At 45.4% G+C, this 113,927-nt stretch carries 82 protein-coding genes, 2 tRNA genes, 1 other RNA gene and 4 pseudogenes; 58 read left to right on the top strand and 31 right to left on the bottom strand.

All coding sequences use genetic code 11. The features are described from left to right. The 9 genes and pseudogenes from H6A28_RS15105 to folE all read left to right on the top strand — a co-directional run. Positions 1 to 106: pseudogene (locus H6A28_RS15105) on the top strand (IS982 family transposase); the annotation flags it as partial. 37 nt (positions 107 to 143) lie between these two features. Next, positions 144 to 2,927, top strand: coding sequence for a hybrid sensor histidine kinase/response regulator transcription factor (locus tag H6A28_RS06305; protein WP_204479401.1), 2,784 nt, complete (start codon positions 144 to 146; stop codon positions 2,925 to 2,927). A gap of 71 nt (positions 2,928 to 2,998) precedes the next feature. Further along, the gene (locus H6A28_RS06300; RefSeq protein WP_204479399.1) at positions 2,999 to 3,664 is read left to right on the top strand and encodes a DUF3256 family protein; all 666 of its coding nucleotides are present in this window, start codon (positions 2,999 to 3,001) and stop codon (positions 3,662 to 3,664) included. A 281-nt stretch (positions 3,665 to 3,945) separates the two neighbouring features. After that, on the top strand, positions 3,946 to 4,851 hold the full coding sequence (locus H6A28_RS06295) for a peptidoglycan DD-metalloendopeptidase family protein (RefSeq protein ID WP_204475700.1): 906 nt from the start codon (positions 3,946 to 3,948) through the stop codon (positions 4,849 to 4,851). A 137-nt stretch (positions 4,852 to 4,988) separates the two neighbouring features. Continuing rightward, positions 4,989 to 5,531, top strand: coding sequence for a DUF1599 domain-containing protein (locus H6A28_RS06290; protein ID WP_204479397.1), 543 nt, complete (start codon positions 4,989 to 4,991; stop codon positions 5,529 to 5,531). Next, the gene (locus tag H6A28_RS15100) at positions 5,521 to 6,828 is read left to right on the top strand and encodes a BT_3928 family protein (protein ID WP_204475702.1); all 1,308 of its coding nucleotides are present in this window, start codon (positions 5,521 to 5,523) and stop codon (positions 6,826 to 6,828) included. Before H6A28_RS06290 ends, H6A28_RS15100 begins: the two co-directional genes overlap by 11 nt. 24 nt (positions 6,829 to 6,852) lie before the next feature. Continuing rightward, the gene (gene tpiA / locus H6A28_RS15095) at positions 6,853 to 7,608 is read left to right on the top strand and encodes a triose-phosphate isomerase (RefSeq protein ID WP_148329991.1); all 756 of its coding nucleotides are present in this window, start codon (positions 6,853 to 6,855) and stop codon (positions 7,606 to 7,608) included. 121 nt (positions 7,609 to 7,729) lie between these two features. Next, positions 7,730 to 8,191, top strand: coding sequence for an SPOR domain-containing protein (locus H6A28_RS06280; protein ID WP_022354711.1), 462 nt, complete (start codon positions 7,730 to 7,732; stop codon positions 8,189 to 8,191). Between the two features lie 2 nt (positions 8,192 to 8,193). Beyond that, the gene (folE, locus tag H6A28_RS06275) at positions 8,194 to 8,787 is read left to right on the top strand and encodes a GTP cyclohydrolase I FolE (protein WP_022354712.1); all 594 of its coding nucleotides are present in this window, start codon (positions 8,194 to 8,196) and stop codon (positions 8,785 to 8,787) included. 49 nt (positions 8,788 to 8,836) lie between these two features. Here the strand turns inward: folE and dnaG are convergent, their stop codons facing one another. Further along, positions 8,837 to 10,969: a DNA primase gene (gene dnaG, locus H6A28_RS06270; RefSeq protein WP_204479395.1), complete on the bottom strand. Its 2,133-nt coding sequence runs from the start codon at positions 10,967 to 10,969 to the stop codon at positions 8,837 to 8,839. Between the two features lie 295 nt (positions 10,970 to 11,264). Here dnaG and H6A28_RS06265 point away from each other — a divergent pair, with 295 nt between their 5' ends. The 6 genes from H6A28_RS06265 to H6A28_RS06240 all read left to right on the top strand — a co-directional run bounded on the left by H6A28_RS06265 (position 11,265) and on the right by H6A28_RS06240 (position 23,661). After that, positions 11,265 to 13,193: a glycoside hydrolase family 97 protein gene (locus H6A28_RS06265; protein ID WP_204479394.1), complete on the top strand. Its 1,929-nt coding sequence runs from the start codon at positions 11,265 to 11,267 to the stop codon at positions 13,191 to 13,193. Between the two features lie 30 nt (positions 13,194 to 13,223). Continuing rightward, on the top strand, positions 13,224 to 16,346 hold the full coding sequence (locus H6A28_RS06260) for a SusC/RagA family TonB-linked outer membrane protein (protein WP_204479392.1): 3,123 nt from the start codon (positions 13,224 to 13,226) through the stop codon (positions 16,344 to 16,346). 21 nt (positions 16,347 to 16,367) lie between these two features. After that, a complete protein-coding gene (locus H6A28_RS06255; protein ID WP_007564591.1) occupies positions 16,368 to 18,038 on the top strand; it encodes a RagB/SusD family nutrient uptake outer membrane protein in 1,671 nt (556 codons plus the stop codon). Positions 18,039 to 18,138: 100 nt separating this feature from the next. Then, positions 18,139 to 20,151 (top strand): hypothetical protein, encoded by a 2,013-nt coding sequence (locus tag H6A28_RS06250; RefSeq protein ID WP_204479386.1) that lies wholly within the window; start codon positions 18,139 to 18,141, stop codon positions 20,149 to 20,151. A gap of 4 nt (positions 20,152 to 20,155) precedes the next feature. After that, positions 20,156 to 21,616: a hypothetical protein gene (locus H6A28_RS06245; protein WP_204475709.1), complete on the top strand. Its 1,461-nt coding sequence runs from the start codon at positions 20,156 to 20,158 to the stop codon at positions 21,614 to 21,616. Between the two features lie 53 nt (positions 21,617 to 21,669). Further along, complete coding sequence (locus H6A28_RS06240; protein WP_204475710.1) at positions 21,670 to 23,661, top strand: glycoside hydrolase family 97 protein; 1,992 nt, start codon at positions 21,670 to 21,672, stop codon at positions 23,659 to 23,661. Between the two features lie 209 nt (positions 23,662 to 23,870). On the opposite strand, the pseudogene H6A28_RS15090 reads toward H6A28_RS06240, so the two are convergent. Further along, positions 23,871 to 23,987 (bottom strand): annotated as a pseudogene (locus tag H6A28_RS15090) (IS982 family transposase); the annotation flags it as partial. 102 nt (positions 23,988 to 24,089) lie between these two features. Here H6A28_RS15090 and H6A28_RS06230 point away from each other — a divergent pair. After that, positions 24,090 to 25,256, top strand: a pseudogene (locus tag H6A28_RS06230) (IS256 family transposase). Positions 25,257 to 25,398: 142 nt separating this feature from the next. Further along, on the top strand, positions 25,399 to 29,346 hold the full coding sequence (locus H6A28_RS06225) for a hybrid sensor histidine kinase/response regulator transcription factor (RefSeq protein ID WP_204479379.1): 3,948 nt from the start codon (positions 25,399 to 25,401) through the stop codon (positions 29,344 to 29,346). 13 nt (positions 29,347 to 29,359) lie between these two features. On the opposite strand, the gene H6A28_RS06220 is transcribed toward H6A28_RS06225, so the two are convergent. Both H6A28_RS06220 and H6A28_RS06215 read right to left on the bottom strand, forming a co-directional pair. Then, on the bottom strand, positions 29,360 to 30,754 hold the full coding sequence (locus tag H6A28_RS06220; RefSeq protein WP_204479368.1) for a phosphatase PAP2 family protein: 1,395 nt from the start codon (positions 30,752 to 30,754) through the stop codon (positions 29,360 to 29,362). A gap of 394 nt (positions 30,755 to 31,148) precedes the next feature. Further along, complete coding sequence (locus tag H6A28_RS06215; protein WP_148329808.1) at positions 31,149 to 32,150, bottom strand: malate dehydrogenase; 1,002 nt, start codon at positions 32,148 to 32,150, stop codon at positions 31,149 to 31,151. A 518-nt stretch (positions 32,151 to 32,668) separates the two neighbouring features. Between H6A28_RS06215 and cls the strand changes: the two genes are divergently transcribed. From cls to H6A28_RS06195, 4 genes are all read left to right on the top strand, one after another. Next, positions 32,669 to 33,955, top strand: a complete 1,287-nt coding sequence (cls, locus tag H6A28_RS06210) for a cardiolipin synthase (protein ID WP_204479364.1) — start codon at positions 32,669 to 32,671, stop codon at positions 33,953 to 33,955. Positions 33,956 to 34,062: 107 nt separating this feature from the next. Then, the gene (holB, locus tag H6A28_RS06205) at positions 34,063 to 35,193 is read left to right on the top strand and encodes a DNA polymerase III subunit delta' (RefSeq protein ID WP_204476927.1); all 1,131 of its coding nucleotides are present in this window, start codon (positions 34,063 to 34,065) and stop codon (positions 35,191 to 35,193) included. A 6-nt stretch (positions 35,194 to 35,199) separates the two neighbouring features. Next, on the top strand, positions 35,200 to 36,594 hold the full coding sequence (gene ricT, locus H6A28_RS06200) for a regulatory iron-sulfur-containing complex subunit RicT (protein WP_204479362.1): 1,395 nt from the start codon (positions 35,200 to 35,202) through the stop codon (positions 36,592 to 36,594). Beyond that, positions 36,581 to 37,147, top strand: a complete 567-nt coding sequence (locus H6A28_RS06195) for a gliding motility lipoprotein GldH (protein ID WP_204476924.1) — start codon at positions 36,581 to 36,583, stop codon at positions 37,145 to 37,147. Before ricT ends, H6A28_RS06195 begins: the two co-directional genes overlap by 14 nt. On the opposite strand, the gene rodA is transcribed toward H6A28_RS06195, so the two are convergent. From rodA to H6A28_RS06165, 6 genes and pseudogenes are all read right to left on the bottom strand, one after another. After that, positions 37,106 to 38,560, bottom strand: a complete 1,455-nt coding sequence (gene rodA / locus H6A28_RS06190; RefSeq protein WP_204476922.1) for a rod shape-determining protein RodA — start codon at positions 38,558 to 38,560, stop codon at positions 37,106 to 37,108. The two genes, H6A28_RS06195 and rodA, sit on opposite strands and share 42 nt — an antisense overlap. Further along, the gene (gene mrdA / locus H6A28_RS06185; RefSeq protein WP_204476920.1) at positions 38,541 to 40,391 is read right to left on the bottom strand and encodes a penicillin-binding protein 2; all 1,851 of its coding nucleotides are present in this window, start codon (positions 40,389 to 40,391) and stop codon (positions 38,541 to 38,543) included. The genes rodA and mrdA overlap by 20 nt, the downstream gene beginning before the upstream one ends. Then, on the bottom strand, positions 40,391 to 40,891 hold the full coding sequence (gene mreD / locus H6A28_RS06180) for a rod shape-determining protein MreD (protein WP_204479403.1): 501 nt from the start codon (positions 40,889 to 40,891) through the stop codon (positions 40,391 to 40,393). The genes mrdA and mreD overlap by 1 nt, the downstream gene beginning before the upstream one ends. A gap of 26 nt (positions 40,892 to 40,917) precedes the next feature. Further along, on the bottom strand, positions 40,918 to 41,769 hold the full coding sequence (gene mreC, locus H6A28_RS06175; RefSeq protein WP_204476918.1) for a rod shape-determining protein MreC: 852 nt from the start codon (positions 41,767 to 41,769) through the stop codon (positions 40,918 to 40,920). A gap of 87 nt (positions 41,770 to 41,856) precedes the next feature. Further along, positions 41,857 to 42,879: a rod shape-determining protein gene (locus tag H6A28_RS06170; protein ID WP_204476917.1), complete on the bottom strand. Its 1,023-nt coding sequence runs from the start codon at positions 42,877 to 42,879 to the stop codon at positions 41,857 to 41,859. Positions 42,880 to 42,958: 79 nt separating this feature from the next. Beyond that, positions 42,959 to 43,543 (bottom strand): annotated as a pseudogene (locus H6A28_RS06165) (IMP cyclohydrolase); the annotation flags it as partial. Between the two features lie 243 nt (positions 43,544 to 43,786). Here H6A28_RS06165 and H6A28_RS06160 point away from each other — a divergent pair. Then, positions 43,787 to 46,084, top strand: a complete 2,298-nt coding sequence (locus H6A28_RS06160; protein ID WP_204479358.1) for an inorganic phosphate transporter — start codon at positions 43,787 to 43,789, stop codon at positions 46,082 to 46,084. Between the two features lie 63 nt (positions 46,085 to 46,147). Here the strand turns inward: H6A28_RS06160 and H6A28_RS06155 are convergent, their stop codons facing one another. Continuing rightward, complete coding sequence (locus H6A28_RS06155) at positions 46,148 to 46,705, bottom strand: beta-class carbonic anhydrase (protein WP_204479356.1); 558 nt, start codon at positions 46,703 to 46,705, stop codon at positions 46,148 to 46,150. 159 nt (positions 46,706 to 46,864) lie between these two features. Here H6A28_RS06155 and H6A28_RS06150 point away from each other — a divergent pair, with 159 nt between their 5' ends. Both H6A28_RS06150 and ssrA read left to right on the top strand, forming a co-directional pair. Then, complete coding sequence (locus H6A28_RS06150) at positions 46,865 to 48,043, top strand: phosphoribosylaminoimidazolecarboxamide formyltransferase (RefSeq protein WP_204479354.1); 1,179 nt, start codon at positions 46,865 to 46,867, stop codon at positions 48,041 to 48,043. Between the two features lie 105 nt (positions 48,044 to 48,148). Then, positions 48,149 to 48,545: a transfer-messenger RNA gene (ssrA, locus tag H6A28_RS06145) on the top strand. Positions 48,546 to 48,725: 180 nt separating this feature from the next. On the opposite strand, the gene H6A28_RS06140 is transcribed toward ssrA, so the two are convergent. The 5 genes from H6A28_RS06140 to H6A28_RS06120 all read right to left on the bottom strand — a co-directional run bounded on the left by H6A28_RS06140 (position 48,726) and on the right by H6A28_RS06120 (position 54,822). Continuing rightward, positions 48,726 to 51,008, bottom strand: coding sequence for a RelA/SpoT family protein (locus H6A28_RS06140; RefSeq protein ID WP_204476337.1), 2,283 nt, complete (start codon positions 51,006 to 51,008; stop codon positions 48,726 to 48,728). A 75-nt stretch (positions 51,009 to 51,083) separates the two neighbouring features. Next, the gene (locus H6A28_RS06135) at positions 51,084 to 52,349 is read right to left on the bottom strand and encodes a lytic transglycosylase domain-containing protein (protein ID WP_204479352.1); all 1,266 of its coding nucleotides are present in this window, start codon (positions 52,347 to 52,349) and stop codon (positions 51,084 to 51,086) included. A gap of 3 nt (positions 52,350 to 52,352) precedes the next feature. Further along, on the bottom strand, positions 52,353 to 53,138 hold the full coding sequence (locus H6A28_RS06130; protein WP_239466722.1) for a DUF5683 domain-containing protein: 786 nt from the start codon (positions 53,136 to 53,138) through the stop codon (positions 52,353 to 52,355). A gap of 13 nt (positions 53,139 to 53,151) precedes the next feature. Beyond that, on the bottom strand, positions 53,152 to 54,048 hold the full coding sequence (locus H6A28_RS06125) for a ParB/RepB/Spo0J family partition protein (protein WP_204476335.1): 897 nt from the start codon (positions 54,046 to 54,048) through the stop codon (positions 53,152 to 53,154). Between the two features lie 6 nt (positions 54,049 to 54,054). Further along, complete coding sequence (locus tag H6A28_RS06120; protein WP_204476334.1) at positions 54,055 to 54,822, bottom strand: ParA family protein; 768 nt, start codon at positions 54,820 to 54,822, stop codon at positions 54,055 to 54,057. A gap of 212 nt (positions 54,823 to 55,034) precedes the next feature. Here H6A28_RS06120 and surE point away from each other — a divergent pair, with 212 nt between their 5' ends. Together surE and lpxB are read left to right on the top strand one after the other, a co-directional pair. Then, on the top strand, positions 55,035 to 55,808 hold the full coding sequence (surE, locus tag H6A28_RS06115) for a 5'/3'-nucleotidase SurE (RefSeq protein WP_204479350.1): 774 nt from the start codon (positions 55,035 to 55,037) through the stop codon (positions 55,806 to 55,808). Then, positions 55,805 to 56,962, top strand: coding sequence for a lipid-A-disaccharide synthase (gene lpxB, locus H6A28_RS06110; protein WP_204479348.1), 1,158 nt, complete (start codon positions 55,805 to 55,807; stop codon positions 56,960 to 56,962). Before surE ends, lpxB begins: the two co-directional genes overlap by 4 nt. A 41-nt stretch (positions 56,963 to 57,003) precedes the next feature. Here the strand turns inward: lpxB and H6A28_RS06105 are convergent, their stop codons facing one another. From H6A28_RS06105 to rsfS, 3 genes are read right to left on the bottom strand one after another with little or no spacing between them, the layout of a single operon-like run. Next, complete coding sequence (locus H6A28_RS06105) at positions 57,004 to 57,849, bottom strand: phosphatidate cytidylyltransferase (protein ID WP_204476331.1); 846 nt, start codon at positions 57,847 to 57,849, stop codon at positions 57,004 to 57,006. Positions 57,850 to 57,878: 29 nt separating this feature from the next. Beyond that, positions 57,879 to 59,927: an ATP-dependent zinc metalloprotease FtsH gene (ftsH, locus tag H6A28_RS06100; protein WP_204476330.1), complete on the bottom strand. Its 2,049-nt coding sequence runs from the start codon at positions 59,925 to 59,927 to the stop codon at positions 57,879 to 57,881. Positions 59,928 to 59,942: 15 nt separating this feature from the next. Continuing rightward, on the bottom strand, positions 59,943 to 60,302 hold the full coding sequence (gene rsfS, locus H6A28_RS06095) for a ribosome silencing factor (RefSeq protein ID WP_204479347.1): 360 nt from the start codon (positions 60,300 to 60,302) through the stop codon (positions 59,943 to 59,945). Positions 60,303 to 60,525: 223 nt separating this feature from the next. On the opposite strand from rsfS, the gene H6A28_RS06090 reads away from it, so the two are divergent. The 5 genes from H6A28_RS06090 (at position 60,526) to H6A28_RS06070 (ending at position 64,376) form a co-directional block, all read left to right on the top strand. Further along, a tRNA-Gln gene (locus H6A28_RS06090) sits at positions 60,526 to 60,596 on the top strand. Positions 60,597 to 60,638: 42 nt separating this feature from the next. Then, positions 60,639 to 60,709, top strand: a tRNA-Gln gene (locus tag H6A28_RS06085). Between the two features lie 199 nt (positions 60,710 to 60,908). Then, a complete protein-coding gene (locus H6A28_RS06080) occupies positions 60,909 to 62,051 on the top strand; it encodes an OmpA family protein (RefSeq protein ID WP_204479340.1) in 1,143 nt (380 codons plus the stop codon). A 166-nt stretch (positions 62,052 to 62,217) separates the two neighbouring features. Further along, a complete protein-coding gene (locus tag H6A28_RS06075) occupies positions 62,218 to 63,153 on the top strand; it encodes a TIGR01212 family radical SAM protein (RefSeq protein ID WP_204479338.1) in 936 nt (311 codons plus the stop codon). A gap of 32 nt (positions 63,154 to 63,185) precedes the next feature. After that, complete coding sequence (locus tag H6A28_RS06070) at positions 63,186 to 64,376, top strand: FprA family A-type flavoprotein (protein WP_204476328.1); 1,191 nt, start codon at positions 63,186 to 63,188, stop codon at positions 64,374 to 64,376. A gap of 100 nt (positions 64,377 to 64,476) precedes the next feature. On the opposite strand, the gene H6A28_RS06065 is transcribed toward H6A28_RS06070, so the two are convergent. Genes H6A28_RS06065 through H6A28_RS06055 form a run of 3 tightly spaced genes read right to left on the bottom strand, consistent with a single transcriptional unit; the run spans position 64,477 to position 68,037 of the window. Beyond that, positions 64,477 to 65,343: a mechanosensitive ion channel family protein gene (locus H6A28_RS06065; protein ID WP_204476327.1), complete on the bottom strand. Its 867-nt coding sequence runs from the start codon at positions 65,341 to 65,343 to the stop codon at positions 64,477 to 64,479. A 31-nt stretch (positions 65,344 to 65,374) separates the two neighbouring features. Further along, on the bottom strand, positions 65,375 to 65,986 hold the full coding sequence (locus H6A28_RS06060; protein WP_177867040.1) for an L-threonylcarbamoyladenylate synthase: 612 nt from the start codon (positions 65,984 to 65,986) through the stop codon (positions 65,375 to 65,377). A 50-nt stretch (positions 65,987 to 66,036) separates the two neighbouring features. Continuing rightward, positions 66,037 to 68,037: a tetratricopeptide repeat protein gene (locus tag H6A28_RS06055; RefSeq protein WP_204476326.1), complete on the bottom strand. Its 2,001-nt coding sequence runs from the start codon at positions 68,035 to 68,037 to the stop codon at positions 66,037 to 66,039. Positions 68,038 to 68,603: 566 nt separating this feature from the next. Here H6A28_RS06055 and H6A28_RS06050 point away from each other — a divergent pair. From H6A28_RS06050 to H6A28_RS06040, 3 genes are all read left to right on the top strand, one after another. Beyond that, on the top strand, positions 68,604 to 69,983 hold the full coding sequence (locus H6A28_RS06050) for an MATE family efflux transporter (RefSeq protein ID WP_204479336.1): 1,380 nt from the start codon (positions 68,604 to 68,606) through the stop codon (positions 69,981 to 69,983). A 331-nt stretch (positions 69,984 to 70,314) separates the two neighbouring features. Beyond that, on the top strand, positions 70,315 to 70,881 hold the full coding sequence (locus H6A28_RS06045) for a Crp/Fnr family transcriptional regulator (protein ID WP_204479334.1): 567 nt from the start codon (positions 70,315 to 70,317) through the stop codon (positions 70,879 to 70,881). 71 nt (positions 70,882 to 70,952) lie between these two features. Beyond that, the gene (locus H6A28_RS06040; protein ID WP_204476323.1) at positions 70,953 to 72,110 is read left to right on the top strand and encodes an acyltransferase family protein; all 1,158 of its coding nucleotides are present in this window, start codon (positions 70,953 to 70,955) and stop codon (positions 72,108 to 72,110) included. Here the strand turns inward: H6A28_RS06040 and H6A28_RS06035 are convergent. Continuing rightward, on the bottom strand, positions 72,100 to 74,259 hold the full coding sequence (locus H6A28_RS06035; protein ID WP_204476322.1) for a DNA topoisomerase 3: 2,160 nt from the start codon (positions 74,257 to 74,259) through the stop codon (positions 72,100 to 72,102). The genes H6A28_RS06040 and H6A28_RS06035 overlap by 11 nt on opposite strands. A gap of 146 nt (positions 74,260 to 74,405) precedes the next feature. On the opposite strand from H6A28_RS06035, the gene H6A28_RS06030 reads away from it, so the two are divergent. The 6 genes from H6A28_RS06030 to H6A28_RS06005 all read left to right on the top strand — a co-directional run bounded on the left by H6A28_RS06030 (position 74,406) and on the right by H6A28_RS06005 (position 81,000). Then, a complete protein-coding gene (locus tag H6A28_RS06030; RefSeq protein WP_239465279.1) occupies positions 74,406 to 75,083 on the top strand; it encodes a zinc metallopeptidase in 678 nt (225 codons plus the stop codon). A gap of 82 nt (positions 75,084 to 75,165) precedes the next feature. Further along, positions 75,166 to 76,530: a histidine--tRNA ligase gene (gene hisS / locus H6A28_RS06025; protein ID WP_204476321.1), complete on the top strand. Its 1,365-nt coding sequence runs from the start codon at positions 75,166 to 75,168 to the stop codon at positions 76,528 to 76,530. Positions 76,531 to 76,658: 128 nt separating this feature from the next. Beyond that, positions 76,659 to 78,068 carry a DNA recombination protein RmuC gene (gene rmuC, locus H6A28_RS06020; protein WP_204479332.1) on the top strand — a complete coding sequence of 470 codons (1,410 nt, stop codon included), beginning with the start codon at positions 76,659 to 76,661 and terminating at the stop codon, positions 78,066 to 78,068. A gap of 230 nt (positions 78,069 to 78,298) precedes the next feature. After that, complete coding sequence (locus H6A28_RS06015) at positions 78,299 to 78,571, top strand: co-chaperone GroES (RefSeq protein ID WP_007562047.1); 273 nt, start codon at positions 78,299 to 78,301, stop codon at positions 78,569 to 78,571. 52 nt (positions 78,572 to 78,623) lie between these two features. Continuing rightward, positions 78,624 to 80,261 carry a chaperonin GroEL gene (groL, locus tag H6A28_RS06010; RefSeq protein WP_148330175.1) on the top strand — a complete coding sequence of 546 codons (1,638 nt, stop codon included), beginning with the start codon at positions 78,624 to 78,626 and terminating at the stop codon, positions 80,259 to 80,261. 271 nt (positions 80,262 to 80,532) lie between these two features. Next, complete coding sequence (locus H6A28_RS06005; protein WP_204479331.1) at positions 80,533 to 81,000, top strand: nucleoside deaminase; 468 nt, start codon at positions 80,533 to 80,535, stop codon at positions 80,998 to 81,000. A 190-nt stretch (positions 81,001 to 81,190) separates the two neighbouring features. Here the strand turns inward: H6A28_RS06005 and H6A28_RS06000 are convergent, their stop codons facing one another. Both H6A28_RS06000 and H6A28_RS05995 read right to left on the bottom strand, forming a co-directional pair. Next, positions 81,191 to 81,694, bottom strand: a complete 504-nt coding sequence (locus tag H6A28_RS06000) for an NUDIX hydrolase (RefSeq protein ID WP_204476318.1) — start codon at positions 81,692 to 81,694, stop codon at positions 81,191 to 81,193. An 18-nt stretch (positions 81,695 to 81,712) separates the two neighbouring features. After that, entirely contained in the window at positions 81,713 to 82,930 is a 1,218-nt protein-coding gene (locus H6A28_RS05995) for an S-adenosylmethionine:tRNA ribosyltransferase-isomerase (protein WP_204479329.1), read from the bottom strand. A gap of 151 nt (positions 82,931 to 83,081) precedes the next feature. On the opposite strand from H6A28_RS05995, the gene H6A28_RS05990 reads away from it, so the two are divergent. Further along, positions 83,082 to 84,137 (top strand): DUF2027 domain-containing protein, encoded by a 1,056-nt coding sequence (locus H6A28_RS05990; protein WP_204476316.1) that lies wholly within the window; start codon positions 83,082 to 83,084, stop codon positions 84,135 to 84,137. A 5-nt stretch (positions 84,138 to 84,142) separates the two neighbouring features. After that, a complete protein-coding gene (locus H6A28_RS05985; RefSeq protein WP_204479327.1) occupies positions 84,143 to 84,553 on the top strand; it encodes a PaaI family thioesterase in 411 nt (136 codons plus the stop codon). 148 nt (positions 84,554 to 84,701) lie between these two features. On the opposite strand, the gene H6A28_RS05980 is transcribed toward H6A28_RS05985, so the two are convergent. Continuing rightward, a complete protein-coding gene (locus H6A28_RS05980) occupies positions 84,702 to 85,988 on the bottom strand; it encodes an O-acetylhomoserine aminocarboxypropyltransferase/cysteine synthase family protein (protein WP_204476314.1) in 1,287 nt (428 codons plus the stop codon). A 167-nt stretch (positions 85,989 to 86,155) separates the two neighbouring features. Between H6A28_RS05980 and H6A28_RS05975 the strand changes: the two genes are divergently transcribed. Both H6A28_RS05975 and metF read left to right on the top strand, forming a co-directional pair. After that, positions 86,156 to 86,620: an Lrp/AsnC family transcriptional regulator gene (locus H6A28_RS05975; protein WP_239465278.1), complete on the top strand. Its 465-nt coding sequence runs from the start codon at positions 86,156 to 86,158 to the stop codon at positions 86,618 to 86,620. Positions 86,621 to 86,795: 175 nt separating this feature from the next. Further along, entirely contained in the window at positions 86,796 to 87,749 is a 954-nt protein-coding gene (gene metF / locus H6A28_RS05970; RefSeq protein ID WP_204476313.1) for a methylenetetrahydrofolate reductase [NAD(P)H], read from the top strand. On the opposite strand, the gene H6A28_RS05965 is transcribed toward metF, so the two are convergent. After that, complete coding sequence (locus H6A28_RS05965; RefSeq protein ID WP_204476312.1) at positions 87,743 to 89,851, bottom strand: alpha-L-fucosidase; 2,109 nt, start codon at positions 89,849 to 89,851, stop codon at positions 87,743 to 87,745. The two genes, metF and H6A28_RS05965, sit on opposite strands and share 7 nt — an antisense overlap. A 111-nt stretch (positions 89,852 to 89,962) precedes the next feature. Here H6A28_RS05965 and H6A28_RS05960 point away from each other — a divergent pair, with 111 nt between their 5' ends. From H6A28_RS05960 to H6A28_RS05945, 4 genes are all read left to right on the top strand, one after another. Continuing rightward, a complete protein-coding gene (locus H6A28_RS05960) occupies positions 89,963 to 90,664 on the top strand; it encodes a DUF5020 family protein (protein WP_204476311.1) in 702 nt (233 codons plus the stop codon). 35 nt (positions 90,665 to 90,699) lie between these two features. Continuing rightward, positions 90,700 to 91,986, top strand: coding sequence for an NCS2 family permease (locus H6A28_RS05955; RefSeq protein WP_204476964.1), 1,287 nt, complete (start codon positions 90,700 to 90,702; stop codon positions 91,984 to 91,986). A 163-nt stretch (positions 91,987 to 92,149) separates the two neighbouring features. Beyond that, positions 92,150 to 93,067, top strand: a complete 918-nt coding sequence (locus H6A28_RS05950; RefSeq protein WP_204479325.1) for an ABC transporter ATP-binding protein — start codon at positions 92,150 to 92,152, stop codon at positions 93,065 to 93,067. A 16-nt stretch (positions 93,068 to 93,083) separates the two neighbouring features. Beyond that, positions 93,084 to 94,337, top strand: a complete 1,254-nt coding sequence (locus H6A28_RS05945; RefSeq protein ID WP_204476941.1) for an ABC transporter permease — start codon at positions 93,084 to 93,086, stop codon at positions 94,335 to 94,337. Positions 94,338 to 94,406: 69 nt separating this feature from the next. Here H6A28_RS05945 and scpA read toward each other — a convergent pair whose 3' ends face one another. Next, positions 94,407 to 96,560 (bottom strand): methylmalonyl-CoA mutase, encoded by a 2,154-nt coding sequence (gene scpA, locus H6A28_RS05940; RefSeq protein ID WP_204476943.1) that lies wholly within the window; start codon positions 96,558 to 96,560, stop codon positions 94,407 to 94,409. Positions 96,561 to 96,570: 10 nt separating this feature from the next. Then, positions 96,571 to 98,475, bottom strand: a complete 1,905-nt coding sequence (gene mutA, locus H6A28_RS05935) for a methylmalonyl-CoA mutase small subunit (protein WP_204476944.1) — start codon at positions 98,473 to 98,475, stop codon at positions 96,571 to 96,573. 291 nt (positions 98,476 to 98,766) lie between these two features. Here mutA and H6A28_RS05930 point away from each other — a divergent pair, with 291 nt between their 5' ends. Next, a complete protein-coding gene (locus H6A28_RS05930) occupies positions 98,767 to 100,446 on the top strand; it encodes a putative transporter (RefSeq protein WP_204476946.1) in 1,680 nt (559 codons plus the stop codon). A 253-nt stretch (positions 100,447 to 100,699) separates the two neighbouring features. Here H6A28_RS05930 and H6A28_RS05925 read toward each other — a convergent pair whose 3' ends face one another. Then, positions 100,700 to 102,331 (bottom strand): M64 family metallopeptidase, encoded by a 1,632-nt coding sequence (locus H6A28_RS05925; protein WP_204479318.1) that lies wholly within the window; start codon positions 102,329 to 102,331, stop codon positions 100,700 to 100,702. Between the two features lie 178 nt (positions 102,332 to 102,509). Between H6A28_RS05925 and H6A28_RS05920 the strand changes: the two genes are divergently transcribed. From H6A28_RS05920 to H6A28_RS05900, 5 genes are all read left to right on the top strand, one after another. Further along, positions 102,510 to 103,175, top strand: a complete 666-nt coding sequence (locus tag H6A28_RS05920) for a DUF2490 domain-containing protein (RefSeq protein WP_204479316.1) — start codon at positions 102,510 to 102,512, stop codon at positions 103,173 to 103,175. 12 nt (positions 103,176 to 103,187) lie between these two features. After that, positions 103,188 to 103,691 carry a nitroreductase family protein gene (locus tag H6A28_RS05915; RefSeq protein WP_204476952.1) on the top strand — a complete coding sequence of 168 codons (504 nt, stop codon included), beginning with the start codon at positions 103,188 to 103,190 and terminating at the stop codon, positions 103,689 to 103,691. Between the two features lie 147 nt (positions 103,692 to 103,838). Beyond that, positions 103,839 to 104,096 (top strand): OadG family protein, encoded by a 258-nt coding sequence (locus H6A28_RS05910; RefSeq protein ID WP_148330195.1) that lies wholly within the window; start codon positions 103,839 to 103,841, stop codon positions 104,094 to 104,096. Positions 104,097 to 104,124: 28 nt separating this feature from the next. After that, positions 104,125 to 105,981 carry a biotin/lipoyl-containing protein gene (locus H6A28_RS05905; RefSeq protein ID WP_204476954.1) on the top strand — a complete coding sequence of 619 codons (1,857 nt, stop codon included), beginning with the start codon at positions 104,125 to 104,127 and terminating at the stop codon, positions 105,979 to 105,981. Beyond that, entirely contained in the window at positions 105,981 to 107,216 is a 1,236-nt protein-coding gene (locus H6A28_RS05900; protein ID WP_204476956.1) for a sodium ion-translocating decarboxylase subunit beta, read from the top strand. Before H6A28_RS05905 ends, H6A28_RS05900 begins: the two co-directional genes overlap by 1 nt. A 93-nt stretch (positions 107,217 to 107,309) precedes the next feature. On the opposite strand, the gene recQ is transcribed toward H6A28_RS05900, so the two are convergent. After that, positions 107,310 to 109,139, bottom strand: coding sequence for a DNA helicase RecQ (gene recQ / locus H6A28_RS05895; RefSeq protein ID WP_204476966.1), 1,830 nt, complete (start codon positions 109,137 to 109,139; stop codon positions 107,310 to 107,312). A 181-nt stretch (positions 109,140 to 109,320) separates the two neighbouring features. On the opposite strand from recQ, the gene H6A28_RS05890 reads away from it, so the two are divergent. Genes H6A28_RS05890 through H6A28_RS05875 form a run of 4 tightly spaced genes read left to right on the top strand, consistent with a single transcriptional unit; the run spans position 109,321 to position 113,777 of the window. Beyond that, complete coding sequence (locus tag H6A28_RS05890; RefSeq protein WP_204479314.1) at positions 109,321 to 111,288, top strand: dipeptidyl-peptidase 3 family protein; 1,968 nt, start codon at positions 109,321 to 109,323, stop codon at positions 111,286 to 111,288. Beyond that, positions 111,288 to 111,965 (top strand): DNA alkylation repair protein, encoded by a 678-nt coding sequence (locus H6A28_RS05885; protein WP_430622446.1) that lies wholly within the window; start codon positions 111,288 to 111,290, stop codon positions 111,963 to 111,965. Before H6A28_RS05890 ends, H6A28_RS05885 begins: the two co-directional genes overlap by 1 nt. Before the next feature lie 53 nt (positions 111,966 to 112,018). Next, the gene (locus H6A28_RS05880) at positions 112,019 to 112,477 is read left to right on the top strand and encodes a Fur family transcriptional regulator (protein WP_204476961.1); all 459 of its coding nucleotides are present in this window, start codon (positions 112,019 to 112,021) and stop codon (positions 112,475 to 112,477) included. A 31-nt stretch (positions 112,478 to 112,508) separates the two neighbouring features. Next, a complete protein-coding gene (locus H6A28_RS05875; protein ID WP_204476962.1) occupies positions 112,509 to 113,777 on the top strand; it encodes an adenylosuccinate synthase in 1,269 nt (422 codons plus the stop codon). The last annotated feature ends 150 nt before the right edge of the window (positions 113,778 to 113,927 follow it).

The following is a 113,927-nucleotide window of genomic DNA, read 5'->3' as shown; positions in this document are numbered from 1 at the left end:
CTTTATAGCCAACTCTTTGTCGGCTATAGCAGCATATTGCTTTTTTGAAAAGAAGCCCGCCATTGATGTAAACTTTGTCAATGACGGACAACTGTCTATTTTCTAATTTTATATCGAACTCACGTTAACTTAATATGAATTCCATGAGACATCGATGGCATAAATACCTTTTGCTCTTTTTTCTTGTATGTTTGTTAATGGCTTGCAATAGAGGAAGGTCTAAATATATTATTGGAGTTTCACAGTGCAGCAATGATGAGTGGCGTGTGCAGATGAATAAGGAGATTCTGCGTGAGGCTTTGTTTTATCCTGGAGTAAAGGTAAAGATTCGTCAGGCGCAGGATGATAATGCACGGCAGATCAATGATATCAAAGAATTTATTCGTCAAAGAGTAAATCTGATTATTGTGGCACCCAATGAGGCGGGAGCAATCGCTCCTGTGCTTGAAGAAGCGTATGAAGCAGGTATTCCGGTAGTATTGGTAGACCGGAGAATTCACTCCGATAAATACACTGCATACGTAGGAGCCGATAATTATGAAGTGGGAAAGAAGGTGGGCGAATATATTGTCAATGCCTTGCATGGAAAAGGAAAAGTGGTGGAAATCACGGGACTGAAAGCTTCTACTCCCGCTATTGAACGTCATCGTGGCATGATGGATGCTCTGAAAAAAACGTCTGATATAAAGATTGTGGCTTCTGCAGATGCTGGTTGGTTTCAGGATAAGGCAAGGATGGTAGTCGATACGATTCTAAGAAATCATGATCAGATTGACCTGATTGTAGCGCAAAATGACCGAATGGCAATGGGGGCTTATCAGGAGGCGCGACGCCAGAAGCGTGAAAAAGAAATTCTGTTTATTGGAATCGATGCAGTGGCAGGGAAAGGGTATGGAGTGGAAAGTGTAGCTAAAGGGGAATTGACTGCAACCTTTATTTATCCTACAGGTGGAGATAAGGTGATGCAAGTGGCGATGGCTATCTTGAAAGGACAGAAGTATGAACGGGAAAATTATTTGTCAACGGCCGCTGTGGATAAGGGTAATGCCCGGATTATGCAATTGCAGACGGAACATATTTTTGCTTTAGACCATAAGATAGAATTGCTTCATAACCGGTTGGATGATTATTTCCTTCGTTATTCCGCACAAAAAATGTTTCTGTATGCTTGTGTGGTAATCTTGGTGTTGGTGGGATTTCTGATGTTTTTCTTGGTACGTGCTTTTTGGGTGAAGAATCGGATGAACACAGAATTGTCCACGCAGAAGAAACAGCTGGAACAGCAGCGTGACCAGCTACAGGAACAGCGTGACCAGTTGATTGAATTGTCTCGGCAACTGGAAGATGCCACCCATGCCAAATTGGCTTTTTTTACCAGTGTGTCGCATGATTTCCGTACGCCGTTGACCTTGATTGCCGATCCGGTAAATCAGCTGTTAGAGGAAAAACAATTGGGAGACCGAGAACGGAAAATGCTGGAGATTGTGCAGCGAAACGTATCGATTCTGTTGAGACTGATTACGCAGATTCTGGATTTCCAGAAGTATGAACATGGAAAGTTGCATTTGCGTCTTTCAGAATTTAATATACTTGCAGGAGTTAGAGAGTGGACTGAGGCTTTCCATGTATTGGCATCCAGAAAGCATATCCATTTTACGGTGTCCGCAGAAGGAGATGCCGCAGATTATGTGATGATAGCCGATGTGGAGAAGATGGAACGTATCATTTATAATTTGTTGTCGAATGCGTTTAAATTCACTCCTGAAAAGGGAGAAATAAAGGTAGAACTGTCTCAAATAGAAAAGAAGCAGTTGCGCTTTTTGCGTTTGAAAGTAAGTGATACGGGTATTGGTATGTCGGAAGATCATGCCCGTCATGTGTTTGAACGTTTCTATCAGATTGACATGCAGCATACGGGGTCAGGTTTGGGACTGGCTCTGGTAGAGGCTTTTGTGCATTTGCATCATGGAAATGTGATAGTGGACAGTACGGAGGGAAAAGGTACCTGCTTTTTTGTGGAACTTCCAATGAAACAGGAAGGAGAAGTGGAAGAGATTATTGAAAAAAACGAATCGTTGAAGAATCTGCAGGAAGGGGCCGTTTTGGATGCTGGACTGGAAACTTTGCACCAATTGCCGAAAACGATTGAGACGGATGGAACAGCAGAGAAAGAAATCGTCCTGGTAATTGATGACAACCAGGATGTGCGAGAGTATACAGAGATGCTGTTACGGGATCGTTATACGGTCATAGAGGCCGTCAATGGACAAGACGGTATCCGTCAAGCGATGAAATATGTACCCGATGTCATAATTTGTGATATTATGATGCCTGTAATGGATGGTATTGAATGCTGTCGCCGATTGAAAAATGAGATTCAGACTTCCCATATACCAATATTGATGCTGACGGCTTATACCATGGATGAGCAACGTATTCAAGGGTATGATTCTGGAGCTGATGCTTACCTTACCAAGCCGTTTAATGCCAAGGTCTTGTTGACCCGTATCCGGAATCTGATAGATAACCGTAAACGGTTGAAATCCTTGGGAGATTCGATTGCTACAATCCAGAAGCAGTCTTTAAGCGATATGGATAAAGGATTTGTGGAAAAATTGAAAGGGTTGATTGATGAAAAAATGGGAGATTCCAATCTCAGCGTAGAATTCTTAGGCACAGAGTTGGGGTTAGGACGCGTACAGTTATATCGTAAGGCCAAAGCTTTGACCGGTTATTCACCTAATGAGTTATTGCGTATAGCTCGGTTGAAGAAGGCTGTATCGTTGCTGGCTTCTACAGAAAAGACTGTGGCTGAAATTACGTACGAGGTGGGGTTCAGTTCTCCTTCCTATTTCACTCGGTGCTACAAGGAGTATTTTGGGGAAAGTCCGACTGATTTCTTGAAACGACGGAATGGAAAGGGATAAGAGAAAACGGATTCCTTGTATGCACTAAAGAAAATAATTGTATATTTGGGCACTTTTTGAAGAAGTAGGTTATGAAACGTCTTTTAATTATATGGTTTATATTGGGAATATGCGGAGGCATATGTGCCCAGGATTTGAAAACATTGTTTGTGGCAATGCCTGATTCTTTGTCTCCGTTCCTGACAGAAGTAAACAGGGCCGATTTTGGCGATTTTCTGGAAAGTGGTATGAAGGCAGAGGTGAAAAATCGTTTTGGAAACACTTCGGAAATGACAAAACTGACGTCGGATTATTTGTTTTTGAAAAGTAGTTCGGCCAGTACGCTGGAACTGAAACTGCTGCCGTTGAATGATTCTGTCAAGGTGATTTGTGCTGTATCTACTTATTTCGCTCCTGCTGGAGACAGTCGGATTGCATTTTATGATACCAACTGGAAAGAGTTGCCGCTGAGTGATTTTATTCAGCTTCCAGAAGAAGACGAGTTTTATGTCAAGCCGCAGTCTGATGTGCAGACTGATTCGTTGAGAAACCTCCGGACTTATGCCGACATGTATTTGTGGACTGCTTCCTTGTCGGCTGACCAGCCCGTTCTCTCAATTACTTATTCTACTCCCGATTATTTGGACAAGAAGACAGCAGACGAGTTGAAACGTTATATTGTATCTACTCCTTTACGTTATGAGTGGGAGGACGGTAAATTCGTTATGCAAAACAAGCTGAATGCTTTGTCTAAGTAATCTTGTTTAATCTTTTGTGTGGTTGGCTCTTATGTTTTACAACATCAATTCGTGTCGGGGCGTATGAAAATACATAAAAAATAGTTAACCAGGCAACCGGGTATGACGAAAAAATTTTATCTTTGGAACGTTGTTTTTAAAACGAAAGGCATATTTCGGAAATATGCATTCTGATTTTGAATTGTTTTTAACCAGTAGTGGTATTCTATTTGGAGGTCGGACTGGAATATTTTATATCACGAAAACCAACCGACGGATACTAGCTGAAAAATATAGATGGAATGATATTAAAATGCATTAGAACAGTAGCGATGGCCGCTTTGGCAATGGTGAGTATCAGTGTCTCGGGACAAGATCTTCTCGCTCGTCAGGCGCCTATCGACAGAAAATTGAAAGCAGTTGATTCACTGGCCTTGATTCGTCAGATTAAAGCTGAACAGGCAGTATATCCTGCTTATAGTCTTTATCCCAACTGGAACAATGATCGCGTTCATGCGTACGGTGGTACTCAGGTTCCAGATAGTTTCCGAATTGATCTTACCGGTTTCTGTATGCCGACAACTCATACAATCATTACTTCTAAATGCGGTCCTCGCTGGCGGCGTATGCACAACGGATTGGACATTAAAGTCTATATCGGCGATACAATCCGTGCTGCATTCGACGGACGTGTTCGTATGGTAAAATATGAACGTAGAGGATACGGAAAGTATGTAGTGATTCGTCATGACAACGGTTTGGAAACCATTTATGGTCACTTGTCGAAACAAATTGTGGCAGAAGACCAGTATGTAAAGGCAGGAGATCCTATCGGCTTGGGTGGAAATACCGGTCGTTCTACGGGTTCACACCTTCATTTTGAGACTCGTTTCTTGGGTGAAGTCATCAATCCGGAATTTATGTTTGATTTCCCCAATCAGGATATTGTGGCAGACAGCTATTTGTTTGTACGTGGTGCCAACCGTTATGCCTATCAGCGTACGCGGGCATTGGCTGCTGTGAAATCAGGAAAGTCTGGAGCTGCAGAAGCAGAAAAATCAGCTATCCGTTATCACAAGATTCGTAAAGGAGATACGTTGGGACGCATTTCCCGTTTGTATCATGTGTCTATCGACCGTTTGTGCCAGATTAACGGTATCAAGCGTACCACTACCTTGCGTATCGGACAAGTCTTGAGATGCTCTTGATAAGTAGAATACATTTGTAATAGAAATAGCCATTTCATACAGCTGGAAGGTCTGTATGAAATGGCATTTTTTATGTCTCTTATTATTGTGTGCTCTGTGAAAAAACAGTAACTTTGCCACACATTCTCACATAAAAGATGGAAGAAACCAAAAAACAATTTGAACATGTAATCGCTGTCTGCCGCGACTTGTTTGCCAAGAAGTTGCATGATTACGGGGCTGCGTGGCGCATCATGCGTCCATCCTCTGTGACAGACCAGATTTTTATCAAGGCCAATCGTATTCGCAGTATAGAGGTAAAAGGCGTTTCTTTGGTGAACGAAGGTATCCGTCCGGAGTTTATCGCTATTGTCAATTATGGCATCATTGGGCTGATTCAATTGGAACTGGGATATGCCGAGAAGGAAGACATTACGGAAGAACGTGCTTTGGAGTTGTATGACATCTATGCCAAGAAGGCATTGGAACTGATGCTCGCGAAGAATCATGATTATGATGAGGCCTGGCGCAGCATGCGTATCACTTCGTATACTGATTTGATTCTGATGAAGATTTACCGGACCAAGCAGATTGAATCTTTAAAAGGAGAGACATTGGTATCGGAAGGTGTGGATGCCAATTACATGGATATGATTAATTATGCCGTATTTGGGTTGATAAAGTTAGAATTTGGAGAATAAGTATTTACATAGAGTCATTGTAGTCTGGAGTAACTTCTGCCGCTTTCTGCTGGCCGTCGTCTTTTTGTTTTCCGGATTTGTAAAAGCAAATGATCCTTTAGGCACTGTTTACAAGGTGCAGGATTATCTGGAAGCATGGGGCTTTTTAGGCTTGAGCAAAGGGAATGTGCCGTATGCGGTGGCAATGTTGTTTGCTCTACTGGAATTTATCATAGGTATTTACTTGTTTTTTGGTATCCGGCGTCGGGTGGCTCCTTTGTTGGTGTTGCTGGTTATGTCTTTCATGACTCCGCTGACGTTGTGGCTTGCCATAGCCAATCCGATATCCGACTGCGGATGTTTTGGAGATGTAGTGGTTCTGACGAACTGGGAAACCTTCTTCAAGAACATTGTTTTGCTGGTAGCAGCCATTTCGGTGTTTCGATGGAAACGGTATATATTCAAACTGGTGACAACAAAAGTAGACTGGTTGATTTCGCTGTACAGCATTGTGTTTATTATCTTCTTTACCTTGTTCAATCTTCGTTATTTGCCAGTCTTCGATTTTCGGCCTTATCACGTAGGTGCTGATATCCAGAAAGGTATGAGCATTCCCGAAGGGGAAAAGCCCACGGTATATGAAACCATTTTCATTTATTCCAAGAACGGAAAAGAGCAGGAATTCACCATTGATAATTTCCCTACTGATTCTACATGGACTTTCGTGGATTCAAAAACCCGAGTAAAGGAGAAAGGTTATGAACCTCCGATTCATGATTTCTCTATTACGTCGTTGGAAACTGGAGAAGATCTGACGGAAGATATTTTGCAGAGTGACCAATATACATTTCTGCTTGTCGCTCCTTGGTTGAAGCAGGCTGACGACAGCGGGATGGATTTGATTAATCAAGTCTACGACTACAGCGTGGAGCACGGTTACCGTTTTCTTTGCCTGACAGCCTCTTCGGAACAGGATATTATGGAATGGCAGGAAAATACAGGAGCTGAATATCCTTTTGCCTTGATGGATGAAATCACGCTGAAGACCATGATTCGTTCGAATCCGGGATTGATGTTGTTGAAAAAAGGGGTAGTGTTGCGTAAATGGAGTGTCTCTAATTTACCCGACGAATACCAGTTAAATGCCCCGTTGGAGCGTCTCCCTTTCAGTACGTGGAGTCCTGAGACAAATGTACATAAGATTGTAGAGGTGGCACTTTGGTTCTTGGGACCGTTGTTGTTGTTTACCATCATCGATTTGATCTGGTTGCGTATCAAGGCCCGCCGAGAGAAAGAAAAGGAAAAAGAAACATTATAACTAACCCTTTAAAATTAAAACAAAATGAGAAAAAACATTGTAGCAGGTAACTGGAAAATGAATAAGAACCTGCAGGAAGGTATTGCTTTGGCAAAAGAATTGAACGAAGTGTTGACTGCAGACAAACCTAACTGCGACGTAATCATCTGTACTCCGTTTATTCACTTGGCTTCTGTTACTCCTTTGGTAGACAGCTCTATCATTGGTGTAGGTGCTGAAAACTGCGCAGACAAAGCTTCTGGTGCTTACACTGGTGAAGTTTCTGCTGAAATGGTTGCATCTACAGGTGCTCAGTATGTAATCTTGGGTCACTCAGAACGTCGTGCTTACTACCATGAAACAGTAGAAATCCTGGCTGAAAAAGTTAAATTGGCTTTGGCTAACAACCTGAAGCCGATTTTCTGTATCGGTGAAGTATTGGAAGAACGTGAAGCTAACAAGCAGAATGAAGTAGTAGAAGCTCAGCTGGCTTCTGTATTCTCTTTGTCTGCTGAAGACTTCAGCAAGATCATCTTGGCTTACGAACCGGTTTGGGCTATCGGTACTGGTAAGACTGCTACTCCGCAGCAGGCTCAGGAAATCCACGCTCACATCCGTTCTTTGGTAGCTGCTAAATATGGTAAAGAAGTAGCTGAAAACACTTCTATCCTGTACGGTGGTAGCTGCAAGCCGACAAATGCAAAAGAATTGTTTGCAAATCCGGATGTAGATGGTGGTTTGATTGGTGGTGCTGCTTTGAAGGCTGCTGACTTCAAAGGTATCATCGATGCTTTTAAATAATTTCCAATCTCTGAATTAATCAGGAATTGCTTGAGCACAGAGAGATGAGGACGTGCAGTGTCATTCCTTCCCTCTGTGCTCAATTGACTTTTGTTTTCTATGTCTATTTAAAAATCCGGTTATGCTGAAATATTTTTTATTCATTGTTTCTTTATTATGTGTCAGTGGGAGTTATGCCCAACGAAACATTATTGAAAGTTTGCAAACCCGTCGGGCGGGTGAAGGAGTGGTCACTGTACACCAGGATGCACAGATTACTTCTCTGATAGGGAAACGCTATGTACGGTCTACAAGCTCAGAACCGGTGAAGACATTGAAGGCCCGCGGTTTTCGTGTACAGGTGTATGCCGGAAATAATTCCCGTCAGGCACGCAGTGAGGCGAACAATGTAGCGGCAAAAGTAAAAGAGGAATTTCCGGACTTGCCGGTTTATACTTATTTCCAGCCTCCACGTTGGTTGTGCAGGGTGGGAGACTTCAAGAGTATTGAAGAAGCACATGTTACCATGCGTAAATTGAAGGCGACAGGAGTTTTCAAGGAAGTATCTATTGTGCGCGAACAGATTAATATACCTATAGAATAATGATGACAGATACCAATTCGATAAACTGGCCACAGGAAAAGGTGGAAAAGCTGATGGGCCATTACAAAGAGATTCTTTCTTTGCTGGGAGAAGACCCGGAGCGCGAAGGGTTGTTGAAAACTCCAGAACGTGTGGCCAAGGCCATGCTGACACTGACTCGCGGATATGAAATGGATCCGAGAGAGGTGCTGAATGCGGCGAAGTTCAAGGAGCCTTACAGCCAGATGGTGATTGTGAAGGACATTGATTTCTTTTCCATGTGCGAGCATCACATGTTGCCGTTTTATGGAAAGGCACATGTGGCTTACATTCCGAACGGATATATCACGGGGTTGAGTAAGATTGCCCGTGTGGTCGATATTTTTTCCCATCGCTTGCAAGTGCAGGAACGCATGACACTTCAGATTAAGGAGTGCATTCAAGAAACATTAAATCCATTAGGTGTAATGGTGGTGGTAGAAGCCAAACACATGTGCATGCAGATGAGAGGGGTGGAAAAACAGAATTCAGTGACCACTACTTCCGATTTTACCGGTGCGTTCAATCAGGCAAAGACGCGTGAAGAGTTTATGAACCTGATTCGGGCCAAATATTAATTGATGTGCTATTTCCCCTTCTGCGTATGAAAAAGGGGAAATAGTTTTTTTATAGGCTGGGAGGTAATACGACACGGTCTCCCGCTTTCTGAAGCATCGGAATCTGTATCTTCTGCAAGTCTTGGTAATGCTTCATGATTTCCTGGCACTTTTGCGGGTCGTTGTAGATGTCTGGATTGTTCAAGGCCTGCAGTGTGTGCTTCATTTCTTCTTCCACAATTGAAATCTTGAAATCAATCAGCAGACGGGGAACCAGTTCATACAACCGTTCTTCATCGGTAATGATTTTCTGTCCTTTGGAATGGTATTTGCTCAGTTGATAGCGGTCGCTGACCATTTCGGCTGCCAGTTTGCTGATATCCGCGTCGGGATGACTCAGAAAGTAGCGTTCAGCCACAAATCCCGGTTCTTGCAAGTGTGTTTCCGCTTCTTTGAGGATACGGCGGTCCAATGCACTATGAAACTGTAATTCGTCTTCCTTTAAGCTCGAAGAAATACACTCTATCACCGTGAGCGGCTGTTCTTCTCCGTTTTCATTTTCCAAATAACACATGACTTTCTCGCCATAGCGGATCAGCATGCGTATCAGTGCCTGTTCCCGCTGGTAGAACACTTTCTGTTCGTTTCCTTCCAGTGGAATGTAAGAGAGGTATTCATCCGCTGAGGCAGTGGCTGTCGTTGCAGGAGCCTCCGGTTGCGCATCTGTCGAAGTTGTCGGTGAAGTCATCGGATTTTCCTGCGGAACAGGTGATTCCTGTTTTTCAGTGGGACTGGCCGGAATGGCAGGCGATTCTGTTTTCTCTTGAGACACCTGCTGTTCCCTGAGGGCTTGCTGTTGTTTGCGCTGGTTTTCCTTGAACTTGTTTTCCTGCGCCTGTTCCATGAGTTTGGCTACAGCTTCTATCAGCACCTTCTCTTCCATTTGCAGGAGCTGGCTGCACTCACGTGTGTAAACAGAACGGACAATGGCATCCGGAATCACCGAGATGCTTTTGACGATGCTGGAAATCAGGCTGGCCCGTTTGATGGGGTCTTTGCCCGCTTCTTCCATCAGCAGGTTGGTCTTGAACCGGATGAAATCGACTTCGTGCTCGTTGATATAAGCCTGGTAGTCGGTGGCATTGTGCTTGCGGGCAAAACTGTCCGGGTCATCTCCGTCTGGCAACAGGCAGACCTTGACGTTCATTCCTTCTTCCAACAGCATGTCGATACCTCGTATGCTGGCCTTGATGCCGGCTCCGTCACCGTCATACAACACGGTGATGTTGTTGGTGAAACGGTGTATCAGCCGTATCTGGTCGGGAGTCAGAGCTGTACCTGAGGAAGCTACTACATTTTCGATGCCACTTTGGTGCATGGAAATGACGTCGGTATAACCTTCTACCAGGAAACAGCGGTCCTGGCGGACAATTTCCTGCTTGGCAAAGTAGATGCCGTAGAGTTCCCGGCTTTTATGATAGATTTCCGATTCCGGAGAATTAACATACTTCATCTGCACGTTCTTGGTGGCCGCGCTCAACACACGTCCGCCGAAGGCTACCACTTTGCCCGATAAGGTATGTACGGGGAAAATGACACGTCCCCAAAAACGGTCGTGCAAGGAACCGTCGTCTTTGCGGTAACAGAGCCCGGTCTTGACAAGAAACTCTTCCTTGTAGCCTTTTTGCAAGGCTGTGCGGGCCAGTGCGTCCCGGTTGTCCAAGCTATATCCCAACTGGAATTTCTTGATGATGTCGTCGCGGAAACCACGGCTGCGCAGGTACGTCATACCGATGCGCTGCCCGTCGATGTGATTGTAGAGGATGTCTTGGAAATATTCGGCAGCAAACTGATTGACCACGAACAAGCTTTCACGCAGACTGTGTGCCTGCTTTTCTTCTTCGGTGAGCTCGCGTTCCTTAATTTCGATGTTGTATTTTCTGGCCAGCCATTTCAGCGCCTCGTAGTAGGAGAGCTGTTCGTGTTCCATAATGAAATGCACCACGTTGCCTCCTTTTCCGCAGCTGAAGCATTTGCACAATCCCTTGCTGGGCGAGACACTGAACGAAGGGGTCTTTTCGTTGTGAAACGGGCATAGGCCGATGTAGTTCACCCCTCTTCGGCGAAGTGTGACAAATTCGGATACCACATCTACTATTTGTGCCGCATCCAGTATTCGGTCTATGGTAGCTTGGTCAATCATTTCGAAGGGCGAAAATAATAAAAATAAGTAGAATGTGCAATTGACCGTAGTAAATCGTGGAACGACAACGATGGTACGGTCAATTACATGGCATTTTTTTTGATGAATAATTGAGTATTTGTAAAATGTTTATATTCAGTTATTTGTATGATTATTTTGGATAATAGAGTTCAAATTATGGACAATAGAATTTCTCTTGTGGACATTTGCAGCTGTAGTTTGGATATTTCGTTTCATGTTCATGGGAGGCTTATTGTACTTTTGCTATCAGAGTTAACAAATAAAAAGAACTAATATGAGAAAGACTTTATTCTTTTTGTTGCTGGCATCCAGTGCTGCAATGTTTGCGGAGAACTATACAGTGAAATCTCCGGATGAACGCATCCTTGTGAATGTAGAAACAGGAGCTACTACTACGTATTCTGTAACTTTCAATGGTAAAACTATTTTGAATCCTTCTCCTTTATCTATGACTTTTGATAATGGGGTGGTGATTGGCCGCAATATGAAGGTAAAAGATGTTCAGCATCGCACGGAAGACCAGATGTTGACACCTGTTGTCCGTCAAAAAAGTGATAAAATTAGAGATCACTACAATGAAATGGTATTAAATGCTGATCAGTATAAACTGTATTTTCGTGTATATAATGACGGATTAGCTTATCGCTTCCATACAGATTTTGCTGACTCGCTGAAGGTAATCAGTGAAGAGGTGGACTATTGTTTCCCGGAAGATTATAATACACTTTTCCCAGAAGAAAGAACTATATTGTCTGCACAGCAGCCTTTGTTTAAACCGATGAAATTGTCAGAAATTGGAACTGACCGTTTTTGCAGTACTCCTGTACTGATTAAGGTAGATGATCAGGCACGTATCTTTATCAGTGAATCTGATTTGGAAAGTTATCCGGGGATGTTCTTGAAGAAACAGGGAAAATATGAACTGGCTGGAAAATTTGCTGCTTATTCTTTGGAAGAAGAAAAAACAGACGATCGTCAGATTTTCCCTACTAAGCGGGCTGATTATATAGCAAGAGTAAATGGAACCCGTAATTATCCTTGGCGGGCCATGATTGTTGCAGAAAATGATGCTAATCTTGTAACAAATCAGTTGATATATAAATTGGCTCCAGAGTCACAGGGAGATTTTTCTTGGGTTAAACCGGGAAAGATTGCATGGGACTGGTATAATGCATTGATCTTGACAGGTGTTGACTTCAAATGTGGAGTAAATAATGACACTTATAAATATTATATAGATTTTGCTTCTAAATACGGTATTGAATATGTGGTGCTTGATGACGGTTGGTCAGAAGCATGGGATGTGACGAAAACAGTTCCGGAGATTGATATGGAAGAATTGGTTGCATACGGGAAAAAGAAGAATGTAGGTTTGATTTTATGGGTTTCATGGGCTCCATTTCGTGAGAAACTGGACGAGGCCTTCGCCTTGTTTAGTAAATGGGGAATCAAAGGTATTAAAATGGACTTCATGAATCGTGATGATCAAGCGATGGTTGATTTTTATTATACGGTAGCGCGAAAGGCTGCAGCCCACAGAATGTTGGTTGATTTTCATGGAGCTTATAAGCCAACTGGTTGGTTGAGAACATTCCCGAATGTATTGAGTTCGGAAGGTGTGGCAGGTTTGGAAAATCATAAATGGGGAAGCTTTGTTACTCCGGAACACAATGTGACATTACCTTTTACTCGTATGGTAGCAGGTCCGATGGATTATACACCGGGAGCCATGATTAATTTCCATGAGAAAGACCATAAGGTTTGGTTTAATTTACCAGCTTCTATTGGGACACGTTGTCATCAATTGGGTATGTATGTCGTTTATGAGAGTCCACTTCAGATGTTGGCCGATTCTCCGTCAAATTATTACCGTGAAGAAAAATGTATGGAATTCTTGAGTCAGGTTCCGGTAGTTTGGGATGAGACACGCGTTTTGAAAGCATCTGTAGGCGAGTATATTGTGGTGGCACGTCGCTCTGGTAATACTTGGTTTATTGGAGGTATGGTTGGAAAGAAAGGGCAGAAGTTTGATATCACTCTTGATTTTATTAAAGGAAACAAGACACTGACTTGTTGGGAAGATGGTGTGAATGTAGACCTGCAAGCACAGGACTTTGCTTGTCGTACAAAGAAAGTGAAACAAGGAGATACCATCACAATCAGCATGTATGATGGAGGTGGCTATGTAGCTATTATTAAATAATATATTAACCTGTTTTAATTACCTAATCTAATGAAAACATTTCAATCAACTTCAAAATGCAGGCATATTCTGATGGCAGGTATGCTGGCATGGGGAGTTCTGCCGGGCTTGGCAGTTCCCGAAACGAATGATGCGGCTGTATCTTTAGCGGTTACTCAGCAAAATGTGACACTGAAAGGTACGGTAGTAGACAAAAAGACAGGAGAGCCGATTATTGGAGCGAATGTCATTGTGAAGGGTACGACTAATGGAGTCATCACTGATTTGGATGGAAATTATACCTTGCAGGCACCTGCTGGGTCTTTACTGGAAATTTCGTATATCGGCTATCAGTCTGTTGAAATAAAAGCCACGGCTCAACCTCAGAAAATCCAGTTGGGAGAAGATACAGAAGTGTTGGAGGAAGTGGTGGTTGTAGGTTATGGTGTGCAGAAAAAAGCCACAGTGACCGGTTCTGTCGCAACTGTCAAAGGGAGCGATTTGAAGACAACAGGTAATGCCAATATTACGAATACATTCGCAGGTAAAATACCGGGTGTTGTCGCAACCAACCGTTCGGGTGAGCCGGGTAACGATGCCTCCAAGATTTATATTCGTGGTATGGGTACTTTGGGTGATACGAATCCATTGGTTGTAATTGATGGAGTAGCTGATCCTAATAATGGCCTTAGCAATTTGGAGCGTATAAACCCGAATGACATAGAATCGATTAATGTATTGAAAGATGCTTCAGCTGCTATTTATGGTTCTCAAGCGGCAAATGGTGTGATTTTGGTTACTACAAAGCGTGGATCATCAGGCAATGATAAACCAATGGTAAATTATAGTGGTTCTGTGTCGTTGACACAAAATACCCGTGTCCCTGATTTAATGAATGCCTATGAATATATGACTTATTCAGATGAGGTTCGTAAATATAAAGGAGAAGCTCCACTTTATGAGAATATAAAAGAAGGCTATCTGGATGGAACTATTGATAGACTTCAGTATGGAGATACTGATTGGATGAAAGCTGTATTTCGTAATGTTGCTCCTCAGACCCGTCATTCTCTTTCTATCAATGGAGGAACGGATAAGATAAAATATTATGTTTCAGGAGACTATTCTTATCAGGAGCCGATGTATAGAAATACAGTATTTAATTATAATACTTATCAGGTACGTTCAAATATAGACGCACAAGTAAGTAAAAATTTGAAGATTGGGGTGGATTTAGACGGACGTAAAGAACGTCGTAATATGGGTATTTTTGATTCCGATGAAATTTTTTGGGAAACTACCAATGCTTATCCTTACTTGTACGATTATTATCCGAACGGTTTACCGGGTCCAGGTATTAATCAGGGTAATAACCCTGCTTTATTGGTTTCAGGAAAAGATACGGGTTATGATAAGGTAGATGATTATTTTGTGAATTCTAAGTTTACTTTTGATTTGAAACTGCCTTGGATTACTGAAGGCTTGTCTTTGTCTGGATATGGTGCCTTTAATTTCCATTTCCGTAATGAGAAATATTTAATAGACGTATGGGATACTTATCATTATGATCCTACTACTCAGGATTATATCAAGCAGACAACCAATCCGAAAGGAGGTACTATCAAGTTGACACAATCACATGAAAATAGCCTTTCGCGTACGCTGCACTTGAAACTGAATTATGATCGCACTTTTGGTGACCATCATATCAGTGCCTTTGTAGCTTATGAACAGAATAAATATGACGGAGAGGTATTTGAAGCATTTCGAAATTACTTCCTGAACAGTAAACTGGATTACTTAAGTTTTGGCGGTGATAAGGAAAAGACAAACTCTGGCAGCGGTTATGTTTCTGTCAGACAGAATTTCTTCGGGCGTTTGAATTACACCCTGAAAGACCGTTATATGTTTGAATTCTCTATTCGTCGTGATGGTTCTATGAATTTTGCACCCGGCCATCGTTGGGGTACTTTCCCAGGATTGTCTGTTGGGTGGCGTTTGAGTGAAGAACGTTTTATAAAAGAAAAGGCACCGTTTATCAATGACTTGAAGTTACGTGCTTCATGGGGTAAATTAGGTAATGACCGGATTGATCCATTCCAATATATTAATCCGTATGTGATGGAGGATGGAGCTATTCTTGGAAAAACTCCTTCCATAGGCAAGGCAATTTATCCGGGCGTACTTGCTAATCCTAATGTAACCTGGGAAAAAGTTGATTCTAAGAATGTGGCTGTTGATGGTAATTTCTGGAATGGTATGTTAGGATTTACTGTGGAATATTTCTTCCAGAACCGTAAAGATATTCTGACTGCAAGACAGGCTTCTATACCTTCATACACAGGATTGGGAAATACATTGCCTGATGAAAATCTGGGAGAAGTAAATAATCAGGGTATTGAAATTATGCTGAATCATCGTAATAAAATCGGAGAAGTAAATTATTACATTGGAGGTAACTTTACTTTTGCCCGTAACAAGATTAAGTTCTTTGATGAAGCGGCTAATATTCCTGAATGGCAAAGACAAACCGGGGGACCGCTTAATACATGGTTGATGTATAAGACTGATGGAATTTATCAGAATTGGGATGAAGTAAACAGCAGTGTGCACATGCCGGGAGCACAGCCGGGTGATATCAAATATGTAGATGTGGACAATAATGGAGTAATCAGTGAAAATGACAAGGTTCGCAGCGAAACGGGAAATGTACCTGAAATTGTGTATGGTATCAATTATGGTATTGAATGGAAAGGTCTGGAAGTAAGCATGATGTGGACCGGACAAGGCAGAGCTTCACAGATGATTGTTCCTTATTCTTACAACCAGGATAAAGACTTGTATTATAATCGCTGGATTTCGGAAGAGGAAACTCCTAATTCTAAATATCCTCGTGCTTTTGATAAAGACGATGTGATTAATACACCTTGGAGTGATTTTTGGTTGTATGATGCTTCATTCATTCGCTTGAAGAATGTAGAAATTGCCTATACCTTACCGCAGAAGTGGGTAGAAAAAATGAAATTGCAGAATGTACGTTTCTCATTGTCAGGAACAAACTTGTTGACTTTCGATAAGATTAAACTGCAAGATCCGGAATCGGATGCAACAGGTCTTGGTCAGGCTTATCCGTTGGCAAGAACTTACTCATTTGGCATCAATGTGACTTTCTAACCTTTTAAGAAAACTAAGAATATGAAGACAACATTTATAAAAACAATATGCTTCGGAACATTGCTGGCTTCTATGGCGGCATGCGATATTCTGGATGTGGATCCATTGGATACTTACACTGAAGAAGATGTGTTCTCAGATGTAAGTCTGCTGAAATCATACGTACACCGGAATTATAACCTTCCGCAAACTGGATGGGATCATACAGCTTTACGGTATTCGTGTGATGAGTCAATCAATAACTTCAACTGGAACAATTCTTATCAAGTACTGGAAGGATCGGTCACTCCTGACCAGTTGGGTAACCTTGATATTTGGGAAGCCTATTATGAGAATATCAAGAACTGTAATATCTTCTTTGAGCACATGGAGTATGTGAACAAGGTAGACCAGCCGGAGCAGAACTACTTGATTGGAGAAACAACCTTCTTCCGTGCGCTTTACTATATGGAACTGGTAAACCGTTATGGAGGAGTACCGATGATAACAAAATCTTATCAATTGGATGACACGGCTGAGGCTTTGAATGTCAAGCGTGCGAGCTATGAAGAATGTGTGGATTCTATTGTTACTTGGTTTGACCGCGCTGCTAATTATCTTCCAGAAGAATATGCGAGCGATGCAGATTTTGGTCGTGTGACAAAAGTGGCTGCTTTGGCCATGAAGAGTCGTATGCTACTTTATGCTGCCAGTCCATGGTGGGGAGTAAGAACTTATGAAGAAGCTGCCGATGCTGCAGAAGAAGTTATCGAACTTTGTGGAGGCTTGGGAGTTAATAATCTGGATCCGGATTATCAAGGGTTATTCTTAAATCCTGAAAGTCCTGAGATTATTTTCCAGCGTCTTTATAATCAAGAATATGGACATTACTTTGATGCTGAAAATAGTCCGAATGGCTGGCATGGGTATTCTGCTACTTGTGTAACTCAGGAAATGGTTGACAGTTATGAAAAGAGAGGTGGAGTAATGCCTGATACACAGTGGTATGATGATAAGACTACTACAACTGCTAATCCTTGGGAAGATCGTGATCCGCGTTTCTATGCTTCTATCGTATGCGATGGACAGTCATTCCGTGATGGAGAAGCTGAGTTCTATGTCAATGAAGATGGTACAACAGGTGGAAAGGATAGTGAGTACGGAACAGATAACTGGAATTATTCTGAAACTCATTACACCATCCGTAAATTTATGGATGAGGCTCTTATTAACTTGTGGTCCGAAAAAGCATATCATCCCTGGATTTATTGTCGTTTGGCTGAAATTTATTTGAACTATGCGGAAGCGAAATATTTCTGCGGGGATGAGGTAACAGCTCGTCAGTATGTAAACTTTGTACGTGAAAGAGCCCGTAACATGGCTGAAGATCCTACAAACATGTTGCCGGATGTAACAGAAAGTGGAGATGCTTTGTTGAAGAAAATTCAGCAGGAACGCAAGGTGGAACTGGCCTTTGAGGAACATCGTTATTTTGATGTACGCCGTTGGAAAATTGCGGAAGATACGCAAGTGGGACAATTCCATGGCATTAAGATTACTAAAAAAGCCGATGGAACTAAAACATATACTATATCGAATGTAGGTAATCCTCGTAAGTTTATTTCTCCTAATCACTATTTGGCTCCTATTCCGAATTATGAGCGTCGTAAGAATAGTGCATTAGAGCAAAATCCGGGATATTCTGATTTGTAAAAGAATAGTAGAGGAAATCTGTTCCTGAATGAAAAATAAAACTTAATTTAGGAACAGATTTCTGATGTTTGTACATACTTAATTTTTAAATCTGTAATTGATGAATTTACTTAGAACAATTTTGATTGGTGGAATTGGATTTACTGCATTAGGAGTAAATGCAGTCGAGACAACTCGTTGGCACATAGCTCCAGATAATCAGATTATCTGGTCGGTGAACGAAAATATTCCGCATGAGGATCATATAGAGATGAGTGGAAAAACTGTTTCTGTAGTTCTCCGTTATGGAGTTGACAGTGAAGGAACTTTTCGCTTGAACAAGAGCATGGTATGGCCGCGTCTGCGAACCATTCCTAATAATACACATGCCAGCCTGATGCGTCGGTATGACTGGAATCCGCTTGCTGGAGTTACAGTGAACGGACGGAGTCTGCAACGTGGAGAAAAAGTAAAAGAACTTGGCATAAAAGGGAAGTTGCAGGTAAAGAGTGTGGTAAACCAGGGGTATTATGGGGAATGGGAGATTGTACGTGAATATTTTCCGTCTACAGAGCTTCCAGCCTTGGTAGAGCTGTATCAGGTGATAAATAAAGGTAAAAATTCATTGGCAGTGGAAATACCTAAGGATGGTTTTGTGGCTCGGACCGATCCGTCTAAAGGAGTAAAGGGAACTTATTTTATTGAAGGAAAACTGCTTCAGAATGGATATTTTACTTTACAGCCTGGGGACACTTTGCGTTTCTCAGCATCCATTTCTGCGCATGATTCAGAAGCCAGCAGCCTTGTGCTCGATGCCTGTGCAGAGAAGGTAAAAAGAGAATCGTTAGTAGCTTCCTGGATGGATAATCTGGTACTGGAAACCCCAGACCCTGTGATAAACCAGATGTTTGCATTTTCAAAGATACGCGCTTGCGAAAGTATCTATGAAACTCAGGGAGGACCTATGCATGGTCCGGGAGGAGAGTCGTATTATGCAGCCATTTGGGCTAACGACCAGGCTGAATATATCAATCCTTATTTCCCTTATACAGGCTATGAATACGGAAATGTTTCAGCTTTAAATAGTTTCAAGCATTTTGCTCGTTTTATAAATGATGATTGGAAACCAATTCCGAGTTCAATTGTAGCTGAGGGGCTGGATATCTGGGCTGGAGTAGGCGACCGTGGAGATGCTGCCATGATTGCTTATGGAGCTTCTCGTTACGCTTTGACTCGTGCAAGCCGTGAAGAAGCCGAAGAGCTGTGGCCGCTGATTTCCTGGTGTCTGGAATATTGTCACCGGAAATTGAATGAAGGAGGAGTGGTAGCTTCGGATACGGATGAGCTGGAAAATCGTTTCCCTTCAGGAGATGCCAATCTTTGTACATCTTCCCTTTATTATGATGCCTTGATTTCGGCTGCATATTTGGCTAAGGAATTAGGAAAGGGAAATAATGTGGCAAATACTTATAGAAAGCAAGCTTCTACATTACGCAAGAATATTGAAACATATTTTGGAAGTACAGTAGAAGGTTATTCTACTTATGCCTATTATAAAGGAAATGATGTGCTTCGTTCCTGGATTTGTATTCCTCTGACAGTGGGTATCGATGAACGAAAGGATGGTACTATTCAAGCATTGTTTTCACCTCGATTGTGGACTGAGAACGGATTGCTTACACAAGCAGGAAGCGAGACTTTTTGGGATCGTTCCACACTTTATGCTTTGCGGGGAGTATACGCGGCTGGCGAAACAGAAAAAGCCACTGAATATTTACAGCGCTACTCTAAAACCCGATTGCTGGGTGAACATGTTCCTTATGCCATTGAGGCATGGCCTGAAGGAGAACAACGGCATCTTTCAGCAGAAAGCGGTTTGTATGGTCGTATCATCACCGAGGGCTTGTTTGGTATCCGTCCCATTGGATTTAAGTCGTTTACTTTGACTCCTCGCCTTCCGCAAAAATGGAATCAGATGGCACTGCATCACGTACGTGCTTTTGGGGCAGACTTTGATATAGAAGTGAAACGTTTATCTTCAGGAAAATTGCAGGTTATGGTTTCGGAGGGTGCGACAAAGAAAAAAGTATATAGTGTGAATAAAGATGGGTTTGTAACAGTTAATTTGAAATAGTGGTATGAAGAATATGTTTTTGATTGGAACCTCGGCTTTGCTGCTTTCTGCTTGTGTTGGTTCTTCAACAAAAAAATCTATTGAAAAATTGCCGTTAGAGCAGACTTCTGTTTTTGCTTCAACGGATAAAAATTTAGAGAATGCATATAATTGGGCAAAAAAGATGGCACTATCCTATGTACATGACGGGAGTGACCCTGTTGGTTATTGGTATGAAGCAGCTTTGCCTCAGCGTGAAGCTTTTTGTATGCGTGATGTATCTCATCAGTCAGTCGGTGCACAAATCTTGGGGCTGGCAGAACATAATAAGAATATGTTTGGAAAGTTTGCGAAAAATATCAGTGAGAGTAAGGACTGGTGTACGTATTGGGAAATTAACCGTTATGACAAGCCGGCTCCTGCTGATTATGCCAATGATAAGGAATTTTGGTATAATTTGAATGCTAATTTTGATGTGATTCAGGCTTGTTGGAAAATGTATGAATGGACTGGTGACAAGGATTATCTGACGGATTCCTGTTTTGTCAATTTCTATGATAAATCTTTGAATGAGTATGTAAAGCACTGGAGGCTGGAACCTGAAAATATCATGGACAGGCCTCGGTATATGCACCAACCTGATAATTTTGATTTGAACAATAATTTCCATACTTGCAGGGGACTGGCTTCCTATGTTGAAAATTTCCGTGGATTGACATTGGGGGTTGACTTGCTGGCTTCAATGTATGCAGGTTATAAGGCTCATGCGCAAATGGCAGCAATATGCGGTGATAGTGTGACGGCGCGGAATGATTTGAAAAAGGCTGATGCTTACCAGAATATTATAGAAGATAAATGGTGGGATGAGGAACATCAGTATTACCAGACATTCTGGACCGAGGATAAAACTTTTCATCGTGGAGAGGGAGTTCCTGTCTTATTGTGGTTTAATGCAATAAAAGATGATTTTCGCTTAAAGGCTTCAATAAATGATATATTGTCAAAAGAGTGGAATGTGGAAAACTTGTCCCATTTTCCGGAAATGCTTTACCGTTTTGGGTATGATGAAGAAGCATATAAATATTTAGTAACTTTACCGTTGGTGAATCGTTGTGAATATCCTGAAGTTTCGTATGGAGTGATTGAAGGGTGTATAGGTGGTTTGATGGGTATCAATCCTTCTTCTTCTAACAACACGATTACCACATGTTCTCATCTGACGGACAATGGAGTGGAAGTCGAAGTGAAAAATGTTCCGGTTTTTAATGGGTATATTACTGTTAAACATATAGGAAATAAAATTACAGTATTTGAGAATAATACAGGAAGAGACATTGTCTGGAATGCTTCATTCATTGGAAACTGCCAAAGCATCAATGCAGGTGGTAAAGTATATAAAACTACGGTTAAAAAGTTGAATGATAACCATGTGTCCTCGGCTTGTATAAATTTGAAGAATGGTGAATCTCTTACAGCAGGGGTGTAGCAGCAATGTTTTCCTGACGCAGGCTTATGAATATTTAATGTGAACTGACAGGTATGAAAAAGATATTACTATTTGTATGCATTTTATGGGCATTGACAGTACAAGCTCATAAGGAGTTTGAACTGTTCTCTCCTGATGGAAAGTTGCAAACTGAGATTAAGGTCGGAGAGTATATTTCCTATAGTATCTCTCGTGAGGGATATAGAATCTTGAACGATTCTCCTTTATCGATGACTCTGACAAATGGAATTGTCTGGGGGGAAAATCCCCGTCTGGTAAGTACAAAGCGGAATTCGGTGAATGCTATGGTTGCTTCTCCTTTTTATAGAAGAAGTGAAATACGTGATAACTATAATTCTTTGATTCTGAACTTTAAGAATGGATGGGGTTTGGAGTTTCGTGCTTATGATACAGGAATCGTTTATCGTTTTGTCCATAGGGAGAACAAGGTACTTGATATAGTTTCGGAGAATGTAAGTTATTGCTTTTCTTCAGACTTTGAAGCAAATGTACCTTATGTAGTACCTCGTGTGCAGAGACATAATCTTGATTGTCAGTTTTATAACTCTTTTGAGAATACTTATACAACGGACAGGCTTTCTCATTTGGATAAAGAAAGGCTGATGTTCCTTCCTCTGGTTGTGGAAGCAGAAAATGGCATTAAGGTGTGTTTGACGGAATCTGATTTGGAAGATTTTCCGGGACTTTATCTTTCGGCTGTAGAAGGTGAAGAATATACATTGAAGGGAGTCCATGCTCCATATCCTAAAAACAGTATTCAGGGAGGGCATAAAATGTTGCAGATGTTGGTACAAGAGCGTGAGTCATATATTGCACGGGTAAAAGGGAAAAGAACTTTTCCGTGGCGTATGGCAATCGTAACGGCACGGGACGAGCAGCTGGCTGATAATGACTTGACATATCTTCTGGCATCTCCTTCGCGGTTGGATGATATTTCGTGGATTAAGCCTGGTAAAGTAGCATGGGAATGGTGGAGTGACAGGAACATTGATGGAGTGAACTATGTGACAGGGGTAAACAATGAAACCTATAAGGAGTATATTGATTTTGCAGCTAAATACGGTATGGAGTATGTCATTTTAGACGAAGGATGGGCTGTGAATTTGAAAGCCGACTTGATGCAAGTAGTAGATAGCATTGATTTGAAGGAGTTGGTAGATTATGCTTCTGATAAAAATGTGGGTATTATTTTATGGGCTGGCTATTATGCTTTCGAGCGTGATATGGAGAACATTTGTCGGTTTTACTCGGATTTGGGAGTGAAAGGATTTAAGGTTGACTTTATGGATCGGGATGATCAGGAAATGGTAGAATTCAATTATCGGGCTGCTGCCATGTGTGCAAAATATCATTTAGTACTTGATTTACATGGAATGTATAAGCCTTCAGGAATGAATCGAACCTATCCGAATATCTTGAATTTTGAAGGAGTGCATGGTTTGGAGAATATGAAATGGAGTCCTGACAGTGTGGATCAGGTGAAGTATGATGTCATGGTTCCTTTTATTCGTCAAGTGGCTGGTCCTCTGGATTATACGCAAGGAGCAATGCGTAACGCTGCAAAAGGTTGTTATTTCCCTTGCTATTCAGAACCTATGAGTCAAGGTACTCGTTGCCGGCAACTTGCGTTGTATGTAGTATTTGAGTCTCCTTTAAATATGCTTTGCGATACGCCTAGTAATTATGTCCGTGAAAAAGAGTCGGTAGATTTTATTTCAGGTATCCCTACTGTTTGGGATGAAACACGTGTTCTGGATGCCAAGATGGGAGAATATATTGTAACCGCGCGTCGTAAAGGAGATACTTGGTATATTGGAGGAATTACAGACTGGCAAGAAAGGGATATTGAATTGGATTTTTCTTTTTTAAAAGGAAAGATATGTCAAGGTCTTTTATATGAAGATGGCATAAATGCTCATCGTATAGGACGTGACTTTCATCTAAAACTAATTCATGTTGATAAAAATACACGTTTGACGGTGCATTTGGCTCCAGGAGGAGGGTTTGCCATCCGGATGAGGTGAGAATCTTCTATTTTGCGATTAATTTTGTAATCTATGCTTAGTAGCTGGAACGTACTTGTGTTTTCTTGTAAATGCAAGTACGTTTTAGTTTGAATACCGAAGTGTTTTGAGGAAGTTTTTCCAGTTTCCAGTAAGATTTGTATTGGAATTTTGTATTTTTACTCGTATGAACGTTCCTTAAATATAAATTAACGTGAGTTCGATATAATTCAAAACATAGTAAGTTGCCCGTCTTTGACAAAACACAGGTCAATGGCGGGCTTCTTTTCAAAGAAACAGTATGCTGCTATGGCAGATAGAGAATTGGCAATGAAGTTATTGAAGGATACTGTTCCAAAAAGTGTGTCTGAAATAGGATAATAAAAAAGTCTACAGATTTTTTAGATTTGTAGCAGCAAACCAATAAACCTAAAAAAAGAGTAGACTTTATGGATTTCACAAAGGAACAACTTTCCGAGCTGATATGCAAGCATTCGGAAAAAGAAAATGGCTTACATGATTTGATGGAAATAATGCTTGAAAGCCTGATGATATCAGAGCGCAGGGAATATCTTCATGAAGAGAGTGTTGCAGGCAACAAGTGCAATGGCTACCGTCCTGGTCGTACATATGGGCATGGACGTACATTGACTTTCCGTATTCCACGTGACAGGTACGGTAACTTTCATCCCCGTATATTGGCCATACTCCGTGATTAGGAAGAAGAGTGTGAACGACTTGCCGGGACCCTGTACACCAAAGGTCTGACTCAGGAACAGGTTGGTGAAGTCTTCAACGACATCTATGGCGAGCACTACAGCAAAGCCAGTATATCGCGGATGCTTGACTACCTGCGCAAGGATGTCACAGACTGGCTGGAACGTTCTCTGGAAAGCTATTATCCTGTGGTGTTCATTGACTGCGTACACATAAAGGTACACCGCAAGCGTAGCGTTGATGCGGAAGCCTTCTATGTCGTTCTGGCCGTGAAGGAGGACAAGACCAGGGAGGTACTCGGTATCTTCAACAAACCGACAGAAAGTGCTTTGGGCTGGGGTGAGATGCTGCATGACCTGTACGAGAGAGGTGTCGGTAAAATCGGTCTTATATGCGCGGACGGTCTTAAAGGACTTGAAGATGTCATCAGTGAAGTGTTCCCTGAAACTAAACTTCAGAGATGCACTACCCACCTAAAGCGCAATATCTTGAGCGATGTCCGTAACGGGGATAAAGGAGATGTGGCAGAAGATTTGAGGCATATTTTCCGGACAGGGGACAGAAACTATACAGTAGAACAGGCCTGGAGTGAATGGCAGCAATTCTGTGCCCAATGGGGCCGGTATTACAGGAGTATCAGGAAACGTGGTGAGGATGCTTCCTACAAGGCGTATTTCACTTACCTGAACTATGACCACCGCATCCAATCTATGATATATACTACGAACTGGATAGAACGCCTGCAGAAGGACTTCCGGCGAGTTACGAGGATGCGTGGCGCAATGCCCAACGAGGAGTCTGTCATCCTGCTTATGGGAAAGACTGCCATGGACAAGAAGTCTTACCTGAGACAGGTTCCAAGAATTGATCTTGACAAGAATCTGTTTCCGGACGAATAAAAATAATTATCGGCAGGCATGCCTGCTGATAATGTATCAAATAAAGTGATATATTTGCAAAACTAAAAGATCTGAAGACTCATTTCAGACACACTGAATGAAACACTACCAATGAACATGCTTTAATCTAAACTAATAGGGTATGAAATTCGCGAAACTGCTTTTTTCGATTATATTTTTAGGCTATTTCCTTTTGTGTGGAGGAGCATCCCGTAATGTGACTCATTACACCATCAGTGACGGACTTTCGAATAATGCGGTATATAGCATTACGCAGGATACGAAAGGGCGTATGTGGTTTGGAACGATTGACGGTTTGCACAGTTTTGACGGGAATCATATTCGTGTGTGGAGAGATAGTCGGGTAGAATCCTTGGGCGCTTGCATTTATACCATATTGGAAGATAGCATGCAACTTTATGTAGGAAGTGAGCGAGGACTGGCAATCTTCAATTTATTGACCGAGAGCTTTTCTGACTTTCAGGCCCGTTCCGAGTTTGGTGAGAGCATACATTCTTCCGTATCTCATGTGATGCGTGACAGTCGGCATAATATCTGGATAACTACTGCAGGACAAGGAGTGTTTCGTTACAATCTTCCCAATAAGACACTTCATCAGTATATGGCTATTGGAAAGGTAAACTGTGATTTTGTGTATTATATAATGGAGGATTCTTCCGGTACGATATGGCTTGCTACCCGTGAAGGAGGAATCAGTCGTTATGTAGCTTCGCAGGATATGTTTCAACCGGTAGCTTTACAGGATGTGAAAGATGCCCGTGTGCTGTTTGAGGATTCTTCTCATCGCCTTTGGGTAGGAACGGGGAGAGATGGACTTTATTTATTAGATAAGGAGCATGGGCGACTGATTCAGAAAATTCCTCCTCTACAGTTTAATCATCCTTTTCAAGTAAGAAAAATTGTTGAATGGCAGCCCGGTCATCTGTTGTTGGCTTCGGATGAAGGGTTGACGAAGTATGATGTGACTACGGAAAAAGTCGATGTGATAAAAGCAGATAGCAGACATCCGGAAGGACTGAACGATAATTACCTGCATGAATTGTTTCTTGACCGGGAGAATGCGCTTTGGATAGGTACTTACTTTGGTGGGGTAAACTATGTTTCTTCCGTGCAAGATAATTTCCGACATTATCATAAGGACAATTCTCAATTGGATGCACGTATTATCAGTGTGTTTGCCCATGCCGATAAGGATAATTTATGGATTGGAACAGATGATGCCGGCTTCTTTTATTGGGACAGACAAAAACAGACATTTCAGGGGTATCGCCCTCAAAAAGGAAAGCCGGGACCTGCCTATCATAACATACATGCCTTGTTACAAGATGGAGACAAATTGTTTGTGGGTATGTTTATGGGTGGCCTGGATATTCTGGATTTGCGGACAGGTAAGTTTAAAAATTATAAGGCAGATACTTCTCCACGTTCATTGTATTCTTCTGAAATATATGCACTTTATAAAGATTCCAGACAGAAAGTATGGATTGGTACTACTGCCGGATTAAATTGTTACAATTCGCAAACAGATGACTTTAAACGAATATATGAGCTGCATGGAGCCAATATTTCATATATTTTTGAAGAAAAAGGTAAGAAGTTGTGGGTATGTTCGCTTAACAGTGGAGTATATTGTCTGGATTATCAGACCGGGAAATGGATGCATTATTTTCATCAGTTGAAAGATGAAGAAGGCACTCTGCCGACGAATCAAATCATTACCGGCTGTTTGGATATGCAGGGAAGGCTTTGGCTCGGTACGGATGGCGATGGCTTGCTTCGGTATGATCGGAAAAAGGAGGTGTTCGTACGTGAAGGGCTGCCGGAGCACATACGTGTGATTTATAAGATATTACCAGATAAAGATAAATTGTGGTTTACCACCAATAATGGCATGTATTGTTATCAGCCTCTTACTTCTTCTTTGAAGTTTTATAATAAGAAAGATGGTTTACAAGAAAATTTGTTTCTTCCCAATTCCGGAATCCAGTTGTCTGACGGAACAATAATGGTGGGCGGAGTAAATGGATTCAATGAATTTCGTCCTGATAAGATACAAGTTGATACACAGATTCCTACCGTCATTCTGACTGATTTTCAACTATTCAATAAACCGGTGATTATTGGAAATGAAGATTCTCCATTAAAAGTTTCCATCACTTATGCAGACCGTCTGGTGTTGGACTATTCTCATTCTATGTTTAGTTTTTCGGTAGCTGCCTTGAGTTATATTAATACCTCAAAGAACAAGTATCGCTATCGTTTGGAGGGGTTTGAAAAAGATTGGACGGAAACGAATGATGCTCCTCATGTGACGTACACAAATTTACCTGCCGGGGATTATGTATTTCAGGTGAGTGCGTCTAATTCTGATGGGATGTGGAATGAAAATGCCATAGCCTTTCCTATTAAAGTGCTGCCTCCTTGGTGGGCTTCTTCATATATGATTGCTGGATATATATTGTTAGGGATAGCAGGTCTGGTTTATGCTTATTATCGGATGAATAAAATACATCGTCGGCGCATGACCTTATTGACAATTAAAAAAGACCGTGAGATTTATCAGAGTAAGATTGAGTTCTTCACGGGCATCATGCATGAAATACGTACTCCGTTGACATTGATTTTGGCACCACTGGAAAATGTGATGAAGAGTTCTGGAACAGTGAAGGATGTACTTCCTCAATTACAGGTAATAGAACGAAACGGGAAACGTTTGCTTACGTTGGTGAATCAGTTGATGGATTTTCGGAAGGCTGAATCGGGAGGAATGAATGTGATATTGGCTGAAACTAATATCAAAACTTTATTGATGAATGTATATGAGCGTTTTCAACTTTCAGCAGATATAAAGCATATAAAAATTAGTCTGACTATGCCGGAAGAATCTTGTTATGCCCGTGTCGATCAGGAGGCCTTTACGAAGGTGGTCAGCAATTTATTATCAAATGCATTGAAGTTTACAGACACTTGCATTTGGATTGATTTGTTGATAGTTGGTGATAAAAAACTGGAGGTACGGGTGAGAGATAACGGGCGGGGCATCGATGTAAAGGAGCAGGAAAAGATTTTTTCACCTTTCTATCAGGTCCCGGATAAGGCATCTTCCGGACGTATTGGAACTGGAGTCGGACTTTCGTTGGTCAAGAAACTGGTTGATTTGATGCATGGCGGTTTGAACTTGGAAAGTGAACTGGGGGTTGGTTCTACATTCATTGTCAGCTTTGATAGAGTTGAACATAAAGAAGGGCAGGTGGTTGAACAGGCACCCTCTCAAGATATACAGGCTGAGGATAAGGCCGACATCCCTGAAGGACAATATCGTATTCTGATAGTAGATGATAACCAAGATTTGAGAGAGTATTTACACCAACTGCTGTCAGTCCGCTATCAAGTGTCGTGTGCAGAAAACGGTAAAGAAGCCTGGGATAGAATCTTACAGAATATGCCAGACCTGGTAGTCAGTGATGTGATGATGCCTGTGATGGATGGTATACAGCTTTGTCGGAATATTAAACAGAATCTTTCTACCAGCCATATTCCAGTAATCTTGCTTACGGCAAAGGCTGCTTCCGAAGACTACGTGGAGGGACTTGAAAGTGGTGCTGATGTATACTTGGAAAAACCATTTTCGGGTGATGTGATAAATGCACAGATTGCAAGTATTTTCAGAAATAGAGAAGGCATGAAGAAAGATTTCAAGACTAAACCGATGGTCTCTTCTGTTTCTATTTCTAAGTTGGATACACTTTTGATGGATAAAATTTCAAAAATTATAGAAAAACGAATGACAGACTCTGATTTTACAGTGGATGTGTTGGCTCAAGAAGTCGGGATTTCAAGGTCGGGACTATTCGCGAAAATCAAGGCTATATCGGGAATGACTCCTAATGATTATATCCGTCTGATTCGTTTAAAAAAGGCTGCATATTTGTTGGCGGAGGAAGAAGTGTCCAGTAGTGAAGCTTGTTTCAGGGTCGGCTTCTCTTCTCCTTCTTATTTTGCGAAATGTTTCCAGGCACAGTTCGGCATTGCTCCGGCAGAATTCAGACGGAAAGGTGGTAAAGATTGAGGGTACTTAGCCGTTAGAACATGAACGCGATGGAAGTTCCGAAAGTAAAATTATGCATAGGCGTTCTTTTACTATACGAACGGACTTCGCGGTTACCCTCTTCGTCTGCCCAGGAGTTCTTCAGGTCGTATGTCAGTCGGGGGGAGGCAAAGTCATAGTCGCAATAGAGACGCAGGGCCGCATTTTCCTTGTAGCGGTAGGCGAGAGAAAGGCCGGTTCCTAATTTGAATGTAGAACTTTTACGAATGTGAAGAAATTCCTCATCAATGAAAGTACTCTGTAGCATTTCCTGAACGCTGAGACCTTCCTGCTGGATATAGTAATCTACGTCGGCTTTATAGAATTGGTCGTAAGCTTCCTGGCTCACTTTCTGGCGGTCGAAAATGGCTGGATTAATCCGTGAAATAGAGTTTAAGGTAAAGTTTGCATTAGTGCGTCGTCCAGCTAACAGCTTGCTTCCTATCAGGAAGCGGCTGCTGAGCGGATAAGAAAAGTAAAGTCCTAAATCGATGTCACACATGCCTAAATGGTCAGATTCCAGTCCGTCCAGCAGGTACATGTTGACAGGGGCTCCTTCCTTTAGGTCATTGTCCAGGTCAAAATGCTTTTTGTTCTCTTCGGGAATGTCGGCAATAACAGGAACGGTAGCTACTCTCAGTCGCCCTCCCAAGCCGATATACGCATTGAAAAAGTAAGCTCCTTCTGCGCTGACAACGGTCGATGTACCCGTATGCAGGCGCATGCCCAAAGGAGTTCCTTCTTCTGTGTCATAGAGGTCGGCGGTGCGTAAAGTGGAAGGTCCTGTGGCAAATCCCATGTTGAGGCTCAGAAATGAAGGTGCATCGTAGCGGTTGAAATGGTGTGTTGACCGCGTTCCGGTAGCATTCTTGTGAAAAATCAGGTCAGAAAAGAAATAGCCTAAGTCCGTTGAAATCATGCCGATTCCAGCTCCTACCAGCACATCGCCAATCCAGTGACGGTTGTTCAGCTGGCGTGTTATACCGGTTATTCCCGCTAAGGTATATCCTCCGATGCTGTACCACGGGCTGAGCATGCCGTATTCTTTATGCAGGATTGTGGCACACATAAAAGCCGTGGCCGTATGTCCGGAAGGAAATGAGTTGTTTGATGAATTGTCCGGACGCATTTCTTTGGTTGTATATTTCAGGGTGTTGACAAAGCCGGCCATCAAGGCTGCTGAGAAAATATTGCTGACTGTGAGTTCCTTCCATGAACTGCGGCTTTCTACTCCAGCTAATTTCATGCCCCATGTGGCAACTAACGGGACATATTGTGTATAATTGTCATATTCGTGGTGAAAAGTCGGTTGGAAGCGATTGCGCAGTGTACGGAAATCCTGGTTTTGTTTTTTGACGATTAATCCGGAAACGATAAAAGGAATTCCCATGTACGAAAAGTTTTGCTGGAAAAGTTCCTTTGTTTTCTTTGGCTTCGCAGGAAGAGCCGATGAGGTGAGAGAAGACGTAGAGTCTTGTGTCAGGAAGTAATGTCCCATCGGATTATGTGCACATAGCGGGTGACAGGTCAGTGCTGAAATAAAGAAAAATAATAAAGTGCATATTCTCATTGCTGCCCGTAGTTTTAGAAATACATGGTAAAGAGAGCGGCAAAGATAGTGCTTTTAATAAAGAGACTGAAAGTTTTCAGATGTACATTGGGAAAATGTAAATGTATGAAGATGAGATTTTTATGATTTTATATGATGTACAAGTACGTTGGAATTGGGCATAAAAAAAGGAGACCGATGATTCAGTCTCCTTTTATATTAATGGAAAATCCGATTATTTAATGTTCGGGTTCAGTTTGTTCCATTCAGAGATAGCAGGAAGAACGCCCATAGCGATTACTTCGTCACGCAGGTCGCACAAGTGAGCGTAGCTCTTGTCCAAAGCAGCCTGTTCTTCCGGAGTACCCTTCAGTTCAGCGCAGTGGCAACCGTCAGCTGTGATTGAAGTTTCCCAAGCCATCATGATGTGATCGTACTTATCATTTGAGATATAAGTACCAGCCGGCCAACGGAAAGCTTTACCGCCCATAGCAGCACCGATCATTTCGATAGAAACGTATGCCGGGCTCTGGAATGAAGAACGGCCACGCAAGTTGATGATGTTGGCACCACCTTTTGTTACTTTCTGCTGGATTTCAGCCCACTGTTCTTTAGTCAAAGCGTCAGTACCGATCATGTCGATCAACGGTTTGCCGTTTACTTTTGCAGTTGAAGCAAATACAGCCATCTGTTCGCCGTGGCCACCGTAAGTACGGCAGTTTTCAACAGCGTCCATAGATACGCCAAAGTGTTTTGCCAATTCGCTGCGCAGACGAGTAGAGTCAAGAGCAGCCAAAGTAGTAACCTGGCTCGGTTTCAAACCAGAGTACAGCAAAGTGATCAAACCAGTGATATCAGCCGGGTTGAAGATGATAACGATGTGTTTTACATCCGGGCAGTACTGTTTAACGTTCTTACCGAATTCTTCAGCGATGGCAGCGTTACCTTTCAACAGGTCTTCACGAGTCATACCAGCTTTACGAGCTGCACCACCTGAGTTAACGATATATTTAGCACCAGTCAGCGCTTCTTTGATATCTGAAGTGAAAGTGACATTCACACCTTCGAAACCACAGTGGAACAATTCTTCAGCAACACCTTCCAAACCTGGAGCGTACGGGTCGTACAAACAGATGTTAGGAGTTAAGCCCATCATGATGGCAGTCTGAGCCATGTTAGAACCGATCATACCGGCAGCACCAACAATGGTAAGTTTTTCGTTTGTTACAAATTCCATAATTCTTATGTATTTAAGTTATGTATAAAAGTGTATAAGTCTTTGTTCTTTTTGTTCGATGCAAAGATAGGAAAGTTATCATTGAAAAACGAATCTTTGTTCCGGGAAAAATAGGGGTAAAAGAGAGGATTTCCAGCAATTACGGAAAAATTTCACTATTTTTAGATGTCAACCCCTGATTTTGTAAAGAGTAGGTTACATTTTTCTCTGTCGATGTCAGCATGGTTTCTTTTCTATGTGTTTCCCGGAAGATTTTTTTCTGTTTCTTCTATGTTTTGTATGAAACTTTCTGGTGAATTCTCTGTCCCACACTGTGGGATACAAAAACCACAGTGTGGGATACATATTTCACACTGTGGGATATAAAAACCACACTGTGGAACAGAGAATATGAAAGTATGAAAAAAGGAATGGATAAGGCGATTTGGCAGAATAGCTGGTCATTCTTTCAATTCTATATGGGAAGTTATTGTGATTTCTGAAATATTCCATATTTTTGTCCGATAACCAATTTGAGGATGAAAGTAAGATTCTATATATTGTTCGTGTGGATGCTGGCTGTATGCGGCCTTTCTTCAGCACAGGGGAAGGATGCGGAATGCGTTGTCCCTCAGGAGGAAACGGATACGGCGGAAGTATATCTTCCTTCCGACTCCTTGTTTGCCCGTTTTTTGGAGAGCAAGCATATTCCAATTACTTCTTGTAACCGGATGACGCTGCTGAAAAGTGGACGTAGCAAGTTTGAACATCTGTTTGAGGATATCAAGAAGGCCGAAAAGTACATCCACCTGGAATATTTCAATTTCCGGAGTGACTCCATTGCCAAGGAATTGTTTACCCTGCTGGCGGAAAAAGCGAAGGAAGGAGTGGTCATCAAGGCCCTTTTTGATGATTTCGGTAACCTGTCGAACAGCCGTCCGTTGCGGAAGGAACATTTGAAAATGCTGGCCGACCGAGGCATTGAAATGGCGCGTTTCAGCCCCATCCGTTTCCCGTACGTCAATCATGTGCTTTGCCGGGACCATCAGAAAATTGTGGTCATTGACGGGAAAGTGGGTTATACGGGTGGAATGAACATTGCCGACTACTATATTAATGGCTTGCCGGAAATCGGGGCGTGGCGTGACATGCACATCCGCATAGAAGGTCCGGCAGTGAAATACCTGGAAGAAGCGTTTTTAGGGGTGTGGAACAAGGAAACCCATGAAGGTCTGGAAGAAAGTGCGGTAGTGCCCGACAGTTTCTGCGTGGGCTCCGGACGAAGAGTGGCCATTGTGCAGCGCATCCCGAAAGTATGTCCGGCCATCATGCGGGAGGCTTACATTGCCGCTTTGGATGCGGCGGAACATAAGGTGCAGATTATCAATCCGTATTTCACTCCTACCCGGAAGGTGCGGAATGCCATCAAGCGGGCGGCCCAACGGGGAGTGAGAGTGGAAATCATGATACCCGGAAAGTCGGATATTTCATTTACGCCCGATGCGGGGTTTTATATAGCCAACAAATTGCGTAAGGCCGGCGCGCATATCTATGTGTTCAACGGGGGATTTCATCATTCCAAGATTATGATGGTGGATGAGCGCTTCTGTACGGTGGGCAGTACGAACTTGAACAGCCGCAGCCTGCGTTATGATTATGAGATCAATGCATTTGTACTGGATTTGCCGACAACGGCCGAGTTAGGCGAAGTGTTCCGTCAGGATAAGCTTAACAGTACAATCATGACGCACGACGAGTATAAAAAGCGGAGCGTATGGCGGCGTTTTGTCGGCTGGTTCGCACATTTGTTTACCCCGGTTATATAATAATAAGGGAGAATATACCCCGAAACTACGATTTTTTTCTTATTTTTGTCCGATTATATGGAAGTAATTCCAGAAGAAAGAACCTGATTTTTTTGAACCGGAACCGCATGGCGTTTTTTAAGGATGTAATCGGACAAGATGATGTGAAGCAGCTGCTTATCCACAACGTACGGAGTGGAAAGATGCCTCATGCTTTGTTGCTTACAGGACCTTCCGGCAGTGGGAAGCTGCCTATGGCACTGGCACTTTCACGCTATTTGCTTTGCCATCATCCGGGAGAGGAAGATGCCTGCGGGCAGTGCAACTCCTGCAAGATGATGGACCATCTGGCGCATCCCGACATGCATTTTGTATTTCCGGTGGTGAAAAAAAAGGCGGGGCGTGACGTGGTGTGCGATGAATTCCTTCCTCAATGGCGCGAAATGCTGGAGCGTAATCCGTATGCCGACCTTCAGGAATGGATGCGGATGATAGATGCCGGCAATCAGCAGCCGCAGATTTATGTGCGCGAGAGTGACGAGATTCAGCGTAAATTGTCGTTGAAAGCCAGTCAGGGAGGATATAAGGTGATGCTGGTTTGGCTGCCGGAAAAGATGAATGTGGAGTGTGCCAACAAGCTTTTGAAGCTGTTGGAAGAGCCTCCTTTGAAAACCGTATTCCTGCTGGTCAGTGAAGAGCCCGACTTGTTGCTGCCTACGATTGTGAGCCGTACGCAGCGGGTGCATCTGAAGCCTTTGCTGGAGGCAGATATTGAGCGTTACCTGGAAAACCGGTATATGCTGCCGCAGGAAGATGCCCGTGACATTGCGCATCGTTCGGCGGGAAGCCTGTTGAGGGCGGTAGAAAACGTACACTTGGGTGAAGAACACAAACTTTGTTTCGAACTTTTTGTGAATCTGATGCGTACAGCCTATAAACGTGACATCCGTAGTCTGAAAGCCTGGAGTGAACAGGTGGCAGGCATGGGGCGCGAACGGCAGAAGAATCTGCTGGAATATTGCCAGCGGATGGTGCGCGAAAACTTTATCTGCAATTTCCGCCAGCCGGATATGATTTACTTGAGTCCGGAGGAGATGCAGTTTGCCACCCGTTTTGCACCTTATATTAACGAGCGGAATATCTTTTCGGTGACCGGACTGCTGGAAGAGGCGCAGGTGCACATTGAACAGAACGTCAATCCGAAAATGGTTTTTTTTGACATGGCACTGAGAATGATTGTAGAAATGAAACAACAGTAACAATATATGGATGATTTTAAGCTAAAAAACGGAAGCGGCCGACTCTGCTGTGGAGGCTGTGGACGACAGAATAATAAACTGAATACCTACGACTGGCTGGCCGATATCCCGGGTAATGCAGAAGAACAGGATATGGTGGAAGTACAGTTCAAGAATACCCGGAAAGGCTATTACAAGAACAGTAACGGTCTGCACCTGGTAAAGGGCGACATCGTGGCGGTAGAAGCCAGTCCGGGACATGACATCGGTACGGTGACACTGACCGGGCGGCTGGTACCCTTGCAGATGCGGAAAGCCAACCTGAAACCGGATGCGGAAATACGTCGCATTTACCGGAAGGCGAAACCGGTGGACCTGGAAAAATACGATGAGGCCAAGTCGCGTGAACATGACACGATGATCCGTTCGCGCAAGATTGCGGAGAATCTGGGACTTCAGATGAAAATCGGTGACGTGGAATATCAGGGTGATGGTAACAAAGCCATCTTCTATTACATCGCCGACGAACGGGTGGACTTCCGTCAGTTGATTAAGGTGCTGGCCGAAACATTCCGGGTGCGTATCGAGATGAAGCAGATTGGTGCCCGTCAGGAAGCCGGACGTATTGGAGGAATCGGTCCTTGTGGACGTGAGCTTTGTTGCGCTACCTGGATGACGAATTTTGTGTCTGTATCTACCAGTGCCGCACGTTTTCAGGATATTTCACTGAATCCGCAGAAACTGGCCGGACAGTGTGCCAAGCTGAAATGCTGTCTGAACTATGAAGTCGATGCCTATGTGGAATGCCAGAAGCGACTGCCCAGCAAGGAGATTACACTTGAAACCTTGGACAATGTCTATTATTATTTCAAGGCCGATATTCTGAAAGGAACCATTACTTATAGTACGGACAAGAGTTTCCTGGCCAATGAGGTGACGATCTCTGCCCGCCGTGCTTTTGAAGTGCTGAATATGAACAAGCGGGGTGAAAAACCAGAAAAGTTGGATGAAGAAACATCTCCTCACGATTCGCAGCGTTCAAAAGATTTGCTGGAACAGGAGAGTCTGACGCGTTTCGACAAGGCGAAGGCAGCAAGAAATCGGAAAAAGAAATCAAAGGCAGCTCCCCAGCCGGGTAATCAGCCTGCAGCTTCGGCAGAGGTCCGTGGGAATGGTACTGCCCCCGAAGGAGGAAAAGAACGGGAAAACAGAGGACCTCAGGCCCGGAATAACCGTCCGCCTCGTTCCAAGGTCAACAATCAGGCTCCTCAGGCTGCTCCAGGAAATACGCCGCAGGGAGAAGCCAATGCGAATCAGGAACCTCGTCCAAGTCGGAACGGAAGACGGAATTTCCGCCGGAACAATAATAATGAAGGGAATAAACGTCCGGAACGTAATTCGAATTCAGATGTACAAGCATAAAAAATGGACAATGGGCATACCGGGATTCCCGTGTATGCCTCTCTTTTTTCAAAAGGTAAAAGCTGGACTGCTTCTGTGGGGGCTGTGTCTGTGGCTGTCTGCCTGCCATACGGACACGAAGTATCATGTGTATCAGTCGGTACCTGGAGAGGGGAGCTGGCAGAAAACGGATTCTTTGGTGTTTAATCTCCCTCCGGATGTGCCTGCGGGAACCTGTCGGATGGAAGTGGGCATCCGGCATACCGGGACCTATCCTTATCGGGATATCTGGCTCTCGGTGACTCAAATCGACGGAGATTCTCTTCCTCCGCATACAGATACCTTGCATATTTACCTGGCCGATGAGAAAGGACAATGGAGTCATGAAGGAGCTATCGGCGGATTGTATCAGGCTGCTTACGTGTATGACAAGCCGGTGGTACTGACAGACGATTCCATCGGACGCCAGTTCCGGGTGACCCATTTGATGCGGCAGAATCCGCTGCCAGGTGTTTCGGATGTCGGCATCCGCTTATTTTTCCCGGGCGGCGTCAATGCGGAGGAACACAAATAGCAGAATGGTGAATCCCCATAAGGAAGACCCTCCGTAACTGAAGAAGGGAAGAGGGATTCCGATGACAGGGGTCAGTCCGAGTACCATTCCCACATTGATGAAGAGGTGGAAGAAGAAGATACCTAACACACAGTAGCCATATACCCTTCCAAAACGGGTTTCCTGCCGTTCGGAAAGTACGATGAGGCGGAGAATAAGTGCCATGAAGAGGGAAATGACAACGGCCGATCCCACAAATCCCTGTTCTTCGCCGATGGTACAGAAAATAAAGTCGGTGTCTTGTTCGGGTACATACTTCAGTTTGGTCTGTGTACCGTTGAGAAATCCTTTTCCGAACAATCCTCCGGAACCGATGGCAATCTTGCTTTGGTTGACGTTGTATCCGGCTCCTGCCGGGTCGTCTTTCATTCCTAACAGAACCTCGATTCGGATTTTCTGATGAGGCTCCAGCACGTGGTTGAATACATAGTCGGTCGAAAAGAAGAATATTCCTGACCCGATGACAAACAAAATGATATAGAGATATTCCCTTATTTGTTCCTTGAGGTAGAAGTAAAGAAGTGCAATCACGATGGCTCCGCAAATGATCAGTTGCAAATGGCAGACATTAAACGGAATTACGTAGTTGGAAAACAGGGTGCCCAACAGAGTTCCTCCTCCTCCAATGCCAAAGATGTAGATTGGCAACTGGGGAACTTGCCGACAGAATCTTCCCACCAGAAAGGCCGACAGCAGGATGATCAGTGTCAGTACGGAAAATTCTCCCCAGGAGGTCATGTCGTCGGGCATAATCTCAGCTCCAAACCGGAGTCCGACAATAAAGAAGATAACGGCGCAGATGCCGGAGAACAATACGGCACCTGTCATACCTTCTCGATACAGCATGAGAAAGAAAGAAAGGTATACCAGGGCGGAACCGGTTTCTTTCTGGAGAATAATCAATATCATCGGCAGCAGGATGATGCCTAATACTGCGATCAGGTTGCGGGTGCGCTGCATTTGGAAGGTGTATTCGTTCATGTATTTTCCTAATGCCAGAGCCGTGGCAAACTTGGCAAACTCGGCCGGCTGCAGGCTGACAGGTCCGAGTACGATCCACGAACGTGAACCTTTGATTTCGTGCGGGTTGAAGATAGTACCGAAAAGGAGCAGGAGCAGGACGCCGTAAATCAGGTAGGCGTATGTGTCGTAAATACGGTCTTCGAGCATGAGGATGACGAATCCCAGTCCCAGCGAACAGCCTATCCACATGAGCTGCTTGCCGGCACGTGTCGTGATGTCGAAGAAATTGGGCTCTCCGTAATCATAGCTTGCTCCGCATACGCTGAACCAGCCACAGATGACCAGCACCAGATAAAGTGCAATGGTCCACCAGTCCACATTCTTCCATACGCTACCTCTCGTGAATCCCATAATCAATCCTCCTGTTTTGAATTTCTGTTGCCAATGTCTCGTCTTCTTCCGAAAGCTTTCCTTTCAGATACTTTTCAATCATGAGCCGTCCGATGGGCACTCCGTAGACCGCACCGAACCCTCCGTTCTCTACATATACGGCAATGGCAATTTTCGGGTCTTTCATGGGGGCAAATCCCATGAAAGCGGAGTGGTCTTTTCCTCGGTTTTGGGCTGTACCGGTCTTTCCGCAGACTTCAATGTCGGGCAGGTTGGCTCCCCGGCAGGTTCCGCCCAGTACGGCTGCGCGCATGCCTTGTACCACTTCTTCGTAGTGAGAACGGTCTACCATGGTGTACCGTTTCTTGGAGTAGAGTGTATCGAGTGGTTCACCTTCTACTTCTTTCACCACATGGGGCGTGATGAAATAGCCTCTGTTGGCAATGGTAGCTCCTAAGTTGGCTATTTGCAGCGGAGTCAGTGTCACCTCTCCCTGTCCGATGGAAATACTGATGATGGTCAGTCCGTTCCAAGAGCCATGATAGGCTTTGTCATATACGCTGGCATTGGGGATATACCCTCTTTTTTCACCGGGGAGGTCTATTCCCAAAGGATAGCCGAATCCCATGGATACCATGTAGTCTCTCCAGGTATTGAGGGCTTTCTGTACGGAACCGTATTTCTGTCTGGCTCCAATCATGTGGTAAAGTCCCCAGCAGAAGTAACCGTTGCACGAGGTCGCTATGGCCGGAATCAGCTGAAGTGGCGAGGGGTGCGAGTGACAGCCTACATGGAGTCCTCTGAAATTGAATCCCCCGTTGCAGGGATAACTGGTGCCGGTGGTAATGATCCCTTCCTGCAAGTAGGTCAGAGCCTGTGAGGTCTTGAAGGTAGAGCCGGGAGGATAAGTACCCATAATGGCACGGTTCAGCAAGGGTTTCCACGGGTCACGGGCCAGTATCAGGTGATTCTTTCCTCGGTTTCTGCCCACCATCTGGCGCGGGTCGTAGGAAGGCGAAGAAACCAGGCAGAGCACTTCACCGGTAGAAGGCTCTATGGCTACAATACTTCCGATTTTTCCTTCGAGCAACCGCTCGCCCAATTGCTGAAGTTCGATATCCAGGCTGAGCCGCAGGTTCTTGCCGGCTACCGGTACCTTGTCGAACTTACCGTCCATATAGTTTCCCTGAATACGTCCGCGGGCATCGCGCAGCAATATCTCAATACCTTTTTCACCTCGCAGCTGTTTCTCGTACGAGCGTTCTACCCCCAGTTTTCCGATGAAGTCGCCGGGGATGTAGTAATCGTCCTTTTCCATGTCTGATTTGGATACCTCGGCAATATCACCTAAAATATGAGCACCGGCGTTATAAGTGTATTGCCGGATGGTACGACGCTGGATATAGAAGCCAGGGAACTTGAACAGTTTCTCCTGAAATACGCCACAGTCTTCTGCCGACAGCTGGGTCAGGAATACCTGATTGGTATAAGGAGAATATCCCGGATTGAGACGACGGTCTTTGATGTCATGAAATTTTTTCCGCAGGAACTCCGGCGTGATTTTCAGTGTCTGGCATAAGTCGGTTGTATCCAGTTCGGTAATTTCCTTCATGATGACTGTAATGTCATAGGCAGCCTGGTTGTAGACCAGCAGCTTGTCATTACGGTCGTAGATGACTCCGCGGCTGGGGTATTGTATCCGTTTGAGAAAAGCGTTGCTGTCGGCATTTTTCTTATAGTCTTCACTCATAATCTGCAAGGTAAGGAGGCGTATAAGAAAAATCAGTACAATCACCACGACTGCACCGGCAATGACGTATTTCCGCTTTTCAAGATCGTAATTTCTTTCCACTATTTTTTCCTCCTGACAGAATCAATACATAAGATGAGAATGAGCGTGATGACTGCATCGCTGGCTATTTTCAGCAACAATATTTGTGGCTTGGCAAAAGAAAACATGTCCAGCAGGTTTAAGATGACGGCATGCAACAATACAAGGGTCAGGGTGTATCGGAAGAATGGAGTGAAGCCCATCTGGTAGATGCCTGGCTCAAAATTCTCCGTTGTGTCACGCAAGGAGAACAGACGCAGAATCCAGGGGCGGCAGAAAGCTGTCAGTACAGAAGCTGCCGCATTCAGGCCAGGGGTATTGCTGAACACATCGATGCAGAGTCCCAGGAAAAAAGCCCATAGGAGAAGTCCTTTCCGGCTGTTTCCTGAATTGATTTTCAATAAGAAATAAATATATAATAAGGGCGTTGCATATTGTTCAAAATGGATGTGATTCAGCACCAGTGCCTGAAGCAAGACCAGGATTATAAACCATTTAAGGCGTATGATGTATTGCATAATTTCCCAAACTTTTGTGTTGTTAATCTTTATGGTTGCACGGAACGGATACTGTCCTCTAACTGTGCCTGTTCGGTTCCGTTGAAGGAACCCAATACCCTGACATCGTTCAGGCGGGCGAAATCGGTGAAGAGTTTCACTTTGAGCAAATAAGACAAGCCGTCGTGGCTGTCGGTCATATCATCCACCGTACCTACCGGTATTCCTGCAGGGAAAACGGCACTGTATCCACTTGTCACGATGGTATCGCCCAAAGTAAACTCCGAGTGTCTGGGCATATCTTTCACGTAAGCATATTGTGAGGAACCCCCATCCCATTTGAGAAAGCCGAAATAAGACGTCCGCTTGATTTTACAGCTGATGCTGCTCTTGGAGTTAAGTATAGGCAGTACAATGGAGTGGTGCTGACCGGTCAAATAGATGATACCTACCACCCCGTTACCGCATACGACTCCCATTTCCGGGCGGATGCCGTCGGCCGATCCTTTGTCGATGGTTATGAAATTATTGGGGTGGGTAATACTGTTGTTCACCACTCTGGCATCGTAGAGCACATAATCTTTCAGTGCGTTTTCGCGGAGAGTGGCTATACCGGTAGTATCCTGTGTGTATTGTTCCAGAGCTTGTGAAAGGCGTTCCACTTCAATTTCCAGCTCTACGTTTCGTGCAGTAAGGTCTTTGTTGACTTCCGTAAGCCCGAAATAACGTGTGACTTGGTTGGAGGCTTCGTACACCAGTCCAGCCACATAGTTGGCCGAAGTGAAGAAAGCACTTCCCTGATAATTGTTGAAACGGAACAGCAGGACGAGGGAAATGATTTCCAAAAGAACGAAAACAAACCAATGATTATATTTCAGCAGGAAATTGATAAGATTTCTCATGGAAGAGAGTCTGAATGGTGTATAAACAAAAAATGAAAATTGAAAATGAAGGAACCTTGCGACCCCTTCATTTTCAATTTTATGAGATTATCTCATCAGGAATGAGAACCGATCTACATTTTTCAAGGCGATACCGGTTCCTTTGGCTACGCTCAGCAAGGGATCTTCGGCCACGTGGAAAGGAATGTTGATCTTGTCGGTGAGACGTTTGTCCAGACCGCGCAGCAGTGCTCCGCCTCCAGCCAGGTAGATACCGTTGTTTACGATATCGGCATACAATTCAGGAGGTGTATTTTCCAATGCACTCAAGATGGCTGTCTCTATTTTGGCAATGCTTTTCTCCATGCAGTGTGCGATTTCCTGATAGCATACTGGCACTTCCATCGGAAGGGCTGTGATGCGGTTAGGTCCTCGTACGATGTAATCTTCAGGTGCATTGTCACCCAAGTCAGTAATAGCTGCTCCTACGTGAATCTTGATACGTTCAGCCATTCGTTCACTGACTTTGACGTTGTGCTGACGGCTCATGTATTCCTGAATGTCGGCTGTCAAATCATCACCCGCCACGCGGATAGAGTTGTTAGACACAATGCCTCCTAAAGAAATCACGGCGATTTCGGTAGAACCTCCACCTATATCTACCACCATGTTTCCTTCCGGAGCTTCCACGTCAAGTCCGATACCAATGGCAGCGGCCATTGGCTCAAAAATCAGGTAAACGTCACGTCCACCTGCATGTTCCGCACTGTCGCGTACGGCACGCAGCTCCACTTCTGTAGAGCCTGAGGGTACACCAATTACCATACGCAGGGAAGGAGTGAAAAGATGGCGTCCGGTATTTACCTTTTTGATTAATCCGCGCATCATTTGTTCGCAGGCATTGAAGTCTGCAATCACTCCGTCGCGCAAGGGACGTACAGTACGGATGTTCGGGTTTTCTTTTTCGTACATCAGCTTGGCACGTTCACCCACGGCAATCATTTTGTCCGTGCGGCGATCCAATGCAACGACAGAGGGTTCGTCTACTACGATCTTGTCGTTGCAGGTAATGATGGTATTGGCTGTGCCAAGGTCCATCGCTATGTTTTGTGTAAAGGAGAATAATCCCATTCCTTATAATAAGTCTAGAATTTTGAATTAATAATCCGTATAAGAAAGGTAAAGTAACTGGCTTCCCTTTTTATTTCTTGAAATAGTCGCGGATAGCAGTATCGTAGTGTGAAGATACGGTAAAGGCTTCACCGGCAAACCAGCGACGTTGTTCGCGTGTAGTTACGGCACCTTGTTTGTTCAAAATGTCCAGCAACGGCTGATACTGGTGTTTGCTGGCTACGATGACTACATCGTTGAAATTCTTGGCTCCGGCACGAATCAATGAGATACCACCTATATCAATCTTTTCGATGATATCCTGTTCAGCTGCACCGCTGGCAACGGTATCTTCAAACGGATACAGGTCTACAATGACCAGGTCGATTTCTGGAATTTCATATTGAGCGACTTGTTTCTGGTCGCTTTCCAATTCTCTGCGGCAAAGGATACCTCCGAAAATTTTAGGGTGCAAAGTTTTTACACGTCCTCCTAAAATTGACGGATAAGTGGTGATGTCTTCCACTGCCTTGCAGGGATATCCCAGTGATTCAATGAACTGACGTGTTCCCCCTGTTGACAGGAACTCAACTCCTTCGGCATGGAGTTTTGCTAAAATAGCATCCAAGCCGTCTTTATGGTAAACAGACACCAATGCGGTTTTGATTTTCTTTGATTCTGACATAATTTTGAGATTTTGAATTCAGCCGCAAAATTACGAATTTTCAGGTGATAAATATAGGATAGCAGGAATAAAATATCTTTTTTTTACATTCACATTGAAAGTTTTACCGTAGACCTTCTTGTAAATATCCCCCTTATTGGGTTCCTTTCTGAAATTTTGTAACACGATTGTAACATCTATGACATTTGTTTATAACAAGTATGAAATACTTTTGCACTCGGAAAAAACTTAGCAAAACAAGTTATGGAAACTATTTATTTAGGAATTGTCATATTCCTGTTTATGCTGGCAGTCTTCGATTTGCTGGTAGGTGTCAGTAACGACGCGGTGAACTTTATGAATTCGGCTGTGGGTGCAAAGGTCGCAAAGTTTAAAACTATTATTATTGTGGCTGCTATCGGAGTCTTTGCCGGAGCTGTGTTAAGCAACGGGATGATGGATATTGCCCGTCATGGTATTTTCCAGCCTGTAAATTTCAGCTTCTATGAAATTATGTGTATTCTGTTGGCGGTAATGGTGACAGACGTGGTGTTGCTGGATGTCTTCAATACGTTGGGCTTGCCTACTTCCACGACCGTGTCTATGGTGTTTGAGCTGTTGGGAGGTACGTTTATCCTGGCTATTTTGAAGATTATCGGCGATGAAACCGGTATGTTGAGCTTGGGCGATATGATGAATACAGAAAAGGCCCTTTCGGTGATTATGGGTATCTTCCTTTCTGTAGCGGTGGCTTTCATTGCAGGTACCATTGTACAGTATGTATCCCGACTTATTTTCAGTTTCAATTATAAGAAACATCTTTCATGGACCATCGGTGTGTTCGGCGGAATTGCCGTGACAGCCTTGGGTTACTTCATTATTATACAAGGTTTGAAGACGGCCACCTTCATGACGCCTGAAAAACAACAGTGGATTCAAGATAATACGCCGATGCTGGTGGGTGGATGTTTTGTGGTGTTTACCGTCATCATGCAAATTCTGCACTGGTGCAAGGTGAATGTGTTTAAGATTATAGTATTGTTGGGAACCTTCTCATTGGCATTGGCTTTTGCCGGAAATGACTTGGTGAACTTCATCGGAGTACCTTTGGCAGGTTTCTCTGCTTATACGGATTATGTAGCCAACTCAAACGGAGCAGGTATCCACGATTTCATGATGTCTTCTCTGATGTCTTCTGCCAAGACACCGGCTATCTTCCTGATTGCTTCAGGTATCATTATGGTGTATGCGCTGGCCACTTCTAAAAAGGCAAAAAATGTGATTAAGACTTCGGTCGACTTGGCTCGCCAGGAAGAGGGGGATGAAATGTTCGGCTCTTCTGCACTGGCTCGTGTCATTGTACGTCGTGCTACCAATATCAATGATTTTCTGGTGCGTGTGATTCCGGTGGGTATGCGTCGCTGGATTGACAGTCGTTTCAACAAGGATGAAGTGATTCTGGCCGATGGAGCAGCCTTCGATATGGTGCGTGCTTCAGTGAATCTGGTTTTGTCTGGCTTGCTGATCATCATCGGTACGACCATGAAGTTGCCGTTGTCTACCACTTATGTGACCTTTATTGTGGCAATGGGTAGTTCGCTGGCCGACCGTGCCTGGAGTCGTGAGAGTGCAGTCTATCGTATCACAGGTATGCTGTCTGTCATCGGTGGTTGGTTTATTACTGCTTTCGTAGCCTTTACGATTTGTGCGCTCGTCACGATTATCATGTTCTATACCAGCTTTGTCGGTATGTTTATCTTCATCGTGGTAGCTGTAGTGCTTCTGGTACGCAGCAACATCCAGTATAAGAAGAAAGAAGAAAAGGTGGAAGGCCAGGACGATGTGTTCAAGCGGATGATGAGCAGCAAGGACAAGAGCGAAACATTGGCATTGCTTCGTCAGCATGTGCAGGAAACCTTGGCCAGCTATGTGGATTTCAGTGAGAAGACTTACGTACGGGTAACGGACGGATTTATCCATGAAGACTTGCGTAGTCTGCGAAAGGCCATGAGTGCTACAGACGATCAGAAAAAGATGCTCAAGAAACGTCGCCGGAAAGAAATTTTGGGATTACGCCGTTTGCCTATGACAGTCGCTATCGAGAAAAATACATGGTTCCATTTGGGAAGCAACAGCTGTGAACAAATGCTTTACTGCTTGAAGCGAATCTGTGAACCGTGTAAAGAGCATGTGGACAATAACTTCAACCCGATTTCACCGGATTGCGTGAAAGAATTCCTCCCGATACGTGAACAGCTTTGCAACCTGATGGAGCGTACCAAGCAGGTTATCAGTACTGGAAATTATGCGGATACAGATGATATTCTGAAGAAAGGGGATGAGCTGAAAAACAATATCTCTGCTTTGCGTAAACAACAGATGAACCGGATGCAGGAGTCTGACAATACAAGCTTGAAGGCTGCTATGGTCTATTTGAATATCCTTCAGGAATCTCAGGAGTTGGTAAGTATTTGGCGCCATCTGTTGCGTGCCAGCCGTTTCTTCCAAGGAGATTACGTGCCGAAGGAGGTTGCTATATTGACTTTGGCAGAAGAACGTTGATTCTGATTTGCTTTTTGAATTAATAAAAAGGCCGGCAAGATTTTTTTCTTGTCGGCCTCTTTTTTATTTGGATTCATCTTCCTTTATTTCGGTGAGGTTGCCTGTGGTAGAATCCATGATGAATCCTCTTACCCGGATGTCCTGTGGTACCAACGGATGATGGCGTACGATGTGTACGCTTTTCTGTACGGCTTCTTCCGTATCGTTGAAGCCGCTGAGCCAGGAATTCAGGTCAATGCCACAATATTGCATCATTTCGATGTGGTCTTGCGAAATTCCTCTTTCACGCATGTGGCGTAGCATCACCTGACTGTCCATGTGCTGCACACCGCAATCAGTGTGTCCGATAATCATGACTTCTTCCACACCTAATTCATAGATGGCCACCAGCAAGCTTCGCATGGCACTTCCAAAAGGGTGGGTGATGGTACCTCCGGCATTCTTGATGATTTTGACATCTCCGTTTTTGATGCCCAGGGCGGCAGGCAACAGTTCTGTCAAACGGGTATCCATGCAAGTGACAATGGCAATTTTTTTGTCAGGATATTTGTTGGTGATGTACTTTTCATATCCCTTGCTCTCTACAAATGTTTTGTTGAAGTGTAATAATTCGTCTATCATAGTTCTTTCTCTTTTGTGTAGAATACGGACAAAAATACAGATTTATTTTGTGATTTTCCCGACGCTTTTCGGTAGAATCTCCAAAATCATGTACTTATCGTGAAATGCACGTCTGATTTTTTCGTACTTTTGTAGCAAATTCAACCAAACTCTTAAAATATGGCTAAAGAACTCGAACTCAAGTACGGCTGCAACCCTAACCAGAAGCCGGCCCGCATTTTCATGCAGGAGGGAGAACTGCCTATTGAAGTATTGAACGGACGTCCCGGTTATATCAACTTCCTGGATGCGTTCAACGGATGGCAGTTGGTGAAAGAACTGAAAGAAGCTACCGGCATGCCGGCTGCTACTTCGTTCAAGCACGTGAGTCCTGCCGGAGCCGCAATCGGTCTGGAACTGGATGAAACCATGAAGAAAATCTATTTTGTGGATAATTTGCCTTTGTCTCCGCTGGCAAATGCGTATGTGCGTGCCCGTGGAGCTGACCGCATGTCGTCTTATGGTGATTTTATTGCCTTGAGCGATGTATGCGACGAAGAAACAGCCCGTTTCATCAGTCGTGAGGTTTCCGATGGGGTGATTGCTCCGGGATATACAGAGGTGGCATTGGAAATCTTGAAGAAAAAACGTAAAGGTACTTACAACATCATCAAGATTGATCCGAACTATCGTCCAGCTCCGATTGAACACAAGGATGTGTTTGGCATTACGTTTGAACAGGGAAGAAATGAAGTGAAGTTGAACGGTCCGGAATTGTTTGCCAACATTCCGACTCAGAACAAGAACTTCCCGGAAGCTGCCAAGCGTGATTTGATGATTGCCTTGATTACATTGAAATATACCCAGTCAAATTCTGTATGCTATGTGAAGGACGGACAGGCTATCGGTATTGGTGCCGGACAGCAGAGCCGTATCCATTGTACACGTCTGGCTGGTAACAAGGCCGATATCTGGTACCTGCGCCAGCATCCGAAAGTATTGAACTTGCCTTGGGTAGAAAAGATTCACCGTGCAGACCGTGACAATACCATTGATATTTATATCAGCGAAGACCATGACGATGTCTTGGCAGATGGCGTATGGCAGCAGTTCTTTACGGAAAAACCGGAAGTGCTGACCCGCGAGGAAAAACGTGCATGGCTGGATACGTTGAAAGGAGTATCTTTGGGCTCTGATGCATTCTTCCCGTTTGGTGACAACATTGAACGTGCGCACAAGAGTGGAGTAGAATATATCGCTCAGGCTGGTGGTTCTGTACGTGATGACAATGTGATTGAAACATGCGATAAATATGGCATTGCCATGGCATTCACAGGCATCCGTCTATTCCATCATTAATTCTGAAGGAAAGAGATAAAAAAAGGAGAGGTGCAAATTTGCACCTCTTTTTTTGTAAATAGGTGAAGATTTGCTATCTTTGCTCACACTTTAATACGCAATCTTGGGGTTGTTTGGTTTTGACAGCGAGAGATGTGGTATGTAAGCATGCAGTGCGTCAGTGATTTGCACTATAATCTCAGTTACTGAACAATTATCTGGCAACGAAAATTATGCTCTCGCTGCTTAATCGAAGTATAGTAGATTAGCTTTATTTCTGTCACAGTGATGGAAACGAGACATCGCTCAAAAGCTCTTGTTCCGAAGCGTTTGGTTTAGCGGTGCAGCAAATTCGGAAATAGTTTCAGTCTTGTTCCGCGGCTGGAATGAAATTTTAGGGACTAAGGCATAAGTGGGTGGCTCTGGTCTTGCTTGTGCACGAAAACCGAAGGCAGAGATAAGCATGTAGAAAGCATATGGCTTCCTTGTTTGGACGAGGGTTCGACTCCCTCCAGCTCCACGAAGATCCTTGAGAACCGCTGATTTTCAGCGGTTCTTTCTTTTTTATATCATCTTTTGTTTTCTCTTGATTAGTTCCCTTTTCTTGGCTCTATTGACTTATTGGTAGATAGAAGAATAAAAAACGGCATATATTCTTTGGGTTTGGAGAATATATGCCGGTTAAGAAGTTATTGGAGTTCGGTTAATCTGCAATGGCATCGTCAAAGTTCTCGATTCGAGTTACCTTCTTGATGCTGTCCAACTTTTTCAGGTTCTCACAGATGGTGTTTACATCGTCCACATCATGTACAAAGAGTTGGATTCGTCCTTCGAAAATTCCATCATTTGACTCAATGTTTAATTTGTGGATATTGACGTTGAGTTGTTGAGAGATAATCTGCGTTACTTGGTTCAGTACACCAATGCCATCAATGCCTTTCATGTAGACATTCACTGGGAAATTGAGGGCTTTCCCGATTTCCCACTGCACAGCTAACAATCGGTTGCCGAAGCTCGTCTTTAGCTGGGCTGCAATCGGACATTGCCGTTTGTGGATGATGATGCGGTTGTTGTCGTCGATGTATCCTAACACGTCATCGCCAGGAATGGGTTTACAGCAATCTGCAATGATATAGTGTTTCTGAATCTCCTCAGGAGTCAGTCGGACTACTTTTTTCTTGTCGATATTGAGCTGAGGAGCACTTTCTTTGGGAGGTACACTGTCTTGTGTTTTCGACTTGTTTCCTCCACCGAAAGCAAATGCAATGTATTTTTTCCAGTTAGTAGGGGTTGGCTTTTCTTTGAGTTCATTTTTGTCAGCTTCTCCCAATGTAAAGACTTTTTGCCCTATCTGATACATGAGTTCCTCAGGCGATTTCAGTTTATGGAGGGTACAAAGTTTCTGAATGTTGGTATCATTGGCTTCAATGCCCTCTTTGGTGAAGAAATCGTGTAACATGTCTTCTCCCGTCTGTTGAGTTTCTTTGCGTTCCCTCTTCAGAATAGACAGAATTTTGGCTTTGGCTTTGGCAGTAGTGGCAAAGTTTATCCATGAAGGTTGTACCTTCTGGGCTTTAGAAGTCAGAATTTCTACCTGGTCTCCGCTTTGCAGCTTGTGGCTAAGAGGCACCAGTTTGTGGTTGACTTTGGCTCCGATGCAGTGACTTCCTAAGAAAGTATGAATAGAGAAGGCAAAATCCAATGCCGTTGCATTCTGTGGCATGGTCTTGATTTCCCCTTTGGGAGTAAATACGAAAATTTCAGAGGCAAACAGGTTCAGTTTAATGGTGTCCAGGAAGTCAATGGCATCCGGTTGAGGGTCATCCAAGATTTCTTTAATGGTTTTCAGCCATTTGCTGAGTTCACCTTCATCCTCACTACCTCCTCCTTCTTTGTATTTCCAGTGTGCAGCAAAACCCTGTTCAGCTACGTCGTTCATCCGCTCACTTCTAATCTGCACTTCAATCCATTGTCCTTTGTTACTCATCAGAGTCACATGGAGAGCCTGATAGCCGTTGGCTTTCGGATGGCTGACCCAGTCGCGCAAGCGGTCGGGATGTGGCTTATATATGCGGGAAATGGCTACATAGATGTTGAAGCAGTCATTCAACTCTTCTTCTTCGTTTTTGGGAGTGAATATGATACGTACAGCCAGAATATCATAGATTTCTTCGAAGGTGATGTGCTTGTTCTGCATTTTATTCCAAATGGAATAAGGCGACTTGATTCGTGCCAGTATCCGATAGGGAAGTCCCATCTTGTCGAGTTGGGCACGAATAGGAGCTGTGAATTCTTCGAACAAACTTTCTCGTTCGGTTTGTGTGGCTTTCAGTTTGTCTTCTATCTGCTGATAGGCTTCTGGATGTTCATACTTGAAGCTCAGATCCTCTAACTCAGTCTTGATACGGTTTAGGCCTAAGCGGTTGGCCAGTGGCGCATAAATATAAAGGGTTTCTCCCGCAATTTTATATTGTTTGCTGGGCAGCATGGAACCGAGTGTACGCATGTTGTGCAGGCGGTCCGCTATTTTGATGAGGATGACACGGATGTCATCGTTCATCGTAAGAAGTAGTTTCTTGAAATTTTCAGCTTGGGCAGAAGCTCTGTCTCCGAAGATTCCTCCAGAAATCTTTGTCAGCCCGTCCACAATCTGGGCTATTTTAGGCCCGAACAGATTTTCGATGTCCTCCACAGTATAGTCTGTATCCTCCACTACATCGTGAAGTAGTGCAGAACAGATAGAAGTAGACCCTAATCCGATTTCCACGCATGCAATACGTGCTACGGCTATGGGATGCAATATATAAGGTTCGCCCGAACGTCTGCGTACTCCTTTGTGAGCTTGTCGGGCGAAGTTGAAGGCTTTTGTAATAATCTCTACCTTTTTCCGGTGTTTACTTTCAAGGTATCGGTCCAATAACTCCTGAAAGGCGTTGTCTATCAGTTGCTCATCTGCTTGTTCCTGCGTAAGTTTCTCCTCAGTCATATTCTCTCCCTTCTTTGAATCGATAATGCAAAAATAGAGAAAAATACGAATCAAACAAGCAAATGGTCGCTTTTCTTATCGGATGCGCAGTGATTTGCCTGCTCGGATATTACTACCTTTAATCCCATTCAATCGTCGGAGTTGGTTTACACTTACGCCATATTTGGCTGCAATGCTTCCTAATGTCTCTCCATTACGGATGCGATGGTATACCGCTTTTCCTTTACTTTTGCTGGTGTTACTGTTGCTGACTGTAACAGTACTGCGGCGGGTTTGGTAGATTTCCAGTTTGTAGTTGTAGATGCTATCTTCATGGTCGATGAAGCAGCTCATCATCTGGGTCGGCAATCTTAAGGCATAGGGCTTTTCATTGCCCGGAATGATATCTTTCTTGAATTCGGGGTTCAGGGCACGTAGCTGGTCGATATCCATCTTGCATACTTCAGCTATCTGGTTCAGATTTAGTGGACGGTTGATGTGAACCGTATCTGTACTTTCGGGCATATTCATTTCCATGGGACTGATATAATGCTCGCAATAATAAGTCATGATGTAATTAGCTGCTACAAATGCAGGTACATAACCTCTGGTTTCCTTGGGCAGGTAATTGTAAATCTTCCAGAAATCCTTTTCACCTCCTGCCCGGCGGATGGCTTTGTTGATGGTACCCGGTCCGCAGTTATAGGCTGCTAACACGAGGTTCCAGTCGTGGTAGATATCAAATAAATCTTTCAAGTAGCGGGCTGCGGCGCGTGTAGATTTAATCGGATCTCTCCGTTCATCTACCAGTGAATTGACTTTCAGACCATATACCTGACCGGTACGAAGCATGAACTGCCATAGGCCTACGGCTCCTTGTGCGGAAGTGGCTGTCGGATTCAATGCCGATTCAATGACAGGCAAGTATTTAAGTTCCAGTGGAAGGTCATATAAATCGAGAGCTTCTTCAAAAATAGGCATGTATAGATTGTTCGCGCTCAACATGAAAGATACTTTCTGTCGCAGGCGAGTGGCATACATGTCGATGAATTTCCGTATGATATCATTGTAAGGCATCTCGATGATGGCCGGAATCCGTTGCAGACGATCCATATAGATTGAATCGCTGACTTCCGGGTTCTGGGTAGTCATCGTACAGTTCTCTGCCGGGTTGATATAGTGTTTGGATATCCAGTCCAGATAAAGGCTGTCGGTGGTGGATATCATACCTTCCGGTAAGTCTATTACGTCTTCTTGTCCGTTTGCAGATTGTACAGTAATGGTTTTCTCCGTTTGCTGTGCAAAAAGGGAGGACGCACTGCAGATTGTGGCAGTCAGTAAACTGAAAAGTAGCTTTCTCATTGTTTAAAATTTAATACAGCATTGCAAGCCGACTCCTTGGGGACGGTTGCGGAATGCATCGTTAAAGATGGTGGGTTCCCATTTCATGCTGAGGTCTTTGCTGATGTCAAAATCAGAAAGTTCGGCATCCACATAGGCATCAATCACCGATAATAAATATACACCAATAAATGCAAATATACTTAGGTCACGTTGGCGACGATATTGGTCTTTACGTGAACGAAACTGTTCTTGCCAATATTCAAGCCGGTCATTTACATTGGTTCCAGGAGAAAGGAAGTTTTCGTAGCTTTTGTTGTTCGGATTGTTGCTCATGATGTCCTGATAGGCCTGCGAATAGTCCTTGTACATCTGGCTGTTCCAGGTAAGGGCGTAGGCACAGCCCACAAAACCTCCATAAATGATGGGTAACTTCCAGTATTTCCGGTTATAGATTTGTCCGGCCCCTGGGATGACCAGTCCCAGCCATACTGTACGGCTGGAATTGGGGATCCAGCGTTTTTTCTCTATGGGCTGAGGTTGGGCATGCTGTAAAGAATCATTTTGTTGTGCCAATGCCGCCGTATCTACGGGAGCTTCCAGATTTTTCAGGTTCAGCTGTCGTTGCAAATCCGTGGTATCGGCCAGTGCCAGGCTGTCCGCTTGATGCTTCAAGCGGATGGAGTCGGTGGTCAGTATACCTTCCCGGTGTTTCTTGGCACGTTGGGCATGTACCTCCATGCCCCCCCAGTAAGGGGTGCAGAGTAACAAGATAAACGATAGTATATATGTAAATGTATGTGCTCTCAAATGAAGTGGTCGTTTATTCTGTTTTTTTCAAAGAGTCTAAAATCTCCATAATTCTTTCCAGGTCTGCTTCACTGTTAAAAGGAATGCTGATTTTTCCTTTTCCTTTGTTGCTGCAAGATAGCTGTACCTTTGTGCCGAAGAAACTGCACAAATGGTTTTGCAGCATAGAGTATTCTTCTGACAATTGTGTTCCTTTGGGAGTGATGGTTTTTCCTCCGCTTTTCACACTTTCGCCACTGGCTAGTGCCTTCACGATTTCTTCTACCTTTCTGACAGAATATCCCTGACTTACGATTTCATTGAAAATACGTATCTGTGTTTTAGGGTCATCTAAAGTCAGTAATGCGCGTGCATGTCCCATGTCGATTTCTTTGTTTTTCAGAGCCATCTGAATGGGAGCCGGCAGTTTCAATAACCGCAGGTAATTCGCGATAGTTGTACGTTTCTTGCCTATTCGTTCGCTGAGTCGTTCTTGTGTCAGTTCATACTGCTCAATCAGGTGCTGGTAAGCCAGTGCGATTTCCAGTGAATTCAGGTCTTCACGTTGTATATTTTCAATCAATGCCATTTCCATGACATTCTCGTCGTCTGCCGTGCGGATATAAGCCGGTATGGTTTTCAGTCCCGCTAATATGGAGGCTCTGTAACGTCTTTCTCCTGCAATGATCTGATAAGAATCCTCGCTGATTTGACGTAGGGTAATAGGCTGTATGATACCAATTTCAGCAATGGAGTCAGCCAGTTCCTGCAAAGCGATCGGATCAAATTCCCGGCGAGGTTGGTTGGGATTGACTGATATCTTGCTCAATTCTATTTCGTTGATAGAGGATGAGCCGGAGGTCTTTACCTCTTCATGAGATATTAAGGCATCCAGTCCTCGTCCTAATGCAAATTTTTTCTGTACTGCCATATACTTTTATTTGCCGTTTTTGGTTATAATTTCGTTGGCCAGGGCCAAATGGTTCTTTGCTCCGGTGGATTCTGCATCATAAAGGATGGCCGGAATACCGTGGCTGGGAGCTTCACTCAGTTTGACATTACGCTGGATGATGGTTTTGAATACCAGCTCCTGGAAATGTCGTTTCACTTCGTCGTAAATCTGGTTAGCCAGGCGCAGACGTGAGTCAAACATGGTCAACAAAAATCCTTCAATTTCCAGTGAAGGATTCAGTTTCGTTTTGATAATCTTGATGGTATTCAGCAGTTTGCTAATTCCTTCCAGTGCAAAGTATTCGCATTGTACAGGGATGATTACCGAATCGGCAGCAGTCAGTGCATTGATGGTAATCAAGCCGAGCGAAGGCGAGCAGTCTATCAGTATATAGTCATATTCGTCTTTCATCGGTTCCAGTGCGTGTCGCATGATTTTCTCACGATTCTCCAGGTTCAACATTTCAATTTCAGCACCTACCAGGTCGATGTGAGAAGGTATGATGTCTAATCCGTCAATATCGGTGGTGTAAATAGCTTCCCGGATGTCTGCCTGATTGATTAAACATTCGTAGATTGAACAATCAATGTCTTTCAAGTCCACGCCTAGACCAGATGAGGCATTTGCCTGAGGGTCAGCGTCAATCACTAGTACTTTCTTCTCGAGAGTAGCTAAAGATGCAGCCAAGTTAATCGTCGTTGTAGTTTTGCCTACTCCTCCTTTTTGATTGGCCAAAGCAATAATTTTTCCCATATTAATCAGTTTATTCTGATTGCGAAGTAACTAATAATTGGTGACAGTGTCAATTAAAATTCCATGACTTTTGGGAAAGTGTTGAAAAGTCACCTCATCTGTTAATAACTTCACGCGGGCAAAGATATATATTTTTGCTTAATTGTGTGACCCGGTTTGGTAAGATTAAGATTTGTTGTAACTTTACACTCATAAAAAGATTGAATGATAATATGATGAAAGAGAAACCGTTTCTGCTGTTGTCGAACGACGACGGCTATGCTGCAAAAGGAATTCAGGAATTGATAAAAGTGTTGCGACCTATGGCTAATTTGATGGTAGTAGCTCCTTCCGGTCCCCGTTCGGGAGCTTCAGGTTCCATTACGTCAGAGCATCCTTTGCGTTGCAAACAATTGGCTTCAGAATCTGGCTTTGTTTTATATAGTTGTACAGGAACACCGGTAGACTGTGTGAAGCTGGCCTTGCACGAACTGGTTCCTCGGGTGCCCGATATGGTGATTGGCGGAATCAACCACGGAGATAATTCTTCGGTCAATGTACATTATTCCGGTACGATGGGAGTGGTGATTGAAGGATGTTTGAAAGGTATCCCGTCGGTGGGCTTTTCTCTTTGCAATCATGATGCGGAAGCGGATTTTACTCCTACATTCCCGTATATACAGCGTATTGTAGAGGAGGTGCTGGAACATGGTTTGCCTTTAGGTACTTGCCTGAATGTGAACTTTCCCAACGTAAAGGAATTGAAAGGTGTACGTGTCTGCCGACAGACAAATGGCGTGTGGACCAATGAATTTGTGAAGGCAGAGCATCCGAGAGGAGGTTACTATTATTGGTTGACAGGCTCTTACAAGAATAATGAACAGGATGCGGAAGATACGGACCATTGGGCGCTTGATCATGGTTATGTGGCTATTACCCCCACACAGATTGATGTGACGGCTTATGCTTTGAAGGAAGAGATGACTCACTGGAATTTTCAGGTATGAAATACTATTTGATTGTAGGAGAGGCTTCGGGTGATTTGCATGCTTCCAATTTGATGAAAGCCTTGCAAAAGAATGATTCAGCTGCTGAATTTCGCTTTTTCGGAGGCGATTTGATGGCGGCCGTGGGAGGCACCTTGGTCAAGCATTACAAGGATATGGCCTACATGGGATTCATTCCGGTTTTATTGCATTTGCGTACGATTTTCCGGAACATGGACTTTTGCAAGCAAGATATTGTCGGTTGGCAGCCGGATGTATTGATTTTGGTTGACTATCCGGGGTTCAACCTGAAAATTGCCGAATATATTAAGGCGCATACTTGCATCCCGATTTTTTATTATATCTCGCCCAAAATATGGGCGTGGAAAGAATATCGCATCAAGAACATCAAGCGCGATGTGGATGAGCTGTTTTCCATCCTTCCGTTTGAAGTGGATTTCTTCGAGAAACATTCCTATCCTATTCATTATGTGGGCAATCCGTGTGTGGATGCCGTCGATGGTTTCCAACAGGCATACTCGGAAGATTTTGCTCAGTTTGTGACACGTAACAAACTGGGCAGCAAACCTATCGTAGCATTACTGGCTGGTAGCCGGAAGCAGGAAATAAAAGACAATCTTTCGCGTATGATAGAAGCTTCCCGGGCGTTTCCAGAATATCAGTTCGTTATCGCAGGGGCGCCGAGCATTGCACCGGAGTTTTATCGGGCCTATATGGGAGAGAATGCCGAGATTGTGTTCGGGCAGACCTATGATTTGCTTTCCCACGCCACGGCTGCTTTGGTGACGAGCGGTACGGCTACCCTGGAAACGGCATTATTCCGCGTTCCTCAGGTGGTATGTTACTATACGGCAGCCGGCAAGCTCGTGTCGTTTTTGCGGCGGCATATATTAAAGGTAAAATATATCTCGCTGGTCAATCTGATTGCCGGGCGTGAAGTGGTGGCCGAACTGGTGGCTGATGGAATGACGGTGGAAAATGTGAAGGCGCAGCTGGCCCGGATTCTTCCAGGCGCTGAGGGCCGGGAACAGATGTTGCAGGGATATAAGAGCTTGATTAATCTGCTCGGTGAGGGCGGAGCTTCCGACAGGGCTGCTTCTCAAATGATAGAATGCCTACAACAGAAAAAGAATAAGTCCTCACATTCCAAATGAATGGAGGACTTGTATTTGTTGGATATAGAAAGAATAGACTTTTAAAAGCAAGATATTATATATAGGTATACTACTGCTGCTGGAACCGCCATCAGCGTGCTGTCAAACCGGTCGAGCATACCTCCGTGTCCCGGGAGAATATTTCCCGAATCTTTTATTCCCAAAGTACGCTTCAGTAGCGATTCTGTCAGGTCGCCCAGCGTACCGAAAACCACTACCGTCAGAGCGAGTCCGATCCATACTCCCAATGACATGAATGGAAAGAAATGAGCCATTACTACGGCCGCAATCACACTGAATATACCTCCTCCAATCGAACCTTCCCATGATTTCTTGGGTGAGATTCTCTCGAACAAGCGATGTTTCCCAAACAACATTCCTGTACAGTAGGCTCCCGTATCATTTATCCAGGTAAAGATGAAGATGGATAAAGGCAGTATCGGATTATACTGTACATTATAAGGAGAAGAACCGCCCGTAGAATGATAGGCCAGTACGTTCAGCATGGCGAACGAAAGCGCAATATACACTTGGCTCATCATGGCATACGCCCAGTTGTTCAGCGGATTCTTCTTTTTCAGATAGAGTTCGCTGACCAGCAGGTAGAGGATCAGAAATAAATACGGTATCAATACCTCGGTTTGTCTTGGCATGACACCCAGATAAGCGAAGCCAAAGAACAGGAATATGCCGGCCAGCATGCAGATGGGTTTGTTGATTTCTACATCCGGTTGCTTGCTGACAATGGTTCCGAATTCATGTATGGTCAACGCGCTGATGAGTGCGAACAACAGGGTAAAAGAAATAGGGTCCCATAGGATGCATCCTACCAGGACGCCTACAAAAATTACTCCTGTGATAGCACGTTGGATAAAGTTGTTTTTCACGTTGTTTTATGTTAGCAAATAGTTTTCTTTCATTTATCTTCTGCAGTGGACTGAGGTTCGTCAGTAGCAGGTTGGTCTTCCGGCTTTTCCTCGGTCTTTTCTGCAGGTGCAGATTCAGCGGTCTGTGTCTTGTTCTCCAAACGTTTGGCTTCTTCAGCCTGTTCGTTGGCAGCCATGATTTCTTCCGAACGTGAAGTCCACGGACGTTTGCCGAAGATGTGTTCCACGTCCTCTGCAAAAATCACTTCCCGTTCTATCAGCATCTGAGCCAGTTGGTTATGTCCTTCACTGTGTTCCTTCAGCAATTCTTTTGCTCTGCTGTATTGTTCATTGATCATGTTCTGTACTTCCTGGTCAATGAGTTCGGCAGTATGTTCACTGTACGGCTTGGTAAAGCTGTAGTCTTCGTTGCTGTTGTAATAACATAGGTTTGGCAGTTTGTCGCTCATACCTGCATAGGCGATCATACCGTATGCCTGTTTGGTCACCCGTTCCAAGTCGTTCATGGCCCCTGTAGAGATGTGTCCGATAAAGAGTTCTTCGGCCGCACGTCCTCCCAAGGTAGCACACATTTCGTCCAGCATCTGTTCTTTGGTGGTAATTTGGCGTTCTTCAGGCAGATACCAGGCTGCCCCCAAGGCACGTCCTCTCGGTACGATGGTTACCTTGATCAGCGGATTGGCATGTTCCAAGAACCAGGAAATCGTGGCATGACCTGCTTCGTGCAGGGCGATGGCCCGCTTTTCGGCTGCGGTCATCACTTTCGTCTTCTTTTCCAGTCCACCTACGATACGGTCTATCGCAGCCAGGAAATCATCTTTGCCTACGCTCTTCTTTTGGTGACGGGCGGCAATCAGGGCTGCTTCGTTACATACATTGGCTATATCTGCTCCGCTGAATCCCGGAGTCTGGCGGGCCAGCAGGTCTACGTCTACAGTGTCGTCCAGTTTCAGAGGTCTCAAATGTACGCCAAATACTTCCTTCCGTTCGTTCAAGTCCGGCAGGTCTACATAAATCTGACGGTCAAAACGACCGGCACGCAGCAAGGCCTTATCCAGGATATCTACTCGGTTGGTAGCAGCCAGGATGATGACTCCACTGTTGGAACCGAATCCGTCCATTTCTGTCAGCAACTGGTTCAAGGTGTTTTCACGCTCGTCGTTTCCTCCCATGCTTGGGTTCTTTCCACGGGCACGTCCTACAGCATCAATTTCATCGATGAAAATGATGCATGGAGCTTTTTCTTTGGCCTGACGGAACAAATCGCGTACGCGGGATGCACCCACACCCACAAACATTTCTACGAAGTCAGAACCGGAAATGGAGAAGAACGGTACATCAGCTTCTCCAGCTACAGCCTTGGCCAGCAGGGTCTTTCCAGTTCCCGGAGGGCCTACCAGCAAGGCACCTTTAGGTATTTTACCTCCCAGTTCCGTGTATTTTTGCGGTTGTTTCAAGAAGTCTACGATTTCCTGTACCTCCTGTTTGGCAGCTGCTTGTCCGGCTACGTCCTTGAAGGTGATGCGGTTGGTTCCTTTTTCAAAAAGCTGTGCTTTGCTTCTGCCCACGTTGAATACGTTCGATGCGCCACCGGCACCTCCGCCACCTCCCATGCGTCGCATGGCAAACATCCAGATGGCAATGAGTACGACAAAAGGTAATACATTCCAAAGAATCAGGCTGAAATAGTCACTTTTCTTTTCGTATTGGATGGAGCCTGTGAAATTTCCAGCCTTCGTCTGTTCGTCCAGAAATTTATCCAATGCTTCCATGGAACCAATCTGTACGTTGACAGCCGGACTTCTTCCCACTTTGGTCGCATCTTTTTTGAATACGTCCACAATGTGCTCCGGCTTGATATACATTTCTATAGTATTATTGTCGTAAGCCACGATTTTGTCTGCATATCCTTTGGTGACCATATCCTGGAATTCCGTATAGTTCACTTCTTTTGAGGCGCTTCCTTCATCTCCCGAGAAGTAAAGGAAGGCAAAAATCATGGCTATAATGATGTAAAGCCACGTCAAGCTGAAACGTGGCACATTGAGTTTAGGTTTATTATTTGTATTATTGCTCATAATTTTCTTGTTTTATTAGTCTAAATCTGGTACACGCGTTAATTTGGCATCTGCCCACAAGTGTTCCAGATTATAAAAATTCCGTACTTCCGGTAGGAATACATGTACAATGACATCACTGTAATCCATTGCTACCCATTGGGCATTTCGCTGTCCGTCTATGCCATATGCTTTGATTCCGGTTTCTTTTCTCACATGCTCTTTGATAGAGTCTACGATAGACAAAACCTGGCTTGGTGAATTTCCTTGACAAATGACAAAATATTTACAGATGGTATCTTCTATTTCAGTTAAATTGACAATGACAATCTGTTTTCCTTTTTTTTCTTGAATCCCTTCAGTGATTTTTTCTATTAAATTTGTTGTTTCGTTCATTCTTTTGAATCTTCCTATATTTACAAATAAAGTTCTTTATATAATAAGTAGGGCAAATATACTTGCTTTTCCGTATATCAGAAAATTTTTGCCTGAAAGAAGCTGAAAAAAGAAGAAAAATATGTTTTTGAGAAGAAAAAAATGCCCGAATGCTTTGTATGTTCCAAAAATGTTGTACCTTTGCACCGTCAAACAAAAAGGATGACAATCGTTCTTTCGATTTTGGGCTATGGTGTAATGGTAACACAACAGATTCTGGTCCTGTTTTTCTTGGTTCGAATCCGAGTAGCCCAACTTCTTTTTTGCCGCGTTTCCACGGAGGAGACAAAGCACTATTGGGCTATGGTGTAATGGTAACACAACAGATTCTGGTCCTGTTTTTCTTGGTTCGAATCCGAGTAGCCCAACAAAAAGGTGTTCTGAGTTATCAGGACACCTTTTTTGTTTTTTACTTTTTTATATTTGTAGAGGGGAATATATGGTAACCTTTTATTGAGGTACTCTTTAAATGTTAATAATATTTATTTCGCAAACAATTGAAAGTACATTCTAGTTATTAAAACATCGAGATTGAAAAATGTGATTAATTAAAGTTTGAATGAAAAAATGAAAAAGGTAACAATTTTAGTAGCTGCAGCTTTGGCTGTAACGGGCCTTTCTGCAAATGCACAAAAGGCGTACGAGGGAACTCGTTTTCTTGACAATTGGTATGTGGGCGTGAAAGGTGGAGTCACAACTCCTGCTGCTCATTCCGCTTTCTGGCGTAACATGCGTGCGGAAACAGGTATTGAACTGGGTAAGCAGATTACTCCGGTTCTGGCTGTATCTTTTGAAGGATTGACGGGTATCAATACCTCAATGAGTAGAACGGCTTTCGATGATTTGAATTTGGGAGCATTGGGTAAAATCAACTTGAATAATCTGTTCTTCGGATATAACGGTGAGCCGAGATTGTTTGAAGTGGAAGGTATTGCCGGATTTGGCTGGGGACATGACTTCATGAACTCGGGTTATGGATATGACCGTTCTTATATGGTAAGCCGTTTCGGTGCAAGCTTGAACTTCAATTTGGGTGAGCAAAAGGCATGGACTGTAAATGTTCGTCCGGCTATTGTTTATAGAATGGATGGTAACCGTGCACAATTGCTGAATGTCAACAAGTCGAAGATTGAAATCTTGGCAGGTGTGACTTACCATTTTGCTAGCAGCAACGGCAAGCATTACATGACTATCCAGAAACCTTATAATCAGGCAGAAGTTGATGCGTTGAATGAATCTATCAATGCGTTGCGTGCGGAAAATGCCCGTAAGGAGGAAGCTTTGAATGCGAAAGAAGCTGAGAATGCCCGTCTGGCAAAAGAACTGACCGATTTGAAGAATGCACCTAAGCAGGTTGAAACAATCGTTCAGAACACCCATTCCAAGTCATTGGAATCAGTGATTACTTTCCGTCAGGGAAAGACTGCCATCAGCGCAGACCAGATTCCGAATGTAGAACGTATTGCTACTTATATGAAGAACAACCCGAAGAGCACCGTATCTATCAAGGGATATGCTTCTCCGGAAGGTAGTGCAGAAGTCAATGCCCGTGTGGCTCAGCAGCGTGCAGATGCAGTGAAGAACATGCTGATCAGTAAGTACAAAATCAGTGCTTCACGTATCACTGCTGAAGGTCAGGGAGTAGGTGATATGTTCTCTGAACCGGACTGGAACCGTGTAAGTATTGCGACATTGAATGAAGCGGAATAATTCTTTTTAAATTGAAATAATGTAGTCTGAAGGCTGTTGCAGGTAAAGCTGTGACAGCCTTTTTTGCGTTTTATCCGTGGTAGGGAGGTTTTTGTATTTCTTGTATTTATGAATTGTGGGAAAAGTGGCTGAAAAGCATTATCTTTGTCCCCGAATTTGTAAAATCATGGAAGAACGTACACGATACAATGATTTTGCCAAGTTTCTGGCGCTTCATTTCCCATTCAAGGTGCAGAAGATTTCCCTGAATGTGGGATTTACCTGTCCGAACAGGGATGGAGTAAAAGGATATGGAGGATGTACCTATTGCAATAATCAGACGTTTAATCCTGCCTATTGCCGGACGGACAAGTCGGTAACGGAGCAGCTGGAAGAAGGAAAGGCCTTTTTTGCACGGAAGTATCCGGAGATGAGATACCTTGCTTATTTTCAGGCTTATACCAATACCTATGCGGAACTGGAGAAATTGCGTCAGATATACGAGGATGCCCTTCGGGTGGAAGGAGTTGTAGGACTGGTAATCGGTACGCGTCCCGACTGCATGCCCGAGGAACTGTTGGATTATTTGGAGGAGTTGAACCGACGGACTTTCCTGCTGGTAGAGTATGGCATTGAGAGTACGGACAATCATACCTTGCAACGGATTAACCGTGGGCATACGTTTGAATGTACGGCAGATGCCGTGAAGCGTACGGCAGAAAGAGGAATACGTGTGGGAGGTCATGTCATTTTAGGACTACCGGGAGAAGACCATGAGGCCATTATCCGGCAGGCTGCTCAAGTGTCGGACTTGCCTCTGACCACGTTGAAGATGCATCAGTTGCAGTTGGTTCGCGGTACGCGTATGGCTCGTGAGTACGAACAGCATCCCGAGGACTTCCATTTGTACGAAGTGGATGAGTATATTGACCTGGTGATTGATTATCTGGAACGTGTACGTCCTGATCTGGTGCTGGAACGTTTCGTGTCACAGTCGCCCAAAGAGTTGTTGATAGCCCCCGACTGGGGAATCAAGAACTACGAGTTTGCGGTCCGTATGAAGCGTCGTCTGCAAGAAAGAGATACCTGGCAGGGTAAGTTTTATAATAAGGAAAAAGAATAAACAATATAGTATTTTTAATTAATAGGATATCAATGGAAATTAAAGGTAAAGTGCATTATGTCGGTGTGAACGACCGCACAAAAGCATTGTTTGAGAATTTGTGGCCACTTCCTTATGGCGTATCTTATAACTCTTATCTGATTGCAGATGACGATATGGTGGCACTGGTGGATACGGTGGATGTCGCTTTTTTCGAAGTGTATATCAAGAAAATCCGCAGTGTTATCGGCAACCGTAAGATTGATTATTTGATTATCAACCACATGGAACCAGACCACTCAGGCTCTATTGCATTGATTAAGAAATATTATCCTGAAATTGTGCTGGTAGGAAACAAGAAGACTTTCGACATGGTAGAAGGATACTATGGCGTGACAGGTGAGCGTTACGTAGTAGGCGAGGGAGATTTCCTGAAACTCGGACATCACAACCTGCGTTTCTATCTGGTGCCGATGGTTCACTGGCCGGAAACCATGGTGACATTCGATGAAACGGATGGAATCTTGTTCTCAGGTGACGCGTTCGGATGCTTCGGAGCCTTGAACGGAGGTTGCATCGACCGTAACATCAATACTGATATCTATTGGAACGAAATGCGCCGTTACTATGCCAACATTGTTGGTAAATTTGGTAATCCGGTACAGAAAGCTTTGCAGAAATGCGGTGGTCTGCCTATCAAGATGATTTGCCCGACTCACGGACCGGTATGGGAAGAATACATTCCGAAGGTAGTGGACATGTACGACAAGATGAGCCGCTATGAAGGTGAAGAAGGCGTGGTGATTGCTTATGGTACGATGTATGGCAACACAGAAGAATTGGCGGAAGCCATTGCGGAAGAACTGAGTGCACAGGGCATCAAGAATATTGTGCTGCACAATGTATCTCATACGCCTCATTCTTATATCCTGGCTGATATCTTTAAATACAAAGCTCTGATTGCAGGTTGCACGACTTACAACATGCAGTTGTATCCTGAAATGGAGTCCTTGCTGAATAAGGTGGCTGCCCGTGAAATGAAGAACCGTCTGTTCGGTTACTTCGGTTCATTCACTTGGGCCAGTGCAGCGGTGAAGAAACTGGGGGAATTCACTGAGAAACTGAAATTCGAAGTGGTAGGTAATCCGATTGAAATGAAGCAGAGCATGAAGGCGGACAACTATGCACAGGCTAAGGAACTGGCTAAAGCTATGGCCGACCGTCTGAAAGCTGACCGCAAATAAGAAAAACAAATTTCCTTTTAGAAATAGGATATAAAAAATCTTCCACTGAGGTGATGCCTTCGGTGGAAGATTTTTTTATGCAGTGAGATTTGTTCTGAAATCAGTCTTTTGCTTGGTGTACCGTCAGCTGCGGGAACGGGAATCCGATGCCTTCCTTGTTGAAGGTGTCGTACACGATTTTGTTCATGTCAAAATACACATCCCAATAGTTTTCGGTCTTGGTCCATACACGTACTTTGATATCCACGCTGCTGGCCGACAAGGCGCCCAGTCCGATGAAGGGAGCAGGAGTGGTCAGGATACGGGTATCTGCTGCAATGATGCGTTCCAATACGGCTTTCACTTTTTCAAAGTCTTCTCCATATTCTACGCCGAACACCCATTCCGCACGGCGCATCTCCTGTTTGCTGTAGTTGGTGATGGCATTGCTGCTCAATGAGCCGTTAGGCACATAAATGATGCGGTTGTCTACGGTGGCTAGGATGGTATGGAAAATCTGGATTTCCTTGACTGTTCCGCTGGCATTCTGTCCGTCAATGTAGTCGCCCACTTTGAACGGTTTGAATACCAAGATAATCAGTCCCCCCGCAAAGTTGGACAGATTTCCTGACAGGGCCATACCGATTGCCACACCGGCAGAGGCCAGGATGGCGGCGAAGCTCGTGGTTTCTACTCCCAGTTTGCTCACGATGGCGAATGCCAGAATCAAATTCAGTAAGATGTTGAGCAAGCTTTTCAGGAAGGTCTGCACACTGATTTCCAGTTTTCTCTTTTCCAAAATTTTGCTGACCAGCCGTCCGATTTGCTTGATGATGAAGCGGCCTACGATGTAGATGATGATAGCCGCCAAAATGTCTTTTCCTACTTCAATCCCCCAGTTGAGCAGTCTGTCCAGAATTTGTTCCACATTGATTTTGGAGACTGCTTTTTCTGCCTGTGCAGTTGCTTGTAATAATGTAAGTAACATGTTTTGATGATTAGTTAAATAATACAGTTATTTATTCCTTTAATATACCTTTTCCCTCTCTGACAATTTCAGGTACATCTTCACAACAATTTATCACGGTAGAAGGTTCAATACCGCCTGTACCTCCGTCAATAATCAGGTCGGTCACACTGCCGAATTTTTCGTCAATCAGTTCCGGGTCGGTGATGTATTCGATGTCTTCTCCCTTCTCCAGCGGGAGGGTAGTGGTCAGAATCGGGGCGTCGAGCAGACGGCAGATTTCCCGAATGATAGGATGGTCGGGCACACGGATACCCACTTCCTTTCGGTTGCGGAAAATCTTGGGCAGCCGGCTGTTGGCATTCAGAATAAAGGTGAACGGACCGGGCAAGTTACGTTTCATCAGCTTGAAAGTAGCATTGCTCACCTGTGCATATTCGCTGATGTTGCTCAGGTCGTAGCAGATGATGGACAGGTTGTGCTTGCGCGGGTCGATATTTTTCAGCTTGCAGATACGTTCGATAGGCCGTTCTTTCAGGGCGTGACACCCCATGGCATACACTGTATCGGTAGGGTAGATAAGAATACCGCCGTCGTTCAGCAGATCGACTACGCGTTGCAAGTCTTCCGGTCGGTTGTTTTTGGGATATAATTTCAGTATCATGACGTTTATTCACGAATGATGAGACCTCGTGAATCGCAAAAATAAGAAAATTATTTCTTTTTCTTCCGTAGTTCTTGTGCAATTCGATAATGGATGGCCGCTTCTATTTCCTTTCCGCTTTTTTCGAGTGCCTCCGCAAAATATTCATGCGCTCCCGCATGCTCAGGTTTCAAGCTGGTCGCCTTATCCAGGTCGGTCAGGGCTTCTTCCGTTTTTCCGGTCAGCAGCCGGAGCTTGCCCCGATTGTACACCGCCTTGAAGTCCTGTGGACGAAGCTGTACGGCCCGGTTCAGGCATTCTTCCGCTTCTTCCATCCGGTTCTCGTCGAAGAAGGTCACTCCCTTGCGTACCCAGGCATCCACATATTCCGGATATAGTTCCAGTGCTTTGTCGTAGTTGGCCTGTGCCGCCCGTGGGTCGTGCGCCTTGGTGATACATTCGTTGCCCATCAGGTAGTATTCGCGGGCATATTTCTGTAAGTTCTGCCGTTGTTGCTGCATTTGCTCCTTGAGCAGCCGGTTTTCCTCCTTGAGACGGTTGATAAGCCCCAGTTTCCGGCGGATAAACCGTTGTATCAACGGTTTTTCAATGTCATACCGGCTGTGGATAGCCTTGAAGAAGGCTTCCAGAAACTCATCAAAATGACCTTGGTCGAAGGCTTTTACGGCTGCCACGTACTGGATGTCGGCCTGTGCCTGTTTCATGGCCCGTTCAAACGTCCGGTTGTCGTTAAAACGCTGGGCAAAGCTGACAATCTCCGGACGGACAAACACATCGGCAAGTGAGATGCGTCGCTTCAGCTGGATACCTTCGAGCGAGGTGCAGCGGCTTAGGGCTACATACGCCTGTCCACCGGCAAATACCCCTCCTGTAAAGTCGATGATGACCCGGTTAAAGGTGAGGCCTTGGCTCTTGTGTACAGTGATGGCCCACGCCAGCCGGATGGGATACTGTGTGAAAGTACCCAGTTCTTCTTCTTCTATCTTTTTCTCTGTTTCATTGTAGCGGTAGCGGATGTTGCTCCAGCTCTCCTTATGTACGTCGAACTCACTGCCGTCTTCCGTTACCACATAGATGGTGCCGTCGGCTGAGAGGCCCGAGATGGTGCCGATGGTACCGTTCACCCAGCGTTTTTCCTGATCGTTTTTGATGAAAATGACCTGTGCGCCCGGTTTGATGACCAGTTCCATGAGGGTGGGGAGGCTGCTTTCAGGAAATTCCCCGTGTATTTCTCCTTGGAGTGTAACCGGTTCACCTGGCAGTTCCTCCAGTTTCTTTTCGTTGATGTAGTCTACGTTATCCCGTCGCGTGGCCAGGGTGATGTAGAGGTCGTTTTCTTCCGGACAGGGAGGTGTAGGGAGGTAACGGGTGTTCAGCAGCTGCAGGTCGGTCGCTCCGGCGGTATTGGTTCGGATATGGTCGAGTACACTCACAAATACTTTGTCGGTCTGCCGGTACACCTTGGTCAGTTCGATGGATACCAGTTCCATTTCCTGAAACACCTTGGCCGAGAAGAAATACGGGTTCGGGTAAAAACGGTTCAGAATCTCCCGTTCGTCACTTTTCACTACCGGTTCCAGCTGGAACACGTCGCCCACGAGCAGCAGCTGTTTCCCACCAAAAGGTTCGCGCAGGTTGTGCGAGTAGGTACGCAGCACCTTGTCGATGAAGTCGATGATGTCGGCCCGTACCATGGAAATCTCGTCGATGATGATGAGTTCGATGTTTTGAATCAGTTTCCGGTGGTCGGCAGAATATTTCAGGAAATCTTTCAGCTTCCGTCCCTGAAACTTCGGGTCGTCCGGCAGAAGCGGATGAAACGGGAGTTTGAAGAAGCTGTGCAGGGTGCTTCCGCCCGCATTGATCGCCGCAATACCCGTAGGAGCCAGCACCACATATTTCTTTTTGGTATGCTGGCAGACGTATTTCAGGAAAGTAGACTTACCCGTACCCGCTTTTCCAGTCAGGAAGACTGACTGGCGGGTGTACTGGATGAGCTTCAGGGCATTCTGAAATTCGGGGTTGTCGGTATCTATCAGGGTCGGAGTCATGTGACGTTGTTTTTAGAGGCAAAGATATAGACAAAAGGGCAATAAAAAAAGCGGTTGGAAACCCAACCGCTTTTTCGTCAGAATATTTACGAGAAGCCTTTCGGCATTTATCAGATTCATTCTTCAAATGCTGAACTTGTCAGCGGCGCCTGTTTATTTGCGTCTTTCGTCATTCAGCATTACATACCCCCAGATCATTGGATCTGCATTGGCAATCTTGTGGAAAATGTTTTTTACCTTTTTCATAATTGTTACCCTTTCTTTTTTTAGTTAGTTTAATTAAATCTTCTGGCGGACTTCCCAGCCGGCCTTGTTGTACTTGTTACCTAATTTATAATTACCTATGAAAACTTTTTTCTGGGCTTCTTTCTTATTGCCCTTATCTTTTTACACCACAAAGATACGGCTTTCTTTCTTATGAAATATGTTTTATAGCATATTTTTCAAGTAAAGGCCCGATTTGTTGATGTAAATCAAATCCGGGGGTGGAAGGATTGCTTTTAGGTTACATTCTTCTCCTTCTCTCCCGAAAAACTTGTAACTTTGCTTCCGTTTTTGGAAGATTTATGACAGTAAGAACCAACAATCAATACGAAGAACGCCTGGGGACGGAACGGATGCTTCCCCTTATTTTCAAGATGGCGTTGCCGGCAGTGGCCGCACAGTTTGTCAATCTCCTATATAATATAGTAGACCGTATTTACATCGGACACATCCCCGAAATCGGGACGAATGCGCTGGCGGGAGTGGGAGTGACCACTTCTCTTGTCATCCTGATTTCCTCTTTCTCGGCCATTGTGGGAGCCGGAGGAGCCCCGTTGGCCGCCATGGCGTTGGGACAGGGCGACCGGGTGCGTGCGGGAAAGATTTTGGGCAACGGTTTCATGTTGCTAATTCTGTTTACCGTCCTCACTTCGCTGGTGTCTTATCTGTGTATGGAACCCATCCTGAAGTTTGCAGGGGCTTCTGCTGTCACATTGCCTTACGCGGAAGATTATCTTTCGGTGTATTTGCTGGGTACGCTGTTTGTGGAAGTCTCCACCGGACTCAATACCTTCATCAATTCACAGGGACGCCCCAGCATCGCCATGTATTCCGTGCTGATTGGCGCCTTGCTGAACATCGTGCTCGACCCGATTTTTATCTTCTGGTTCGACATGGGCGTGAAGGGAGCGGCACTGGCCACCATCCTCTCGCAGGCCTGCAGTGCCTGCTGGGTTTTGGGTTTCCTGTGTTCCGACCGGGCTTCCCTGCGTCTGGAAAAGCGCTATTTGAAGTTCGACCGTCGCATTGTGGGCGGTATGCTGGCCTTGGGCGTGTCTCCTTTCATCATGGCCAGTACGGAAAGTCTGGTAGGGTTTGTACTGAACGGCAGTTTGGAGAAATTTGGCGATATCTATGTGGGGGCTTTGGCTATCCTGCAAAGTGCCATGCAACTGGTCAGTGTGCCGCTCACCGGTTTTGCCCAAGGTTTTGTGCCGGTGGCCAGTTATAACTACGGGCATGGCGACCGACAGCGGGTGAAAGACTGTTTCCGGATTGTGCTGACAGTGATGTTCTCCTTCAATTTCGTTCTGATGCTGCTGATGATTTGTTTCCCGTCGGTGGTGGCTTCTGCTTTTACGAGCGATCAGGAACTGATTGCCACCGTGGAGCACGTGTTGCCGATTTTTCTTGCCGGAATGACCATTTTCGGTCTGCAGCGTGCCTGTCAGAACATGTTCGTGGCCCTTGGTCAGGCCCGGATTTCCATTTTTATCGCCTTGCTCCGTAAGGTCATTTTGCTCGTACCCCTTGCCTTGGTGTTGCCCCGTTTCTTCGGTGTGGAAGGCGTGTTTCTGGCTGAGGCCGTTTCGGATGCTACAGCCGCCATCTGCTGCACGTTGCTTTTCTTCTGGCAGTTCCCGAAGATACTTCGCAAAGCCCCGATTCCTGTGAAAAAATAGATTTTGTGGAATGAAAGGGTAAATTCATTGAAATACAAGTAGATAAGGTGTAAAACCTTTAGGCGATTTCTCTGTACCACAGTGTGGGATACAAAAACCACAGTGTGGGATACATATTTCACACTGTGAAATACAAATCCCGCAGTGTGAAACAGAGAATAAACAGGAGCATTTACGGTTATTCTTGCGGGTGTTTGTAATTAACGACGGTTGCTGCACAATTTTTTGGCAGAAATTACCCTTCATACCATAAATCTCCGTAATTTTAACCTCCGGGAATCTGGTTGGGATTTTCTTGTATTGTATTTGTATGCGGGGGTAAGATTGATTGATGAAAAATATTATTGAGAGTATCAGAAAGCAATGTCCTGTATCCGACTCTACCATCGAGGAGTTGGAGTCTTATTTGACACCTTGTACTTTTCCTAAAAAGTACCAGCTGATTAAAGAAGGGATTTATTGCAAATATGCCTATTTCATAGAAAAAGGTATCATAAGAGCCTATTGGGTGGTGGATGGGGAGGAATATACCACTTCATTTGGCACAGAAGGCGGTATTGTGTTCAGTATGGATGAACTTTATTACAACCGGAAAAGTGAAGAATATGTAGAAACCTTGGAAGAAGTGCAAGCCTACAGAATCAGTATAACCGACCTCCAACATCTGTTTGAAACGAATCTGGAGCTATGCAACTGGGGGAGAATCATCCATCAGAATGAATACAGAAGGCTCCACCGAAGTCATAAAGAGCGGCTGTCGCTTCCGGCTAAGGAACGTTATGAGGAATTCCAAAAACAGTTTCCTGAAATATGCAGGAAGGTGAACTTGAAATACATTGCTTCTTATCTGGGGATTACCCTTTCTACGCTCAGCAGACTGCGAAGCAAAAAGCCATAATTTGATGTAGGACAAATTTTAATTGGGGGTGATTTCCTATCTTTGTAGAGTCACATTCAATTTATTCCAATATGAATCATTCAATTTCTTCCTCGGCCTTTGCCGATACAAAGCCCCATTATGAACTGCTCGACGGACTGAGAGGAGTGGCCGCACTGCTGGTGGTGTTTTATCACATTTTTGAAGGATTTTCCTTTGCCGAAGGGGGCACCCTCATCACAGTCATCAACCACGGTTATCTGGCAGTCGACTTTTTCTTTATACTTTCGGGCTTTGTCATCGGCTATGCTTACGACGACCGCTGGAAGAAGAATCTGACCTTGAAGGGCTTCTTCAAGCGAAGACTGATCCGCCTCCATCCGATGATTATCATGGGAGCGGTCATCGGCTGCATTACCTTCTTTATCCAGGGAGGAGTGAAGTGGGACGGTACACAGGTGGCTACTTCTGCAGTGATGCTGGCCCTCTTGCTGGCGATGTTTTTCATACCAGCCTATCCAGGAGCAGGTTATGACGTACGTGGAAACGGGGAGATGTTTTCGCTGAACGGTCCCAGTTGGTCGCTGTTTTTTGAATACATTGGGAATATCCTTTATGCTCTTTTTATCCATCGGCTGAGCAATAAGGCCCTGGCCGTCTTGGTGATACTGCTTGGATTAGGACTCTCCTGGTTTGCCTTGTTCGACGTGGTGGGCTACGGCATGATTGGCGTGGGCTGGACGCTCGACGGACTAAACTTCTGGGGAGGAATGCTGCGAATGCTCTTTCCTTTCACGCTGGGCATGTTGATATCACGGAATTTCCGTCCGTTCAAGGTTCGGGGGGCATTCTGGATTTGCAGCGTCATTCTGCTGGTGCTTTTCTGTGTGCCTTATATTGGGGGCCATTCGCCCGTGTGTCTGAACGGGGTGTTCGAGATGGTCTGCATAGTCGTCATATTCCCTTTGTTGGTTTGTCTCGGGGCTTCCGGACAGACCACCGACAAGCGGTCGACCCGTATCTGCAAGTTTTTAGGCGATATATCCTATCCGTTGTATGCCATTCACTATCCTTTGATGTACCTGTTCTATGCGTGGCTGATTGAAAACAAACTGTACACGCTGGGAGAAACCTGGCCGATGGCGGCACTGGTTTATTTCGGAAGTATCGTCTTGGCCTATCTGTGTCTGAAACTCTATGATGAGCCTGTAAGGAAGTGGTTGGGCAGGAAGTTTGTAATTACACTTTAAAAGGCTTGCGGAACTTGCATCCGTTTTTCCACTGCGAACAGCCGTAGGCCGTCTTTCCCTTGATGATGATTCCCGTGCCGCATACGGGGCAGGCTTTGCCCAAAATACTGTCGTCGGCAGGAAGGGTATCCTCTTTAGGAGTATCCGGCGCGGCAGCTTTCTTGCTGGCCCTTGGCTTGCGGGTAGCAGCTTTCTTCTTTGGCTCACCGTCGTTGCTCTTGGGGGAAGCAGCTTTTTTCAATGGGATTTTCGGACTGTCGTCGGTAGTGACGGTGACACGGCGGTTGCTGTTGTCGCGCAACACACTGTACACAATGTCGGTGACCATCTGTTTCAGTTCAGCCAGAAAGGTACCTGCATCGTAGCTTTTCCGCTCGATTTCCCGCAGTTTCTTTTCCCAGATACCGGTCAGTTCGGCAGATTTCAGCAGTTCCTCGTGAATTAGCTGAATTAGTTCCACGCCCGTAGGAGTGGCAATCAGGTTTTTGCGTTCCTTGCGGATGTAATGCCGCTTGAACAAAGTCTCAATGATGGCGGCACGGGTAGACGGGCGGCCGATGCCGTTCTCCTTCAAGGCATCCCGCAGTTCGTCGTTATCCACCAATTTTCCGGCGGTTTCCATGGCACGCAGTAGGGTAGCCTCGGTATAGGGTCGGGGCGGCTGTGTCCATTTCTCGTTGAGCATCGGACTGTGCGGACCGCTTTCTCCCTTGGTGAAGGCGGGCAACACGCTTTCTTCTTCATTTTCCTTGTTTTCTTCCGACACGTCCTTGGCAAAGATGATTCGCCAGCCGGGTTCCAGAATCTGCTTTCCGGTTACCTTGAACTCTATTTGGTCGGCTTCCCCGATGACGGTGGTCGTAGAGAATTTGCAGTCAGGGTAGAACACCGCAATGAAGCGCCGGGCTATCAGGTCGAATACCCGTTTCTCCATGTCGCTGAGGCCCTGCGGCTGTACACCCGTAGGGATGATGGCATGGTGGTCGGTCACCTTGCTGTTGTCGAATACCTTTTTCGACTTGAGGAGCGGTTTCCCGGCCAGTGCGGCTGTGTAGGTAGTATAGTCTTTCAGTCCCTCTAAGATCTTCGGACACTTGGGATAGATGTCATCGCTCAGGAAAGTGGTATCCACACGCGGATAGGTGGCCACCTTCTTTTCATATAATGACTGGATGAGCTGCAAGGTCATGTCGGCCGAGTAGCTGAATTTCTTGTTGCATTCCACCTGCAAAGAGGTCAGGTCGAACAGGCGGGGAGGCGCTTCCGTACCTTTCTTGGAACTGACTTCGGTCACGGTGAAATCTACGTTCCGGATGCGTTCCAGCAAATTTTTTCCCGTCTGTTCGTCGGTAATCTGCGGAATGCCTCGGTTGGCATCAGCCTGTGTTTTTTTCTTGGCCGAAGGATTCTCTTTTTCCTTCTCGGCTTCTTCCGCCAGTTCTTCGTCACTTTTGCGTACGATGGCCGAGAAGACCGTATCGCGGTAGACCGTCTTCAGTTCCCAGTATTGTTTGGGCACGAAATGTTCGATTTCCTGCTGTCGTTTTACAATCAGGGCCAGGGTAGGCGTTTGTACCCGCCCGATGGAAAGCACTTGTTTGTTCTGTCCGTATTTCAGAGTATAGAGTCGGGTGGCATTCATGCCCAAGGTCCAGTCGCCGATGGCCCGGCTCAGTCCGGCTTCGTAGAGCGGCTGGAACTCCGACTGGTCTTTCAAGTGTGCAAAACCGTCGCGAATGGCCTCTTCCGTCAGTGAAGAAATCCACAGTCGTTTGACCGGACACTTGGCTCCGGCCTTCTGCATCACCCACCGCTGGATGAGTTCTCCCTCCTGGCCGGCATCCCCGCAGTTGATAATCATTTCGGCTTCATGCATCAGCTTTTCGATGATGTGGAACTGCTTCTCAATCCCGCTGTCGTTGATTAACTTGATGCCGAAGCGAGGTGGAATCATGGGCAGGTTACTCAGGCTCCACGTTTTCCATGAAGGAGTATATTCATGCGGTTCTTTCAGGGTACACAAATGACCGAACGTCCAGGTCACCTGGTATCCGTTTCCTTCAATGTATCCTTCTTTACGGTTCTTGGCTCCCAGCACGTCGGCGATGTCGCGTGCCACGCTGGGCTTTTCGGCGATGCAAACTATCATGGTCTTTCTTTCAATATGGGGCAAAATTACGCAAAGTTGCCTGAATAGAAAAATAAAATCTTTATCTTTGAGCGGAAACGACTGACAGCCTTTCTTTTGGCAAGGTTTTTGTAAAATAGAATGTATAACGATTAAATGAAGAAATTATGTTTATTTGGATTGTATTTATAGGTATTGCGATTCTCAGTTACATGGTGCAGGCCAGTCTGAAGAGTAAGTTTGAGAAATATTCCCAGATTCCGCTGACCAATGGGATGACGGGAAGGGAAGTCGCCGAAAAAATGTTGCGTGATAACGGTATCTACGACGTGACGGTGACCAGTACGTCGGGTATGCTGACCGACCATTATAACCCGATGAACAAGACGGTGAACCTGAGTGAAGGGGTTTATGGTAGTGCGAGTGTGGCTGCGGCGGCAGTAGCTGCCCATGAGTGTGGACATGCGGTGCAGCATGCCCGGGGATATGCGCCTTTACGGATGCGTTCAGCATTGGTGCCAGTGGTACAGTTTTCTTCTTCCATCGTATCGTGGGTATTGTTAGCGGGCATCATCATGGTAAACTCTTTTCCGCAGTTGCTGTTGATTGGTATCTGTCTGTTTGCCATGACCACTTTGTTCAGTATCATCACACTTCCGGTAGAGATTGACGCCAGCCGTCGGGCGTTGGCTTGGTTGAGCCGGGCAGGTATCACCAATGCCTTTAACCACCAGCAGGCCACGGATGCGTTGAAGTCGGCTGCTTATACCTATGTAGTAGCGGCACTGGGTTCCTTGGCTACGTTGATTTACTACGTGACAATTTATATGAATCGTCGCGAGTAAGCGTGAAATCCTTTCGTTTTGTATGCGGAAGGTAGAAATTTTATTCGTAATTTTGCCGCGTTAATTTAAAGATTGATTCATTATGGCAACAAAACCAAGTATACCGAAAGGAACAAGAGACTTTTCGCCGGTGGAAATGGCGAAACGTAACTATATATTCAACACGATTCGCGAAGTGTTCTATCTTTATGGATTTCAGCAGATTGAGACTCCTTCCATGGAAAACCTGTCTACCTTGATGGGTAAGTACGGGGAGGAAGGCGACAAACTGCTTTTCAAAATCCAGAATTCGGGGGATTATTTCTCTGGGCTGACGGATGAAGAGCTGTTGAGCCGGAACGCGGCCAAGTTGGCCAGCAAGTTCTGTGAGAAGGGCTTGCGCTATGACCTGACGGTTCCTTTCGCACGTTACGTGGTGATGCACCGTGATGAAATTACTTTCCCGTTCAAGCGTTTCCAGATTCAGCCGGTATGGCGTGCCGACCGTCCGCAGAAGGGACGTTATCGCGAGTTCTACCAGTGTGATGCCGACGTAGTGGGCAGCAATTCGCTGCTGAACGAGGTGGAACTGGTACAGATGATTGATACGGTGTTCCAGAAATTCGGTATCCGGGTTTCCATCAAGATTAACAACCGCAAGATTCTGACCGGTATTGCAGAAATCATCGGAGAAGCAGACAAGATTGTCGACATTACGGTAGCCATCGACAAGTTGGACAAAATCGGTTTGGACAATGTGAATGCGGAATTGGCTTTAAAGGGTATTCCGCAGGAAGCGATTGACAAGTTGCAGCCGATTATCCTGTTGAGCGGTTCGAACGAAGAGAAGTTAGCTACGTTGAAGAATGTGCTGGCTGCCAGTGAAACCGGTATGAAAGGTGTGGAGGAAAGCGAATTTATCCTGAAGACGATTGACGGACTGAATATCAAGTCGGAAGTGGAACTGGATTTGACGTTGGCTCGCGGATTGAACTATTATACAGGAGCCATCTTTGAAGTGAAGGCTTTGGATGTACAGATTGGAAGTATCAGCGGAGGAGGTCGTTACGACAACTTGACAGGAGTGTTCGGTATGGACGGTATGTCAGGCGTAGGTATCTCATTCGGTGCCGACCGTATTTACGACGTGCTGAACCAGTTGGATTTGTATCCGAAGGAAGCGGTGAACGGTACACAGCTGTTGTTCGTCAACTTTGGAGAAGCAGAAGCGGCTGCTGTACTCCCGATTTTGGCCAAGGTTCGTGCGGCAGGTATCCGTGCGGAAATCTATCCGGACACTGCCAAGATGAAAAAGCAGATGAGCTATGCCAATGCGAAGATGGTGCCGTTTGTAGCCATTGTAGGTGAAAACGAAATGAAAGAAGGAAAAGTAACACTGAAGAATATGACAAGCGGTGAGCAGTCGCTGGTCACTCCGGATGAATTGGTCGCTGCCATTCACGGATAAGTGTGATGCATTTATAGAATAAGAACACAGGTTTCACGGAAGAAGACGGAAGAGGCAAAGGCTTCGGGCTTCGGTTTCGTGGAACCTGTGTTTTTTATCGGTTTACTTTAATAATAATTGCAGAAGATATGGAGATAGTATATTTAGTGATTGGTGTGATAGTGGGAGGTTTGCTGGGGTATTTGTTCGCAGCCCGGAAATCAGTGGCCTTGCGTTCACAGTTGCAATGGAGCGAGGCACATGCTCAGGATTTGCTTCGAGCAGAAAAAGAACGTACGGCGGCTTTGACCGACCAATATAAGAAAGAAACGGAGAGACTGCGTAGCCAGTTGGATGAACTTTCCGGGAAGTGGAGTGAGACCGGTCGAGCATTGGCCGCTTCACAGGCGGAACGGCGGAATTTGGAAGAGCGACTGGCGCATCAGAAGGAAGAAATGGAGCAGTTACGGAAGCAGTTGAACATGGAATTTGAGAACATGGCCAACCGGATTTTCCAGCAGAAGACAGAGGCGTTCAATCGGCTCAGTTCGGAAACATTGGGTAATCTGTTGAAACCTTTCGGAGAAAACTTGAAAGAGTTCAAGCATCAGGTGGAAGAAGTGTACGACAAGGAATCCAAGCAACGTTTTTCATTGGAGGACCGCATCAAGGAACTGATGCAGTTGAACAAGCAGATTAGTGACGATGCCAACAACTTGACCCGGGCTTTGAAAGGAGATTCCAAGGTACAGGGAAACTGGGGTGAAATGATTCTGGAAACCATTCTGGAGAATTCCGGTTTGCGGGAAGGGGAGGAATATTTCCGTCAGGAGTTTCTGAAAGATGAGCATGGCGAGTCGCTCAAGAATGAGCTGGGACAGCGGATGCAGCCTGATGTGCTGGTGGTGTATCCGGACAATCGACAGGTAATTATCGACTCGAAGGTATCGCTTACGGCCTATGCCAACTATGTGGGATGTGAGGATGCCGGACAGCGGGAACTGTACCTGAAAGCGCATCTGGCTTCGGTGAAGGCGCACATTGACGAGCTGAGCCGGAAGGATTATTCCAGTTACAATGTGTCTGCACTGGACTTCGTGATGATGTTCGTGCCCAACGAGCCGGCGTACCTGCTGGCATTGCAGGCCGATCCGGATTTGTGGAACTATGCTTATCAGAAGAAAGTGGTGCTGATGAGTCCTACGAACCTGATTGCGGCGCTGAGGCTGGCGCTGGATTTGTGGAAACGGGAGTATCAGGTGAAAAACATTCAGAACATCATCAAGCGAGGTACCGTGCTGTATGAGAAACTGGTGGGATTTACCGAGACTTTCGAGAAAATCGGTGATACGCTGCAGGCAGCTTCTACGGCCTACAAGAATGCCTTGGGACAGCTTTCGCAGGGGAAAGGTAACCTGATTCGCCAGGCGGACATGCTGACCGAACTGGGGATTACGTCGAAAAAGAAATTCTCCCCTCGTCTCCGTCAAGAGGCTGACAAGGATGCGGCACTGGCTACACCTGCCAAAGATCTGTTTTCGGACGCAGCCGAAAAATAAATCAGAAAAACGCTGATGTGTGAAGAGAGACCTCTGTGAAAGGGGTGGTTTGGGAAGAAAAGCGTGTGTCGGATAGTAAACGATGTCAGGCAGGCAACGCACTTTGTCAGAATTTTCATGTCAGAATGTCAGCTTTTTGCGTTTGGCATACTTTTCGTAAGGAGTTTGGTGCTTTCATGCGGCAATGCATGGAACTATTATTTAGTATAAACGTAAAAAAATATAGAATTATGAACATTAAACCATTAGCAGACAGAGTCCTGATTCTTCCGGCTCCTGCAGAAGAAAAAACAATCGGTGGTATTATTATTCCTGACACAGCAAAAGAAAAACCGTTGCAGGGTGAAGTAGTAGCCGTAGGCCATGGTACAAAAGACGAAGAAATGGTCTTGAAAGTAGGCGATACAGTCTTGTACGGTAAATATTCTGGTACAGAAATCGAATACGAAGGCGTGAAGTATTTGATGATGCGTCAGAGCGACGTGTTGGCTGTTCTGGGATAATTCATTTATTCATTGTTTATTTAATTAAGAAGATTAGAAAGGAAATTTCAATATGGCAAAAGATATTCTCTTCAACATTGACGCTCGCGATCAGTTGAAAAAAGGTGTAGATGAATTGGCTAATGCAGTGAAAGTGACACTGGGCCCGAAAGGACGTAATGTAATCATCGAAAAGAAATTCGGTGCTCCTCACATCACAAAGGATGGTGTGACAGTAGCGAAGGAAGTGGAACTGAGCGACCCTTTCCAGAACACTGGTGCACAGCTGGTGAAATCAGTAGCCTCAAAGACTGGAGACGATGCCGGAGACGGTACTACTACCGCAACCGTATTGGCTCAGGCAATCGTAGGCGTAGGTTTGAAGAACGTTACAGCCGGTGCTAACCCGATGGATTTGAAACGTGGTATTGACAAGGCCGTTGCAAAAGTAGTTGAATCTATCAAGTCACAGGCTGAAACAGTGGGTGACAACTACGACAAGATTGAACAGGTCGCTACTATTTCTGCCAACAACGATCCGGTAATCGGTAAATTGATTGCAGACGCTATGCGTAAGGTTTCTAAAGATGGTGTCATCACCATTGAAGAGGCTAAAGGTACGGATACAACTATCGGTGTAGTAGAAGGTATGCAGTTCGACCGTGGTTACTTGTCAGCTTACTTTGTAACCGATACGGAAAAGATGGAATGCGTGATGGAACATCCGTATATCCTGATTTACGATAAGAAGATTTCTAACTTGAAAGATTTCTTGCCTATCTTGGAACCGGCTGTACAGAGCGGACGTCCGTTGCTGGTCATCGCAGAAGATGTAGACAGCGAAGCTTTGACTACTTTGGTTGTAAACCGTCTGCGTAGCCAGTTGAAGATTTGTGCAGTGAAAGCTCCGGGCTTCGGCGACCGTCGTAAAGCCATGCTGGAAGATATCGCCGTATTGACCGGTGGTGTCGTTATCAGCGAAGAAAAGGGCTTGAAACTGGAACAGGCTACTTTGGAAATGCTGGGTACTTGCGACAAGGTAACTGTGACAAAAGAAAATACCACTATCGTAAACGGTGCCGGTCAGAAAGAATTGATTCAGGAACGTGTCAACCAGATCAAGGCTGAAATCAAGAACTCTACTTCTGACTACGACAAAGAAAAACTGCAGGAACGTCTGGCTAAGTTGTCAGGTGGTGTAGCCGTTCTTTACGTAGGTGCTGCCAGCGAAGTGGAAATGAAGGAAAAGAAAGACCGTGTAGATGATGCCTTGTGTGCTACTCGTGCCGCTATCGAAGAAGGTATCGTACCGGGTGGTGGTGTCACTTACATCCGTGCCATCGACGCATTGGAAGGCATGAAGGGTGACAATGCCGATGAAACAACCGGTATTGAAATCATCAAACGTGCCATCGAAGAGCCGCTTCGTCAGATTGTAGCAAACGCTGGTAAGGAAGGTGCCGTAGTGGTTCAGAAAGTACGTGAAGGCAAGGGTGACTTCGGTTACAATGCCCGTACAGATGTATACGAACACTTGCACGCTGCGGGTGTCGTTGATCCTGCCAAAGTAACTCGTGTAGCTTTGGAAAATGCCGCTTCAATTGCTGGTATGTTCCTGACTACAGAATGTGTCATCGTAGAAAAGAAAGAAGAAAAAGCTGAAATGCCGATGGGCGCTCCAGGAATGGGCGGCATGGGAGGCATGATGTAATTCTCTCCTTTTAAGACATAAAAGTAAAATCCCAACCGGATGATTCCGGCTGGGATTTTTTTTGGGGGCCTGAACGCAGGGATTTTCCTTTATTCCGAAAGTTCGTTTTTATATGAAAGGGATTAAATCTTGTGCTTCGATAAATGAGTAGCTCTTGGAAAGAGATTTTTCTCAGGAGATAAGTGGAGAAAAGTAGGAAGAAAAAATTTGGATTATTCTAAGTTTTTCTCTATTTTCCGCAGATAGAAACTTGGACTTAAAACTAAATCGTATGACAAAAGAAGAATTGATGCGAAAAGCAATAGACCTGTCTGTAAAGAATGTGGCAGAAGGAGGAGGACCTTTCGGGGCCGTGATTGCCCGGAATGGGGAGATTGTGGCCACGGGAGTCAACCGTGTGACTCCGGATTGTGACCCGACGGCTCATGCGGAGGTGAGTGCCATTCGGGCAGCAGCCAAGAAGTTAGGTACGTTCGATTTGAGTGGATGTGAAATCTATACTTCGTGTGAACCTTGTCCCATGTGCTTGGGGGCTATCTATTGGGCACATCTGGACCGGATGTATTATGGAAATAACAAGCATGATGCGGCAGCCATTGGTTTCGACGATGCCTTTATTTATGAGGAACTGGAGCTGAAACCGGCAGACAGACGTTTGCCTTCAGAGGTATTGCTGCCCGAAGAAGCTATTAAGGCCTTTCAGGACTGGGCTACCAAAACGGATAAGGTGGAATATTGAGATGATGCGGCAATGAGGCAGTAGTGTCTTGTCGTTTTTTAGGTTTCCCTTGGCGGAAACGTACGTTTTCCTTCGCAGAAACATACGTTTCCGCCGGGGAAAACGTATGTTTTACGGTAGGGAAACTTAGTCGGGACAAACGTGTTTTTCCGAAAAGCAAGCAGTGTTTTCAGATTCGTTTTACTGACCGTTATTTTGGCTGGAGTACGGTCGTGAATTCCCGTTCAAAGTTGGGTGTAAACACATCTTTTCCTAAGTTCTGGCGGATTTCTTCGATGGACCAGAAACGTCCTCCATCCAGCTCTTCGCTGGGAGAGATAGGTCCGTCGTACACGGTCTTGTGGGAAAATACCAGTTCTTTTTCCCGAGCGGATTCAAATACATAGTGAGCCAGTAGTTGGGGTGTGAAGTCGGTAATGCCGAGCTCTTCGCGGACTTCCCGCTTCAAGGCCATCTCTACGCTTTCTCCCAAGTCGATATGTCCTCCCACGGAAGTATCCCATTTGCCGGGCTGGATGTCTTTCCAGTCCGGTCGTTTCTGCAGATAGAGTTCCCCTTTGCTGTTGAATACATGCAGGTGGACCACCGGGTGGAGGAGCTTGCTGCCGTTGTGACATTCTCCTCGGGTGGCTGCTCCTATGAGGTTGCCTTCCTCGTCTACGAGAGGAAACATTTCTTCGCTATTATCTTTCATCGGTTGAAGCTTTTAAAATCAGGGAATCAGTAAGGATGAATCACCGTAGCTCAGGAAACGGAAATCGTGAGCCAGGGCATAATCATAAATCGGTCGCCAGTTGCCTTTCACAAAGGCTGAAACCAACAACAGCAGGGTGCTCTGCGGCTGATGGAAATTGGTCACCATTTTCTTGACAATGTGATATTCGTAACCCGGAGCGATGATAATCTGGGTACTGGTGTGCAGGGCTTCCAGTCCGTGACGGTCCATGTAGTCGAGGAGGTGTTGCAGGGCCTCCATCGTGCTCAGTGTCGGATGAGTGTCGTAGGGTTGCCATTGCTGTACGTGCAGCTCTTCCTGGCTGGCATCCAGATGCTGTGATACTGTTACGCCGATGTAGTAAAGACTTTCGAGGGTACGGACAGAAGTGGTGCCTACCGCTACCGCCTCGCCTCCGTGTGCCAGCAGTTTCTCGATGGTACTCCGGTTTACGGAGATGTATTCCGTATGCATTTCGTGTCCTTCAATCTCTTCACTCTTTACCGGCTTGAACGTACCGGCTCCCACGTGGAGGGTCACTTCTTCCAGGTCGACTCCTTTTTCTTTCAGGGCGTTCAATACGCGCTCGGTGAAGTGCAGGCCGGCGGTCGGGGCCGCTACGGAACCTTTTATCTTGGAATAAACCGTCTGATAAGTTACCTTGTCACTTTCCTGCGTCTCTCTGTTCAAGTAGGGAGGAATGGGCAATTCGCCGAAGAATTCCAAGATGTCGGCAAAGGTCACTTCGGGGTTGTCCCAGGTGAAATCAATCCAGTGGCTGGTGCCGTGGCAGGCGCCACGGGTGGCCGTCAAGGTCAGGGTTTTGCCTTTGACTGTCATTTCCTTATGCAGCGGGCCTTCCTTCCATTTCTTCAGGTTGCCAATCATGCAGAGCCAGGCGGAGTGTTGGGTTTGCTGGAAGTTGAGGGCATAATCGTTGGGCTCGATGGGCTCCAGACAGAATATTTCAATCAGCGCACCGGTTTCCTTGCGGAAATGCAGACGGGCCTGAATCACTTTCGTATTGTTGAAAATCATGAGGGTGCCGGGTTCCAGGTAATCCGGAAGGGAAGTGAAATGGGTTTCACTGATTTGTCCGTGCTGATATACCAGCAGCTTGGATTGGTCGCGGACTGGCAGCGGGAATTTCGCGATGCGGTCATCCGGTAGCGGATAGTTGTAATCGCTGATTTTTATATGCTTGGTATCTTCCATGTCGTTTATTTTTTTGCAAAAGTACAATAATTAGCAGAATCCTCCTAACAGAATAATTTTTTCATGGACTTCGTTTCATGGCTCTTTGAATAATTTCCATATTCCGATGAAAGTCGCTACATTTGTCAGAGTTATAAAATCAGAGAAAGATATGAAAATAGGAGATAAAGTACGTTTCCTGAGCGAAGTGGGTGGAGGAATTGTCCGCGGCTTTCAGGGAAAAGATGTGGCATTGGTAGAAGGAGAAGACGGGTTTGAAATTCCTATGCTGATTAAGGAATGTGTGGTGATTCAGACTGATGATTATAATATTCCGTTGAAGTCGACTAAAAAGCCTTCGGCTCCTGAGGTGGAAGAGGAAGAAGAGGTGGAAGAAGAAAAACCGATTACGTATCGGGCACCTGAGATTCGCGGGAACGATGTACTGAACGTGTTCCTGGCCTATGTGCCGCAGGATGTGAAGGCTATCTCTTCTACAGCCTTTGATGCTTACCTGGTGAACGACAGCAATTATTTCGTGGATTACCTGTACCTTTCGGCAGAAGGCAACAGTTGGACATTGCGCAGCCGGGGTACAGTGAAACCAAACATGAAGCTGCATCTGGAAGAATTTGAAAAGAGTGACCTGAACGAAATGGAGCGCGTGGCGGTACAGTTGATGGTGTATAAAGACGATCGTTCGTTTTTGTTGAAGCCGGCAGTCACACAGGAGTTGCGCATCGATACGGTGAAGTTCTATAAGCTGCATACGTTCCAGCCGTCGGCTTTCTTTGAAGAACCGGCCTTGATTTATGAGATTGTGAAGGACGATGAAGCGGTGAAGCAGGTTTATGTGTCAGCCGATGACATCAAGAATGCGCTGTTGCAGAAGAACGTGCAGGACGTACCGGCCAAGGTACAGAAAAAGCAGCATGTGGTGAAAAATGAGATTGTGGAGGTGGACTTGCACATCCATGAATTATTGGACGATACTACCGGCATGGGTAATGCAGAAATGTTGAACTATCAGTTGGATGTGTTCCGCAAGACGCTGGAAGAGTATAAGCAGAAGAAAGGCCAGCGGATTGTGTTTATTCATGGCAAGGGAGACGGTGTGCTGCGCCGGGCCATCCTGGATGAACTGAAGCGGAAGTACAAGACTTACCAATGGCAGGATGCTTCTTTCCGGGAATACGGATTTGGGGCTACGATGGTGACAATACGTTAAGAGATATGAGAACTTTGAAAGAATTGCTGTCAGCCGACCGTTTTGCGGCGGAGGCAGGAGTGGAATTGTTGGAAATCAGTCCGGGATATGCCAAGGCGCGGATGAAAGTGACTGAGACGCATTTGAATGCCGGAGGGGTTTGCCAGGGAGGTGCGTTGTTCACGCTGGCTGACCTGACTTTTGCGGCTGTAGCAAATAGTCGGGAAAAGTTGACCTTGTCGTTGAATGCGAACATCACGTTTTTGCGTGCGGTCAGCGAAGGTTATGTATATGCAGAGGCAAACGAGGTCTATAATCATTTCCGTGTGCCTTTTGTAGAAGTTCGTTTGATGGATGAACAACAACAGTTGATTGCTGTGATGACCAGTTCTGGGTATCGGAAGAATGAAGAATTGAACGTGGAAGGGCTGGAATAAAACACAAAGGAACTTTCAGGAGCATTCCGATTCCTGAATCAACAAACAATCCCCCTTGCTTCTAAATTTTGAAGTGCACCTGAAAGTTAGATACCACATTTTGGGGTGCATTTCATTTTAAAAGCAAGGGGGATTTTTTACTCGTTTGTCAGATTTGTGCAAAAGCCTGCGTCAAGTCAGCAATCAAATCATCGATATGTTCGGTACCTATTGATAAACGGATGGTGGCTTGTGAGATGCCTTGTGCGGCCAGTTCTTCGTCATTGAGCTGGGAGTGAGTGGTGCTGGCCGGGTGGATGACCAGTGATTTCACATCGGCTACGTTGGCCAGTAAGGAGAAAATCTTCAGGTGGTCGATGAAGCGGTGCGCTTCGGTGCGTCCTCCTTTGATTTCAAAGGTAAAGATGGATCCGGCTCCTTTCGGGAAATACTTCTGGTAGAGTGCCGGAGAAGTGTGTGACGCCAGCGACGGATGGTTGACTTTCGTCACCTTGGGGTGATGCTGCAGGAAGTCCACTACCTTCAAGGCGTTTTCCACATGGCGTTCCACTCTCAGTGAAAGCGTTTCCAGTCCCTGCAAGAGCAGGAAAGCATTGAACGGACTGAGGGCGGCTCCGGTATCACGAAGCAGGATGGCCCGGATGCGGGTCACGTAGGCAGCAGCTCCGGCTACTTCGGTGAAGCAGAGGCCGTGGTAACATGGGTCTGGGTCGGTCAACTGGGGGAACTTTCCGGAAGCCTTCCAGTCGAACTTACCGGAATCCACGATGATACCTCCCAGCGAGGTGCCATGCCCGCCGATGAATTTGGTAGCCGAATGAATCACGATGTCGGCTCCGTACTCAATGGGACGCAACAAATAGGGGGTGGCAAAGGTGTTGTCTATCAAGAGGGGAATCTGATGCCGGTGGGCAATTTCCGCAATACGTTCAATGTCCACCAATGTACTGTTGGGATTTCCTAAACTTTCAATGAATAACGCTTTGGTGTTCGGCTGGATGGCCCGTTCGAAGTTCTCCGGGTCTTCCGGGTCTACGAAGGTAGTATGTACGCCCCGGGTGGGGAAAGTATGTGCCAGCAGGTTGTAAGTGCCTCCATAAATGGTGCAGGCAGATACGATATGGTCACCTTGTTGGGTGATATTTTCAAACGCGTAACTGATGGCGGCGGCTCCTGAGGCAACGGCCAGCGCGGCCACTCCGCCTTCCAATGCGGCCACCCGCTGTTCCAGTACACTTTGTGTGGGATTGGTCAGGCGTCCGTAAATGTTTCCACCCTCTTCCAAGCTGAAACGGGCGGCTGCATGAGCCGAATCCTGAAATACATACGAAGTAGTCTGATAAATAGGTACAGCCCGTGCATCGGTAGCCGGATCTGGTGTTTCTTGTCCTACGTGTAGTTGAAGTGTTTCGAAGTGTAGCTTAGTCTTTTCCATTGCTGTGAGTTTTTAGAGGTTTTAAATACAATGCAAAAGTAGTTCTGATGGACATATCCTCCAATATGTACGGAAAATATGGAAAATTCATCTATCAAGTGATGTTGTAAAAGAAAAAACGATTAGTTTTGTATGTATAAAATGAACTTTGATAGAATAAAATTCTTATGACCGAAAGATTGGATAAAGTAGATTTGCAGATTCTCCGCACGTTGCAGGAGAATGCCCGGTTGACTACCAAGGAACTGGCAGCACAAGTCAGTTTGTCGTCTACCCCCGTATTTGAGCGGTTGAAAAGGTTGGAGCGGGAAGGATACATCAAGAAATACATTGCCGTGCTCGATGCCGACAAGTTGAATCAGGGGTTTGTGGTGTTCTGCAACGTGAAGTTGCGTCGGATGAACAAGGACATTGCCATGGAGTTTACTCGCATCATCCAGCAGATACCGGAGGTGACGGAGTGTTACAACATTTCAGGAAGCTATGATTACCTGTTGAAAATCCATGCCCCAAACATGAAGTACTACCAGGAATTTATCATTAATGTATTAGGAACGGTCGACAGTCTGGGTTCGTTGGAAAGCATGTTTGTGATGGATGAAGTGAAGCACGACTACGGACTTCATATTTAAGCTTCTGTATGGTTTACTACTCTTTTATTCTATAGTCGAAGCTCTGAATAGAATATTATTCTGTTTTGATAGGTGTTTTGTGGGTTAAACAATTCCTTTTTTCTAAATATTCTTTGAATGTTGGTGGATAAATCAATTGCTTGTATCTTTGTCGCAATCAATTAACAAATGCACGATGAAAGTAATAGATTTAATCAAGAATAGTAAGGAACCGATATTTTCCTTTGAGATTTTGCCACCTTTGAAAGGAAACAGCATACAAAAAGTATATCACGTCATCGACAAGTTGCGTGAGTTCGACCCCAAGTACATCAACATCACGGCTCACCACAGCGAGATTGTGTATCTGCCGCAACCCGACGGTAATCTGAAGAAGACCACGGTCCGGAAACGTCCGGGTACAGTGGCCATTGCGGCAGCCATTCAGAACAAGTACGGTATTCAGGCGGTGCCTCATATTATCTGCAAGGGATTTACCAAGGAAGAAACGGAATACGCCTTGCTCGACTTGAACTTTTTAGGCATTACCAATTTGCTGTTGCTGAGAGGCGACTCCAAACCGTTGGACATTGCAGCGAAGGACTTGTATCTCTATAACGAACACGCTACCGACTTGCAGCAGCAGGTGAACCGCTTCAATCAGGGCATTTCGCTGGACGGTTCGAAAATTGAAGGCATTGAGACTCCTTTCTCTTATGGCATGGCCTGCTATCCGGAGAAGCATGAAGAAGCGCCCAACATGGAATCAGACTTGTTTTACTTGAAAGAGAAAGTACGTAACGGAGCGGATTACGTGGTGACACAGATGTTCTTTGACAACGAGAAATACTATGCTTTTGTCGACCGTTGCCGGCAGGAAGGTATTGAGGTGCCTATCATTCCAGGTATCAAGCCGGTAGTCTTCAAGAATCAGTTGAATGTGTTGCCTAAAGTGTTCCGCACGGATATACCGGAAGCCTTTGCTTCAGAACTCCGCAAGTGTGCGAATGATGAGGAGGTGAAGGCGGTAGGAGTAGAATGGTGCAAGGCCCAGTGCAAAGACTTGCTGGCACATGGGGTTCCCGGCCTGCATTTCTATACCTTTATGGCTTCCGACAGTGTATATAAAGTGGCCAAAGAGATTTATTGATCTTTTTGACCTTTGTTGAGGGCAATCCTTCTTAACCGGATGCGCAGATTGGATAATTCTGCATCAGTATGCGGGGAAGAAGGATTGTGTGGTTTTAATACAAGGCTATGATCTTTTCCGTTCAAGGCATCTGGAAGCACCACATCCTGACGGTAGACCTTTTGCTCTTCGGCTGGGCGTAACAGGTAGGTTGCCTGAGTTTCGAATCGGTTGTAAGAGCGAAGAATGACCATATTCTTTCCCTTTTCAAGTGGAAGAAGTACTTTTTCAGTACGGAACTTCGTACGGTATGGATTCAAGTGTTTGGCAATCAATTTTCCGTTTACGTAGATTTCCATACCGTTTCCAGCTCCTACTTCTGCCAGCACATATTGTGAACGGGGTGCTTCGATTTCTCGCAGAATATAGTAGCTCGCAAACTGAGGACAATCGAGTGTACCTTCTTCTTTTGTTTGTTTCCAGGCTTTACCGGTAAGGGGAGAGTGCTGCAGATTGGCAGATAAGGAGTCTTTGGCATGGAAAATTCCGTTCCCAGGTCCGCATACATAGGTTTCTCCCCATGTGGGGCTTGAGAGTGAATTTATTTTTTGTTCTTTACCTTTGTTTAAAGTGACGTGATAAGTCTTTCCGTCAAGGGTCAAATCAATTTCACGTCCTGCTTCCTGGGAGGTATAAACCACTTCCAGCTGCTTTAAAAGCAGTTGTTCAAAGTTCCAGCTGTAACCAATGACACTACGGTAGTTGGTATAATAGTCAAAGCAGGAATAGCTGTATTGTGGAGTCGCATTCTGTGCAGTTAATACTATGCTTCTGACCGTATTTCCGGGTAACGGTTCAATTTTTTTGTCAAAATCAAGTGTCAGTACATGAATCTGTTTGTCCTTATAGGCTGAGGCTGGTATGGTGAGCACCACTTCATCTCCATATTGCAGGTAGGTAGCCATTTTCCCGTCTCCTTTTTGCAAGATATAGCCTGGCATCTGGAAGGTAATTTTTCCTTCTTTCGGATAGTTGCCTGAAAGGAACAGATATAAGTGGTTGTCTTTGCGGGTCACTGCTCCCCACTCAAATTCTTGCTGGAATGGAGAAGCTTCTGTTTGATATACAGCGTAACCATAACGAGAAAGCCAGTTGCCCATTTGTTCCAGTACTTCTTTTTCAAAGTCGACCACTTCGCCGTTTCCTTTAGGGCCAATGTTGAGCAAATAGTTTCCTCCTCTGGAAACGACATTGATCAAGCTGAGAATTTTCTCCCGTACTTTGTCTTCCACCTTGCCGCGTTCCTGCCAGGAGCGGTAGCCCCAAGTTTCATTGAACATGGAAGCGGCACTTTGCCAAGGAGCATGCAGTGTTTTTTCCGGATAGTCATTGTCGGCCATCACACAGAAATTGTATTGGTCATTTCCCAGTCGTCCACTGACCATGCAGTCGGGTTGGTACTGGTGAACCATTTCGTAAAGTTCTTTACTCTGTGCAGGAGTGTTGGAACCCATGTCGAACCAAAGCTCTGAGATAGTTCCGTAGCGAGTCAGCAATTCCTTCAACTGTTGCTTGGTATAATTGTGATGAGCTTCCGTAATGAAATCCGCATTATGCGGTGACATGGGCGAAGCATACGGATAGTGCCAGTCGATGAGTGAAAAGTATAGTCCGAACCGTAATCCTTGTCGGTGGGCTGCTTCTGCCAATTCTTTGACGAAATCCCGTTTGCAAGGGCTGGCATCGTAGGAATTGAATGGAGTGGTGGCGGTTTTGAACAGGCAGAATCCATCGTGGTGCTTGCTGGTAAAGATAATGGAATGCATACCCGCCTTCTTAGCCAGCAAGGCGATGGAGTCTGCATTGAACGCAGTGGGATTAAACTCACTGGCTAATTTTTCGTATTCCTCTTGAGGTATTTGTGCAAAAGCCCGAATCTGTTCACTGTATCCATCTTGAATTTGTTGATGGTTCCAAACTCCTCCCAGTTGTGAATAAAGTCCAAAATGGATGAACATGGAAAACTTGTCTCCGTGCCATTGCTGGAAGGCTTGTGGAGAAACTTGGCCTTTCACTCCCAGACCGATTACACACACTAATAAGGTGATAAATAGCTTTTTCATGGGCTTTGCTGAATTCGTTTAAGCAAAGATAAGGAGTTCTTTGTTTTTATAGTGCTTTTTTATGTAATTTTGCAGCCGATTTAAAAACCATTAAAAACAAGTTAAATTCAAATGAAAAAATTATTTCTTTTCGTTCTTCTCCTGTCTGCCTTTGTGGGAGGAGCCGTGGCGCAAAACATTCAGTTACACTACGACTTGGGACGTGCCTTGTACAAATCACTCGACGAACGTCCTTGGGTAACCACTACGGTCGAAATGTTCAAGGCCGACAATTGGGGAAGCACGTATTTCTTTGTCGATATGGATTACACGGATAAGGGAGTGGCTTCAGCCTATTGGGAAATCAGCCGGGAACTGAAATTCTGGAAAGCTCCTTTTTCTGCACACGTAGAATATAATGGTGGTTTGAATTATATCAACAATGCATTCTTGGGAGGTGCTACCTATTCTTGGAACAACAGTGACTTCTCAAAGACTTTTGGTATTCAGGTATTGTATAAATACATCCAGAAGAATGCGAAGCCTCACAACTTCCAGTTAACGGGTACGTGGACCCTGAATTTCTGGCAGGGAAAGTTTACAATGAGTGGATTTGCCGATTTCTGGCGTGAAAAACATACTGACGAAAAGGGGCAGAACTATAACTTTATTTTCATCAGTGAACCGCAGTTCTGGATTAATCTGAACAAGTTCAAGCACGTGAACGATAATTTGAACCTGAGTGTGGGTTCGGAATGGGAGTTGAGTACCAATTTTGCTACTCGCGACGGTTTCTATTTCATTCCGACACTGGCCATGAAATGGAGTTTCTGATAAGGAAATAGACTTAAAGCAATTATAAAATGAAAATGCTGGAAAAATTATTTGGCTTTAATCCTCGGGAAACCCGTGTACGCACGGAAATCCTGGCAGGTATTACTACTTTTTTGACCATGGCCTATATTCTGGCGGTCAATCCGAATATCCTGTCGGCTACGGGGATGGACAAAGGAGCCTTGTTTACGACGACGGTCGTGGCTTCTGCTTTTGCCACCTTGTTGATGGCCTTGTATGCGAAACTTCCTTTCGGACTGGCTCCGGGGATGGGCTTGAACGCGTTTTTTGCCTATACGGTATGTCTGACGCTGGGATATACCTGGCAGTTTGCCCTGACGGCTGTGCTGCTGGAAGGTATTATCTTTATTCTGTTGACGATTACAAATCTGCGTGAAAAGATTGTGGATGCACTTCCGCTCACGCTTCGAAATGCCATTGGGGCAGGTATCGGTCTGTTTATCGCTTTCATAGGTTTGCAGAATGCCGGTATTATTGTAAACAACGATGCGACTTTGCTTTCACTGGGAGATATCACTTCAGGCTCTGCCTTACTGGGAATTATCGGTCTGCTGGTCACTTCCATCCTGCTGATTAAAAGAGTACGCGGTGCCTTGCTGATTGGTATCCTGCTGACTACCGTGATTGGCATTCCGATGGGGCAGACTCATCTGGATGGCGTATTCAGTACACCTCCTTCCATAGCTCCGATTTTCTGTCAGTTCCAGTGGGAACATATCTTCACCAAGGAAATGGTCATTGTCGTTTTCACTTTCCTGTTTGTGGATATGTTTGATACCATCGGTACCTTGGTGGGCGTAACCACAAAGGCGGGTATGGTGACAAAAGACGGAAAGATTCCTCATTTGAAGCAGGCTTTTTTGGTAGATGCGGTAGGTACGACAGCTGGAGCCGTATTGGGAACCAGTACCATTACGACCTTTGTGGAGAGTGCTTCCGGAGTGGGAGAAGGCGGACGTAGCGGACTGACCTCGTTTGTGACGGCTGTTTGCTTCCTGTTATCTTTGTTTTTGGCTCCTTTCTTCCTGGCTGTTCCGGGAGCTGCTACGGCTCCGGTACTGATTCTGGTGGGACTGATGATGATGTCTTCTGTCAAGAAGGTAGATTTTCTGGATTATTCTGAGGCCATTCCGGCTTTCATCTGCATTATCTTCATGCCGTTGGCTTATAGTATCTCCGATGGTATTGTGCTGGGAATGATCAGTTATGTCTTGATTAACTTGTTGTGTGGGCATACCAAGAAACTGACGCCGGCCATGTACATCTTGTCGGTCATCTTTGTCTTTAAGTTCTTTTTGTAATTTTAATCTATCCTGATAGATAACGGAAATACCGATGTAACAAGTATCGGTATTTCCGTTTTTTTATGTACAAAATGTAATCAAATGTTGGTCATAAAAGGGATTTTTCTACCTTTGTTGAATGTGAAATGTATTTTATAATTAAACTTTTAAAATCTAAGACATGAATGAATCTTTTTTAGAAGCACGACAAGTCACTAAACGTTATGCCAACCATACGGCATTGGAGGAAGTAAGCATTCAGGTTCCTAAGGGGCAAGTCTTTGGTTTGCTGGGACCCAACGGGGCCGGAAAAACTACGCTGATTCGTATTATTAACCGTATTACGGCGCCCGATGCGGGGGAAGTATGGTTCAATGGGCATCTTTCACAACCGCAGGATATTTATTCCATCGGTTATCTTCCGGAAGAACGAGGACTTTACAAGAAAATGAAAGTAGGGGAACAGGCCATTTATTTAGCTCAGTTGAAAGGCTTGAGCCGTCAGGAAGCAAAAAAACGTCTGACCGACTGGTTCGATCGGTTTGATATTATGCCTTGGTGGAACAAGAAGCTGGAAGAACTTTCCAAAGGGATGCAGCAGAAAGTACAGTTTGTCATCACGGTACTCCACCGTCCTCCTTTGTTGATTTTCGATGAACCTTTTTCCGGTTTTGACCCAGTGAATGCGGAACTGTTGAAACGAGAAATCCTGAAGCTGAAAGAAGAAGGGCATACCATTATCTTCTCTACGCACAACATGGCATCCGTAGAAGAAATCTGCGACCACATTGCGTTGATCAATCATTCCCAGGTGGTGTTGCAGGGAGCTGTGCAAGACATACGTTCTCAGTATAAGAGCAATCAGTATGAACTGACGGTACGATTGGACAATCCTTTGCCGGAATCGGATGCTTTTGAGGTGGTTGACAGTCAAGTCGTCGATGCGCAAACGGTCAGTTACAAATTGCGTAAGCTGACTTCCATCTCCAATTCGGAAATGTTGTCACTGATTGGTGCCCAAACCGAAATCATTCAGTTCTCAGAATGTATTCCTTCCATGAACGATATTTTTATCCGTACGGTAGAAGGTAAAATTTAATTAAATCTATTTTGCTATGAACAAGACTTGGATTATTATTCAACGTGAATTTATAAATCGAGTGAGCAAGAAATCATTCATTTTGCTCACCATCCTGATGCCGTTTGTGTTTGCGGCACTTATTTTTGTTCCTTTATGGTTGTCTACCGTTAAGGGAGGTGACCAGAAACAGGTGGCTGTCATTGATGCCACCATGAAATACCTGCCTCAGTTCAAGGACGATGAATCCTGGCATTTTGTCGGTGTGCCTCAAATGGAGGCTTCTTTTCGGACAGATTCCAGTGCGTTTGAGGCTGTGGTGGAAATCAAGGCCGACCTGGCGGCTCATCCGGAAGCCGTGACCATTTATTCACGGAAAGAAGTGCCGAACAGCCTTTCTCGACTGGTAGGCGAGACACTTGATGAACAGGTACGTCAGGACAAACTGCTTCACTATGACATTCCCCAGTTACCTTCCATCATGCAAGATATGAACCGGAAACTGAATATCCGAACAGTAAAATGGAGTGACGACGGCACGGAAAGTGAGTCGAATGCGGGAGCAGCCATGGCCGCCGGCATGGTATTGACTTTCCTTATTTATATGTTTGTAATGTCATACGGAGGTATGGTGATGCAAAGTGTGATGGAGGAAAAGACTAACCGTATTGTGGAAGTCATTGTGTCTTCTGTACGTCCTTTTCAGCTGATGATTGGAAAGATTGTGGGTATCGGGCTGGTAGGTGTGGCCCAGCTGGCCATTTGGATTCTGTTGATTGTGGTGTTGTTGGGCATTGCGGGTAGCTTATCCGGCAGTTCTCCGGAGTTGATGGGAGAGGCTTCCGGGTTACTGGCTACACTTCACGGATTGAATTTAGCCAAAATGGGAGGCTTCTTTGTCTTGAACTTCATCGGAGGCTATCTGGTATATGCATCTATCTTTGCGGCCATCGGGGCGGCCATCAACGGGCAGGAAGATTCCCAACAGTTTATGACTCCGATTATTCTGTTACTGATTTTTGCGCTGTATGCGGGTATCTATAGTTCCGATAATCCTGACGGACCGCTGGCTATCTGGTGTTCCATGATTCCGTTTACTTCTCCCATTGTCATGATGGTGCGTTTGCCTTTCGATGTACCGGTCTGGGAAACCGTGCTGTCGGTGGTGATTTTGTATGCCGCTGCTTTCGGTATGATTTGGATAGCGGGAAAGATTTACCGGGTAGGTATTCTGATGTACGGAAAGAAACCTTCTTTCAAGGAAATGATTCGTTGGATTACTTATAAGTAAAAAACAGATACATAAAAAAACGAGTCCCGAACTTACGCTTGGGACTCGTTTTTTATGGGGATACTTTTGTTAATCTTCAACACTTTCCAGCAGCAGTTCCATTACCTGGCAGGCCGATTTGGCTACGGAAGTACCCGGACCAAAGATGGCCATTACGCCGGCTTTATACAGGAAGTCATAATCCTGTGCCGGGATGACACCTCCGGCGAATACAAGGATGTCTTCACGTCCCAGACGCTTCAATTCGGCAATGATTTGCGGAATCAAGGTCTTGTGTCCGGCAGCCAGTGACGATACACCTACTGCATGTACGTCGTTTTCCACGGCTTCGCGGGCTGCTTCTTCCGGGGTCTGGAACAACGGTCCCATATCCACGTCAAAGCCGCAGTCGGCAAATCCGGTTGCTACTACTTTGGCACCACGGTCGTGTCCGTCCTGTCCCATCTTGGCAATCATGACACGTGGACGGCGGCCTTCTTTCTTGGCAAATTCTTCGGTCAGTTCGCAAGCCCGTGCGAAATCTGCATCCTTTTTACTTTCTGATGAATACACGCCTGATATTGTTCTGATAATTGCTTTATAACGTCCTACGACTTTTTCGCAGGCATCGGATATTTCTCCCAGTGTGGCCCGTACACGCGCAGCTTCTACAGCCAGTTCCAGCAGATTACCCTTGCCGGTGCGTACACATTCGGTGATGGCCTCCAAGGCCTTGTCTACTTCGGCCTGGTTACGTCCTTCCTTCAGGCGGCGCAGATTCTCAATCTGTTCCTGACGTACGGCGGTGTTGTCCACTTCCAGAATGTCAATCGGGTCTTCTTTTTCCAAACGGTATTTGTTGGTTCCCACAATGGTCTGCTCGCCGGAGTCGATACGAGCCTGTGTGCGGGCAGCCGCTTCTTCGATACGCATCTTCGGAATACCTGTTTCGATGGCCTTGGCCATACCACCCAGTTTCTCGATTTCCTGAATGTGTTCCCATGCCTTGTGAGCCAGTTCGTTGGTCAGAGATTCCACATAGTAAGAACCGCCCCACGGGTCTACGTTCTTGCAAATCTGTGTCTCTTCCTGAATGTAAATCTGTGTGTTTCGGGCGATACGGGCCGAGAAGTCCGTCGGCAAGGCGATGGCTTCATCCAGCGCGTTGGTATGCAGTGACTGCGTGTGTCCCAGTGCGGCAGCCATGGCTTCGATACAAGTACGTCCCACGTTGTTGAACGGATCCTGTTCGGTCAGTGACCATCCGGAAGTCTGAGAGTGTGTACGCAGAGCCAGTGATTTCGGGTTCTTCGGGTGAAACTGTTTTACAATCTTGGCCCACAGCATACGTGCGGCACGCATCTTGGCAATTTCCATGAAGTGGTTCATACCGATGGCCCAGAAGAACGACAGACGAGGAGCAAAGGCATCGATGTCAATACCGGCAGCCACTCCCGCACGAAGGTATTCCAAACCGTCGGCCAGGGTATAAGCCAGCTCGATGTCGGCTGTGGCACCTGCTTCCTGCATGTGGTATCCTGAGATAGAGATGGAGTTGAATTTCGGCATCTTCTGAGAAGTGTATTCAAAGATGTCGGAAATAATCTTCATGGAGAAGGCAGGCGGATAGATATAAGTGTTACGCACCATGAATTCCTTCAGAATATCGTTTTGGATGGTTCCAGCCATTTCTTCCAGTTTGGCACCCTGTTCCAGTCCTGCATTGATGTAGAACGCCATGATGGGAAGTACTGCCCCGTTCATGGTCATGGATACAGACATCTTGTTCAAGGGAATGCCGTCGAAAAGCACCTTCATGTTTTCCAGTGAGCAGATAGACACGCCGGCCTTACCCACATCGCCCACTACGCGCGGATGGTCTGGGTCGTAGCCACGGTGAGTCGGAAGGTCGAAGGCCACAGACAGACCTTTCTGTCCAGAAGCCAAGTTACGACGGTAAAAGGCGTTGGATTCTTCTGCGGTGGAGAATCCGGCATACTGACGGATGGTCCACGGACGGAAGGTGTACATCATGGAGTACGGGCCGCGAAGATAAGGAGGAATACCGGCTGCATAGTTCAGGTGTTCCATACCCTCCAGGTCTTCCTTGGTATATACGGGTTTCACCTGAATCTGTTCAGGTGTTTTCCAGTTGGCAGTGATGCCATTCTCTTTCTGCCATTCCATGCCGTTCTGCGGATGGAAACCGGCAAATATATCGATTTGTTTAAAATTCTGTCTCATAGTGTGCAATTCAAGATAAGAGTTTACGGTTGTATTCGCGTAAAGTTTCCAGCACGTTGCAACGTACATGGATGAAGTTCTCAATGCCTGCAGCTTTCAGTTCTTCCATGCAAGCCGGGGCACCTGCCACAATAAACATGGCACGTCCGTTGAGGGCCTTGAAGGCCGGAATAGCATATTCCGCATATTCATCGTCACTGGAGCAGAGCACCACGATGTCGGCTTGTGCTTTCATGGCCGCTTCGATACCTTCTTCCACGCTGGCAAATCCCAAGTTGTCGATGACCTGATAACCGGCGCAAGCTAAGAAGTTGCAAGAGAACTGGGCACGAGCCTGACGCATGGCCAGGTTGCCGATGGTCAGCATGAAGGCCTTCGGGCGTTTGCCAGAAGCTTCCGTTTCCAGGCGGAGGGCTTCAAACTCGCTGGCTGCACGTGCCATCTGCAGTTTGGGGATGCTGGTTGCTTCTTCATGACCGCCGCATCCGCATTTCGTACATCCGTCCAACGGGCGTTTGTCGCCAGCCAGTTCGTTGAAGTTCGGATACTGGTTGGTACCTAACAGAATCTCTTTCCGTTTGGATACCGCTTCGTGACGAGCCTTGTTGCTCTGGTTCACGGCTTCCTGTACGCTACCGGATTTGACGGCTGCCAACATACCTCCCGCGTCTTCTACGGCCAGGAAAAGTTTCCAAGCCTCTTTCGCGATGGAGACGGTCAGGTTTTCAATGTAATAAGAACCGGCAGCCGGGTCGACGATGCGGTTCAGGTGCGATTCTTCCTTCAACAGCAGTTGCTGGTTGCGGGCGATACGTTCAGAGAAATCGTTCGGCGTTTCGTAGGTCTTGTCAAACGGCGAAACGGTGATGGAGTTCACACCGGCAATGGCTGCACTCATGGCTTCCGTCTGTGTACGGAGCAGGTTGACGTGTGCATCAAACAGAGTGAGGTTAAAATTGGATGTTTCTGCATGGGCTACCATCTTGCAGGCGCAGTAGCAGGTACCGTCGGCTCCTGTATTCTTGCAGTCCGTGCGCGGACATTTCGGTTGGTATTGTTTCACGATGTCGGCCCACAGCATGCGTGCCGCACGGAATTTGGCTATTTCCATGAAGTAGTTGGAGGTGATGCCGAAATTGAATTTGATTTTCTTGGCAGCCAGTGCAGCGGGCACTCCGGCTTCTACCAACTGGTTGAGGTACTCATTTCCCCAGGCCAGGGCATATCCTAATTCCTGGTAGATATACGCTCCGGCATTGTTCAGCTGTACCGAGTTGACGGCGATGCAACGGAAATGCGGGTATCCGGCCAGTGTTTCCACCAGTTCCTTTCCAGTGGCGATGACCGCACTTACATCTTTTCCTTTCTGCATCATTTTACTGATGGGGTCGAAATTCAGCGAGCCTCTCAGTTTTTCAGGCGCATAGCCTTTTTTCTGGAAATACGCTACCAGCAGTTGTGCCAGTTGCAGGGTATGGCGTTGGCAGGTAGAGAAGTTCAGTTCGATGCATTCGCAACAAATATCCTTCAGCAGGGTGTCGAGGTACTCGGCACTGAGTTCTTTGGCTTTAATCTGGAATCCGAGCGAATCGACTCCTTTATTTAATATGTCAAGGGCTTTTGCATTGGCTTCGGCGGCATCTTCCACCACAATGTCCTGACGGATAAACCATGTATTGTCGTCTTTCTTTATACCTCTTATATATGGGTATTGTCCGGGAAGTCCTTCAGTGGTTTTCAATCCTTCCAAATCTTCTTGACGGTAGAACGGCTTCACTTTGAAACCTTCGTTGGTTTTCCACACCAACTTCTTCTCAAAATCGGCTCCCTTCAGGTCGACCATAATTTTGTCCATCCATTCTTGGGTAGACACGGGCGGAAAATCTGAAAAGAGTTTTTCTTTACTATCTGCCATAGTGAATTAGTGTTTTTGTTGATATTCAGATTTAAAATTATAGTGTAGGCGAGTAACCTGCATGGGCAAATATACAAATTTTCCGGTTGTTTATCTTACATTCTTTCTTTTTTTACAGTCTTGAAAGCCTAAAAACGTGAAACTATCGGCATGCTGGTTCTGGTACATGTCAAAGAAAAAAGTGTACATAAGATACTTATTCGGATTCTCTGTCAGGAAAAAAGAAAGAAAAGTTTGCCCTATTGTTTTTAATTGGTTACATTTGCCTTCCGAATAAAAAATTTAATAACTATGAATTGGCTACAAGATTTGTTTACAAATCCCAACTCTATAGCGCACATCGTGGCACTTTATGCTTTTGTGATTGCGGCGGGGGTATTGTTGGGAAAAATTAAATTCTTCGGCATTTCGCTGGGAGTTACATTCGTCTTGTTTGTCGGAATCTTGGCAGGACACTTCGGCTTTACCGGAAATCCGGCCATACTTTCTTTCGTACAAGACTTCGGACTGATTCTCTTTGTCTTCTGTATCGGACTTCAGGTCGGCCCTTCTTTCTTTTCTTCGTTCAAACGAGGGGGTATTACGCTCAACTTGTTGGCAGTAGGAATTGTGGTACTGAATATTGCCGTGGCATTGATTCTGTATTTCGCCCTGCAAGGCAGAATTGATATTCCGATGATGGTGGGTATTCTTTGTGGAGCGGTAACCAATACACCGGGACTTGGTGCGGCCAACGAGGCGTTGCAGCAGCTCCATTATCAGGGACCGGAAATCGCCATGGGATATGCTTGTGCCTATCCGCTGGGCGTGATGGGTATCATTCTTTCCATGATTCTTATCCGTTATATCTGCCGGGTGGATGTAAAGCGGGATAGCGATGAAATCCAGAAAGAGGAAGAAGCCAATCCGCACATGAAGCCTTATACCATATCGCTGAAGGTGCAGAATGAGGCATTGAGTGGCAAGACCTTGTCGCAGGTGCAGAACTTTTTGGCACGTGACTTTGTGTGTACCCGTATCATTCAGGATGAACACATGGTGACTCCGAATGCCAATACGGTATTGCGGTTGGGCGACCGTATGTTTCTGGTGTGTGCCGAGGATGACTCGGAAGCCATTATGGCTTTTATCGGTCCGAAGATTGACCAGGACTGGGATGCGACTGGTCAGCAGGACAAACCGATGGTTTCCCGCCGTATTTTGGTGACGCAGCCGAACATCAACGGAAAGACTTTGGGAGAGCTTCACTTCAGCAGCATGTATGGGGTGAACGTGACGCGTGTCAACCGTTCAGGTATGGACTTGTTTGCGGCCCGTCAGCTTCGTTTGCAGGTGGGCGACCGTGTGATGGTGGTCGGTCCGCAGGATGCCATTGAACGGGTAGCTAACTTGCTGGGTAACCAGTTGCGCCGTCTGGACCATCCGAACATCGTGACTATCTTTGTGGGTATCCTCTGTGGTATCTTGTTCGGTAGTCTGCCGATTGCCATTCCGGGCATGCCGACTCCGGTGAAACTGGGTCTGGCCGGTGGTCCGCTGATTATTTCCATCTTGATTGGCCGTTTCGGTCATAAGGTAAAACTGGTTACCTATACCACGATGAGTGCCAATCTGATGTTGCGTGAGGTCGGTCTGGTACTTTTCCTTGCCAGTGTAGGAATCAAGGCCGGCGAGAATTTCGTACAGATGGTGGTAGAAGGAGATGGTATACTTTATGTAGGAGTCGGTTTCCTGATTACCTTTATTCCATTGATTATTACGGGTATTGTGGCTCGCTGGCATCATCGGGTGAACTATTTCACGCTAATGGGTTTGATTGCCGGTAGTAATACTGACCCTCCAGCCTTGGCTTATGCCAATCAGATTGCGGGAAACGATGCACCGGCCGTAGGTTATTCTACAGTATATCCGTTGGCCATGTTCTTGCGTATTCTGACTGCACAGCTGCTTGTCTTGCTGATGGCGGGATAAATATAGTAGAATTAAAATAAGAAGAACGCCCTGAATCTGAAAAGGTTCGGGGCGTTCTTTTTGTAAATGACAATACATAAAGCGTCATTCTCCGTTTTGTTTTCTATGTTTCCCTATGGGAAAACGTACGTTTCCCACGGCGGAAACCTACGTTTCGCAGAAGGAAAACATACGTTCCCGCTACGGAAAACATAAAAAAGAGTAAAGCGTTTGCAAAATAACTCTTTGTAAATAGAGACTTTACCTCGAATACTTATCGAGTGGGCAGTGGCTTGTTGACAAAGTGTGGCCGGGCAAACGGACGGTGGCTTTGTGTGGAAGTCCGTCTGAGGCTTTGTGTCTGCGTGCTTTGTGACTGATCGAATGTGACGAACTCCTCATAGGTAGGAGTGCGGTTTTCTCCTCTTTTCATTACCATGTCGTAAATCGCTTTTCGTGACGGAGCGTTGAAGCCGCAGGTGTTGCTGTTCATCATGCTGTCTTCGGTGGGGCGATATACTCCATACATATACGTGCAGGCTCCTTCGTAGATACCTATGTTTTCATCGTCGTAGCGGCTGTCAGTAAGGAAGGAAGCCCATAGCACCGTATTTTCGTCTTGGGTGAAATCCACATTCTGTGCCCATCCGTAACTTTGCAGTGTTTGCACTTGCTGGATTTCGGTAGAAGAAATCCGTCCGTCGTAGCTGTATTCGTCTTCCAGTTTGGCAAATCCGTGTCCTACCGCTTCGTGCACAAGTACTTCCCGGAACATTTCGTTTTCCAGGTCCTCGATGATGGGGCAATAAGCAATGGCGAGTTCGCTCATCTGGGTGGTGGTGCCATATCCGAAATAGGTGGTTCCTGCATAGGCGGATGAATTGAGTACCACTACCGCCAGCATTTCGGAAGGATCGAGTCCTTCCACACATTTTGCATATTCCATGACGGTTTCATCGTTGCCGAATACGAGGGTGCTTGTACCACCTTCCATCTGGCATCCGAAAGTAGTGCTGAGGCCATCAAACTTTGTGCTGCTGGAAACGGCTGTGACGGAATAGATATTGAAATAGTTGCGCAGGGATTTCAAGGGTTCTTCGGTGAACAGGTTTTCCATGGCCTTGTTCATGACCTTGTCGTAGGTGCCGTCAGCTATTTCCGTATCCAAGAAACCGTCTCCCATGAGTACGATGGGGAGCCCTTTTCCTTCGCTGGCCTGTTGGAAAATATGCACGGTTTTGTCGGCCGAATAGTCGGTGGAGGTAACCGGTTTAGTGCCTTCTTGTATTACGGTTATGCTGTTCAAAAGACCGTTTTGTGGAAGGATTGAACTGCTTTTGTAAAATTGAATATAGGCTGTTCGTGGATTTTCATCAGGGTTGGGCTGAACTGTCAGGGGAAGTACGTATCCTTTCTCCGACCGGCTCTCCTCCGTTTGTGTAATCCAGGAACTTGTGCCGTAAATAAATAGTTCGTCAGTACTCAGGTTGGAGGTAAAATTGATTTCCAGTGCTCCTCCTTCTGCGTTTATATAATAGGTCGTCTGTTCCAGCGTGACATAGTCGGCAGCCGATTGGGTAACGGTGAGCGACTGGGTTAATCCGTCGGAGACAAGCTGAAGAACTGCGCTTCTGGATGTTTTTTCTTGGTTTGTACTATAGGCGGTCAGGGTTACTTCACAAGTACCAGCTTCTCCAGACGCGGGAGTCACACCCAGCCATTGGCTGTTTGTGGAAGCTTGCCACTCGCGGGTGCTGGTAAAACGGATTACAGTTTGAGAGTTTGCTGTGGCAGCTAAGGTAATCTCGTCCGTATCCGACTGGAATGAAAAATCGGGTTCTATTTCTTGTTCGGTGCAGCTGATGGCCAGAATGATGAAAATGAAAGATAATAGATACTGTTTCATGTCATATTGATATTTAAAGGGACGAAACAAATTTATTTTATTAGGTGAGAAGAAACAAATAAAATCTACCAATGTATTCAAAAAATCTACGAATGTGGAGGAATGGGGTGAGAAGTTTTGCAGATTCAGGATTTTCTTAATACCTTGCAGAGAAAATAAAAGAAATTCCGGAGGTGAAATGAAGAGACGGACACTGTGTCAAATAATCGTAGGAGTGGTTGTCATATGCGGAGGATGGATGCTGCCGGTACGGACGTATGCTGTGGCGTCTGGAGAGTTTGCCGCATGGACAGGCGTCCGGGTGAATTGGCAGGTGGACAAGCGTCTTAAATTCAGGGGAACCTTTCAGGCAAGAACCCAACATGGGTTGAAAGAAATGGAGCGGGAAAGGCTGAATATAGGCTTGAATTACCGGGTACTTCCGTTGATGCAGCTGAAAGGCTATTATGAGCTGCAATACCGTGACCGTGGAAAGGCCGGATGGAAAATCGGGCATCGTTATCAGGCAGGTTTTGTCGTATCCAGTCCTGTGAGAGACTTCAAGCTGGGCTGGAGGGAACTGTTCCAGCATACGTTTATCGGAGGAGGTAAAGAGGCTCAGCTTCGTTCCCGGTTGCAGGCTGTGTATGAGCCGACGGACTGGCGCTTGCATCCTTATTTTTCGATAGAATCCTTTCAGCCGGTAGGCGGGGAGGCGTTCTTTTCGTTGCCTCGCGTGCGTTATCGCCCTGGGGTGCGGTGGAATTTGTCGCAGCGGACAATGCTGGACGTGTATTACTGCCGTCAGTATGATGTGAAACGATGTCTGAATGTGTTAGGTATCAATTTGGAAATCACGTTATAAAGAAAGTATAAGATGAATTTTTTAGAATTAGTCAAGCAGCGTCATTCCGTGCGGAACTATGAATCGCGTGCGGTAGAGAAAGAAAAACTGGAATATGTGATGGAGTGTGTGCGTATGGCTCCTTCAGCCGTGAACTTCCAGCCGTGGAAGTTTGCAGTGGTGACGGACGAACCTCGTTTGTCACAGTTGAAAAAAGCCTATCCGAGAGAATGGATGGCCAATGTGCCTTGCCTTATTGTGGCCTGTGTGAATCATGAAAAATCATGGCACCGGAAGTCGGACGGGAAAGACCATGCCGACATTGATATTGCTATCGCCGTGGAACATCTTTGCCTGGCTGCTACGGAGCAAGGTTTGGGTACCTGCTGGGTATGTAATTTTGACGTCTCTCTTTGCCGGGAAGCACTTCAGTTACCCGCCCATATAGAGCCTGCGGTACTGATTCCGGTAGGATATGCCGCAGAGCAAGAAGTGTCAGCTAAAAAACGCAAATCGCTGGATGAAATTTTATTTTGATAGTGATTTAGTGAATTTGTAAACAAATTATCAAATATTTAACGAGTTTTAGTTACAATATTTGTTTGAAATTTCTACTTTTGGGACGCTCTTTGGGAGGTATTTCCTGGAGAGCGCCTTTTTATATACATTCAAATTAATTAAAAGATGGAAAACTTTGAACTGGGATTATTGCTGATGGTGGTTGGAATGGTCACTGTCTTTGTGATTCTGCTCATCGTGATCTGGTTAAGCCAACTTCTGATTTCCGTCGTCAACAAGGTAGCTCCAGAGGAGGCTCCCAAAAAGAAAAACACTTCATCGGGAGCATCTACTGATGCAGGCGCCATGGATGCCATCAAGGCAGCCGTCGACATTCTGACAGCCGGAAAAGGCCAGGTAATAAAGGTAGAAAAATTGCAGTAGTCCATTAGAAAAACACGCATGTAAAATCATGGAACAGAAAGAAGTCAAATTTAGTTTGGTTTTCCGCGATATGTGGCAGAGTGCCGGAAAGTACGTACCGCGTGTAGACCAGTTGGTAAAGGTAGCCCCAGCCATTATTGAAATGGGGTGTTTTGCCCGTGTAGAGACAAACGGGGGAGGTTTTGAACAAGTAAACCTGTTATTCGGGGAGAATCCGAACAAGGCGGTCCGTGAGTGGACAAAGCCTTTTCACGAAGCCGGTATTCAGACGCACATGCTCGACCGTGCGTTGAACGGTTTGCGAATGAGTCCGGTACCCGCCGATGTACGAAAATTGTTCTATAAGGTCAAGAAAGCACAAGGTACAGATATTACCCGTACATTCTGCGGACTGAATGATGTGCGCAACATTATTCCTTCTATCGGTTATGCACACGATGCCGGCATGATTTCTCAGTGCTGTCTTTGCATCACTTATTCTCCGATTCATACTGTAGAATATTACTTGGATATGGCCAAGAAGCTGATTGATGCAGGATGCGATGAAATCTGTATCAAGGATATGGCGGGTATCGGCCGTCCGGTATTCTTGGGCAAGCTGGTAGCCGGTATCAAGAAGATTAAAGATATCACGATTCAGTATCACTCACATGCGGGACCTGGTTTCAACATGGCTTCTATTCTGGAAGTCTGCAAGGCGGGTTGTGATTACGTGGACGTAGGTATGGATCCGTTGTCTTGGGGTACAGGACATGCGGATGTTATCAGTGTACAGGCTATGTTGAAAGATGCGGGCTTCAAAGTGCCTGAAATCAACATGCAGGCTTACATGAAGGTTCGTTCATTGATTCAGGAATTCATGGACGACTTCCTGGGCTTGTACATCAGTCCGAGAAACCGTCTGATGAACTCTCTGTTGATCGGACCGGGACTGCCGGGTGGTATGATGGGTAGCTTGATGGCTGACCTGGATTCTAACCTGGAATCTATCAACAAATACAAGGCAAAACGGAATCTGCCGTTCATGACTCAGGATGAGCTGCTGATCAAGCTGTTCGACGAAGTTGCTTACGTATGGCCGCGTGTCGGTTATCCGTGTCTGGTTACTCCGTTCAGCCAGTATGTAAAGAACCTGGCCATGATGAACGTCATCCAGATGGAAAAAGGCAAGGAACGCTGGGGTATGATTGCCGACGATATCTGGGACATGATTCTGGGCAAGGCCGGACAATTACCGGGCAAGCTGGCTCCTGAAATCGTAGAAAAGGCAGAACGTGAAGGACGTAAGTTCTTTACAGGTAACCCGCAGGACAACTATCCTGACCAGCTGGAGAAATATCGCCAGATGATGTGGGAAAAGAAATGGGATACCGGACAGGACGACGAAGAACTCTTCGAATATGCCATGCATCCAGCTCAGTATGAAGCCTACAAGAGTGGAAAGGCTAAGGCTGACTTCCTGGAAGACGTGAAGAAACGTCGTGAAGCCAAGGAAGAAGTTCACATGGCCAACGACCAGACCAAGGTATTGACGGTAGACGTTAACGGACAGGCTTATCGGGTAACCGTTGCCTTCGGTGATGTCAATCCGGCGAAACTGGCAGGTCAGGCAGGTGCAGCAGCCGCTCCGGCAGCTCAGGTGCCGGCTGGTGAAGGAAAAGAAGTTCTTTCTCCGCTGGAAGGTAAATTCTTCCTGACCAAAGGTGCCCAGGAAACTCCGCTGAAAGTGGGTGACAAGGTGAACAAGGGAGATGTGATTTGCTACGTGGAGGCAATGAAGACTTACAATGCCATCCGAGCAGAATTTAGTGGAACGATTACCGCTATTTGTGTAAATTCCGGTGATTCCGTATCAGAAGATGACGTATTAATGAAGATTTTGTGATGGAAGATATATTAGAAAGATTATATGATATGACCGCTTTCAGCAACATTGCTGCTGACCCGCGGTTTCTCATCATGTATGCCATCGCTTTCGTCCTGCTCTATCTGGGTATCAAGAAACAGTATGAACCGCTGTTGCTGGTGCCTATCGCTTTCGGTGTGTTGCTGGCCAACTTCCCGGGAGGCGACATGGGAGTTGTGCAGGCCGACGAGAACGGAATGGTCATGGTGAACGGTGTGATGAAGAACATCTGGGAAATGCCGCTGCATGAAATTGCACACGACCTGGGACTGATGAACTTCATTTATTATATGTTGATTAAGACAGGATTCCTGCCGCCGATTATTTTCATGGGTGTAGGTGCGCTGACCGACTTTGGTCCGATGTTGCGTAATCTTCGTCTTTCTATCTTCGGCGCGGCTGCCCAGCTGGGTATTTTTGCCGTATTGCTGGTTTCTATCCTGATGGGCTTCACTCCGAAAGAAGCTGCTTCTCTGGGTATCATTGGTGGTGCCGACGGTCCGACAGCCATCTTTACCACTATTAAGCTGGCTCCTCATTTGCTGGGTCCGATTGCCATTGCAGCTTATTCTTACATGGCTTTGGTTCCGGTTATCGTGCCGCTGGTGGTACGTATCTGGTGTACGAAGAAGGAACTGTCCATCAATATGAAGGAACAGGAAAAGAAATATCCTTCAAAGACAGAAATCAAGAACCTGCGTGTACTGAAAATCATTTTCCCGATTGCATGTACTACGATTGTGGCCTTGTTCGTGCCGAGTGCAGTGCCTTTGATTGGTATGCTGATGTTCGGTAACTTGGTAAAGGAAATCGGTAGCAACACTTCCCGTTTGTTCGATGCCGCTTCCAACAGCATCATGAATGCGGCTACTATCTTCCTGGGCATTTCTGTAGGAGCAACCATGACAACCGATGCCTTCCTGAACTGGACAACCATCGGTATCGTAATTGGCGGTTTCTTGGCATTCGCTTTGTCTATTTCTGGTGGTATCTTGTTTGTGAAGGTGGTCAACCTCTTCACCAAGAAGAAGATCAATCCGCTGATTGGTGCTACCGGATTGAGTGCCGTGCCGATGGCCAGCCGTGTAGCCAACGAAATTGCCTTGAAATATGACCCGAAGAACCACGTGCTGCAATATTGTATGGCAAGTAATATTTCCGGTGTAATCGGTTCTGCCGTAGCAGCCGGTGTACTGATTTCCTTCCTCGGATAACCGGGTGGAACTTCAGTAAAATAAAAAAGGATTGCAAAGTGAAAGAGTCGCTTTGCAATCCTTTTTTGTTGTGGATATCTGGGAGAGGATGGTTCAATCTGCTTTTTTCTGCAAATGGTTGTGGATGACGGTGAGGAAGTCTTTGCCGTATCTTTCTTTCTTGAACTCACCGATGCCGCTGATTTCACCGAACTCTTCTATGCTTTGGGGTTTCTTGAACGCCAGCAGATGCAAGGTTTTGTCTGATAAGACGATGTAGGCCGGGATAGCCAGTTGGTCGGCCAGGTCTTTCCGGAGCAAACGGAGCTTTTCAAACAGTTCGGCATCTTCTTCTTCAAAGACGGTAGAGGAGAACATGGGTACGGGAGCCGCCGCTTTGTGACCTTTTGCCGCAGTTTTCTTGCCATGCGATTCCTCCCGTTTGATGACCACCAGTGGGGCCCGTTCTTTCCCGAAGAGGACCTTTTTCCCAGAGGGGGTAATTTTCAGGTGATTGTTTTCGTTGTAGGCAATTTCAAAATATCCGAGGTTCAGCATCTGGAGCAGGTAATCTTGCCAGTCTTTTCCAGGTACATCACGACCTACGCCATACGTCTTCAGCTTGTCGTAGCCTTTTTCAAGGACTTCGGAAGAGGCGTAACCTTTCAGAATGTCAATAAGCGTACGGGTACCGATTTGTTGGTCGGTACGGGCTATGGCACTCAGGGCCTTTTGCACGATGATGGTACCGTCAAAGCGTTCCGGCGGGTTTTTGCACACATCGCAGTTGCCGCAATCGTGATCCATGGTCTCTCCAAAGTAGTTCAGCAGGATTCTGCGGCGGCAGATGTCAGACTCCGCATACTGCTGCATGCGGTTCAGTTTTTCCAGGTTGATGCTCTGCTGATGGCTTTCGGCGGCAAAGCGCGACAAGAGGATGATGTCGCTGAAGGAATAGAACAGCAAGGTCTCGCTGGGAAGTCCGTCGCGTCCTGCCCGTCCGATTTCCTGGTAAAAGTTCTCAATGCTTTTGGGAAGGTTGTAATGGATGACCCATCTGACATTCGACTTGTCAATTCCCATGCCGAAAGCAATGGTGGCGCAGATAATCTGTATGCGGTCGTTGATGAAATCATCCTGCATCATTTCCCGCTGCTCGTTCGATAATCCTGCATGGTAGACTCCTACGTCGAATCCTTCTTCTTCGAGCAGACCGGCCACCTTTTCTGTCCCGTTGCGGCTCATGCAATAGATGATGCCGCTTTCGTTCCGGTGGCGTCGCAGGAATTTGACGATGGTTTTTATTTTTTCTTTCTGCGGATAGCCTCGTTTCACCTCTAGACTCAGGTTCGGGCGGTCGAAGGAAGAAATGAAGATTTCCGGGTTGCGCATTTCCAATTGTTGTATGATGTCTTCACGGGTAATCTTATCGGCTGTGGCGGTCAAGGCCATTACCGGCACGTGGGGGAAGAAACGTCGGATGTTCTTCAGTTGGGTATATTCCGGTCGGAAGTCATGTCCCCAGTGAGAGATACAATGCGCCTCGTCGATGGCGAACAGGGAGATGTTGATGTCGCGCAGCAGATAGTTCATTTCAGACATCAGTCTTTCGGGCGATATATAAAGCAGTTTGACCCTTCCTTGTACGCATTCAAAGTAAAGCTGGGCGTTGGTCGCGTCGTCGTTGGTACTGTTTAACGCACGGGCTACGATACCGTTGGCTTGCAAGGATTCCACCTGGTCTTTCATGAGAGATATCAGTGGAGAAACCACGATGGCGGTTCCTTCCATCAGGAGTGCCGGCAGTTGGTAACACATCGATTTTCCTCCTCCGGTAGGCATAAGTACCAGTGTGTCTTTCTTTTGCAGTATGGTGGAAATGATTTGTTCTTGAAGCGGACGGAAAGAAGTATACCCAAAATAAGATTTGAGCGTTTTCAGCATTTTTTCTCTCATGATTCTAAATTTAGATACAAAGATAGGTAAAAATTTAAAGACTTGCCGCTTTCTCTTATTTTTGTCGGGAGGTGAAGTTTTTTGGTAAACTTTTCGGGGGGATTGTTGTGAGATTGAAAAACTTCTGCGATTTTTGTATAATTATGTACGAACGTAAAATAAATCAGGAATGAGTACAAAAGAAAATTTCTATTATATCGTAGAACAATTTGCCGATTTGCAATTGTTGCGCTATTGTGTGGCCGGTTTTGAGCATCTGTCCTTAAAGCAGAAAGAACTGGTGTATTATTTGTCACAAGCTGCATTGGAAGGAAGAGATATACTGTTTGATCAGAATGGAAAGTATAATCTGCAAATCCGGAAATTGCTGGAAGTGGTTTATACCACTTATTCGGGTGATAAGAATGATAAGGAATTCCAAGGGCTGGAAGTCTATTTGAAACGGGTTTGGTTTTCCAGCGGCATATACCATCATTATGGCTGCGATAAGTTTGTGCCGGGTTTCTCGCCGGAATTCTTACGGAAGTGGATTGACAAAGTGGATGTGTCACAGCTTCCGTTGAAGGCTGGACAATCGGTGGAGGACATGTGCCAGGAGTTGTTCCCGGTGATATTTGATCCGAAAGTCATGCCTAAACGGGTGAATCAGGCGGATGGGGAAGACCTGGTGGTGACTTCAGCGGCCAACTATTATGAAGGGGTGACGCAGCAGGAAGCTGAACAGTTTTATGCACAGCAGAAGTCGCAGGGAGATCCGCATCCGGTGATGTATGGAATGAACAGCCGTCTGGTGAAGAAAGAGGGTGTCTTGCAGGAAGAAGTATGGAAACTGGACGGAATGTATGGAGAAGCCATCGAAAAGATTGTTGCCTGGTTGGAAAAAGCGGAAAAGGTAGCAGAGAACGATTCACAGCGTGAGGTGATTCGGCTGTTGGTGGATTTCTATCGTACCGGCGACTTGAAAGTGTTTGATGCGTATTCAATTGCTTGGCTGAAAGATACGGATTCGAAAGTGGATTTCGTTAACGGATTTATCGAGAGCTACGGCGATCCGCTGGGCATGAAGGCCAGCTGGGAGTCTATCGTCAATTTCAAGGATGAGGAGGCTACCCGGCGTACAGAAATCATCAGCCAGCATGCTCAATGGTTTGAAGATCATTCTCCGGTGTCTCCTTCTTTCAAGAAAGAGGTCGTAAAGGGAGTTTCAGCTAAGGTGATTACGGCTGCAATGCTGGGCGGTGATTTGTATCCGAGTTCGGCCATTGGCATCAATCTGCCTAATTCCAACTGGATTCGTAGTGTGCATGGCTCCAAGTCGGTAACGATTGGAAACCTTACAGATGCTTATAACAAGGCTGCCAAAGGCAATGGTTTCCGCGATGAGTTTGTGTATAGTCAAGTGGAAAAGGACTTGCTCGAGAAATATGCCGACATCACCGGTGACCTTCATACCGACCTGCATGAATGTGTAGGGCATGGCTCCGGCAAATTGCTGCCGGGAGTGGATCCGGATGCCTTGAAAGCGTATGGTTCTACCATTGAAGAAGCCCGTGCCGATTTGTTCGGTTTGTATTATCTCCCTGACAAAAAGCTGGTGGAACTGGGCTTGACTCCTGATGAAGAAGCGTATAAGGCTGAATATTATGCGTATATGATGAACGGATTGCTAACCCAAATGGTGCGTATTGAGCCGGGATGCGATTTGGAAGAGGCACATATGCGTAATCGTCAGTTGATTGCCCGTTGGGCTCTTGAAAACGGCAAACCGATGAATGTGGTGGAACTGGTGAAAAAAGAAGGAAAGACGTATGTAAAAATCAATGATTATCCTCAGTTGCGCAACTTGTTCGGCAGGTTGCTGAGTGAGATTCAGCGTATCAAGAGTGAAGGCGATTACGAAGCAGCTCGTACGTTGATAGAAAAATATGCCGTGAAACTGGATGCGTCGCTTCACGAAGAAGTGCTGGCTCGTTACCGTGCCTTGCATCTGGCTCCTTACAAGGGATTTGTCAATCCGGTATATCGTCCGGAATACGATGTGGAAGGCCGGATTGTGGACGTGAAAGTAGATTATACAGAAGGCTATAAGGAGCAGATGTTTCGTTATGGCCGGGATTATTCTAATTTGAAAATTTGATGATGACAGAAGCAGAAATACATGAAACGATAAGAGAAATCAAGTCAAAGTTCCGTTTGTTTATGAATGGAATGATTTCCCAAAGTATGCGGGAAAAAGGATTTGATTATAAGTTGAATTTTGGTATTGAATATCCTCGCATTAAAGAAATTGCGGCGGAGTATGAGCCCAATCATGAACTGGCTCAGGCTTTGTGGAAAGAGAACATCCGTGAATGCAAGATTATGGCAGGGCTTTTGCAGCCTGTAGAAACCTTCTATCGGGAGATTGCCGAAATATGGATAGAAGACATGCACTACCCGGAACTGGCAGAATATACGGTGATGAATCTTTTCCAGCGTCTGCCGTATGCTTCGGAAGTGGTGTTTCCCTGGATGGCCGATGAGCGCGAATATTTCCAGCTGTGCGGCTATTTGCTGATGACCCGTCTGCTGATGAAAGGATGGGCACTGAACGAAAGAGCGGAAGCTGAATTCCTAGACCAGGCCTTTACTGTCTTGGAAGGAAATTCGGACATGCGTGGGGTGGCGGCCAAGGCAATTTGCAAGTTTGCCATACAGTCGAGAACGAACTCCCGTACGGTACTCCGTCAGTTGGGAAATCTGCAGAAATCTTCTAAACCGGAAATCCGTACAATTGCCACAGAATTAAAAAATGAGATAGAATATAGCCTGTAATCTTTCTAAATTACTCAAAATAATATAACTTTGACCGCTGAACGATTATTGGGATGGAAGAGAATATAAAAGAGACAGTCAAACAAATCCTTACAGAGTATTTGCAGAAGAACGGACACCGGAAAACGCCTGAACGTTATGCCATACTTGAAACGATTTATTCCATCAAAGGACATTTTGATGTGGATGAATTGTACAGCTATATGGCGGAAAAGGAAAAGTTCCGGGTGAGTCGGGCCACCTTGTACAATACTATCATCCTGCTCATCGATGCAGGATTGGTCATCAAGCACCAGTTTGGCAATACTTCTCAATATGAACGTTCGTACAACAACGAAACTCATCATCACATGATTTGCACCTGCTGTGGAAGAGTTTCAGAGTTTGAAGACGACCATCTGAAACAGGCCATCGCGCTGACAAAATTGAAAGGATTTTATGCATCGCATTATTCGCTGTATATCTATGGCCTGTGCAGCAAGTGTATGGCTGCTAAACGGAAAAAGAAATAATATTTAAAGAATATATAAAACATAAAGAATCATGAAAGTAGATGTTTTGTTAGGTTTACAATGGGGCGACGAAGGAAAGGGTAAAGTGGTCGATGTATTGACTCCCCGTTACGATGTGGTTGCTCGTTTTCAGGGTGGCCCGAACGCCGGACATACTCTTGAATTTGAAGGTCAGAAATATGTGCTCCGTTCTATTCCTTCTGGAATCTTTCAAGGTGATAAAGTAAATATCATCGGTAATGGAGTGGTGCTTGACCCGGCTTTGTTCAAGGCTGAGGCTGAAGCATTGGAAGCAAGCGGTCACCCGTTGAAGGAACGTTTGCACATTTCTAAGAAAGCCCATCTGATTCTGCCTACTCACCGTATTTTGGATGCAGCATACGAAGCGGCAAAAGGTGCTTCTAAAGTGGGAACTACCGGAAAGGGTATTGGCCCGACTTATACAGATAAGGTGAGTCGTAACGGACTGCGTGTGGGAGATATCCTGCATAACTTCGAGGCTAAATATGCAGCTGCCAAAGCACGCCATGAAGCAATCCTGAAGAGCCTGAATTATGAATATGATATTACGGAACTGGAAAAACAATGGATGGAAGGTATTGAATATCTCCGTCAGTTCCCGTTGGTAGACAGCGAGCATGAAGTGAACCGTCTGCTGAATGAAGGTAAGTCTGTACTTTGTGAAGGTGCTCAGGGTACCATGTTGGATGTAGACTTTGGTTCTTATCCGTTTGTCACTTCTTCCAATACCATCTGTGCAGGTGCTTGTACGGGTTTGGGATTAGGTCCTAATAAAATCGGTGAAGTGTATGGTATCATGAAAGCTTATTGTACACGTGTAGGTTCAGGTCCGTTCCCTACTGAACTTTTTGATGAAACCGGAAAGAAAATTCGTGATTTGGGACATGAATATGGAGCTGTAACGGGTCGTGAACGTCGTTGCGGATGGGTTGACTTGGTGGCATTGCGTTATGCTATTATGATTAATGGGGTTACTCAGTTGATTTTGATGAAGAGCGATGTCTTGGACGATTTCGATACCATCAAGGCTTGTGTGGCATACAAAGTCAATGGAGAGGAAATTGATTACTTCCCGTTCGACATTACAGAAGGAGTTGAACCTGTATATGCAGAACTTCCGGGCTGGAAGACGGATATGACCAAGATGACCAGTGAAGATGAATTCCCCGAAGAATTCAATGCGTATATCACTTTCTTGGAAGAACAGTTGGGTACTCCGATAAAGATTGTATCTGTAGGTCCTGACCGTGAACAGACAATTGAACGTTACGTGGATTGATTTATTTATCTGAATAAATTGGGAAGAGGGTGTGTCAAAATGCATACCCTCTTTTTTTATGACAACGCCCCGACTTTCCCAAGCCGAGGCGTTGTTATTACCTAAAGATTTTGTATCTTTAGGCATAAGCAAAGTAATATGGCAAAGATA

The sequence above is a fragment of the Bacteroides mediterraneensis genome, from assembly GCF_016900355.1.
GTDB lineage: Bacteria > Bacteroidota > Bacteroidia > Bacteroidales > Bacteroidaceae > Phocaeicola.
Note: the sequence above shows the minus strand (reverse complement) of the source record. Positions and strands in the feature narration are given on the sequence as shown.

Bases quoted from the DNA above. Each gene is read 5' to 3' on its own strand.
- H6A28_RS06305 (WP_204479401.1), top strand. From the start codon at position 144: ATGAGACATCGATGGCATAAATACCTTTTGCTCTTTTTTCTTGTATGT.
- H6A28_RS06300 (WP_204479399.1), top strand. From the start codon at position 2,999: ATGAAACGTCTTTTAATTATATGGTTTATATTGGGAATATGCGGAGGC.
- H6A28_RS06295 (WP_204475700.1), top strand. From the start codon at position 3,946: ATGATATTAAAATGCATTAGAACAGTAGCGATGGCCGCTTTGGCAATG.
- H6A28_RS06290 (WP_204479397.1), top strand. From the start codon at position 4,989: ATGGAAGAAACCAAAAAACAATTTGAACATGTAATCGCTGTCTGCCGC.
- tpiA (WP_148329991.1), top strand. From the start codon at position 6,853: ATGAGAAAAAACATTGTAGCAGGTAACTGGAAAATGAATAAGAACCTG.
- H6A28_RS06280 (WP_022354711.1), top strand. From the start codon at position 7,730: ATGCTGAAATATTTTTTATTCATTGTTTCTTTATTATGTGTCAGTGGG.
- folE (WP_022354712.1), top strand. From the start codon at position 8,194: ATGACAGATACCAATTCGATAAACTGGCCACAGGAAAAGGTGGAAAAG.
- dnaG (WP_204479395.1), bottom strand. From the start codon at position 10,969: ATGATTGACCAAGCTACCATAGACCGAATACTGGATGCGGCACAAATA.
- H6A28_RS06265 (WP_204479394.1), top strand. From the start codon at position 11,265: ATGAGAAAGACTTTATTCTTTTTGTTGCTGGCATCCAGTGCTGCAATG.
- H6A28_RS06260 (WP_204479392.1), top strand. From the start codon at position 13,224: ATGAAAACATTTCAATCAACTTCAAAATGCAGGCATATTCTGATGGCA.
- H6A28_RS06255 (WP_007564591.1), top strand. From the start codon at position 16,368: ATGAAGACAACATTTATAAAAACAATATGCTTCGGAACATTGCTGGCT.
- H6A28_RS06250 (WP_204479386.1), top strand. From the start codon at position 18,139: ATGAATTTACTTAGAACAATTTTGATTGGTGGAATTGGATTTACTGCA.
- H6A28_RS06245 (WP_204475709.1), top strand. From the start codon at position 20,156: ATGAAGAATATGTTTTTGATTGGAACCTCGGCTTTGCTGCTTTCTGCT.
- H6A28_RS06240 (WP_204475710.1), top strand. From the start codon at position 21,670: ATGAAAAAGATATTACTATTTGTATGCATTTTATGGGCATTGACAGTA.
- H6A28_RS06225 (WP_204479379.1), top strand. From the start codon at position 25,399: ATGAAATTCGCGAAACTGCTTTTTTCGATTATATTTTTAGGCTATTTC.
- H6A28_RS06220 (WP_204479368.1), bottom strand. From the start codon at position 30,754: ATGGGAATTCCTTTTATCGTTTCCGGATTAATCGTCAAAAAACAAAAC.
- H6A28_RS06215 (WP_148329808.1), bottom strand. From the start codon at position 32,150: ATGGAATTTGTAACAAACGAAAAACTTACCATTGTTGGTGCTGCCGGT.
- cls (WP_204479364.1), top strand. From the start codon at position 32,669: ATGAAAGTAAGATTCTATATATTGTTCGTGTGGATGCTGGCTGTATGC.
- holB (WP_204476927.1), top strand. From the start codon at position 34,063: ATGGCGTTTTTTAAGGATGTAATCGGACAAGATGATGTGAAGCAGCTG.
- ricT (WP_204479362.1), top strand. From the start codon at position 35,200: ATGGATGATTTTAAGCTAAAAAACGGAAGCGGCCGACTCTGCTGTGGA.
- H6A28_RS06195 (WP_204476924.1), top strand. From the start codon at position 36,581: ATGTACAAGCATAAAAAATGGACAATGGGCATACCGGGATTCCCGTGT.
- rodA (WP_204476922.1), bottom strand. From the start codon at position 38,560: ATGGGATTCACGAGAGGTAGCGTATGGAAGAATGTGGACTGGTGGACC.
- mreC (WP_204476918.1), bottom strand. From the start codon at position 41,769: ATGAGAAATCTTATCAATTTCCTGCTGAAATATAATCATTGGTTTGTT.
- H6A28_RS06170 (WP_204476917.1), bottom strand. From the start codon at position 42,879: ATGGGATTATTCTCCTTTACACAAAACATAGCGATGGACCTTGGCACA.
- H6A28_RS06160 (WP_204479358.1), top strand. From the start codon at position 43,787: ATGGAAACTATTTATTTAGGAATTGTCATATTCCTGTTTATGCTGGCA.
- H6A28_RS06155 (WP_204479356.1), bottom strand. From the start codon at position 46,705: ATGATAGACGAATTATTACACTTCAACAAAACATTTGTAGAGAGCAAG.
- H6A28_RS06150 (WP_204479354.1), top strand. From the start codon at position 46,865: ATGGCTAAAGAACTCGAACTCAAGTACGGCTGCAACCCTAACCAGAAG.
- H6A28_RS06140 (WP_204476337.1), bottom strand. From the start codon at position 51,008: ATGACTGAGGAGAAACTTACGCAGGAACAAGCAGATGAGCAACTGATA.
- H6A28_RS06135 (WP_204479352.1), bottom strand. From the start codon at position 52,349: ATGAGAAAGCTACTTTTCAGTTTACTGACTGCCACAATCTGCAGTGCG.
- H6A28_RS06125 (WP_204476335.1), bottom strand. From the start codon at position 54,048: ATGGCAGTACAGAAAAAATTTGCATTAGGACGAGGACTGGATGCCTTA.
- H6A28_RS06120 (WP_204476334.1), bottom strand. From the start codon at position 54,822: ATGGGAAAAATTATTGCTTTGGCCAATCAAAAAGGAGGAGTAGGCAAA.
- surE (WP_204479350.1), top strand. From the start codon at position 55,035: ATGATGAAAGAGAAACCGTTTCTGCTGTTGTCGAACGACGACGGCTAT.
- lpxB (WP_204479348.1), top strand. From the start codon at position 55,805: ATGAAATACTATTTGATTGTAGGAGAGGCTTCGGGTGATTTGCATGCT.
- ftsH (WP_204476330.1), bottom strand. From the start codon at position 59,927: ATGAGCAATAATACAAATAATAAACCTAAACTCAATGTGCCACGTTTC.
- rsfS (WP_204479347.1), bottom strand. From the start codon at position 60,302: ATGAACGAAACAACAAATTTAATAGAAAAAATCACTGAAGGGATTCAA.
- H6A28_RS06080 (WP_204479340.1), top strand. From the start codon at position 60,909: ATGAAAAAGGTAACAATTTTAGTAGCTGCAGCTTTGGCTGTAACGGGC.
- H6A28_RS06075 (WP_204479338.1), top strand. From the start codon at position 62,218: ATGGAAGAACGTACACGATACAATGATTTTGCCAAGTTTCTGGCGCTT.
- H6A28_RS06070 (WP_204476328.1), top strand. From the start codon at position 63,186: ATGGAAATTAAAGGTAAAGTGCATTATGTCGGTGTGAACGACCGCACA.
- H6A28_RS06065 (WP_204476327.1), bottom strand. From the start codon at position 65,343: ATGTTACTTACATTATTACAAGCAACTGCACAGGCAGAAAAAGCAGTC.
- H6A28_RS06060 (WP_177867040.1), bottom strand. From the start codon at position 65,986: ATGATACTGAAATTATATCCCAAAAACAACCGACCGGAAGACTTGCAA.
- H6A28_RS06055 (WP_204476326.1), bottom strand. From the start codon at position 68,037: ATGACTCCGACCCTGATAGATACCGACAACCCCGAATTTCAGAATGCC.
- H6A28_RS06050 (WP_204479336.1), top strand. From the start codon at position 68,604: ATGACAGTAAGAACCAACAATCAATACGAAGAACGCCTGGGGACGGAA.
- H6A28_RS06045 (WP_204479334.1), top strand. From the start codon at position 70,315: ATGAAAAATATTATTGAGAGTATCAGAAAGCAATGTCCTGTATCCGAC.
- H6A28_RS06040 (WP_204476323.1), top strand. From the start codon at position 70,953: ATGAATCATTCAATTTCTTCCTCGGCCTTTGCCGATACAAAGCCCCAT.
- H6A28_RS06035 (WP_204476322.1), bottom strand. From the start codon at position 74,259: ATGATAGTTTGCATCGCCGAAAAGCCCAGCGTGGCACGCGACATCGCC.
- H6A28_RS06030 (WP_239465279.1), top strand. From the start codon at position 74,406: ATGTTTATTTGGATTGTATTTATAGGTATTGCGATTCTCAGTTACATG.
- hisS (WP_204476321.1), top strand. From the start codon at position 75,166: ATGGCAACAAAACCAAGTATACCGAAAGGAACAAGAGACTTTTCGCCG.
- rmuC (WP_204479332.1), top strand. From the start codon at position 76,659: ATGGAGATAGTATATTTAGTGATTGGTGTGATAGTGGGAGGTTTGCTG.
- H6A28_RS06015 (WP_007562047.1), top strand. From the start codon at position 78,299: ATGAACATTAAACCATTAGCAGACAGAGTCCTGATTCTTCCGGCTCCT.
- groL (WP_148330175.1), top strand. From the start codon at position 78,624: ATGGCAAAAGATATTCTCTTCAACATTGACGCTCGCGATCAGTTGAAA.
- H6A28_RS06005 (WP_204479331.1), top strand. From the start codon at position 80,533: ATGACAAAAGAAGAATTGATGCGAAAAGCAATAGACCTGTCTGTAAAG.
- H6A28_RS06000 (WP_204476318.1), bottom strand. From the start codon at position 81,694: ATGAAAGATAATAGCGAAGAAATGTTTCCTCTCGTAGACGAGGAAGGC.
- H6A28_RS05995 (WP_204479329.1), bottom strand. From the start codon at position 82,930: ATGGAAGATACCAAGCATATAAAAATCAGCGATTACAACTATCCGCTA.
- H6A28_RS05990 (WP_204476316.1), top strand. From the start codon at position 83,082: ATGAAAATAGGAGATAAAGTACGTTTCCTGAGCGAAGTGGGTGGAGGA.
- H6A28_RS05985 (WP_204479327.1), top strand. From the start codon at position 84,143: ATGAGAACTTTGAAAGAATTGCTGTCAGCCGACCGTTTTGCGGCGGAG.
- H6A28_RS05980 (WP_204476314.1), bottom strand. From the start codon at position 85,988: ATGGAAAAGACTAAGCTACACTTCGAAACACTTCAACTACACGTAGGA.
- H6A28_RS05975 (WP_239465278.1), top strand. From the start codon at position 86,156: ATGACCGAAAGATTGGATAAAGTAGATTTGCAGATTCTCCGCACGTTG.
- metF (WP_204476313.1), top strand. From the start codon at position 86,796: ATGAAAGTAATAGATTTAATCAAGAATAGTAAGGAACCGATATTTTCC.
- H6A28_RS05965 (WP_204476312.1), bottom strand. From the start codon at position 89,851: ATGAAAAAGCTATTTATCACCTTATTAGTGTGTGTAATCGGTCTGGGA.
- H6A28_RS05960 (WP_204476311.1), top strand. From the start codon at position 89,963: ATGAAAAAATTATTTCTTTTCGTTCTTCTCCTGTCTGCCTTTGTGGGA.
- H6A28_RS05955 (WP_204476964.1), top strand. From the start codon at position 90,700: ATGCTGGAAAAATTATTTGGCTTTAATCCTCGGGAAACCCGTGTACGC.
- H6A28_RS05950 (WP_204479325.1), top strand. From the start codon at position 92,150: ATGAATGAATCTTTTTTAGAAGCACGACAAGTCACTAAACGTTATGCC.
- H6A28_RS05945 (WP_204476941.1), top strand. From the start codon at position 93,084: ATGAACAAGACTTGGATTATTATTCAACGTGAATTTATAAATCGAGTG.
- scpA (WP_204476943.1), bottom strand. From the start codon at position 96,560: ATGAGACAGAATTTTAAACAAATCGATATATTTGCCGGTTTCCATCCG.
- mutA (WP_204476944.1), bottom strand. From the start codon at position 98,475: ATGGCAGATAGTAAAGAAAAACTCTTTTCAGATTTTCCGCCCGTGTCT.
- H6A28_RS05930 (WP_204476946.1), top strand. From the start codon at position 98,767: ATGAATTGGCTACAAGATTTGTTTACAAATCCCAACTCTATAGCGCAC.
- H6A28_RS05925 (WP_204479318.1), bottom strand. From the start codon at position 102,331: ATGAAACAGTATCTATTATCTTTCATTTTCATCATTCTGGCCATCAGC.
- H6A28_RS05920 (WP_204479316.1), top strand. From the start codon at position 102,510: ATGAAGAGACGGACACTGTGTCAAATAATCGTAGGAGTGGTTGTCATA.
- H6A28_RS05915 (WP_204476952.1), top strand. From the start codon at position 103,188: ATGAATTTTTTAGAATTAGTCAAGCAGCGTCATTCCGTGCGGAACTAT.
- H6A28_RS05910 (WP_148330195.1), top strand. From the start codon at position 103,839: ATGGAAAACTTTGAACTGGGATTATTGCTGATGGTGGTTGGAATGGTC.
- H6A28_RS05905 (WP_204476954.1), top strand. From the start codon at position 104,125: ATGGAACAGAAAGAAGTCAAATTTAGTTTGGTTTTCCGCGATATGTGG.
- H6A28_RS05900 (WP_204476956.1), top strand. From the start codon at position 105,981: ATGGAAGATATATTAGAAAGATTATATGATATGACCGCTTTCAGCAAC.
- recQ (WP_204476966.1), bottom strand. From the start codon at position 109,139: ATGCTGAAAACGCTCAAATCTTATTTTGGGTATACTTCTTTCCGTCCG.
- H6A28_RS05890 (WP_204479314.1), top strand. From the start codon at position 109,321: ATGAGTACAAAAGAAAATTTCTATTATATCGTAGAACAATTTGCCGAT.
- H6A28_RS05885 (WP_430622446.1), top strand. From the start codon at position 111,288: ATGATGACAGAAGCAGAAATACATGAAACGATAAGAGAAATCAAGTCA.
- H6A28_RS05880 (WP_204476961.1), top strand. From the start codon at position 112,019: ATGGAAGAGAATATAAAAGAGACAGTCAAACAAATCCTTACAGAGTAT.
- H6A28_RS05875 (WP_204476962.1), top strand. From the start codon at position 112,509: ATGAAAGTAGATGTTTTGTTAGGTTTACAATGGGGCGACGAAGGAAAG.